The following is a 115,343-nucleotide window of genomic DNA, read 5'->3' as shown; positions in this document are numbered from 1 at the left end:
ACTTTTTTCATCCTTTTGTTTCCTCGCGGACCTGTTGCACAATTGCCCGAGCTTTTTCTGGAAAATCGGTGATGATCCCCGTCAACCCCAGAGCCAAGCAGGTGCGAATCGCCGCTTCTTCGTTGACAGTCCACGGACGGATCGCGATCGGAAAATCAGTTAAGACCGTTGCTGTCTCTTGAACCCAGCGATAGGCAGGATGAATTCCTTCGATATACGGTCGGCTGAGCGCCAACGGTGGTTTGTCTTCCCCGCGTCCCATAATAAAATCAAGGGTCGCATCCGGTTCGATCGCATGCATCCGATCCAAGGTCTCGATATTGAAGGAACAATACCAATGAGTAAAGGGCCATTCTTGACTATTCATTAAGTCGGATACTTTGGCTTCGATTCCTTCATACTCATAATGATCGGTTTTTAATTCGATCGTCAAAATGCCACGATAATTCTTCGCTGCAAGTAAATCCAACACTTCTTTTAGCGTGGGGACTTTGGCGGCTTGGAATTCCTCAGAAAACCAGCTGCCAGCATTGAGGTCTTTTAGTTCAGCAACCGTCAGGTCACAGATCCGACCTTTGCCGTTGGTCGTTCGATCAACCGTTTCATCATGCATGACGATCAAGCCGCCATCTTTTGATAGATGTACATCTAACTCAATGATATCAGCTTTGACCCGCACCGCTTCCGCAAATGCTGGTAGCGTGTTTTCAGGTCGGTTGCCGCTACTCCCGCGGTGGGCAACTATTTGTACCATCATTCTTTCACTCCATTCTCACTCTTTATTTTACCATGGAATCTACTAGAACCAAAAAGCCTCTGTTTGTTTCGATCCTCTTAATGAATAATAACGCTTTGTTTCGGTCAAAGAAAAACACCCTTACTATGATCGCAGTAAGGGTGTGTGTGATCAGTTAAAAAAGCGCAACCGTCCATACTCTAGTTTGGTTGCCTTAACCAAGGAAAACGGCTGACCAGTAGAATCAAATCGTTTTTGAAAAATAGGTCAACGGTTCGCTCGTCATGTTTTTCATTTGGGTTTTACGCTCATTGACCATTTCGACTAATTGATCAAGGAAATTTTCCATAATGATCCGACCGCCTTTATAGGTATACCCACCGATTTTAACAGTTTCCTCTGGGGATAAAATCACCCGACGTGTCCCGATTTTTTTGAAAAATTCTTCCAAGAAAAAATTCGGTAGATAAAAACTGTTTTGCGCCGCAAAAGATTGTAGATAGGCAAAATCATCGATGGTGATATAACAGTCGTCAAAGGCATCAAAGCTGACATACTCATCCATCAGCATGACCCGTTTTTGTAGAATCTCACTGATTTTTTGATTCAATAAAACCAACGTTTCGATTTCTTTGACTTTATGCTCCAACAAACGGCGTTGTTTTTCTTTTTGCTCCTCATACCGAATGCGTAAATTAAAAATGATGGTTACTAACAATGCGCCCACTAAGACGCCGATCAAACCTGCTATTGCTACTGCCATTCTTCGATCCTTCCTCATTCCTTTTTTCATATTGTATCATATTTGAAAGTTTCGCAAAAAAGATAACGAACTTTTTATTTGACCTTTCTTGACCTAATCGGTATACTATCTCTTAGATATTGCGAAAACTTTATGCTAAACTATATCTATAACGATTTTTAGGAGGACTATCACTATGAATTTAATTCCTACAGTCATTGAACAATCATCTCGCGGTGAAAGAGCGTATGACATCTATTCTCGTCTATTAAAAGACCGGATCATTATGTTGAGTGGTCAAGTAACCGATGACTTAGCAAACTCGATCATTGCTCAGCTTTTATTCTTGGACGCGCAAGATTCTGAAAAAGACATCTACTTGTACATCAACTCGCCTGGCGGAAGCGTTACTGCTGGTCTAGCGATCTTTGATACCATGAACTTTATCAAAGCCGATGTTCAAACCATCGTTATGGGGATGGCTGCTTCTATGGGTTCATTCTTATTGACCGCTGGTGAAAAAGGCAAACGCTTTGCGTTACCAAATGCAGAGATCATGATCCACCAACCATTAGGTGGCGCCCAAGGTCAAGCAACTGAGATCGAAATTGCTGCCCGCCACATTTTGGCAACCCGCGAACGTCTGAACAAAATCTTGTCAGAACGTACCGGTCAACCAATCGAAGTGATTGAACGCGACACCGATCGTGACAACTTCATGACCGCACAAGAAGCCAAAGATTACGGCTTGATCGACGAGATCATGGAATCAAACAAATTGAAATAAGCTTGCATAAAAAAGGTGTACGAAGCAATTCGTACACCTTTTTGCGTCTTTTGGTTCGGCGTCAGACTTCACCATATTCGCACTGTTGGTAAGCATACCCATTTTCCACGTAATGCGTGATGTTTGCCTGATTTTTGGCGATTTCTTCCTCTGTCAACGGGCGGATCACTCGTGCAGGACGACCAAACGCCAACACATTGGGCGGAATGACGGTTCCTTCCGTTACTAACGAACCAGCACCTAACAAACTATTTTCACCGATCACTGCATGATTCAAAACAATCGAGCTCATGCCGATCAGCGCCCCTTTTTTGATGGTACAGCCATGAAGCATACACTGATGCCCAACAGTCACATCGTCTTCCACGATCGTCGGGGCATCGTGATCAACGTGAATGATCGTTCCATCTTGAATATTGGTACGCGCGCCGATTTCGATGCGATTGGCATCGCCTCGAATCACTGCTTGAAACCAGACCGTACTCTCTTTTCCTAGAGTCACGTTTCCTACGATCGTCGCATTTTTTGCCACAAAACAAGGTGTTCCTTGCAACGAGGCTGGCGAAACTGTTTTGTGGGTTTCATTCCCTGATTGTTCTTTGTCCATCAACTTCTCCTTCCAATCCATAAACGGATCTGCGCTTTCTTTTTTCACTATAGCACCACCCTTGCGACAATGCAAAAAGAGCGCCAGTCAGACTGGACGCTCTTTTGGGTTTACTCGGCTTCTTCTGAAAATTGACTTTGGTACAGTTGGCTATAAAAGCCGCCAGCTGCCAACAAGGTCTCGTGATTGCCTTTTTCAATGATCGACCCTTGATCCATCACTAAGATCAGATCTGCTTCACGAATCGTTGACAAACGATGGGCGATCACAAAGCTGGTACGACCTTCCATCACTTTATCCATTGCTTTTTGAATCAGCGCTTCTAAGCGGGTATCCACCGAACTGGTGGCTTCATCGAGAATCAAAATCTTCGGATCAGAGATGACTGCCCGAGCGATGGTCAACAATTGTTTTTGCCCCAAGGAGACATTGTCCCCTTCAGAATTGATGATCATTTCGTAGCCGTCTGGCATCGTGCGAATGAAGTGATCGACGTTGGCGGTTTTCGCAGCATCAACGACTTCATAATCGGTGGCATCTAATTTCCCAAAGCGAATGTTGTCGCCGATCGTGCCTTCGTACAACCATGCATCTTGTAAGACCATCCCAAACAGTGACCGAACATCATGACGTTCCATTTTCTTCGTGTCGATGCCGTCGATCTTGATCGCCCCTTCATTGACATCATAAAAACGCATCAACAAATTGATCAAGGTGGTTTTCCCAGCACCTGTTGGTCCCACGATCGCCACGGTTTGTCCAGCTTTGACTTCAAAGTTCAAGTCTTTGATCAACGGTTTTTTCGGATCATAGGCAAAGCCGACATGTTCAAAGGTCACGTCGCCTCTGATTTTTTCTGGCAATTGGATATCCGTTTGATTAACTGGCTCTTCTTCCTCATCTAGGATTTCAAAGACCCGTTTTGCTGCTGCTGAGGCACTTTGCAAGACGGAAGACAGCTGGGTAATATTCCCCATTGGCTGACTGACTTGCCAAATGTATTGAATGAATGCTTGCAGCTGACCAACAACGATTACGCCGCTGATCACATAAAAGCTCCCCATGACTGCCATTGCGATATAGGTAAAGTAAGCGGTCATTTGCACCAGCGGCATCATCAATCCTGACACAAAGGCAGAACGAAAGCCGTAATAGCGCAACTGGTGGTTAACGTTTTTAAACCCTTCAAGTGTTTGCTTTTCCCGTCCATACACTTTCAACACACTGAATCCAGTCATGTTTTCTTGTACGTAGCCGTTCAGATCCCCTAACGCATTTTGCATGCCTTGGAAGTCTTTTTGCGACTTTTTGACGATCGTGCGAGAAATCAATAAGGAGGCTGGGATCATGATCAATGAAACCAACGCCATGTAGGTATTAATGTAAAACATCATGGAAACCGCCATAACGATTCCTAAGAAGGCATTGACGATCCCGATCAAGGCTTGCTGCATTGCACCGCTGACGGCATCCACGTCATTGGTCACCCGTGACAAGATATTCCCTTGTTGGTTGCGGTCGAAGTAAGAAACGGGCAAACGATTGATTTTTTCTTCAATATCTTGCCGCAAATCTCGCATCGCAGATTGGACAACGTTGGTGATCAGCAGCCCTGACATCAATTGTGAGAAACAGTAACCGACACCGACGACTGCGATCCAGATCAAGCAAAGGATCACGTAATCAAAATTAACGCCTTCGCCAGCGGCGATGTTGCGGCTGATCTCTGTCGTCGGTAATCCAGAAACATACGGCATTGCCGCATTGAAGCCGACGGTTGCAACAGTAAACAACAAGACTAGGATAAATTGTACTTTGTACGGTTTGATGTAAGCACCTAACCGTTTTAAAGAAGAGATTGCTTTCATTGTGCCAACTCCTCCTCTGATAATTGTGACGCCGCAATGTCGTAGTATACTGGACAAGTTTGCAGCAGTTCTTTGTGGGTGCCGATGCCAACCACATCGCCTTCGTTCAAGACGACGATCTTATCGGCATTCATGATCGTTCCTACTCGTTGAGCAACGATCAAAACGGTCGATTCTGTGGTTTCTTTTTTCAAGCGTGCCCGCAATTTTGCATCCGTTTGGTAATCCAATGCAGAAAAACTATCATCAAAAATATAGATCTCTGGTTGGCGGATCACCGCACGGGCAATCGCTAGGCGTTGTTTTTGTCCGCCAGAGAAGTTGGTTCCGCCTTCTGCCAAGTGAGCATCAAAGCCATCTGGTGTGCGAGAAATGAAATCTGCCGCTTGCGCAATCTCGGCTGCTCGTTCCAGCTCTGCTTGCGTGGCATCTTCTTTGCCATAGCGTAGGTTTTCTGCGATCGTCCCTGTAAATAGCAACGCTTTTTGAGGGATAAACCCGATCTTGTTGCGCAACGTCGTTAAGCTGTAATCCCGAACGTCAACACCATCCACCAAGACTTGGCCTTCACTGACGTCGTAAAAACGTGGGATCAATTGGATCAAGGTTGATTTTCCACTTCCAGTACTACCGATAAACGCCACGGTTTCCCCTGGTGAAGCGGTAAAGCTAACATTACGGATCACTGGACTTTGAGCATGTCCTGGATAAGCAAAGGTAACATTTTTGAATTCCAAGAAGCCTTTCGTCTTAGTTTCTGTCACTGGCTGTTCTGGCTCTTTGATTTCAGAAGTCGCATCTAACGCTTCTTGGATTCGACGAGCAGAAACGGCCGCTCGTGGATACATCGTAAAGACAGTCGCAAACAGCATGAAAGAAAACAGCGCATGGAAGATGTATTCGATAAATGCAATCAAGTCACCGACCTGCAGTTGCCCTTGATCGATTTGAATACTTCCCGTCCAAATAATCAAGATCATCACGATATTGAACAAGAAGAAAAAGCCCGGTTGTGCCGTTGCCATCAAGCGAAACAAGCTGCGAGAACTAGAAGCATAGGCTTGGTTGACTTTGCCAAAGCGTTTTTCTTCAAATTTTTCATTGACGAAGGCACGGATCACTCGTAAACCAGAGAGATTTTCCCGCAAGATGCCATTGATTTTATCTAGATTGGCTTGTTGTTTGGTGGATAATGGTTCCGAGATTTTGGCAATGGCGATGACGGCCATCAGCAATATCGGCAATGCCCCCAAAACATACAACCCTAGTTGTGTACTTGTCCGCATGACCATGTACAAGCTGACCACAAACATCATGGGTGTCATCAAACCTGTCCGTAAGATGCTTTGCATAAACAGCATGATTTGATACGCATCATTGGTCACACGGGTGATCAATGATGAAACCCCGATTTTTTCATATTCGGTATGTGAATAGCCTTGGACTTTTTCAAAAAGATCGTCACGAATATCTGCCACAATGTTAGTGGTGATACGTGACGTGAAATAGCCTAACAAAATGTTCATCGTGATCCCCACAATGGTGATCGCGATCATCGCCGCACCCATTTTCCATATGTAGTCGCGATCACCAGCGGCGATCCCTTTGTCGATCATTCTTGCCAATAACGTCGGCAAACCTAATTCAATCAAAATAAAACCAAAAACACAGATGAAATTAAAAACCAGCAGTTTCTTGTTTCTCATCGTGTAGTGCCACATTAATTTCAAAAAATCCCCTCCTTTTTTACTTCATTACTTCTACTATAGCATAGGAATATTCTTATTGTAATGCACTTTCAACGAAAAAAAGCAAACTTCAGCGATAGTCCTTTCATTTTCTTTCAGTAAGCCTTTTCAAAATGACGTGTTTCTATACTTATTCGTTTTTCTGTGATAAAATAGGGATACTTGTAGTGGAACGACTTACAAACCCGGTGAATTTTTTATGACGACATTTGGAAAGCAAAGACGAGGCTTTCTCTTTTTTCTCACAACGATTGTCTGAAAAAAGCATGCAGCGGCTCTCGAAGCCTTCTTTTCAGGTCACTTTATTCGGACCTCGATTTTGTGATGCAGCGAATTCATCAACCAAATAGACTACTGCGAAAAGCAGATAAAGGAGAAAAGATATGATTTACAAAATTTATTACCAAGAAACAAAAGACCGCAACCCAAAGAGAGAACAAACCCACTCTTTGTACATTGAAGCAGACGATGCAGTGATCGCACGCCGTCTGGTTGAACAAAATACCCCATACAACATCGAGTTCGTTCAAGAACTAGATGAAAAACATTTAGCTTACGAAAAAGAAAACGCTGATTTCAAATTAGCGGAGTTTTAAGATGAAAGTTTCGCTGAAAAATAATGAGACTGGCGTATTCGGCGTCGGTGGACTTGGCGAAATCGGAAAAAACTGTTATGGGGTTCAATTCCAAGATGAGATCATCTTAATTGACGCGGGAATCAAATTCCCCGAAGATGAACTGCTTGGGATCGACTATGTCATTTCCGATTATAGCTACATCGTTCAAAATTTACCGAAAGTCAAAGGCTTGATCGTCACTCATGGTCACGAAGACCATATTGGCGGAATCCCTTACTTGTTGCGGGAAGCCAATATCCCGATCTATGCGGGACCCTTGGCACTTGCTTTGATCACCAACAAATTAGATGAGCATGGCTTATTGCGGGATGCGGAATTACACGAAATCAATGAAGATACGGTGATTCGTTTCCGTAAAACATCCATCAGCTTCTTTAGAACGACTCACAGTATCCCTGATGCTTTAGGTGTCGTTGTCAAAACGCCTTCTGGCAATATCGTCGCAACTGGCGATTTCAAGTTTGACTTTACGCCTGTGGGCGAACCAGCAAACTTGCACAAAATGGCAAAAATTGGTGAAGAAGGCGTCCTTTGCCTCCTTTCCGATAGTACCAATGCAGAAATTCCGACCTTTACCAAATCAGAAAAAACGATTGGCAGCTCGATCCAAAAGATTTTTGAAAAAATCGATGGTCGGATCATTTTCGCCAGCTTTGCCTCCAACATTTTCCGTCTCCAACAAGCTGCAGATGCGGCGGTTGCGACTGGACGTAAAATCGCCGTTTTTGGACGCAGTATGGAAAATGCAATCGTCAACGGACAGCGCCTTGGCTATATCAAGGTGCCAGATGGAACCTTTGTGGAATCTCATGAGATCAATCGTTTGCCTGCAAACGAAACCATGATCCTTTGTACGGGTTCTCAAGGAGAGCCAATGGCTGCTTTAAGTCGGATTGCCAACGGGACTCACCGTCAAATCCAAATTCACCCAGATGATACCGTGATTTTCTCAAGCTCACCAATCCCAGGAAATACCACGAGTGTCAATCAGCTGATCAACTTGTTGTTGGAAGCTGGCGCAAACGTGATCCATGGCAAATTGAACAACATCCATACTTCTGGTCACGGTGGCCAAGAAGAACAAAAACTGATGTTACGTCTAATGAAGCCAAAATTCTTTATGCCTGTCCACGGGGAATTTCGGATGCTGAACATCCACACCCAGCTGGCACAAGATGTCGGTGTACCAAAAGAAAATTGTTTCATTATGGAAAATGGTGACATGTTGGCCTTAACAGCGGATACCGCTCGCTTGGCTGGTCATTTCAATGCCAATGATGTTTATGTCGACGGCAGCGGTATCGGTGATATCGGAAATGTAGTCCTACGAGATCGTCGCATTCTTTCAGAGGAAGGCCTCGTCTTAGCTGTCGCGACAGTCGATGTGGCGAAGAAAGAAGTCCTTGCTGGACCAGATATCCTTTCTCGTGGGTTTGTTTATATGCGGGAATCTGGCGAGATGATCAACGAAGCACAGCAGATCCTCTTCCGTGCATTGCGGGAAGTCTTGAACCAACCAGACCCAACAGAACACAAATTAAGAGAAGCGATGTCTTCGGCGTTACAGCCATTCCTATTTGAAAAAACCGAGCGTCATCCAATGATCCTTTCGATGATCATGACGCCGGACGATTTATAGTCTCACATGCGAGGGTAGTTCTCAGGTTACTGAGAACTACCCTTTTTCCTTTCCGTTATAAAAAGCAAAAAAAAGACCATCGAATCGATGGTCTTTTGGGGTTTTTGATTTCAAAGTGCTCTTACTGGCAGTTTGTTTGAAAGCTTACGCTTTGTTTACGTTAACTGCTTGAGGTCCACGATCAGAATCTTCCACGTCGAAAGTTACTGCTTGACCTTCTTCTAAAGTTTTGAATCCTTCACCTTGGATCGCTGAAAAGTGTACAAATACGTCTGTACCGTCTTCGCGAGAGATAAAACCAAACCCTTTTTCAGCATTGAACCATTTTACTGTACCTTGTTCCATTAAAAAAAACCTCCTCGTGCATAAGCACTTAATTGTGTGTAACATTGCCTTTGTGCGATAGAGGCCTAACGTGCGTTTCAACATCTATTCAGCAAACAAAATTACAATAATATTTTACACTTGCCCGTATTTTTTTGCAAGACAGACGATTAGACAATTCACCTTTATTTTTAATAATGTTCGCAAACTCGGCTTATTTTCACACGTCTTCCTGTTGCCACAGCCCCTCTTCTCGCAAACTGACATAGGCATTGTCGCCAATGATCAAATGATCCAGTATGTCGATCCCCATCAAGTCTCCGCACTTGATCAAGCGGCGTGTAAACAGCAGATCTGCCTCTGAGGCTTGGGGACTGCCGCTGGGATGGTTGTGGACGACAATCACTCGGGCGGCACTGTAACGTACCGCCCAATGAAAAATCTCCCGTGGGTGAGCGATCGACTGATTCAACGATCCGATGAAGATCGTTTTTTTCTGAATGATCTCATTTTTCGTATTCAAATAAAGCCCTAGTAAATGCTCTTGACGACAATCCTTCAACTCTTGGATCAACTGATGGGCGATCGCCATACTAGAGTTGACCTTACCGTACTTTGGTTGAGCGGAGCGCTGGATTCGCACACCTAATTCAACCATCGCTTTGATCTCGATGGCTTTGATTTGTCCGACGCCGCGAATTTCTTGTAATTCATCGATCGTCGCTTGCTTTAATTCATACAATTCTTGAAAACGATTCAAGACACTGGCCGCTAACTCGAGGACATTCAGAGGACGTGAGCCAGTTCGCAGCAAAATGGCCAATAATTCTTGATTCGAAAGGGCATCGACTCCATATTCTACTAAACGCTCTCGGGGAAACGAACTTTGGGGAATCATTGTTTCATTGATCATAAAAAAACTCCTTTGCGTCGGTCTAATAAAAGATACGCAAAGGAGAGAGTATTTCATGAATCAGGTGCGCAAAAAATCACAGTTAGATTGAAAAGGCGGTTTCTAGAAAATCTGGGACATCCTCTAGTGATGGTAAGACTTTCAAGACTTTTTCTTCAATGATAGTCGTCGGCGCGATCAAATCAGGAATCATAATGACTGAGATCCCTGCCCCATGAGCAGCATGAATACCGTTAGCCGAATCTTCAAGAATCACCAATTCTTCTTTTGGTACCGCCAGTAATGCATGGGCTTTTTCAAAAATCTCAGGATCTGGTTTTGCCCGTGTGACATCATCAAAGCAGACGATCTCAGTAAATTCCGCCTTTAAGCCTGCGGCTTCCAGCAAGGTATCGATCACTTTGCGCTGGTTGCTAGACGCCAACACTCGGGGAATCTTTTTCTCATCAAGATAATGCAATAACTCGTGGATACCTGGCTTCAATTCAGCCTCGCCCCGTTGGAACATTTCCAGCGTTTGATGAAAAGCCGCTTGGATAAAGTCTTCGATCATTTGATGGCCAAAGGCTTCGTCGAACCGCTCATGGTAAGCTGCCCAGACTTCTTCATCCGAGACCCCCACATAAGCTAAATACAACTCTTTTGTATAGGGAATCCCCATTTGATCCGCCACGATTTGAGTAGCCTGGTAATAGAGCAGCTCCGTGTCAAAAATCAAGCCGTCCATATCGAAAATCACACCACGTAACTTAGCCATTTCTTCCTCCTATTGCCAACAACAATTCACGAACTTCTGAAACAAAATACAACGATCCTGTCACCAGCAGCAAATCTTCATTGGTCATTTTTTCTAATAATTCTGCCAAGCCAAACTGCCATAAAGAGACGGTTGAGATTCGTTTTTCATCGAGTTCCTGATAGCCGTCTGCTAAATGCAATGCTTTTGGGAAATCAAAGGTCGTTAAATAAATCTCGGCTTGCGGAATTGCCAGCAATTGCTGAAGCATCTCATTGACGTTTTTGGTTTCTAAGGCTGAGAACAGCACATGGATGCGATAGTCGCTGAACTCTTCTTTCATCGTATCCACCAAGCGAGCCATGGCATGCACGTTATGGGCGCCATCGATGATCACCAGTGGTTCACTGCTGATTCGTTCCATTCGGGCGGGCCAATAGGCTTTTCTTAGCCCATTGCGAATTTCTTTAGCTGAAAATGGCAGCTGCCGTAGGTCGCAATACAGACTGTACAATTGGATCGCAACACCGGCATTTTCTGGTTGATGGCGGCCTAACATCGGTGTTTTCAAGCCTTTGATTTTGCCATGCTCATTTTCAAAATCAAACAATTCGCCCCACTCTTCATCAGGATGACGATAGGTCACACGGTACTCTTGCCCTGCATGATACGCAGGTGCCTGTGCTTCTGCAGCTTTCAAATCGATCACCGAAAGCGCACTTTCAACGATATTGCCAGTCACAAGGGGAATTTGTGGTTTAATGATCCCCGCCTTATGGGCAGCGATTTTTTCAATGGTATCGCCTAAGATATCCATATGATCCATGCCGATCGTCGTGATCGCTGTCAACATCGGGGAAATAACGTTGGTACTATCTAAAAGTCCCCCTAGGCCAACTTCCATTATCGCAACATCGACGTTTTTTTCTTCAAAATAGCCTAATGCCATGGCAGTAATGATCTCAAACTGAGTGATGCCCGTCAAGGTTTCATCACGATCGATTTCAGCAACCAGCGGCTGGATTTTCTCCACCCAAGCGACCAAATCCTCATCTGATATAAATTGTCCATTGATTTCGATCCGTTCATTGAACGCTTCAATGTGCGGGGAAGTAAAAGTCCCCACTTGCTGCCCAGCTTCTTCTAAAAGACTGCGCAAATAGCTGACGGTTGATCCTTTGCCATTCGTGCCGGCGATATGGATCATGGTTATGTTTTTTTCAGGATTGCCCATTCGTTTTAATAATGCTTCGACACGCATCAATCCGGGTCTTTGCCCAAATGCCAAACGCGAATGGATCCACGCTGTTGCTTCTTCGCTTGTCATCTCCTTCACCTCGCTCTTATTTTATCAAAAATCACACAGCTTTCCCAATTTCTTTCCTTTAAACGAGAAATTTGTTTGACGGTTTCTATTGATTACGCAAAAACAAGCATCTACAAGAGATGCTTGTTTGCAGACAGTCGACGCTTCCTATTGAATCGTGCGCAATTGCTCGATCCGTTCTTGGACTGCTTTTTGTTTTTCAAGATAATCGGCTTCTTTGCTGCGTTCTTGTGCTACGACTTCCTCTGGTGCATTGGCAACGAAGCGTTCATTCGCCAGTTTGCCTTGTACCCGTTGAACTTCTTGGGTGAACTTCGCTAGTTCTTTCTCCAAACGCGCGATTTCTTCTTCAATGTTGATCAACCCAGCTAACGGCAAGTAGATCGTCGCACCTGATAGGATGGCTGACATCGCCAATTCAGGGGCTTGTAAGCTGTTAGAGATTTCTAGTTCTTCTGGATTACAGAAGCGTTCGATATAGTTTTTGTTGGCGATCAAGAATTCTTCGATCTCAGGCTCATTTGCTTGGATCAGCAAAGTGATTGGTTTCGAAAGTGGTGTGTTTACTTCTGCACGGATGTTTCGAACCGAACGAATCAATTCTTTCAACACTTCCATCCCTTGCGCCGCTTTTTCATCGGTCCATTCTGGTGCCACTTGTGGATACTCAGCAACAACTAATGATTCCCCTGTATGCGGCAGTTTGCTCCAGATTTCTTCTGTAACAAATGGCATGATTGGGTGCAATAAGCGTAAAATTTGATCAAGAACATGGACTAAGATGCTCTTATTGACTTGTTTCGCTGCTTCATTGTCACCGTATAAGGTTTCTTTCGACATTTCAATGTACCAGTCACAGAAATCATCCCAGATAAAGTTGTATAATTGACGACCCGCTTCCCCAAATTCGAAGCGTTCAAAAAGGTCAGTGACTTTTTCAATCGTTTCATTCAAGCGCGTCAAGATCCAACGATCCGCCACTGATTTTTCACCAGAAAAATCAATGTCTTCGGCAGTCATTTCGCTGACATTCATCAAGACGAAACGGGAAGCATTCCAAATTTTATTGATGAAGTTCCAAGCGGCATCCATTTTTTCATAGCTGAAACGCACGTCTTGTCCCGGTGCAGAGCCATTTGATAAGAACCAACGCAATGCATCGGCACCGTATTGTTCAATGACTTCCATCGGATCGATCCCGTTTCCAAGCGACTTACTCATTTTGCGACCTTGTTCATCACGGATTAATCCGTGGATCAAGACATTTTCAAATGGTCGTTTGCCAGTAAATTCCAAGCTTTGGAAGATCATACGGCTTACCCAAAATGCGATAATGTCATAGCCAGTCACTAATGTATTGGTTGGGAAGTAGCGTTGGAAATCTTCATTGTTTTCATCTGGCCACCCCATTGTTGAAAACGGCCATAAAGCAGAACTAAACCAGGTATCCAATACGTCTGGATCTTGCTGCCAATTTTCGGCATCCGCTGGCGCTTCAAGTCCTACATACATTTCTCCCGTTTCTTTGTGGTACCAAGCTGGGATTTGATGGCCCCACCACAACTGACGAGAGATCACCCAGTCATGGACATTTTCCATCCAACGTAAGAATGTTTGGTTGAAACGTGGCGGATAAAAGTCCACCGCATCGTCGGTTTCTTGGTTGTCGATGGCTTGTTTTGCTAATGGCTCCATTTTTACGAACCATTGTGTCGACAAACGAGGTTCGACTACTACGCCTGTCCGTTCTGAGTGCCCTACACTATGGACCATTTTTTCGATTTTGATCAGACGACCTAACGCCTCTAAGTCTTTCACGATTTGCTTACGAGCAGCAAAACGATCCATGCCTGCATAAGTACCTGCTAAGTCGTTCATTGTTCCGTCATCATTCATGACATTGACCCGTGGTAGGTCATGGCGGTTACCAACCTCAAAGTCATTCGGGTCATGGGCAGGAGTGATTTTTACGACCCCAGTTCCAAATTCTTGGTCCACGTACTCATCTGCGATGATTGGGATCTCTTTATTGACCAAAGGCAAGATCACTTTTTTACCGATCAATGCTTGATAACGTTCATCTTCTGGATGAACCGCGACTGCTGTATCCCCCAGCATCGTTTCTGGACGAGTCGTTGCGATCTCCACCACACCGCTGCCACCTGCTAATTCGTAAGACATATGGTAAAAAGCACCTTCGATGTCTTTGTGGATCACTTCAATATCAGATAATGCCGTGCGGGCTTGCGGATCCCAGTTGATGATGTACTCGCCACGATAGATCAAGCCTTTTTCATATAGCGTCACGAAAACTTTGCGAACTGCTTCGGATAATCCATCATCTAACGTAAACCGTTCACGGCTATAGTCTAGAGATAAACCTAGTTTCGCCCATTGTTCCCGAATGTGACCGGCATATTCTTCTTTCCAATCCCATACTTGTTCAACGAATTTTTCCCGACCAAGGTCATAGCGAGAAATCCCTTGTTCCCGCAGCTTTTCTTCTACTTTGGCTTGGGTAGCGATCCCGGCATGGTCCATACCTGGTAGCCATAAGGTGTCATACCCTTGCATCCGTTTTTGACGAATGATGATGTCTTGTAACGTGGTATCCCAGGCATGACCTAAGTGCAATTTTCCTGTTACGTTTGGTGGTGGAATCACGATAGAATAAGGTTTTGCTTCTTTGTTGCCGCTTGGTTTAAAACGGTCATGTTCTAACCAATCTTGGTAACGCCCCGCTTCTACTTCTTGGGGATTGTACTTGGTGGATAGATTTTCAGTTTCTGTCATAGTTGGTCCTCCTAAAGTTACGTTTTTAAGCGTAATGGTTGGTGTGGTTTTTTTGTGCCTGTTGCTGGGTAAAGCGTGACAATGTTTGAATCGTTCAGGATTAGTGCGTCGGTAGAGATGATTATCAGCTGTTTGTTGACGCCTCGCTTGTTATTCGTAAAAAAAACGTTGCTTACAGAGGTCAAGGCACACTTCCGTGATCCGCTATTGTGTCTTAGGGCTTTTGGCAAACGATCTGGCTCGCTTCGTGAACCAATTTTGATGACTCCTTGTACTGTTCATCATCTATTCTGTCTTGCTCCGCAAGCCACTCAATGTGATTCCTAGTTTGGTTACTACGCTCCCTATGGTCGCCTAGTACTGTTCATCATCTATTCTGTCTTGCATCGCAAGCCAATCATTGTGATTCCTAGTATGGTTACTACGCTCCCTATGGTCGCCTAGTACTGTTCATCATCTATTCTGTCTTGCTTCGCAAGCCAATCATAGTGATTCACAGCAAAAAGCGCCCTAATGCCGAGGCATTAGGGCGCTGATACGCGGTACCACCTAAATTGCAGATTGCTCTGCCACTTTGACGTGAGGTAACGTTCACGACGCGCTTGATCTTACTGTGCGGCTTTGTCTGCAAGAAACAAACCGTGGTTCGGATCAAAGACCTTCAAGCTACCTTTTCAGTGTCTGGGGAAGTCTTGCACCGACCGACTTCTCTCTTGACCGCCAGGGTCACTGATACTCCTCTTGAACATTGTCTTGCTATCATAGATTCTTGTTTCATCTTGCTACATTCTACAATGAACTTTTTTGAAAGTCAATCAGAGGTTTGCTTTCGCAGCATCAATGGCTGCTTGATAATCCGGTTCGTGGGAGATCTCAGGCACGATCTCAACGTGTTGGATCACGCCTTCACGGTCTAAAACGAAAATTGCTCGGGCAAAATGACCGAAGTCTGGGATCATGATTTGATAGGCCTCACCGAAGGTATTCGCCGGATCATGAAGCATGATCATGTCGACACCTTCTTGGCCGCACCATTGCGCTTGTTCTTCTTTTGTATTGTTAGAGATCGTGACAAAATGGATGTCATCCAATTGACTTGCCTCTTGGTTGAAACGCTTGGTCTGCAATGCACAGACGCGTGTCACGATATCGGGAACCACGCTGATGATCGTTGGTTTTCCTAAAAAATCAGTCAGTGTGTATTCCTTGTCCTCTAAACTTTTCAAGCGAAAATCAGCTGCTTTATCCCCTACTTTTGGTTGGTTGCCAGGCATCTCATAAACCGTTTCTTTGCGTGTAACTTGCATAACATCTCTCCTATAGCATTTTCTCCCAGTATAAGAAAGATTGTCAAAAAACGAAAAGGATTTGCTCAGACTTTCGATTTTTGCGAGTAGGTCGTATCAAAAAAGATCAATGTTTGTAATTCTGTCGTCAAATCAATGTATTGGATATTGACGTCTTTTGGCACGATGACGGGATCAGGGGCAAAATTTAAAATCGCTGTGATCCCAGCATCCACGATCGCATCGATCGCCATTTGCGAATAACGACTAGGAACGGTCGAAATCGCTACGGTGATCCCTTTTTCTGCTACGACTTCCGCCAATTGATCCATTCCATAGACATAACGCCCACTAATGGTCTGACCAATCATTTCTGGATCATTGTCAAAAACCGCGACCACGGAAAGATTTTCATTTCTGCGAAAATTGTTGTTGGCTAACGCTTTTCCTAAATTTCCATAACCAATCAAGGCGATTTTTTTCTCTTCATTGCTTTCTAAGATATAGCTCAATACCTCAATCAGATAAGGAACATCATAGCCATAGCCACTTCTGCCCAATTCTCCTAGATGAGAAAAATCTCGGCGGATCGTGGCTGAAGGAACTTGCGTGATTTCTGCAAACTCTTTTGATTTGATTCGCTGAATACCAGAGGCATCCAGTAATTTTAAGTGTCGTAAATAAGCTGGCAAACGTTTTGCCGTCGCTTTCGGAAGTTTTTTATCTCTTAATGCTTCCATCCTGTCCACCCTCCTTGTTAAATGATTCACATATTGAGTGTAGCATGTTCCATTTTCAATAGCAAGAAAATATTCACAAACTCTCTCACTCGATGAAAAACGACCACAAATGTTCAAAAACAGTTGTGGTCGTAGCATTAAAATCGGGGTTTTATTATAAAAATTCAGCGAATTCCGTTGCTGCTTTTTCTTGATTTGCCGTGATTGCTTCCAGTTTCAACCCAGCCATCGCACGTTCCATCATCCCTTCGATATCGAGACGTTCTTCATATTGGTGGACCTTATCCAGTCTTGGGCGCGTCTTTGGTTGAGGAGGTGCAAAGATTGTGCAGCAATCCTCAAATGGCTGAACTGATAATTCAAAGGTATCAATGGCTTCGGCAACTTCAATGATTTCCAATTTGTCCATCGTTGCCACTGGGCGCACGATCGGCGTATTGGTTACTTCATTTATGGCGACCATGCTATGCAAAGTTTGTGAAGCCACTTGTCCTAATGATTCACCATTTAAGATGATCAAGCCATGACGAGCTTCCCGAATCGCATCCGTCAAACGCAGCATCATCCGACGGGTGATGGTCATCCAATAGCCTTGTGGCACACGATTTTTGATTTCTTCTTGGATTTCTGTAAACGGAACTTCGATAAACTGGATGCTTCCCACATAAGGCGCAAGCTTCTTCGTTAAATCTTTGGCTTTTTGCAACGCTTGTTCACTCGTATAAGGAGGACTTGCGAAATGGACCGCTTCGATCTCAACGCCGCGTTTCATGGCAAAGTAGCCTGCAACTGGCGAATCAATACCGCCAGAAAGCATCAACATTCCCTTTCCGCTGGTGCCCACTGGCAGCCCAGCGGCTCCTTGGATCGTTTCATAAGACAAATAAGCGCCATCGATCCGTATTTCTACACGCAAATTGATGTCTGGTTTTTTCATTTGGACTTTGATATCAGGAAAACGGTCGATCACCGCATTACCTAAGGTCAAATTCAACTGGTTGCTATCTTGCACAAACGAATGATCACTGCGCTTGGCTGTGATTTTGAAGGTCTCAACGCCCGTATAGATCTCTGCCATGACGTCTTGAACGGCTTTCTTTAATACTTCGATATCTTTTTCGACCCGAATGCTGGGGGAAAAGTTTTGAATCCCAAAGACTTTTTGCAGCTTAGGAATGATCTCTTGGCTGTTTTCACCGTTCAATAGCAAGTGCATGCGATCTCGCTCGGCATGAACTTTGACATGGGGATAATCTGCTAAGGTACGTTTGACGTTTGAAGCTAATTGCATAATAAAACTACGACGATTTTTGCCCTTTGTTGACAGTTCGCCATAACGAACCATGATTTCTGAATAATTCACGAGAAAACTCCTTTGATTTGGATTGATTTTATAGTGGTCTGTCGTGCTTAATTGATTTTCGAAAATTTTTGGTACAACTGGTGGAAGACGATCAGAAACTGCTCGACTTCTGCCATTGTATTGCTCTCATCTAAACTGATACGAACAGCCGATGTTGCTAACTGTTCTGGAACGTGCATCGCATGAAGCGTACTGCTGGCCATCTTTTTACGGGAGGAACAAGCACTCGTCGTCGAAAGATAGATCTGCTTTTCTTCAAAGGCATGGACTAAGACTTCTCCTCGGATCCCTTTTAATGAAAAACAAAGTATGTGCGGCGCAAACCCTTCTGTGCCAGAAAAAAGCGTAACTTTCTCGTACCCAGCCAGTGCTTCTTGCAAATAGCCTTTTAATGATTGAACATGGTTCGGCTTTTCAGCCTTTTGTTCTGTCGCTAAACGTAGGGCTTTTGCCATAGCAACGATTGCTGGTACATTTTCGGTGCCGCTCCGCTGGTTTTGCTCTTGCCCACCGCCGGTCATCAATGGCGCCAGCTTACGGCCTTGTTTCCAATAGATAAAGCCTGCGCCACGAGGTCCATGAAATTTATGCGCAGAGAACACGGCAAAATCGACCCGCTCATTGAACCATTGTTCTTGCGGCACCTTTGTGATGGCTTGTACGGCATCTACATGGAAATGGATCGTTGGATGGTCCGCTAGCACAGCTGCGATCTCATGGATCGGTTGGATCGACCCTACCTCATTATTGACCGCCATCACCGAAACCAAAATCGTTTCTTTGCGAATCAGGTTTGCTAATTCAGACACGTTGACAAAGCCTTGGGCATCGACAGGCACAACACTGACCTCAAACCCTAACTCGGCTAATTGAGCCGCTGTTTCACTGACGGCAGGGTGTTCAATACTGGAAATAATCAGGTGATTCCCATAGGCTTTTTTCGCTAAAGCAGTCCCTTTGATGACCCAGTTGTCTCCTTCAGTCCCCCCACTGGTAAATGCGATCTCTTTGGAAGAAACGTTTAACAGATCGGCGATCTGCTGACGAGATTGCTGCAGCAGACGATTGGCTTGATTTCCTAAATCATGCAGGCTTGAGGGATTGCCGATAATTCGCTGACTGACTTGGACATATGTATTTAAAGCTTGTGGATAAATAGCGGTTGTTGCACTGTTGTCAAAATAGATCAATGATAGGACCCTTTCTCTAAAAAAATTCTTTCCCATTATAACTGCTCTTGAGCTGAGTTTCAAGGTGACTCGTCGGCTTTGGCTTTTTTAAAGGAAACTTTTCCTTCCTTCGTAAGCGGTACTCATGCAGCGAGCCATTCTTTCCATGAAAAAAGCCAGTCAGTTTTTCACTGCTGGCTTTCGTATTATACTAAGTCGCGGTTATTGAAGTAGAAGTTTTCGATCCGTTTGAAGGCACCTGGTTCTACTCGTTCCAACGCTGTGCCGATTTCATCTAGCGCATCTTGATAGCGATATTCTTTACTGAACAAGTAAAGTGATTTGTCGATCGCTGCCTTGATATCTGGATGAGAATGACGATAGCGGTTGGCATATTGCATCATTTGCTCAGTCAATGCCGCAGCATCCACTAAGTCTTTTGTTTGTTCATCTAAAAGATCAAGATCTTCTTCACAGACAGAAACCAATTTATTGATTTCTTGCATGTTAATGCGAATCTTGTTCAATTCTTTGCCTAATTCTTCGACACGATCCGTTGCCACGAAGAAGAATTCTAAATACTCGCCTGGCAAACCAGGTAAGCGTTGTTTCTCAACAAACCGTTTCAAGTTGCGTAGACGGAATTCGAAGCTTTCCACTTTTTCTTGTGCAACTTTTTCGCCACGACGTAATTCCGCAAGAGAATCATCGATTTCAACTTGCTGGCTTTCCACATCATCCAAAATCTTGTAGGCATCTTTGTAGAAGCTTTGCACTTCTGAATAAGGAATCTCATGTTTTTCCAATTTCGGTAAGTACTCGTTGTTGCGGCGAGCCAATTCGTCCACTTCGGTTTGGAAGCCGCGAACGCGACCCAATTCATTATGATTCAAAGTATAGCTTTGCGCCGTATGATCCAACTCGATCAACAACTGACGGTTGTTCTTCGTTGCGTGGTCAATGTAGTCTTCGATGATCTGACGATTTTTCATGACATATTTCTTGGCATTGATCTCACGTTCCATCACCGTATACAAGGCATCGATATCACTTGCAGTATCACGGCTTGCCACTTCAACGGAAGCGACTTCTGTTTTCGCTAGATCGTTCATGGAGTTTTCAACCCGTTTTTTCACACGGTTGATTTCTTCTTGGAAGTTTGCTTCTGGGAACACATATTTTTGTTCTAATAATTTTTTATAACCTTCTTGGATTTCTTTCAACTGATCAGGGAAGGTACGATTTAATTCTTCGTACGCCGCTGGGATCCGTTTCATTAGGTCTTCCACTTCATAGGTGTGTTTTTCCGCTTGGTCTAACACTTCCCGTGCTTCCACAGGATCGCCTGAAGTATTTAAGGTAACAAATTGGGTGAACTCAATTTCAATGTTTTTGATTTGTTTTTGCAGCTCATTGTAAGCAGGACCGAATTCTTCGCCTTGATCCCGCAGCTTCTTCTTCAAGTCTTCGTAAACGTCCAGCGCTTTTTGGACTTCCAGTGAATTTCGTTCTTCACTTTCTCGTAATTCTTTCAGGCCTGCGCGAATCTCTTCCACTTGGCGTTCCATCTCGTCCATGGTCGCTTCGGCTTGGACGATCGCCCCTTTTGCTTTAAAAAAGCGGATGCGTTCGTTCAGCTCTTCCACTTCAAAGATTTGACTTTCAAGTTGAGCAAAAGATTTTGTGGAGATATCTGTCCATTGTTGGTTCCACTCACGGAAGGTGTTTTGACTTTGACCAACCAAGTGCATTCTTTTTACTTCATCGACTTCTTCGATCACCGGCAAGTCAAACAGATTTTCTTTGCGTTTTTCCAAGTCATTCAGCTTTTCTTGGTTTTTCTTCCGCATGAAAAAGCCAATTGCATACAAGACCGCCGCAATTATGATGATGGCAATGACAATTCCAAAGATGATATTAGTTCCCATTTTGTGGTTCCTCCAATTTTCAAATATACATGTTTCGTCTAAAACCTGCTGATCAGCAGATTGATTGATAAGTTCGTTGAGTATAAAAAGGACAGATAGTCCCTTTATAAAAAAGCATCTACGCTAGATTATAGCATAAAGAAAAAAATCAAGCATTAGATTGAGGCAAAAAAGATCGACTTTTTTCGCATCGAATAAAATAAATCACGGCTTTTCCAGCGATAATGAAAACAAATCGTGAAATTTACATCAACAAGTGACTTTTTTTCTGATTTTTCCGATTTTTTTCAAGAAACCGCTTGATTTCTCCCTATTGAAACTGTACTCTAGTAAAAAGCTTGAACAGGAGTAATGTCAAATGAAAGTAGCAAAATTCGGAGGCAGTTCCCTTGCCTCAGCCGAACAAGTCGAAAAAGTTGTTGCGATAATTGAAAGTGATCCTAAAAGACGGTTTGTTGTTGTTTCAGCGCCTGGTAAGCGTTCCAGCGACGATCAGAAAGTCACCGATCTGTTACTAGCTGTCTGTACCCGTCTGTGTGCCCAAGAAGAAATCACTGATTTAATAGAAGAAATCTATGCCCGCTATACAGCGATCGCCGCCCCCTTTGGTATCGAACAAGTCCATTTAGATCGCATCTGGCAATCATTGGCGGCTTTTCAAACACTGCCTACCCAAGACAATCCGCATCTTTATGATACAGTCTTGGCAAGCGGCGAAGACAACAACGCCAAATTGATCGCAGGGATTTTACAAAGCCGTGGGTTAGCTGCTCGCTACATGAATCCGCAAGAACTTGGGCTGCTGGTGACGGATGAACCTCAAAACGCCCGTATCTTGAACAAGTCGTACGCCAAGATTGCACAATGGCGCGACAGTCCTGAAATCTTAGTGATTCCTGGCTTCTTTGGCTACACAGAAGCGGGCAAGATCTGTACCTTCTCTCGAGGAGGATCAGATATTTCTGGTGCCATCGTGGCGGCTGGACTGCAAGTAGAATTGTACGAAAACTTTACCGATGTCGATGGGATTTTTTCTGCTCATCCAGGCTATGTTCATCATCCAGAGTCCATCAAAGAAGTGACCTACCGAGAAATGCGAGAGCTGTCTTATGCAGGCTTTACTGTGTTGCACGATGAGGCGTTGATGCCTTCATACCATGCGAAAATTCCCGTGGTGATCAAAAACACCAATAATCCAAGTCATCCTGGTACCTTGATCACCAACCAGAGAGACAATTTGGATCAGCCCGTGATCGGCGTTGCCAGTGACGAAGGCTTTTGTATGATCTATATCCGCAAATACTTGATGAACCGCGAAGTTGGGTTCACGTTACGGGTCTTAGAGATTTTCCGTGAATTTGATTTAAATTATGAACACATGCCTTCAGGAATCGATGATATCTCGATCATTATGCGCTCCAACCAGTTGAATCCAGTATTGGAAGAAGAACTGCTGCGCAAGATCGCCTACGAGATCGATCCCGATGAACTGCGAATGACCCACGATCTATCCATGGTCGTCGTCGTTGGTGAAGGAATGCGTCAACGAGTCGGGATCACTGCCGACAGTACCGCTGCCCTTGCGCGGAAAAATATCAACTTAGAGATGATCAACCAAGGGTCCTCTGAGGTCAGCATCATGTTCGGTATCCACAAAGAACAAGAAAAAGCCGCTGTCAGAACCCTTTACTACACTTTCTTTGATTAAACCAAACGTGCCAGTTGCACCACTCCTTTTGCTGATAAGCAATCGGAACGGGCAACTGGCACGTTTGGTTTTTATTCTGACGATTCTTGGGCTTGTTTTTGTGCCAATTGGCGGTTGATTTCTGCCTTGATTCGCGGTTCAGGAGCAAACCGTTCTTCCCAATCGCTCGGCTTCATGACTTTGTGGGTCTCAGGATCATAATGAGGCTGCCCATCTGGAAAAAGTTTCCCCATGTTGGCGTCATGAACGATAGCCAGAATCGGCGCTGGATCGACCCCTAACAGTGAAAAAGAGCCATAGGTAAAATACAGTAGATCACAAAGCGCATCGACTTGTTCTACTAGAGAATCACTGACAGGCTGTTGTTTGGCAGCCAGCTTGGCTTGGGCTTGATCGATCGCTTGATGCAAATGCTCCAGACCTGCTTGAAAGGTCTCTTCGTCATTGTTGCTGGCAGCATAAAGGAACTCAACTAATTCTTCAATTTTAAAACCAGCACGAAACTGGGCTTTTTCCGCTGAAAAAGCTTGTGGATATGGCGGTCGCGTTGGATCAAAGGTTTTATGAAACTCTTCCGTCATTTCAAATGGACTCATTTTGCTCGCTTCTTTCTGCTTTTTCTCATGGTTCTGTTTTATGGTTCTGCGCTGTCTTCTACGTTGCTTCATAGATTGGCTACTTGCTTATTTTTTTATTCCCTGGCTTGGGCATCCTCGGCAATAATGCCAAAATGGATTAAGGCTTTCTTGATGCCGTCATGATCGTTGGTATCCGTCACAAAGTCAGCACTGGCTTTAGTGATGGGCTGGGCATTGCCCATCGCAACGCCGATCCCCACGCCTTCTAACATTTCCACATCATTAAAATGATCCCCAAATGCCATCGCTTCTTCCATCGCGATCCCTTCATAGGCCAAAAACTCTTTGATGCCTTTGATTTTCGAACCGTTTTTCGGCACGATGTCAACAGAATAGGCATTGGATCGCTTAAAATCACATTGCGGCAGCTTGGACCGTAATTTTTCGCGCTCTGATTCAGGGCTCAGCATAATGCACTGATAGATGGGCTCTCGTAAAATGTCCAACGATTCATAGCGCTTGGCGTTGCGATTGGGACTAAAACGCTGCAAGACTTTCTTTAAAAAACCGACGGGAAATTTTTTGGGCACATAGCGTAAGTAGCGCTGCATGACGGGTGATTGGCTTAAGCGGATCGTTAAGCTGCCAGCCACTTGGGTTTCTCCGCCAAACATGACTTGGCGGTAATTTTCATCTGCGTATTCTACGATCGCTTCCAGTGTTTGTTTTGGAAAAGGTTTGGCATAAATCAAGTTTTCCTTCGTGTAGACATATTGGCCGTTATAGGTGATAAACATGTCTAACGACAAGTAATCAATCACCTTCTCTAAATCAACCGGACCACGTCCGGTGGCAATGCCGCAGAGGACGCCATTGGCTTGGGCTTGTTTGATGGCTTCACGGGTACTGGCAAGCGCCTTGCCGTTGCTGGCAATCAGCGTGCCATCAATATCAAAAAAGATTGCTTTTATCATATGACTCCTCAAAATAATTTCAACTGATTAGGATTTAATGCTTCGTAATCGATCTGCAGCGCATCGATCAATGCGCGAGCATTGTCAGCGGCATCACGACCGGCATTATTATTGAAGACCACTGCGACTTCTTTGGCATTGGCTTCGATGGCTTGGACTGCGTGTTTTAACTCCGTTAGTTCGGCTTGGTCATAACGATACAAGGTCCGCAGATTTTTGGCATCTGGTCCCGTCGCTGTCCAGCCGCTGTCGTTGCGTCCGTGAAAACGGCACAGGACAAACTCTGGATTGGTCACGGTTGGATCAAGGGGAATGGTGGTCGATAGCTTTTTTGGCTGATCAACAACTACTAAGGAAAACTGCTTTCGCTTCATATAATCGATCATTCCCGGATACAGTTTCGGCTGATACCAGCTGCTGTCTCTCAGCTCGATCGCCACTGGATAGCCCGCAAACCATTCTCGCACTTGGTCTAAATAGGCAACATTTTCTTTCGTACATTTAAAGCTGTTGGGAAACTGCGCCAATAGGCAAAAGAGTTTGCCTGCTTCTACCATTGGCGCGATCGCTTCTTTATAAAGCTGCAGTGCTTCGGTCATGGTCAACTGATCTGGCAAATCCCCTTGGGTGGTCACACTTTGATGGACTTTCAACACAAAGCGGAAATTTTCGGGAATCTGGGTCAACCAGTTGCGCACGTCTTTTTCTTTTGGCAAAAAATGATAGGTGGTATCCAGCTCAACTAACGGAAAATAACGGGCATACTCAAATAATTTCGAGTTTTTTCTTTGCACGAGACTGCCATGTTCACTAAATGTGGTACAACCAATTCGAATCATTTTTTCCCATCGCTCCTTGTTTTCTTATTTTAATAGTATACAATAGTTTTGAGTTAAGAGTAAATAAATCATTGCAGGTGATGAAAAAATGAAACGAATTCTCGTGTTGCACACTGGCGGCACCATCGCCATGAAAGAAGACACCCTGACAGGCGGCGTCAGCCCTGATGTCAGCAATCCGTTGATGGATGCACCGATCCACATTGACGACGATGTTGAATTGATCGTCGAAGACATTTTTAATATTCCCAGTCCTCATATGACCCCAAAAGAAATGCTGCAGTTGAAAGAACGTATCCAGCTGGCGCATTTAAGCGGTGTCGATGGGGTCGTGATCACTCACGGAACCGATACGCTGGAAGAAACAGCCTTCTTTTTAGATACCACAATCGGCGGTCAGTTACCGATCGTGGTGACTGGCGCCATGCGCTCAAGTAATGAAATCGGCAGTGACGGACTTTATAACTTTGAAAGTGCGATTCGGGTGGCGAAATCACCTGATGCCTTAGGAAAAGGCGTCTTAGTCGTGATGAACGATGAGATCCATTCCGCACGTTATGTTACGAAGACCCACACCACCAATATTGCGACATTCCGCACCCCGACATTAGGTCCGATCGGCTTAGTCACAAAGCACCGTATCTTGTTCATGCAAGAGCTGTTAAATAACCGCCATTTGGATGTTGATCGTGTCGATGGTCTGTTTCCGATCGTCAAAGCCTATGCGGGAATGACTGGGGAATTGTTCGATGCTTTAGCCGACTCGCTGATCGATGGACTAGTGATCGAAGCTTTAGGCGCTGGCAATCTGCCGCCGCAAACCATAGAGCCTTTGAAAAAACTGATCGCTAGAAACATTCCAGTCGTCTTAGTTTCTCGCTGCTTCAACGGAGTTGCCGAGCCGGTCTATGACTACTTAGGCGGCGGGATCGAATTGCAGGCTCTTGGGGTGATTTTCTGCAATAGCATCAATAGCCAAAAAGCCCGCATCAAATTGCTAATAGCAAAAAACCGTGGGTTGACCATGGATGAACTGCCTGATTTCATGGAGAATTAACCAAACAAAAACCCTTTTGCCATTCCGCTAACGGAGGCAAAAGGGTTGTTTTATTTTTCTCGCCAAGTAAAGATGGCTTCGCAGTAAGTATCCTCACCGATCTTGATCTCGTGGATCGTTTGCAGCGGCACAGCCTCGCCGGCTTCATCGACTGTCTTCTCATTGATTTGAAAATGGCTTTCGATCAAATGGCCGTAAGCCACTTCCCGATCAAAACGGATCGTCACTTGTGTCACTTCATGTTTTGTTAAAAACTCATAGCCTAAGACGTCCATCAGCCAATTGAAATACATGGCATTGTTGACATGCTGATTGCTATCAATATCGTAGAAACGCACCCGATACGGCAAAAATTGTCCTTGCGTGATAGGGGTGATCTTCGGGTAGCGTTTGATTCGCTTGATTTTTTCACTGCCAAAAGGCGCCACGATCTCATCTGGTACACTGCTGACTTTGCGCGTCTTCGGATCCATCAACGCAAAAACCGCCTCGATTTTGACCAGTTCCGTTCCGTCTTCTGCCAATAACCAGAAGTAACGGTAGCAGAAAAATTTATTGTATTCTCTCGCCTGGGTCGCCACTTGAATCTGCTCCCCTACGCGCGGCAAACGAGTCACCGTTATGTGATAGCTGGTAATGATCCAGGTCAAGCCATAACTAGCGATGACTTCTGGTCCGCGGTTTAACGCCGCACTTTGTTCCTCTGATGTCTTGATGGCGATGCCTAGCATGGCTGGAAACGTCATCGTTTGGTTGACATCACATTCATAATACGCCACTTCATGCGTGGTTTGATACTTTGCTGCCATAGTTCTAATTGCCTCCTAAAAACGACTCAATATTTCATCGACACTTGGTCCATAGCTTTCGCCAAACTGATTCAAATGGACCAATAAATAATACAATTGATACACTGGCAGTCGCTCTTGCCAATCCTCATCTAATGGATAGACTTCTTGATAGCCTTCCAAAAATTCCTGACGAAAACCACCGAAGAGCTGGGACATCGCAATATCCATTTCTCGATCCCCATAAGCGACTGCTGGATCAAGAAACACTGGTTCTCCTTGCTGATCGAACAGCACATTCCCCCGCCCAAAATCACCGTGTAATAAAGCAGGTGTGACGCTGCGATCACGCCAATTTTCATGCAAAAATTCTTTCAAACGCAGATAAGCAGCTTCCCGTTTGGCATGCCAGCGGTTACCCAGCTTCGCTAATTCGACTTGCACATCCAAACGGCAGACTGTGTAAAAATCAAGCCAATCGCTGGTTTTCGGATTGACTTGCGGCAAAAAGCCGATGTAATTGTCTTCGTAAAACCCAAAAGACTCCTGCGTCTGCTGATGAAGCCGAGCCAAGCTTTGACCTAAGCGTCGCTGCTGTCCTTCCCCACCATCGATCCATTCCATCAATAAAAATGCCCTCTCTTCAGTCTGACCGAGATGTTCGATTTTTGGCACCCGCACGAAAGGGGCTAATTCAGCTAAGCCGTTGATCTCTGCTTGAAAGAACACCGATGAAACATGAGAATGAGTTTTTAAAAAATAGCGATTTTCTGCTGTAGTGAAACGATACGTTTGATTGACATCCCCACCACTGATGGGCGTCAGCGAGCCGGTCATCCCGATTGCTGCGAACAATGCTTCCTCCATACGGATCTCCCTTTCTTTACTCAGTCAGTTGGGCATTCAAATACGCTTGCTCTTCTTTCGTCACCCCTAGTCCCTGCAGGAGATACTGATCAACCGAACCGAAGTGCTGATCGATCGCAGCCAAGCTTTCATCAAGAAAACTCTCTTTGGCACTCATCAAAACCGTGATCGCCGTTAACAGCTCTTGCGGCAAATGCTGGGTCATTGGGGCAAATTTTTCTTTTAGCATTGGGGCTAAATAGCGATTGGTTGCTAAATAATCTTCTTTGATCGTCGTTGGTGCCACCGCCAACACATGGAGCAATAAAAAGGCGCCAAAGCCTGTGCGATCTTTGCCAGCGGTACAGTGGAACAAGGTTGCACCTTCGCCTTCCGCATTAGCGATCACATGATCAAAGAACTGCCGATATTGTTGGCGGGCATAGTCGCTTTCAACAAAGTGACGGTAGACTTTTTTCATCTGCTCTTCGGCATCTTCCCCATCTTCCAAGCGCTGCTTCAAGCTTTCTGGCGACAAGGAAACCATCGTTTCGTCTTCTTTAAAAATAGGTAAAAAAAGCTGCTTTGCTGTGGCGATCGGTCGATCAGGTTGTGCATTGGCTTCAGCGATGGAGCGAAAATCAATGACCTGATTGACCCCATAGTTTGCCAGTACTGCTTGATCTGAAGCAGTCAATTCATTGATCGCCGCACTGCGGATCAATTTTTTTCGTTTGATCGTCGTGCCGTTTGTCGTTTGATAGCCGCCAAGTTCTCTGACGTTTGCTGCTCGTTCTAGTTGAATCAATTGTGTCATTGCTTATCCCTCCCGCGATGTTCTAGTTAAAAGTATAGCAGAAACTTCGCTATTAAGGGCACTGAAACCTAGATTTTTCTATGAGCTGAGCTTTAACGGACAAAAAAAAGAAAGACCACACGCAGTCTTTCTTTGCTTTCGCTTGTTACAAAATGTTTCTATTCGGCTTCGATCACGGCGGCAGAATCATCTAAGATCGAACGATCCAGTTCGTTGATACGACTGCTGGTCACCATTCCCGCAACCATACTGTCGCTGACATTAACGAGTGTCCGTGCCATATCGATCAATGGTTCAACAGAAATAACTAAGCCTACGATGGCGATCGGCAAGTTCATTGAGCCTAAGACGATCAATGAAGCAAAGGTTGCCCCACCGCCGACACCAGCAACGCCGAAAGAGCTGATCGTAACTACTGCAACTAGCAGCAGGATAAACTGCCAATCAAAGACATTGATCCCAACCGTTGGTGCAACGATTGTTGCCAACATCGCTGGATATACACCCGCACAGCCGTTTTGACCAATCGATAACCCAAAGCTGCCTGCAAAGTTAGCCGTGGCTTCATCAACACCTAACGCTTTGGTTTGGGTTTCGATGTTCAATGGCAAGGCACCCGCACTTGAACGAGAAGTAAAGGCAAAGCTCAAGACTGGAAAAGCCTTTTTGAAATACGTTACTGGATTGACCCGAACAGCGATTAGCAATAATGAATGAACAAGTAAGACCAAAATCAAAGCCGCATAAGAGGCGATGATAAATTTGCCTAAGTTCAAGATGGCTTCAAAATCACTTGAAGCTAATACATTAGTCATCAATGCCAAAACGCCATAAGGTGTCAGGCGCAAAACTAACGTGACGATACGCATCACGATTTTATATAAGCTGTCCATCAAATTCGCAAAAGTTTCCGCTTCTTTCGGTGATTTACGTTTGACACCAAGAAAGGCGATCCCCACAAAGGCTGAGAAAATCACGACCCCGATCGTACTTGTCGAACGAGTACCCGCAAAATCGGCGAAGACATTGCTTGGGATGAAGGAAACGATTTGTTGTGGGATCGATAGGTCTTGGACTTGTGTCGAACGTTCCGCTAATTCTGCGATCCGCGCTGTTTCCGTTGCCCCTTCGGTAAAGCTGGCACCGTCAAGACCAAAGACCATGACCATCACAATTCCGATCAAGGCAGCGATCGCCGTTGTCCCTAGCAAAGTCGCAAGAACCGTAAAACTGATCTTCTTGATTTTTTCGCTTTCTTTCATCTTGGTGAAAGCGCCAACGATCGAAACGAAGATCAAGGGCATGATCAGCATTTGCAAGAGAGCTACATAGCCGCTACCGACCATCGTGATCCAGTCAAGAGCTTGCGTGACAACGTCAGAGCCTGTCCCAAAAATCAGCTGCAGCACGCCACCAAAAACGATCCCGACGAACAACGCCGCAAAGACCCGCGTAGAAAACTTCACGTGACGTTTTTGCAATAAGTAGAACCCATAAATAAGGGCAGCAAAAAGTAGAACAACAATAATAGTTAACAGATTTGTCATTTGAATCCTCCTTTTGTTCAATAAACATGACAAAGTCTGTCAGAGGAAGTAAAGGTTCCCAGTGACCATTCTTCAACAGTTCACTCTAATGAGACGTGTGGCATCATTAGTGACTATTCCATTTTAAAGAAGTTTGCTTCATCTTACAATAAATAAGTTCCCACTTTTCTAGGATGGTACCGCTTTTTTGTCAGAAAATAAAAAAAGAACCGTTACCGCAACCCCACACTGTTAGGATTTCTACTTTCCTAACGGTTGGATTGCGGCAACTGGTTCGTTATTTTTTCATTTCATTTTTTTGAAAAGTTTCAGAGAATATTCAAGAGGTCAATAGAAATTGCTGACTTACGCCAATGCCCCCATTGGGTCCCAAGGTGCTAAGACTGTTGGTTCTGCTTCAAAGGCAGCCAATTGTTCTGCTGTCAGGAACTCTTTGCGAACCACGATTTGATAGGTGTATTCATCCATCCACGCATCGCTCATAACGAAGAAGCCATTCGTTCCGACTTTTTCACCCCAGCTGTTTTCGACTTTCCATTTGGTTGATTCGCCGTCGATCAAGTCAACGCCAGTCAAGACCATCGCGTGGGTCATTAAGCTTTCGCCAAAATCTAAGCGTTCTGCTTTGGTCATCGTAAAGTCGATGTCAAATAGGTCGTTGATATCATACGCATCTAATGCCATGATCCCAGTATCTCTGGTAGAAGATTGACCGACATCACAACCGAACCACACGGACTCCCCTTGTTCCAATTGAGCGATCGCTAATTTTTTGAAGGTCGGCATATCGACGTTCAAGTATTTGACTTCTTTGCCGCCAACCACGTTGCCTAGCATTTCTACGGTATACGATTGATTGTAAGGCTTGTCGGTAGTTGGTGCGTTGATGATGCTGACATAATCGTCAAGGTCCACCCCGACATATTTTTCATAAAAGCTTTGCGGTGTTAAGTTGCGATCAATGTGATAGTTTTTGTCTTCATCACGGTATTCAAAATCAAAGGTTTCTGGCGGTGTGCCTAAAGAAGTCGCTAAGAAACGATAAATGTCTTCCAACATCGCTTCTTTGGCTGTTTGGATGTCTTCAGCTGTTTTGCCTTCAGCCACTAGCTGACGCAAAGCAACCGCATCTTTACGCAGTTTTTTGTTCAAGTAATTGTTTAGGTCACGAGAATTGGAAGAGTTGCTGCTTTCTGGCATGACCGTTTTTGGTACGACACCATATTTTTGGAAAATCGAAACGATCATGTCCCATTGCCCACCATCTTGTTGTGGTGTTTGCAATAAGAAAGCAACTTTGCGACTTGTTAAAGGCTCGTTGGCAGTTGCTAAAATATTTTCGTAGAAATAGTTGGCTTTTTCGTATTTGTCCCAAAAGAAGGTATGGTTTTGCGACAATTCAAATTCTTTTAAATTGAAATCATTCAGCATCTTATGACGGAATGTATTCAATGCGGCAAACATCCAGCAGCGGCCTGATTGTTTTTGGTTTGAGACTTTCCCGGTTGTCACATCAACTGAAAAAACTGGCACATTGTTGACTTTTGCTGACACGTTTTCCGCAGAAGCGGTGATCCCATTTTTCACAACACTCCGTTGCAGTGCCGTTTGTTTATTATTGTCTTGATACGCTTGCGCAAAGGCAGCGGTGGTCTTTTTTGAAATTTCTGACATATTTCTTCATCCTTTCACTTTCCGTTCCTTCCATTTTACGCCTCTGCCTCTCAAATAACAACCGCTCCTAGAAAAATGAAAGGATCATCTTTCTAAGAGCGGTTGCTCGTATCAAGGATTTAAAGAGTTAGCATCAAAAGCAAAAAGCCAAGTAAAACAAAGGATAGTCCTCGTTCAAATCGTGCATAAAGGAAGCGGATCGGACGACTAGCTAGCAAGATCGTCAGTAAAACACTGGCTAACACCAACGTCACAAAGCCTAATACCGACAGGTTCAAGTCGGTGATGGCTAATGCCCGCAAGCCCTTGATGAAGATCCCCTGTAAAAGATAGACCAGCAGGGTGTTTTTGCCCCACTTCGTAAAAGAGAGGTGCTCTCTAGGCACGAGGCTCAGAAAGCCGATGATCCCCATCAGCCCGATCACGAAAAAGACCGCACGCAATGGACCGCCGAACAACGGATAGCTCAAGTAATCGTCATAAGGCTTGGAACCAAAAACCATGTACTTGTTCATCCCATGAAAAAACGCGATAAAGGTGTAGATGATCGGTAAGAAAAGCAAACTGATAGTCCGAATCTTTGGTTTCAATAAAAAGCGCATCTCATTTTTGGGAAAATAAAACCCGATGATGAAAAACGGCAAAAAGACAAAGGTCCGCTGCAAGGTCAACACTTGATTTAAAAATGGCACGTAGCCAGCGAAGATACTCAAGCCGATACTCAGCAAGATCGCCTGCTTTTTGGACATTTTTCGAAAGACCAGCAAGGAGAGCTGCCAAAAGAACATGCTAAGCAAAAACCAAAGTGCCCATTGCGGATTCAACAGTTGGATTTTTAACGACTCCCGTAGACCGATCAACCAGTAATAGACGGTGTAAAACACCTGAAAGAAGACATAAGGCAGCAAGAACTTTTTCATCAGCTCACGTAGCTTGTGTCCCTTCGTCAACGGTTTGGCAAAGTACCCAGCCAGAAAAACAAAAGCTGGCATATGGAAAGTGAAGATAAAATAATATAGGTCATGATAAAACTTCTGATCGCCGATAAAAGGCTGTAGTAAGTGACTGAAGACGACCAAGATCATCAGTAAAAATTTTGCATTATCAAAGTAAGCCGTTCTTTGCGATTGGCTCATAAAAAGTTCCTCCTCTAAGTTGTATCTGTCAAAGGATACCTGATCCATGAAACAGAACTGTAACAAGCTATTTACTTTTTCCTAACGATTCTTGTTCATTTGATTACCAGTTGCTATTTTATATACTTTGTATTAATATATATAATACAAAGGAGCTGTCTTCGATGATATTTGATATTCAAACTCAAAGCAACCAACCGATCTACCAGCAGTTGCGGGAACAGATCATTGTCGGTATCGCAAAAGGCGATTTATCCGCTGGCGAATTGCTACCATCCGTCCGTCAATTAGCCGAAGAGATCGGCATCAATACCATGACGATCTCAAAAGCCTACAATTCCCTCAAAGAAGAAGGCTTGTTAGTCACGGATCGCCGTAAAGGAACCGCCGTTGCCGCACCACCACCGTTTACTTCTGGACAAGAAGCGGAGTATCGCCAAAACTTGCAGCTGCAGCTAGCAACCGCTCTCTTACACGGCAAAAGCAAGCAAGCGCTTTTAACGGATGTTCAACAACTGCTGGACCAATTTCCTGAAAGGAATGAATGCAAATGACCTATCTTTTTTTCATTATTGCTCTTGTCCTCTGTGGGACGACCGCATTTGGTTTACGCTTGATCAGTAAACCCCACAAAAATGTTTTACTCGAAAATACCCTTGCCCCTGAGCATCTGGATGATCCTAGCGTCCACAGCTTGATCACAGAATTTCGCAAGCGTATCTTACAAATCGTTGGTACATTTAGTGTAGCAAGTCTCCTTTTTTTGTTCAATTTATCTGACTCCATCATCCTTACCCTGTTCTGGCTTTATATGGCCGCTTTGCTTGGGACAGCTTACCTGGTGCAAGTGCATTACATTGGAAAAATGCGGCAATTGATCCTTGCCAAAGGATGGGAACTACCTATCGATCCGATTCGGATCGATACAAAACTCGTTCAAGCCAAAAATAAACGGATGCTGCCGTGGTATAGCCTCGTTCCTGCGGGGATTTTGTTGATGATCAGTTTGTACCAAGCATGGCAGTTGCCTGATCTTTCTACAGGATACTTGATGGGCGGCGTCTCCTTAGCAACTTTTGCGCTGTTCGTCTATCTCTGGGTGATCATCAGCCACTTACCCGTTCGCGGGATCAGCGGTGATTCAGCTATCGACCAGCACATCAATGATTTAACAAAGCGCTATTGGTCCTTATTGATCGCTGTCACTTGTACCATTACGCTACTCTTGTTGACTGTCCCGCTGGCATCCATGTCCGCTACTGGAGCATTCAGTACTATCCTCTTAGTGCTCTTTGTTGTTTTGGTTGTTTTCTTGATCGTCTTTACCTTCTTCTTGTTGCTAGATCTGCGTAAAAAACAAGATCAGCTCTTAGAACCAGCAGGACAACCGCGCTATTATGGTGAAGATGCTTACTGGCGATATGGTTGTTACATCAATCCTAATGATGCGCGACTGTTCGTTCCTGACCGTGTCGGGATGAATATCGGCATCAATCTAGGCAAACGTAGCGGACAAATCGTCTCAGGTATCACCGCTGTCTTCTTACTTGTATTAATGGTCGGTACCATCATTCCGATGTATCGCTTAGATTTCGCTCCTGATGCGATTACCGGTGAAGTGCAAGGACAAGAAGTCACCTTCGATGCACCAATGACTGGGAAAACAACGGTCTCTTTGGCAGATATAGAGACGGTGGAATTGATCGAAGCTTTGCCATCGCCTCGTGTTCGTACCATGGGTGTAGGAACCGCCAGTTACCAAATCGGTAAATTTACCGTTGCTGGTGATCCTGCCAGAATGTTCGTGGACATAAACTCGACACCTATTTTAAAAGTCACCACCAAAGATGGGCCAACCGTTTTTTACACAAATAAAAAAGCCGCCGAAACGACGGATTTATACGAGGAACTAATACAAAAGATTTCCTCAGCGAAGTGAGTGTTCTGGAGAAAAAACTGGGGAACCCATTATCCCCAGGCTATCCACAACCAAAAAAACGACCTTCCGAAACGAAGGTCGTTTTTGATACTCCGGCAGTAGGACTCGAACCTACGACATCATGATTAACAGTCATGCGCTACTACCAACTGAGCTATGCCGGAAGAATCTATCTGTACTATACCAAATAGTCAGATAATTTAGCAAGAGCAAAAATCAATTTTTTGTTCCTTTTTTTCAAGAAAATCCCCTTTTAGAAACTTCCCTTCCCGCAAAGTGTTTTTCTCAAGAAATATCCGAAAATCTCATTGACAAAGCAGCACCTTTACGGTATTCTATATCTTGTGTTAAATAACACGCCGCTTTAGCTCAGTTGGTAGAGCGCATCCATGGTAAGGATGAGGTCGACGGTTCAAGCCCGTCAAGTGGCTTTGGTAGGACAACGTTTCTAGGACGTTGTCTTTTTTTGTGCATCTAATTCCCAAAGTATAGCGATAATTTCTGAACTTAATCATTCGTACGCCCCTAATTTCCTGCGATATACAAAAGAAATAAGATCGTAAAACCCAATAGTAGGACCGATACAACTGCTTTCACTATCCTCGCTGCATCTTTAAATTTAAACAAGAGCGTATATAGATTAATAAAGTAAATGATCGACAGGGCTGCTTCTTGCGAATATTCTTTCACTTGGATCAAGCCTAGCCATATAATCAGCAAAAGAATCGAAAAAACAACCAAATAGTTTTCTGCAACACGCTTCATTTCATTCTCCTTTTTTATTGTTTACAATTGATATAACAAGATTTATTCCAACATCCTCTCAATGTCCCTCATTATTTAAACAAGAATCTGAAATACAAGGTTTAATTCCGCAAGTCAAACTTGAACAATTACCACGGGGTGAAGGTTCAATTCAATTTAACCAATTCATTTCAAATGCCTTCTTTCTATTTAATTATGAAAAGTATAATAGTAGGCAGAAAAATAATTACTATAAAAATAACAAACATGATCATTAAAATTTTAAAAATCTTTTTCATCATTTATTTCTCCTTTCCAACAATATTCGATTGTATTCTGCTGCATCCTGTAAAGTCGATAAATTATCAGCCCCTCTCTCCAATACTTTTCCTACAGCCTTTGCTTATTAAAAGTGTAACAAACTATCTCTTCTAATAGTCAATTTTCAATAATTTAAATAAATATCTTTTTATAAAACGAACAAAACGGATTTTTCAATTGGTGCTCACAGCTCCATTTTAGACACATCTTTTTTGCAACAAAAAACCCGCTCTCCTAAAGCTAAGAGAGCGAGTTTTTCAACTACAGTGAATTTTTTTAAAGGATACGCTTTATGCTGACTTAAAAAATAACATACTGTTTCCGTTTGATTCAACTTCTTACTTCACGACCAACACCGTACATTTCGAATGATTGACGACATAATCGGTAGTTGAGCCTACGACAGCTCGGGTCAATGTGCCTTTACCAGTTGCACCGATAATGATCAAATCAATCGGGTACAATTCTGTTGCTGCATGAATGATAAAGCGTTTTGGATCGCCGACTTCAACGATTACCTCAACATCTTCTACCCCATGCTGATTGGCATCATAGATTTTTTTCAACATGTCCGTTTCCACACGCAATTTTTCTTGGTCAAAAATTTTTGCAAAAGCATAGGCACTTGTGGATAACTCAGCATTGTTGATAACAGAGAGGACATACAATTTGGCTTTGTTCATACGACAAATCGCGAGTGCTTCTTGGAACGCTTTTTCTGACTGATCCGACCCATCCAAGGCAACAAGTACATTTTGACAATTACGTAACATCCAAATCGCCTCCTTTTCTTTATTTTACCACAAAAAATGGAAGCGTTACAAAAAAGGACAAGGTCTACTCTTAAGAGACCTAAAACTTCCTTTAAGATTTGTGAAGTTCCTTACTTGTCTCTGTGATTATGCAGTAAAATAAAGAGAAGAATGATTCGAGGTGAAAGAAATGCGCTCTTTTTTCCAGGCTGCGGTCACTGTGCTCTTGTACTTAGGGCTTTTCTTGCTGATAATCGGTATTATCGCCTTTTTCTTGCTAAAACTTTAAGCTTGGTTTGTTGAAAAGCAAGTTGCTGTCACATCCCTAAGAGGAGTGATACACTTGGTTTATCAACAATTATCGAAACGAAACAGTTTGCTGCTCACTCGTTTCAAAAAGGAGATCATGCAAAATGGACTTACATATTACCCCTACTGCCGCTGCTCGCTTTCCAGAAGGACACGACTTATATATTCTGACGAGTAATGACGGATCGAACCAATTTTCTTCAGCAGCTGGATGCTGTATGATCGGCGAACGTTTTTTGATCACACCGATCGACGAACCGTTAGCCCCATATAATGAGTTAGTCTCAAGCAATCAGTTTACTTTCTTTACATCAACCTATGATCAAATGTTCTTGACTGGTCATCTGATTCTAGATGTTCACCCAACTTCAGGAACCTTGATTTTGAAAAACGAAAGCGGCTATTTGGATACCAATCTTTTATTGGAAGCCTCTCCGCAGCTGAAACAAACGAATGCGTAACAAAAGAGCTGACAAACGCCTTGTAAGGTGCTTGTTAGCTCTTTTTCTCTATAATGAATCTGGAATCAACGCTAAGAGTTCTTGTGTCTCAGCGGCTAAAGCGATCGCACCAGCATCAAGCAATTCTTCTTTTGACCCAAAACCATATAAAACGCCGATTGCCGGTAACTGGTTTTCTTTTGCCCCTAAAATATCATGCTCGCGGTCGCCGATCATGATGGCTTGCTGCGCTTTTTGCTCCTTTTCGATCTCAGTTAACGCGTAGCGGATAACGGCCGCTTTTTCCCCACGTTTATTCTCAAGATCCGCCCCATAGATTCCTTTGAAATAGCCATCATACTTGAGATGGGTCAGGATCTCTTTTGCAAAAACTTCTGGTTTCGACGTAGCGATATACAAATCGTGATCCTGCGCCAGCTCCTGCAATGTTTCTTCGATCAACGGATATGGTTGGACTTGAAACATGCCCGCTTGACGATAATTTTCCCGGTAGAAGGCAACGGCTTGCTGGGCAGCAGCTTCATCGAAGCCCAAGCCACGGAAGGATTCAACCAAAGGCGGCCCCACAAAGCTCCGCAGTACGTCTTGCGCTAATTGCTCTTTTCCCATTTTTTCCATCGCATATTGAATCGATCCATAGATTCCTTCACTCGAATCAATGATCGTTCCATCTAAATCAAAAAGTACTTTTTTTCTCACGCCATCGTCTCCTTTTCTAATAGTATAGAAAAAAACAGCAGTACAAGCAACACTTCTTCCTTTTCGTTCTGATTTCATCTAAATAAAAAAGACGCTGCCCCATCAAAGGCAACGTCTTTATTTTTGTCATTTTATGCAAAAAAAAAAGATAGCAGATGCTATCAAGCAACTCCGGCAGTAGGACTCGAACCTACGACATCATGATTAACAGTCATGCGCTACTACCAACTGAGCTATGCCGGAAAAATTGAAATGCGTGGCGACGTCCTACTCTCACAAAGGGAAACCCTTCACTACAATCGGCGCTAAGAAGCTTAACTTCTGTGTTCGGCATGGTTACAGGTGTATCCTTCTTGCTATCGCCACCACACTATTCAATTGAGTAAGTGTTGCTCACTCAAAACTGGATCGAAGAATCAAAACTCTACGAGTTTACATGTTTTTTTCTTTTTGGTTAAGTCCTCGATCGATTAGTATCAGTCCGCTCCAACCATCACTGGCCTTCCACTTCTGACCTATCTACCTGATCATCTCTCAGGGATCTTACTTTCTTAAAGAAATGGGAAATCTCATCTTGAGGTGGGCTTCACACTTAGATGCTTTCAGCGTTTATCCCTTCCCTACATAGCTACCCAGCGATGCCTCTGGCGAGACAACTGGTACACCAGCGGTAAGTCCATCCCGGTCCTCTCGTACTAAGGACAGCTCCTCTCAAATTTCCAACGCCCGCGACGGATAGGGACCGAACTGTCTCACGACGTTCTGAACCCAGCTCGCGTGCCGCTTTAATGGGCGAACAGCCCAACCCTTGGGACCGACTACAGCCCCAGGATGCGACGAGCCGACATCGAGGTGCCAAACCTCCCCGTCGATGTGGACTCTTGGGGGAGATAAGCCTGTTATCCCCAGGGTAGCTTTTATCCGTTGAGCGATGGCCCTTCCATGCGGAACCACCGGATCACTAAGCCCGACTTTCGTCCCTGCTCGAGTTGTAGCTCTCGCAGTCAAGCTCCCTTCTGCCTTTACACTCTTCGAATGATTTCCAACCATTCTGAGGGAACCTTTGGGCGCCTCCGTTACCTTTTAGGAGGCGACCGCCCCAGTCAAACTGCCCATCTGACACTGTCTCCCAGCCCGATAAGGGCTGCGGGTTAGAGTGGCCATAACGCAAGGGTAGTATCCCACCATTGCCTCCATCGAAACTGGCGTCCCGATCTCTACGGCTCCTACCTATCCTGTACATGCGGTACAGACACTCAATATCAAACTACAGTAAAGCTCCATGGGGTCTTTCCGTCCTGTCGCGGGTAACCTGCATCTTCACAGGTACTAAAATTTCACCGAGTCTCTCGTTGAGACAGTGCCCAAATCGTTACGCCTTTCGTGCGGGTCGGAACTTACCCGACAAGGAATTTCGCTACCTTAGGACCGTTATAGTTACGGCCGCCGTTTACTGGGGCTTCAATTCGTACCTTCGCTTACGCTAAGCACTCCTCTTAACCTTCCAGCACCGGGCAGGCGTCAGCCCCTATACGTCATCTTTCGATTTTGCAGAGACCTGTGTTTTTGATAAACAGTCGCTTGGGCCTATTCACTGCGGCTGCTCGTTAGAGCAGCACCCCTTCTCCCGAAGTTACGGGGTCATTTTGCCGAGTTCCTTAACGAGAGTTCTCTCGCTCACCTTAGGATTCTCTCCTCGACTACCTGTGTCGGTTTGCGGTACGGGCCGTTGTTTTCTCACTAGAAGCTTTTCTTGGCAGTGTGACATCAGAAGCTTCGGTACTGTTATTTCCCTCCTCATCACAGCTTGTCCGTATAGGTAGAAGCATTTGACTCCTACCAAGACTTACTGCTTGAACAGACATATCCATCAGTCTGCACTTCTTAGCCTCCTGCGTCCCTCCATTGCTCAAACAAAAACAACGGGTACAGGAATATCAACCTGTTGTCCATCGCCTACGCCTGTCGGCCTCGGCTTAGGTCCCGACTAACCCTGGGCGGACGAGCCTTCCCCAGGAAACCTTAGTCATTCGGTGGACAGGATTCTCACCTGTCTTTCGCTACTCATACCGGCATTCTCACTTCTAAGCGCTCCAGCAGTCCTCACGATCTGCCTTCAACGCCCTTAGAACGCTCTCCTACCAATGCACCTAATGGTGCACTCCACAGCTTCGGTAAACTATTTAGCCCCGGTACATTTTCGGCGCAGGGTCACTCGACTAGTGAGCTATTACGCACTCTTTAAATGGTGGCTGCTTCTAAGCCAACATCCTAGTTGTCTGTGCAACCCCACATCCTTTTCCACTTAATAGTTATTTGGGGACCTTAGCTGGTGGTCTGGGCTGTTTCCCTTTCGACTATGGATCTTATCACTCACAGTCTGACTCCCGGATATGAATGAATGGCATTCGGAGTTTATCTGAATTCGGTAACCCGAGATGGGCCCCTAGTCCAAACAGTGCTCTACCTCCATCATTCTCAATTCCGAGGCTAGCCCTAAAGCTATTTCGGAGAGAACCAGCTATCTCCAAGTTCGTTTGGAATTTCTCCGCTACCCACACCTCATCCCCGCACTTTTCAACGTACGTGGGTTCGGTCCTCCAGTGCGTTTTACCGCACCTTCAACCTGGACATGGGTAGATCACATGGTTTCGGGTCTACGACAACATACTCATTCGCCCTATTCAGACTCGCTTTCGCTACGGCTCCGTCTCTTCAACTTAACCTCGCATGCTATCGTAACTCGCCGGTTCATTCTACAAAAGGCACGCTATCACCCATTAACGGGCTCTAACTTGTTGTAGGCACACGGTTTCAGGATCTATTTCACTCCCCTTCCGGGGTGCTTTTCACCTTTCCCTCACGGTACTGGTTCACTATCGGTCACTAGGGAGTATTTAGCCTTGGGAGATGGTCCTCCCGGATTCCGACGGAATTCCTCGTGTTCCGCCGTACTCAGGATCCTCCTAGGTGTTATCCAAATTTCGCCTACGGGGTTTTTACCCTCTTTGACATACTTTTCCAAGTATTTCGACTATCTGAATAGACTACCATATCGGAGTCCTACAACCCCAACAAGCAAGCTTGTTGGTTTGGGCTTTTCCCGTTTCGCTCGCCGCTACTCAGGGAATCGAATTTTCTTTCTCTTCCTGCAGGTACTTAGATGTTTCAGTTCTCTGCGTCTACCTCGACTGCGCTATGTATTCACGCAGACGTAACATCCTATAAAAGATGCTGGGTTCCCCCATTCGGAAATCTCTGGATCATAGCTTACTTACAGCTCCCCAAAGCATATCGGTGTTAGTCCCGTCCTTCATCGGCTCCTAGTGCCAAGGCATCCACCGTGCGCCCTTATTCACTTAACCTTTGACCTTTCGGTCGGTTTTGAGTACTTCTTCTAGCGATAGAAGGTTGCTCAAGAAAATAAGCGTTGAACTTATTAAAAAACTCTTTTAACATTTCAACTCGGTGTGTGTTACTTGTTTTGATTATTTCTTCGATATCCAGTTTTCAATGAACAAATTTTGTTTGAGAGTAAACCTCTCAAAACTGAACAAAGGCAAACGATGTGTAGTCTTCCGAAATATTCCTTAGAAAGGAGGTGATCCAGCCGCACCTTCCGATACGGCTACCTTGTTACGACTTCACCCCAATCATCTATCCCACCTTAGGCGGCTGGCTCCAAAAAGGTTACCTCACCGACTTCGGGTGTTACAAACTCTCGTGGTGTGACGGGCGGTGTGTACAAGGCCCGGGAACGTATTCACCGCGGCGTGCTGATCCGCGATTACTAGCGATTCCGGCTTCATGTAGGCGAGTTGCAGCCTACAATCCGAACTGAGAGAAGCTTTAAGAGATTAGCTTAGCCTCGCGACTTCGCAACTCGTTGTACTTCCCATTGTAGCACGTGTGTAGCCCAGGTCATAAGGGGCATGATGATTTGACGTCATCCCCACCTTCCTCCGGTTTGTCACCGGCAGTCTCGCTAGAGTGCCCAACTAAATGATGGCAACTAACAATAAGGGTTGCGCTCGTTGCGGGACTTAACCCAACATCTCACGACACGAGCTGACGACAACCATGCACCACCTGTCACTTTGCCCCCGAAGGGGAAGCTCTATCTCTAGAGTGGTCAAAGGATGTCAAGACCTGGTAAGGTTCTTCGCGTTGCTTCGAATTAAACCACATGCTCCACCGCTTGTGCGGGCCCCCGTCAATTCCTTTGAGTTTCAACCTTGCGGTCGTACTCCCCAGGCGGAGTGCTTAATGCGTTTGCTGCAGCACTGAAGGGCGGAAACCCTCCAACACTTAGCACTCATCGTTTACGGCGTGGACTACCAGGGTATCTAATCCTGTTCGCTCCCCACGCTTTCGAGCCTCAGCGTCAGTTACAGACCAGAGAGCCGCCTTCGCCACTGGTGTTCCTCCATATATCTACGCATTTCACCGCTACACATGGAATTCCACTCTCCTCTTCTGCACTCAAGTCTCCCAGTTTCCAATGACCCTCCCCGGTTGAGCCGGGGGCTTTCACATCAGACTTAAGAAACCGCCTGCGCTCGCTTTACGCCCAATAAATCCGGACAACGCTTGCCACCTACGTATTACCGCGGCTGCTGGCACGTAGTTAGCCGTGGCTTTCTGGTTAGATACCGTCAAGGGATGAACATTTTACTCTCATCCTTGTTCTTCTCTAACAACAGAGTTTTACGATCCGAAAACCTTCTTCACTCACGCGGCGTTGCTCGGTCAGACTTTCGTCCATTGCCGAAGATTCCCTACTGCTGCCTCCCGTAGGAGTCTGGGCCGTGTCTCAGTCCCAGTGTGGCCGATCACCCTCTCAGGTCGGCTATGCATCGTTGCCTTGGTGAGCCGTTACCTCACCAACTAGCTAATGCACCGCGGGTCCATCCATCAGTGACGCAAAAGCGCCTTTCAACTTTCTTCCATGCGGAAAATAGTGTTATACGGTATTAGCACCTGTTTCCAAGTGTTATCCCCTTCTGATGGGCAGGTTACCCACGTGTTACTCACCCGTTCGCCACTCTTTTTCTTTCGGTGGAGCAAGCTCCGGTGAAAGAAAAAGCGTTCGACTTGCATGTATTAGGCACGCCGCCAGCGTTCGTCCTGAGCCAGGATCAAACTCTCATAATGATTTGTTTGAATGACCATACGGTCATTAAGCTCATAAAAATTAACTTTGCTAGCTATTGCTTGCATGTATTTGTTTCAATAAATTGAAACGTCCTACACATTGGTTCGTTTGCTTGCTTTGTTCAGTTTTCAAAGGTCTACCGTGCTGCGTTAGCAACTTTTATATCATATCAGAGCGACGTTTGATTGTCAACTCTTTTTTAAAAGTTTTTTTCGCTCGTTGTTTTTCAACTTCGTAGCGGCTGTCTCAGCGACTTAATTAGAATAACAAATGATTTGTTATTTGTCAACAACTTTTTTCAATTAATTTTGTTGATGTATCAACATTGATTAACTGTTTTATTATTGCGACTTAGTTATAATATCATCTGTTGCATTTTTGGTCAAGTCTTTTTTTTGAAGTTTTTTCAACTGTTGTTTTGACCCGCTGGCTCAATTGCCAACGTTGACTAATTTACCATTCTTCTTGACTCAGGTCAAGGAAATATTTCATTTTATTTACAAAAAGTTTTCAATAAAAAAAGACCGTCGTAACGGTCTTCAGTTTTTTCGCTAATATTCAGGTGCTAAAAGAACGGAACGCCTTCAATCTCGTAGTCTTCAATGATCTTACGAAAGATATTAGGCTCTTCCCACGCATACCCTTCTGGCAGCTGTTGCGTTTGTCCTGCTTCTTGTGTTTCAAAAACAAATAAAGGAATGTTTTGCGTATCAATATTGCCATTTGTGAGTTCAACGAGTTCGATCGCTGTCACATCAAGGTGGATACGGTCTTTAAACAATTGTAAGATCGTAGCCAAGCCGGTTTTATCTTCAGAAAAATCCGTTGACGCTAATTCCGCAGTGCCTTCGTGTATTTGCATCAAAAATCGTTTCGAACCATTTGCTAAGTGCATCATAACTGTACCCGCTACTTTTTTGGATCCCAAAATACCCACCTCAGTTATTCATCTGTTTGTAAACTAATTTTAGCACATTTTCAGAAAATATGCACGATTATCTGCTGCTGTTTTCTTTTTCTAACATTTCTTTGGCCTCTTTCACCCACACTGGTAAAGCTTCTCCAATCGTACGAAAACCGATCCGCTTATTCTTATTTGTAAAGTAGCGTTTACGCTTAAAGGGTGGCTGAACAAAACTCGTTTCCAATGTACGGCGGGACAAACTGATCTTTTGGCTGTATTCGTCAATATCAATGATTTGTACACGGATCTTTTGCCCGATCTGTAAGACTTCATGGATATTTTTGGTAAACCCAGATTGGATCTCTGAAACATGGATCAATCCTTGTGTTTCCTTATCTAACGAAACAAATGCACCATAGGGTTGAATCCCAGTGACTGTTCCTTCTATAATGTTCCCGATTTGATAATTCATAGTCTTTCCTCTCTTTTCCACTTTCATTATACTTGAACTAGTGGTAGATTTGAAGCATCAGAAACAACGTTGCACAATATAGGAGGGAAACGCATGATCAATTTTGACAAAGTTCATCCGCGCTTAAATACCAATAGCGTCAAATGGGATACCATTGCAAAAACCTATAAGGAAGAAAACTTGTTGCCGCTTTGGGTAGCCGACATGGATTTTCTGGCACCAGAACCTGTGAAAAAAGCGTTAGAAAAAGCAGTTGCCCAAGGGATCTATGGGTACTCTACCATCCCTGATTCGCTGCTTGAATCCATCATCGATTGGCAGCAAAGACGTCATGGTTATACCATCAATAAGGAAGCGATCCTTTTTAACAGCGGTGTCGTCCCTAGTATTGCACTGGCGATCCAAAGTTATACGCAAGAAGGAGATGCCGTATTGATCCACGATCCGGTCTACCATCCCTTTGCCCATGTTGTCAAAAACAATCAGCGGACCTTAATTCAAGAACCATTATTGGAAAAAGATGGCCACTTCGTCATCGATTTTGAGGCGATGGAACAAACCATCATCGAAAAGAAGGTAAAATTGTTTCTTCTATGTAATCCTCATAATCCTGGCGGTCGCGTGTGGTCAAAAGAAGAACTGATGATGATCGGCCGTATTTGTCAAAAGCACCGGGTGGTCGTTGTTAGTGATGAGATCCATCAAGACATCGTTTTTGCACCAAATCAATTTGTCTCTTTCCAAACAGTCGAGCCAAGCTTTGCCGATTTTTCGATCATCTTGACCTCAGCAACCAAGACCTTTAATTTAGCTGGGATCAAAAATTCGATGGTCTTCATCAAAGACCAAACCTTGCGCAGCCAATTTGCAAAAACACAAGAACGTAACGTTCAAGGGGAAATCAATACGTTTGGGTTGGTCGCTACTGAAGCAGCGTATCGTGAATCTGAAGCATGGTTAGAAGAACTTTTGTCCTACTTAGAAGCAAATCGCACCTTTGTCTGCGACTTTTTGACTGAACAACTCCCAGCAGTGACCTTTCAAAAACCCGAAGGTACTTACTTGATCTGGCTGGATTTTTCTGCCTATGGCCTAACGGACAATCAGCTGCAGCGCAAACTGATCAAAGAAGCCAATGTCGTATTGAATCAAGGAAGTATCTTTGGTCCTCGCGGCAGTCACCATATGCGGCTAAACTTTGCCTGTCCTAAAGAGCTATTAGAAAAAGCACTCAATCAAATCGCCGCCGCGTTTAAAGACCAACCCATCGGTTAACTCTTTCTTATGAAAAAAAGAACCCTAAAGCTGCCATTTCAACGATCTCCTTGAGGATGACCGTTGAAACTGCTTTTGGGTTCTTTTGTTTTATTCGCTGATTTCGATCGTTTCGATCACTACATCATGCACTGGACGATCTTGTGGTCCTCGTTGCACGCCAGCGATTTCATCAACGACTGACATTCCTTCGATCACATGACCGAAGACTGTGTGACGGAAATCTAACCAAGGAGTACCACCTGCTTGATACGCTTCGATGATTTCAGCTGGATAACCAGCACCTTCTAATTGACCTAACATGTTGCTAGGAACATTTTGATTGTTTACGATGAAAAACTGGCTGCCGTTAGTATTCGGACCAGCGTTTGCCATAGATAAAGCGCCACGAAGATTGAACAATTCTTTTGAAAATTCATCTTCAAAGCTGCCACCATAGATGCTTTCGCCGCCCATCCCTGTACCAGTTGGATCGCCACCTTGAATCATAAAATCAGGAATGACACGGTGGAAGATGATCCCATCGTAATACCCTTTTTTCGCTAATTCAACGAAGTTCTTCACTGTTTTTGGCGCCAATTCTGGGAACAATTGTACAACTACATCCCCACGATTGGTTTTGATGACTGCTTTATGGCCAGTTTGTTTTTCTAATGCTAACTGTGGAAATTCAGACACATTAACTCCTCCTTCTCTCTCATAAATCCATGATAGCAGAAAATTGAAAAAATGCTAGTTTGGATAATTTTTGCTATAATGAAGCTATTCGTACACTACGAACACGCTTCACCCCAACGTGGTTAGAAAAGAGGAATAACATGGATATTTTTGATATAACGATTATCGGCGCGGGACCTAGCGGGATGTTTTCTGCTTTCTATGCCGGTATGCGTAACGCCAAAACCAAGATCATCGACAGCTTGCCGCAATTAGGCGGTCAGCTTGCTACTTTATACCCAGAAAAATACATCTACGATATCCCAGGTTATCCGAAAATCAAAGCGGGCGATCTTGTCCAAAACCTGGAAAAACAGTTGACGACCTTCAATCACCAATATTGTTTAGAAGAAACCGTCTTGTCGGTCGAAAAACAAGAAGACTATATCGAAGTCACCACCGACAAAGGAATCCATTACTCGAAAGCCGTGATTTTGGCTTTAGGAAACGGCTCCTTCCAGCCGCGCAAACTGACTTTGCCAGAAAGCGAGCGGTTTGAAGGATACGGCCTAGACTATTTTGTCACCGATTTGATGAAGTATGCTGGACGCAAAGTAGCGATCGCCGGTGGCGGCGATTCTGCCATCGATTGGGCATTGATGCTGGAGCCAATCGCTAGTGAAGTCTACTTGATCCATCGCCGTCCTGAATTTCGTGCCCATGAACATAGCGTCAGCAAATTACAGGCTTCTGCCGTCAACATTTTGACTCCTTATGTGATCCAAGAAATCCAAGGAGAGCAACGTTTGACTGGTGTCTCGTTGCAACAAGTCAAGGGTGATGAAACGGTCAGCCTTTCATTGGATGCTTTGATCGTCAATTACGGTTTTTCTTCCACATTGAACATCAAGGATTGGGGCATGAAAAGCAGCCGCCAAGGAGTCTTCGTCTCTTCAGATATGAGCACGTCTGTTCCTGGGATCTATGGCTGTGGGGATGTCGTTTTATACGATGGAAAAGTCGACCTGATCGCTACTGGTTTCGGGGAAGCCCCAACTGCGGTGAACAATGCGCTCCACTACATTGATCCCAAAACGCGGACACAACCTGCCCATAGTACAAGTCTTTTTAAGGAGTAGCTGAGATGAAACAAGCTGGTCAACACCAACTTGCCGCCTATATCCTCCCTTTGCAGGGCAAGACCCTCACTGAGCAAATGGTTCAGTATCTGGAAGCCTTCGATCATGCCGAAACGGCGGTCCACAATCTAGCCGTTGCCCAAGAAGCCAAACGATTGGCAGAACGGTTTCAAGTCAATGCGGATAAAGCTTATTTGGCAGGACTGCTGCACGATGTCAGCGTCGTCATCCCTCATGACCAGCGAATCGCCTTGCAGATAGCAGTAGGCGAACCGATCTTAGACGCGGAGCGGCAAGCACCTTTTTTGCTGCATCAGCAGCAATCCGCTTTGTTGGCAAAAACGGTTTTTCAGGTATCTGATCCAGACATTCTGTCCGCCATCAGCTGTCATACCACCTTAAAGGCCCATTATCGTCGTCTCGATCTACTCGTTTTTTTAGCCGACAAAATCAAATGGGATCGTAAAGATCAAGCGCCTTTCTTAACCGGCTTATTAGACCGCCTCGATGATTCCTTGGAAGCCGCCGCTGGGTATTATATGGACTGGCTTTTTGCTGGTGACTTGGTGGTCCCCCATCCTTGGGCAGTGGCAGCCAAAGCAGAACTAGCCAACAACTGTGCTTCAATGGATGTCAGAAGGGATTAAGACCCAAATGGCATGGCCTGCAACTGGAATAGGGCACTACTTATGATCGCAATCCATCAGTCGCACGTTGACTTTTGAATAAACTATTTTTACATGGAGGGGAACTATATGGTATTAGAAAGCAAAACACTTGAAGACAAAGCAAGAGAATTGTTGGCCGACCGCGGCGTCTCGCTGCAAGACATCGGTGAACTGGTGATGTTCTTGCAAAAAGACTACATTGAAGGCATCACCTTGGAGATGTGTATCGAAAGCGTCAACGCTGTCTTAAGCAAGCGGGAAGTCCACAACACGATTTTAACGGGGATCCAATTGGATATTTTGGCAGAAGAAAATCAACTGCTGCATCCACTGCAAGAAATCGTTAAAGAAGACGAAGGGCTTTATGGGATCGATGAGATCCTCGCTCTATCCATCGTCAACGTGTACGGCTCGATCGGCTTTACTAACTATGGATACATTGATAAAGTCAAACCGGGTATTCTGAAAGAACTGAACAAGCACGACGGTCCCCGCGTTCACACCTTTTTAGATGATATCGTAGGTGCCATCGCAGCTTCTGCCGCAAGTCGCTTAGCCCATCAACACCCAAGTAAATCTCATTACATTACGCAATAAAAAAAAGACCGACGATTCGCCTCCCTCAAAGGAAGGGGATCGTTGGTCTTTTTTTCATTATGCTGTTTTTTTTCAAGCCTCGTTTGCCCCACCAATAGAAGGCAAAAAAGAAGACTTCAATCAAGACGAAAAAGAGAATAAAGCAATGCATGAAAAACGTTTCTGGCAGCACGTTGATGATCGGATCGGTGGCTGGATTAAACAGCCAATCGTCGTTACTGAAGAAAATCTCATGGAACGTAACGAAAAAGCGGTCAAAGCCGACAGCCATCAAAAACCCGAAAATCAGCGGCAAAATCATCCCCCATTGAAAGGGACGAATCAAGCGCCATTGCTGTTGTTTTTGCCGTAACCGATTGACGAACCAGATACTGGGCAGCAAAGTGACGATCATGACGGCATAATTTAATAGAAACAACTGTTTCACATCGTAAAAATGCCCAGCGCCAGCTTCAGACATTGGAAAATCTGGCAAGGCGAGCGTACTTGCAAAGGGATTGTTTAGAAAATCTAACAATAAGCCATAGTTCTTCAACAACTCTTCTCTTGTTAGCGAGGTATAATCCAGCAGATTCAAGTGATCGACATCAAACCAATATAACGGTCGAAAATTGATCGTTAGGGTGATCGCTAGACTGACCAAAAACAAAAACAAGCAGACAAATCCTAAGCGTTCAAGCCACACTTGTTTTTTCATTGTTCAAAATCCCACTCATCTAAAGAATCCACCACATAGGTTGGTGCTACTGGTAATGTCGGAACTGCCGCTTTCGGGGTAAAGCCAGATAATACGAGCAAAGAATCGATCCCGTTTTGGATCCCCGAGCGAATATCAGTTTCGTAATTGTCCCCCACCATCAAGACCTCTTCTTTTGATAAGCCGATGTGTGCCACCGCTTTTTCCATAATGATGGCTTCTGGTTTGCCAATAAAGATCGGTTGCGTTTGGGTGGCAGTCTCCACCATTGCGATCAGTGAACCTGCACCAGGTAATAAACCTCTTTCCGTTGGGATATTTTTGTCGGGATTGGTCCCGATAAAGGTTGCTCCTTTTTGGATCGCTAACGTTGCTAGAACAAATTTTTCATAGGTCACGTGGTTGTCTAAGCCAACCACGACATAATCTGGGTTGGTTTCCTCCCACTCAAACCCAGCAGCTAAAATCAAATCGATCAACCCCGCTTCGCCGATCACAAATACTTTGCGGCCTTTGCCATGGTCTTTCATAAAATCGATTGTCGCCAAGCTTGCGGTATAGATCGTTTCTGGTGCCACATGGATCGAAAATTCATCCGCTAATCGCTGCGCCACGACTTCAGGACTGCGGGTCGTATTATTGGTCACAAATAAATAGGGCAGTCCTTTTTCTTGTAAGGACTCTACGAAGCGTTTCCCAGCAGGGATCGGCGCTTTTCCTAAATAAATCGTGCCGTCTAAATCAATCAAATAGCCTTTATATTTCATCTTATTCTTCCCTTTGTCGAATCGTAAACTCTTTTTTGCCTTTTTTCACCGTGGTTGTCTCGGTTTTTTTGACGTTCTTTTCTTTTGGTTTACGATTTTTGATCGTTGGTTTGCTTTTTTTCTGCGGTACGGTGTCACGCTTTTCTTCTATATGGGCGTTTTGTTGTGCGTTTTGATTTTGATTGTTTTGGGTTGGCTTTTTCTTGCGTCGGCGGGAGGTACTTTTTTCTTTTTTGCCGCCAACTCGTTGGATCACGAAATAGGCACAACCGAAGTTGCAATACTCATACAAATAGTCTTCCAACATGTCGATGCGCTGATCAGGTAATGCTTTGCGGTTATCTTTTTCAAAAAAACCTTTCAAACGCAGCTGCTCATAACCCCAATCGCCTACGATATAATCATAACGTGCCAACACTTCACTGTAACGCTCGCCAAGCTTTTCTGGATTGAAGCCTTCACGATAATCCATGACCAATTTGTATTGTCGATTGCCAATCATTAATTCTTCATCATTTAACAAAGTCACCAACTCGCCTTTTTGCGGTTGTTTCGCTGGTTCTTCAATAATTTCTTCTAGTACAGATGTCATTTCATCTGTGATCGTTTGTTTTTCGGTCATTTTTTCACCACCTGTTGTTTATTATACCTTGTTTTATTCCCCAATGATAGTCGCGGTTTTCTCGCAAAATCCAGCTGGAGGAGTGACGAACTACTGGATGGGGTATTTCTGACTCAGGTAATCACCGACCACTGTGCGAATAAAGTCTGGAAAAAGAAACTCAACGGTTCCAGCAATCTCGATCGTCGGGAAAAACGGAATAAACAAGTAGTGATCCACAAGGGTCAACGTGTAGCTTTGAGCAGGATCGACGGGCTCTTGTTTCCACAATACTTGGTGGTTTTTTTCATCAAAGCGGATGCCTTCATAAACCAGTTCGCCAAAAATCTTCCCTCGAAAACCCATTCCCATAATTGGGAAATTGCGCAAAAAGTTTCGATTTTTTTCCATCTCTAAGACCAATCGAATGACATCCGCGCCTTGCAGCGTCACCCGTATCAAATGCATCGGATGGGGTAAAATCGTGTGCAGCTGATCTTGATCGACCCGCCCTTGTGGCAAATCATCTAAGAATAGCCCCGTATTTAAGATGGCGGCATCCGTCTGTCCTTTGGCACATAATGCCAAAAGCGCCTCCCGAACCAAGGAATGTTCACTTTGCCAATCCCTCGTAAACGCTGCTGGAATTTCTGCCACCTGATTTGCCCGCAGCAAGCGATGGCCGATCGATAGATATTCGGCGATCTCTTCCTCATCTTGCGGAAAAGCCACCAACGAATCCGTCGGAATCACACGGGCGCGATGCTTGATCGGTCGGTGGTGATCATCTAAGACCACTTCGACTTCGCCAATGTTAAAACCAAACTTGCCAGCTGCCCCAATTTGAACCCCATTGATGACTTCGCCCTTTTCAAACAAATGGTGCGTGTGGGAACCTAATATAACATCTAGTTCTGGAAAGTCCCTCGCAATCTGGCGATCAGCATTGATGCCTAGATGGCTCATCAAGACCAACAGATCGACCTCGGGGCGCAAATGCTGCACCAATGAAGGCAAAATCTCCAAGGGTTCGCGAATGTCCCAGCCGTTTGGGGCATATGTCAGCGGAAACGGTGCTGTAAAAGCGATCAGGCCGATTTTGGCGCCTTGATTGCTTTCCATGATTTTGTATTCTTGTGCCCACTTCGGCGGACGTAAATCCTGTTTATCAAATAAATTGCCTAAAATGACAGGAAATTCTGCTTGGTCATATAAATGCTGCAAGACCTCTTTGGGATTGCCGACCCCTTCATTGTTCCCAATCGTCACCGCATCGTAATGTCCTTGATTCATCAAATCGACATTCGCCTTGCCGTCAGTTGCTTCTGTCAAAGGATGCCAGCGATCGACAAAGTCGCCTAAGTCGACTGCGATCACTGTCTCTTCGGTCGTATCCGCTTCTCGTTTTCTTTGATCCAAATAACGCCGCATCTTCGGCCAATGTTCTAGGTGGGAATGCAGATCGTTGGTATGGATAATCGTAATTTTTTCCATTGTGCGCCTCTTTTCAAATACGTCGCCTGAAATCACTATCCATTTCTATTGGCATCAAGGGTTGCCAGTAGAAAGACGACGGAAGTCTCTACAAAATAAGCATAGCATAAAATCTCTGGGAAACCATTGGAATGCTTGGAAAAGAATGGTGACTTTTTGTAAAAAAGAACCAGCTGCAGTGACAGTTGTTCAAAAGAAAAAATCACTTTTCTGACTGTAAAAAGGAAAGTGATTTTTTCTGGTTATTTTTGGAAAGTTCTATCGATAACATGACGGTGGCAATTCGTTGAAGCGAAAATAAAGAGTTCTTGAAACGAAGATTCTATCGAATATCGAGAGCAGGTAATCCATGTTTCAGTTCGTCAGAACTACTGATTTTTTGAGAGTATAAAAATCGCCAACGCAAAAGTTATCAGAGTAAGGTTCTAAACAGGAATAAAGCCTTTGTATCAAAAATACAACTTAACCCTCTGAGAGCTGCTATCGATTGCCTAGATTTAAAGCAGAATACAATTAGAATAGTCCTTGGTGTCACAAAGAATTTCAAAAATAAAAAAACCTAAGACAGTCTGTCTCAGGTTTGAATGATCATCGATTCAATTAGTACTACTGCTTTCTTCAATAGCAGGCAGTTTTTCAATCAGACACATGGAGAATCCTGCTTAGTGCTGCTTCCTTCCGGATCTGACACGCTTCACAAGACCTCCATTGTCCTAGCCTTTCGGCAAAACTTAGTATAACGTATTTCGTTAGAGATTGCCAGCCTTTTTTTGTTTTTTCTTTTCTCGTAATGCTCGGAAAAAATCTGTTAGCAGCTGGCCGCATGCTTCTTCTAAAATGCCGCCTTCCACATAGGACCAATGGTTGAAGCGCTCATCTTCCAATAAATTCATCAATGTACCAGCAGTGCCGCCTTTGGGATCGTAGGCACCAAAATACACTTCTTCCACCCGTGCCAATAACATCGCCCCACTACACATCGGGCATGGTTCCAAGGTCACAAACAGCTGCGCTTGTTCTAAGCGCCAACTTCCAACAGTGCGACAGGCTTCTTCGATCGCAAACATCTCCGCATGCGCTGCAGCTTGCTGCTGCGTTTCTCGTAGATTGTGTCCACGACCAATGATTTTATCATCCAAGACGACGACAGCACCGATCGGTACTTCTGCCAACCCTTCTGCTTTTCGGGCTTCTTTGATTGCTTCTTCCATAAAGAAGGCTTTTTCCTCGGCAGTCAAGGTACTTGTTTTTTCCACGACTTCACTCTCACTCCTCTACCTCGCACCATTTCGTGCATTTCCTTGTTAGTATAACGAAAAACGCTTAGAAAGACGAGAAAAACTCGCAAAGACCGATGTCCCTGCGAGTTTCAAATGGAATGATTGGCTTAAAAGACGGAATCAACAAAGCTCGTCAACTTGTCTTTGACATGTTCTGTCGAATCTTTGATGTTGTCTCCGTAAACAGAGATTTTGTTGCGGCCCTCATTGACTTTTTTCATCACACCTAACAACGAATCCAATTCATTGTCGGACAAGCCGTCTACGACATCCAGCAATTTTTCATTGCCGTTGAATTTGTCATCGACAAATTTCTTTACTTTGTGTCGGTTGCAAGCGAAGCGTACTTTATTGAATACTTTGTCTGATACAACGACGGCAGTAGTGATCCCAGCGATCGCTGCAATGCTTAATCCAATCGTTACTTTTGATGATGTTTTCATATCGATCAGCTCCCTTATTTTGCTACTTCCATCATAGCACGAGGACTGAAATAAAAACACTATTTCGTTTAAATCGCTTTGAATCTTAATCCTTTAGGAAAGAAGTTTTTCACGGTTCCTTGGACTTGTTTTCCAAAACCGACTGGGATCTCATCGACTGTCAAAATCACCCATCCAGCATTTCCTGGCACGCTCAAGGTTTCACCTGCCACATAATGCTGCCATTGCGGCAAAGTGATTGGCACTGTCGGTGCCCCTTCTTCTGCATGGATCGCCAATGCCAACGCATAACTTGGCTCGATCCGATTCTTCTTAACGACGCCGACGTGCAAACCTGGGCGCATAAACTTGATCCCTTTTAAAGAAGGCATTTCTTCAGGAACGAGCCAGAGGTTTTCTCCTAGCAGCTGAGGCGTCGCATTCAGTGCCTGTAAAAAAGGAAACTCCTTGCGAAAGGCTTGCCACAACTTTTGAGTCGCTGCATCCAATGGACTCTTGGCTGTCGCTCCTTTGCCTTTTTTCTTCTTTTTCACTGGCGCTGCTTCTGCTAGCGAGGTCAATTTCGCAGCGAAATGACCTTCTCCTTGGTTTAAATGCGGCCATAAGCGGATGGTTTTCTCAATCCCAGGTGCAGCTCCCCACTCCCTGCGCCCATGAGATACATTGTCCAAGTCGATCGCTTCGATCGTGAAGGGGTACTCCTCCATTAACCAAGCCATCATCGCTTCGTTTTCTTCTGGGGCAAAGGTACAGGTGGAATAGATCAGCTGCCCCCCCGGTTTTAGCATCGTAACGGCTTGTGCCAAAATGTCTTTTTGTCTGATCGCACACTGATCAGGTGTTTCTGCTTGCCATTCTTCTAAGGCGACGGGATCTTTACGAAACATCCCTTCACCAGAACATGGGGCGTCCACCACGATCTTGTCAAAAAACTGAGGAAAGTGGCGGCTCAATTCTTGCGGTGCCTGATTGGTGACGACTACATTCGCAAAGCCCCAACGCTCCACATTTTCTGATAGGATTTTGGCACGCTTGGGGAAAATCTCATTTGCTACAAGCAGTCCTTTTCCTTGTAACTGGCTTGCCAGCTGCGTTGTTTTGCCCCCTGGTGCCGCACATAAATCTAAGACCAGCTCTCCTGGTTGAGCGGCTGCGATCGTTGCTACGATCATCGCACTAGGTTCTTGGCTGTAGACATAGCCAGCTTGATGGAGCAGCGAACGGCCTTTGACTTCGCCAATATAAGCAGCTTCTGCATAGGGGGCAGGTACAGCGGCTGGCCCATATTTTGCCAGCATCGCTTGTGCGTGCGGCTTAGCAACATTCAAGCGAAAGCCTTTGACTGACTGATTATCGGTTAAAGCGGTAAAAAAAGCTGGTGCTTCTTCTCCTAGCAACCGTTGGTATTTTTCAATAAATGGTGTTGGTAATTGCATACTTACCCCTCCTCGGCTTTTTTATTCTAGCGACTGAGAAGCAATTATGCAAGAATTCCTTGATCAAATGGCAAAAAAACTGCAGCTGAGTGAAGTGGGCGACTAAATCGCTTCGACTTCTCTTTGCTGCAGACCTTTTTTATTTAAAAATCGCTTTTTTGACACTGCTTTCGATGAATGGCTGAGAGACACGGTTGTCCCAGAATTTGATCAGTGGGCCCACTAAAAAGGCACTGATGAAGGTTCCGATTCCAATAGGCCCGCCTGTGAAGAGCCCAATCAAGGCAAAGGCAACGTCTTGAATCACCCGCACCACTCGATAGTTGGCTTTCGTCTGATCGACGATGGTTGGGGCGATCGCGTCATAGGGGGCGCTGCCCAAATTCGCTGACATATAAAACGAAGCACCGAAGGTAAAGAAGATAATCCCGATCAACAAGAACAAGCCTTGCTGCCACCAGTTATTGGGACCGACGGATAACCAATCAAAAACATTGGTATAAAAGTCGATGAAAAATCCTGTCAGCACCATATTGATGACCGTCCCGATGCCGATATGGCGACGGCCAAAGATAAAAATCAATACTAGGACAGCGATATTGATCATCAATTGATAGACCCCAAGGGATAACCCTAGTAGCTCGCCGACACCGATATTGGCAGCTGTGTATGGGTCTAGCCCTACTCCGCCGACCCGCAGCAATGCCGCCCCGAATCCTAAAATGGCGACACCAATCAACGCATAAAGCGAGCGTAATCCTGTTTCTTTTTTCATTAAAATTTCCCCTTTTTTCTCATCTGTTCTTTCAAGTATAACGAGAAAAAAGGAAAATGGGAATTTCAACGCTTACCAGGGCTCTTTGTAGGGATAAGATCTGGCTTCGTCCATCTCCTTTGCTTCTATTTTGCTTCCATTGAAAAGCCCGCAACAACCATTGCGATTGCGTATCTTGATTTTCGGTTCCTACAGATACGCGTGCCTCGTCCATTACTCGGGCTTCACTGGAACCATCACTTCAAATATCTGCAATTCTTTTTGGGCGGTAAAGACTTCATCTTGCCATAACAATTCCCAAACATCGCCATCGATCTTTAAATGATTCTCTTTTAGAAAGGCTTGGATGCGATGGGTAAAAGCAGCAATTTGTTCCTCTCCCTCACTGACAAACCCAGACACATACGTGCCAGTAGGACGCGTGATGATCAGCTTTTCAGGATAGAGATGCAGCCGATCTTGTGGAATCAAGATCAGTGCCCGATAAGGCGATGCGTGAAAGGTCTGATCCTCTAATGTCGTTCCAGCACTTAAAAAGCCGATGGGGTAGCCACTGAAAGCATCTTTATAATCCACTAGCGGATAAAAACGGGCGTACACTTGATAAGCAGATTCTGGATCATCGCCAGCGATCTCTTCGGAAACGATAAACGCCTCTGCTTCGTGGTGCGCTATCGTAAAGGTCTCAAAATCGGCTTTCTGTACTTTTTCATAGCGCTGGATGTAGCGATCGAAGGTTCGTTCCAATTCTTGCAGCGCAGCGATTTTGGTACGAACTTCTCCTCGCCGTTCCACAAGTTCCTTTTGCGTGTATTCAGGGTTGCGGTTTTTCAAAAATTGTCGAATGTCTTGCAAGGGCATGTCTAAAGAACGCAAGAGCAGAATCACGTCTAACTCAAGGCATTGTTCAAAGCCGTAGTAGCGATAGCCGTTTTCACCAATCGATTGCGGTTTGAACAAATCGATCTGATCGTAATAAATCAATGTGCGCCGACTCACGCCAGCATAAGCGGACATCTCACTGATGGTCAATTGTTTTTTCAAAAAAATTTCACTCCTTGCTTGACTGTAACGTAACGTTACAGTTTATTCTACCATAGAACGACATTTTTGGAGGGAAATCATGAAACAATTACAGTTATTTTATAAAGAAGAACGACGCTTCTTTTTCAGTTTATTTCTTTTGATGCTGGTCCAATCCTTCGGCACACTCTTGTTGCCGTATTTTTTGGCAAAAATCATTGATGAAGGGATCTTGAAAGTCGACACGACAGCCATTTGGCACAATGGCTGGTGGATGTTTGCCATTGCCATCGGCACCGTGATCGTCTCTGTAGGCGGTAGTTATTTATCTGCCCACCTTTCAGGAAAATTCGGGCATTTTTTGCGGATGCGCCTTTTCAAAAAAACACAAGAACTCTCTGTATCCGCCGTTGATGGCTATGGTACGCCCACTTTGCTGGCACGTACCACCAGCGACATCAACAACATCCAACAAATTTTGATGATGGCGCTGCAAATGATTTTGCCAGCCCCAATGATCGTCGCTGCTTCAATTTTTCTAACCGGCACCGTCTCTTTACGGATGATTTGGGTCCCAATCGTAGCGATCCTATGTTTTTCAATGATCGCTTATGGAGTGATTCGCAAAGCGATCCCATTATCACAAATCACGCAAAAACTAGTCGATAACATGATGCGGATCTTACGAGAAACCTTTACTGGCGCTCGGGTGATTCGAGCATTCGACAAAGCTGCTTACGAAAAAGAACGGACAGATCAAACACTGACGGAATATGCGAAAACCATGATCCAAGTCAATCGCCTCTTTGCTGTCTTGAATCCGACCGTCAATTTAGTAATGGGACTCTCGATTTCGACTATCCTTGTCTACGGCGGCTATCAAAGTCTGCAGGGCCACCTTGCTATTGGTAGTATTACTGCCATCATCGAATACACGATCCTGAGTCTCTGGTTTTTGACTATGGCAGCGATGGTGATCGTGATGGTGCCTAAAGGCTTGACTTCCTTGCAACGGATCACAGAAGTTTTGGAAGAACCAATTGATTTGATCGACGGTGACCAAACCTTAAACAAGACCGCCGTGTCAGAAACGATCGCAGCTTTCAATCACGTGCAGTTTACGTATGAAGGTGCCGAAGAACCTGTCTTAGAAGATATCAGCTTCGAGATCCATCGAGGCAAAACGACAGCGATCGTTGGTGGAACTGGTTCTGGCAAAAGCACCATCGCCAAAGCGCTGTTGCGTTTCAAAGATGTGACTGCTGGTTCGATCACGCTTTTTGGCCGCAACATCAAAGAGATCTCACAAGCCGAATTACGGGACCAAATTAGTTATGTCCCGCAAAAAGCGCTCTTGCTTAGCGGCACGATTCAAGAAACCTTGCGTTTCGGCAATCGTCCAGCAACCCATGAGGCGATGGCAAAAGCCGCTGAAGTTGCTCAAGCCAAGTCATTTATTGAAGGCTTGCCTGAAGGTTATGAAAGTCCAGTTGCTCAAAAAGGTAGCAATTTCTCTGGCGGTCAAAAGCAACGATTGAGTATTGCCCGAGCGCTGACAAAGCCAGCAGAAATCTACTTCTTTGACGACAGCTTTTCTGCTTTGGATTATCAAACAGACGCCAACTTGCGGCGTGCATTGAAAGAATACACGAAAGATGCCGCCGTCATTATCGTGGCTCAGCGGGTATCGACCGTCAAAAATGCCGATCAAATCATTGTCTTGGATAACGGCAAGATGGTCGGTAAAGGAACCCACGAAGAATTATTACGCAATTGCCAAACTTATCAAGAGTTTGCCTCATCTCAAGGAATGGGAGGAATGAAGGATGAGTAAACAAACAATGGATACCCCAAAAAACATGAAACATACAAGCCGACGCTTGCTGCGTTTGCTGATGGAACAAAAAGCCCGCTTTCTACTGATTATCGCTTCCGCCTTGTTCTTTTCCTTACTAATGTCCATCGCCCCTTTGATCTTGGGGCGTGGACTGGATAATCTGATTGCCTTGTTTCAACAAGAAGGCTGGCAGATCAATGATTTTTGGCAAAGTATTTTAGGTCCAGTCGTCCTTTTAGCGGGAACGTGGCTTTTGATTAGTCTCTTTTCCTTGCTGCAAGAGTATACGATGGCCAGTGTCAGTGAAACCCTGACCTTGACTTTACGCAAACAAATCAGTGACAAATTCAGTCGCCTGCCTATCAGTTTTTACGACAAACATCATACTGGCGATATTTTAAGCCGAGTGATTCTCGATTTAGATAAAGTATCCGAAGTCTTACAAGTCGGTTTGATGCAGTTGATCACCGCAACCATCAGCATTACCTTCGGCTTGATCGCTATGCTTTATCTCAGCCCATTACTGACGATCGGCGTGGTTCTGATTTTGCTTTTGAGTGCTTTTGTGACCACCGTTCTCGCACGAAAAAACTTGAGCTACTTTACCAAAAACCAAGAAACATTAGGTGCAGTTAGCAGTCGTGCGGAAGAGTTTTATACCGCAAATCCGCTGATCAAATCCTACAACCAACAAGTTGCCGTTGAAGCGGAAATGGCGGAATTGAGTGAAGCCCAATTTAAAGCCTTTCGGAAAGCACAGTTCGTCAGTGCAGCTATCAATCCATTCGTGCGCTTTATCAATCAAATCGGCTTTATCTTAAGCGCCGTCGTTGGTGGTCTAATGGTGTTGCAAGGGCAATTATCCATTGGTCTCGTACAAGCCTATCTGCAATACATCAACCAAGTGTCTGAACCGATCACGCAAGCCTCTTATATTATGAACACCTTGCAAAGTGCCTTAGCATCTCTCGAACGAATTTTTGAGATCCTTGATTATCCTGAAGAAGAAACTGCGACCCAACAACTGCCAGTTCCACAAAACATCAAAGGAAAAATCGATTTTCAACACGTCTCCTTTGGCTACAGCAAGGAAAAACTCTTGATGGAAAACGTCGAATTTTCCGTCAAACCAAAACAAACGGTCGCGATCGTCGGACCAACAGGTGCTGGAAAAACCACCATGATCTATCTTTTGATGCGCTTTTATCCATTGAATGGTGGGAAGATCTTGCTGGACGATCAAGACATGATGTCCTTTTCGGCACCGGCAGTACGGAAAAAATTCGGTATGGTGCTGCAAGATACATGGCTGTTCCAAGGAACCATTGCTGAAAATATCGCTTATGGCAATCCCGATGCCACTCGGGAAGACATCTTGGCTGCCGCGAAAGCCGCCCAATGCGACCACTTTGTGCGGACCCTGCCCAACGGTTACGATACCGTCATTGGTTCCGAAAGCGAACTGTCACAAGGACAACAACAATTATTGACGATCGCTCGGGCGATTTTAGCAGACCCAACGATCCTGATCCTTGATGAAGCCACCTCCAGTGTCGACACGCGGACGGAACAAATGATCCAAACGGCGATGGATCGTTTGACCCAAGGACGAACCAGCTTTATCATCGCCCATCGTCTTTCTACCATCAAAAACGCTGACTTGATTCTAGTGATGAAAGACGGCTCCGTCGTCGAAAAAGGCTCCCATACTCAATTGCTGGCACAAGATTCCCTTTACGCCCAACTATATAACAGCCAGTTTGCAACAGCTTGATGAAAAAGCCGAACCACCAACCTATGACTTTATAAACTGTCGAGGTTGTGGGTCGGCTTTTTTCTTTTTCCGTAAAAATCTGTGAGCACCAAGGCTAACTACTATTACCTTCAATTGCTTCTCTTTTACTCAACTTTTTTTAGTGCTGCTTGGATAAGCGGTACTTTTCCTGGTTCTTTTTTTATGATTGCCATTAATTTTCCTGAAAAAAGTTTTTTCTCTTGGCAATTATACCCGTCTAGATCTGCGGGATCGCCATTAGCAAGTCCGAGGATTGTTCCATTTTTTACCAAAACCGCTACAAGTTCGTCTGCAGTTGGCACCTCGATCCCTTCTGAATCGATTCCTTGGATCTCAAATAGAGAGTAGTCCGCTCCACAGAATCGTTCTTTAACTGTGACAGAATCAGTCGGACCGCTTGTTTTTCGAGTTGCTTCAATTGTTTGTTCCTCTTTGACACCAATGGCTTTTAAACAACCTGGTTCATAAGGAATATGCCAAGATAGGCCATCTTTATCATTTTTTTTCTTTCCAAAACTCTTCCCGTTCAGAAACAACTCAACAGTATTACAATTAGAAAAAGTCCTCACCTCCGTAACCCCTTGGTCAATTGTTAACCCTTCTTTGTTCCAGTGAGGAAACACATGAACCATTGGTGTTTCAGTCCACCTTGATTGATAATAATAAAAAGAATCCTTTTCAAATCCGACCGTATCTGTAATTCCAAATTGAGAACTGATTCCAGGCCAGTGAAACGGTGCTGGCTCACCGTAGTAATCCATAAATGTCCACAAGAAGACACCTCCCATATAGGCATGTTCTTCTAAGTAACGCAGTACTTCTTTCGGTTTAGCCGTACCACCGGTTCCTGGCTCTTCAGGCTTTCGTTTCCCAGGTAAGACCATAGAATAAAGAGAACCAAAGTTTGAAGTATGACATTTTTCGCTGTTATCTTGATAGACCCCTCTTGTCGAAAAGTAAGAAGCACTTTCCGTACTAAGATATGAAAATAGCGGATACTTTTCCTTTACAGCAACTAAACCTGTCCCATTTACAGCAGACTCAGGATAATTGACCCCGTTCACATCAAAAATACGCATATAAGAAGCATCCACCTGACCAGCAGGATTAAGTAATTCCGCTGAAACAATGAGACTTTGCGAAGTATGGGTTCGGATCACAGCTGCTAATTTTTGTGCCATTCGGTAAGCAAGCGGCGTATGACCAATCACCTCTTCATTACAAAGGGACCAAAAACAAAGAGAAGGATGATTACGTGTTTGCTTCACCATTTTTACCAGCTCATTTGTCCGCCACTCACTAGATTCCAAGATGCGGTTCTCGTTCATAACGATGATACCTAATTCATCACATAATTCAAGGAGATCTTTGGAAGCAAAGTGATGTGCACTGCGATAGGCGTTTACCCCCATTTCTTTCATTTTCAACAGCTTATACCGTAAAATATCTTTTGGTAATGCGACACCTAGACCACCAAAGTCTTGATGCTCACAGACCCCTCTTAATTCTTTACGTTCCCCATTAAGCAGAAAACCTTTCGTAGTATATGCGACTGTCCTAATACCAAAACAAAGCTGATAGTCATCGATTTGGTTCTCGCCATCAAATAGTTGAAAAGTAGCTTGGTATAGATGTGGATTCTCGAGAGACCATAGCTGAGGCGCGCAGATTTTTTGGCAATAACTCCATTCTGTTGTCGCCAAAGGATCTACGTTACACTCATGGATATTTTGTTGATCAGCCACCTGACTTTTGATCGTTATCTTTTGTTTTTTCTCAAAATGATGGTTAGCAAGACCAATGGTGATTTTAAGGAGCGCTTCCTGCTGGTTTATTTCAGTTGTTTCGATAAACGATGCTTCTGCCACAATCTGAAGCTTTGGTTTTATTTCTAAATATACATCCTTATATATACCTGCTCCCTCATACCACCAGCCTTCCGCGCCTTTCGTCGTATCCACTTTGATCAACACCACATTCACTCCCTCTGAGCCGATGCGTATCAGTTCAGAGACATCAAAAGAAAAATCAGAATATCCACTGTAATGATCACCTAGAAATACACCATTAAACCAGACAGATGCCATACGCATGACGCCCATAAAGTGGAGAGTCACTTGCTTTTCGTTCACTTCATCTAGAGTTAACGCAAAAGTCTTACGGTAATAGGCAATGCCATCTGGCTTTGATCCACTCATCAGTAAATCGGGATCATTAACATACGGAAGTTCATTTTTCCAATCATGAGGGAGATCAACAGATACCCAATCTTCGTCAAGTTCACTTTCCAAAGCAGTGTTCGCCAACATTCTCAAGCCTTTTTCACGATCACCTTGAGCAATCAGCCGTAGAAAATGTTCTCCACCAGCACCTATCAAAACAGTATCCCCCGCTTCATTTTCAAGCGGAGCTGCCAAGCCACCGATAGCTGCGGCTTTTCTGACTGTTTTCATTGGCTCTTCTATCTCACCTAAGTGAAATTGCCAGCCATCATTCAGTAATCGATTTTGTCTCATTTTTTCTCCTCCTTCTTATAAAAGTTATTTTGCTCTAGCTAAAAAGTCCCCACAAAATGGATCGATCGGGCTCTTACCTTTAAACGGTTCTTTCCCTAGCAATTTCTGGATTACAGCCTCCACTGTTTCTGGATTTCCTGTATACGCATTGATAAAAGTTGAAACATAAGGGATGTCAAATAAGTGATAGGGATTGGCAGTAGAAACAAAAATGGTAGGGAGATCCTTTTCATACCAGGGAGCATTTGCGGCCATCAAATGATTCCAATCCAAACGAACTGTTGTCTGATTGCTGGCGGTCTCAACATTAGCAACATACAATGCCAAATCAAATTTATTTCCAAGATCCTCAACCCCTGCCTCGAAAACCTCTTGGAAATCCAATTGTTGATTATCGAAAAGGTTGACTTCAAATCCAGCAGCTTCTAATCCAGCTTTAAAAAGCGGACCCACTCGTCCTCCCTCTTTAAATCCACCGTCGTCAGAATCACCCAAAATAACGAGACGGATTCGAGGGTATCGTTGTGGGGTGAGTGGTAAGTGTTTTTCTCTGTCTTTGACCAATGTAATCGACTCATCAGCAATTTTTTTCGTTACCCACTGATATTCAGTACGATCGATGACACTTTTAGGAGTACTATTGACTGTCTCTTCCCTTACTTCAGTAAATAAACCATGGTACATCTTGACTGCTAAAATTCGTGCGACTGCTTCATCCAAACGTTCCATACGAATGCTTCCCTCTTTTACAGCAGATGCGATCACTTCATAATCTTCATCAATATTTTTATTAAAAAGCAACATATCGATTCCTGCATTGATTGAAGCAACGAGTCGCTCTCTATGAGGCATGATCGTCGTGTAACCGACCATTGGTGTTGCATCAGTGATAGCCAAACCATTGAAGCCCAGTGTATCTCTTAGTAACCCGTTAACTAGAAGTTTCGAGCAAGAAGCAGGCATCAATTCGGTTTCTCTGATAGTTGGTGAAAGTTTTCGCTCCCACGCAGGCTGATAAATGTGTCCCACCATGATACAGCTGACGTTTTTTTCAATAAACTGGCGATAAATAGTCCCATACGATTCCATCCACTCATTCGCGGAGAGTGAATTGATCGAACTCAGTAAATGTTGATCCCTTTCATCAACACCGTCCCCAGGAAAATGCTTGATCACTGGAATGATGTTACTCTCAGAAAAACCGTCTATCTGCGCTTGAGCCATGCGAATAATTCGTTTTTGATCACTTCCAAATGTGCGAGTATTCGTGATTGGGTTCTTGAAGTTATAATCAATATCGACAATCGGTGAAAAAGCCATATTAATACCAATTCGAGCCGCTTCCAGCCCAGCAATTTTTCCTAAGTAATAGGCATTTTCGGTGCAATCTGTAGCGGCGATCTGCATAGGATTACCGACCCATGTCCCTTCCGTAAGAATACCATTCCCACCTGACTCTAAATTTGCTGAAAGAAATAACGGTATTGTGCTAGCATCTTGGACTGCTCTTAGCTGATCCTTCAATTTTTCAGCATTGTCGGGGCGATACATCATTCCACCCGGTTGGTATTTCTTAATAAAAGCCGTCAATTCCTTTACAGAACCTGATTGTCCAATCACGAAAAAAAGCTGACCAATTTTTTCCATAACTGACATGTTTTCTACGATCTTCTGAATTTGTTTTTTCCTTGTCTCTGTAAATTTGAAAAGTGTTTCTCTTGTCTCTCTCACTGAGTTGTCCTCCAATCGATAGTTTCACAGACGACGAGCGCAAGAATCACTTCACTCTTGCGCTCGTTTGTTGTTATTATGGTTAACTGTAAATCCTGTGCGAGTTTCTTATCCAGCTTGTTCTTGTGCTAAACGTTCTTCTTGAACTGCTTGATTATCTAAGGTTTTAAAGAACGGGTAATAGATAGCCATAGAAATAGCAACTGCAAATAGTTGATAGATACCAAAAGAGAGACTCCCTTGAACGATGCCGTGGATCAGCGGAGGTAACGAGCCCGCCCCTAGGATGCCAATCGGTGCGGTAATGATTCCCATAGAAATCAATGCGTACCCAAGAGAAGTGATCACTAATGGCGTCAATAAGAACGGAATCAAAAGCATCACATTCAACATTACCGGCATTCCAAAGACAACTGGTTCATTTACACCAAAAAGACCGCTTGGAAATACGATTTTTGAAAATGATTTGTAGCGCTTACTCTTGGAAAATAAAAACATGTCAGTCACTAAACCAATCGTTGCACCGCTCCCCCCTAAACATGCCAAATCGTATAACCCAAAATTAATGGCATGAGGGACTGCTTCTCCCGCCGCCACAGCAGCACTATTGTCTGCAAGATAACCCAAGAAAATCGGCATGAGAATCGGCAATACGGTCATTGAACCATGAATCCCGAAAAACCATAAGAGATTCGAGATCAAAATAAGAATCAAAAAGGCAGTTAAGGAACCCGTCAATCGCTGCAATGGTTCTTGAAGCAATGTATAAACAAAATCTGTCGCTGAATTATAACTAGTTACGCTAAAACCAAATTTAACAATTCCAAAAAGTGACGCAATCACAACTGCTGGAATTAAAGAAGTAAATGACTTGGTCACCATTTCTGGCACCCCATCGGGCATTTTGATCGTAATATTTTTTTCCACAAACAATTTCATCAGTTGAATCGTGATCAGTGAAACGAAAATTGCCACGAAGACCCCGCGCGCGCCTAAATAATTGGTACTTAAAAATGAAGCTCTTGCTTCGGGATTTTCAGTGAGTGGCGTTAATAACAGGAAACATACCAATGAGATGAACCCCGTCCCCAAGGCTTGTTCTTTGATCCCGAATATTCCTGCTCCACAGTAGGCAATACTAAATGCCATATACAAACCTAATAAATCAATTGTGTAAGCTGGAATATAATTCATTACTGTCCCAATGTTGGTCACTGATAGAAAGTTTTGATACGGTTCCCAGCTTAAACTAGAAATAACTGTAAAGATGGCACCTAACATAATAACGCCTAGTAATGACATCGAACCTGTACTCACACTTTTTAAATAGCGATTCGAAGAAATTTTATTCGCAACGGGAATAAATCTTTTTTCCATAAAGTGGATAAATGCATTCATTTTTCTTACCCCTTTTTAGTGTTTTTTATTTTATTTTGGTACCAATAGTAACTGTCTTTGGGAATTCGTCGACATTCTTTTGGATCTTCATCTGTGCGATCAACAAAAATCAAACCATATCGCTTTTTAAACCCTTGGTGTGAACTAACCAGATCAAGTAGTGACCAAGGACTATAACCCAATAAAGGATATCCTTCCTCCATAAAACGCTCACATTGCTTAATATGCTGTTCTAAGTAATCAATACGATAGACATCGTGAATTTGCCCATCTTCAATACGATCAGAATACGCTAAACCGTTTTCAGTCACCATCATTGGTAAATGGTATTTTTCATAAATCGACCGCATACCTATATATAATCCTTCAGGGTCAATACCAAATTCCATCCATTTCGTCTTCGTTAAATAAGGATTGTTCCCTAAGGTAAATCGCTCATTTCGATAAAATGGTGGTAGTTTGCTTGTATCTTCTCCCGGTTCAACGGCACATATACAGGTACTACAGTAATAGTTTATCCCTATAAGATCTGGTTTATTCTTCTTCAAAATTTCTTGATCAGCTGGTTCCGTTTCTGGATACCAACCTTTCTCATTCAAATAATTGCAGTAGCTTTTCGGGTACTCGCCGAATACTGACATGTCGAGAAAACAATTTTGTAAAAAGTCTTCGGCGTTCTTAGCTGCTAAGATGTTCCTTGGCGAAGGTGTTTCAGGATAAACAACTTGCATAGAGCACACCGGTCCAATTTTCCCATCTCTTACGATTTTTCGAAAAACTTGAATTGTCTTTTTCTCAGCTAGCGACATATTGTAACTCATTTGATACATCTGCTTCATTTTTTCATCTGCATCCGTTTCGTGATTGCCATTTAAATCAGAAGCTGCTGTGACGATCAATTGCTCGTTGATCGTTCCCCACAACTTGACTCGATCACCGAAATGCTGAAAGCAAACTTTTGCATAAGCAACAAAGTAATCAATACATTTTCTTGATTTCCATCCGCCAAATTTGGTTACCAATGCTTGCGGCATTTCAAAATGATAGAGGGTAGGAAAAGGTGTGATTCCTTTTTCAAGACACCCATCAATCAAACGATTATAAAAATCGATGCCTTCTTGATTCGGCTGATCACCATCACCCATGACACGTGTCCAATTGAACGAAAAACGATAGAGATCGATCCCTAAGTCTGCCATTAATTCAATGTCTTCGCTTAGATGATGATAGTGATCGGACGCGATCTTCGAATCTGCAATTCCCTCCGGTACGTGACGCACATCTGTTGTTGCAATCCCTTTTCCACCTTCACCAAAGCCTCCTTCTACTTGAAATGCTGAGGTTGATGCCCCCCAATAAAAATCTTTTTTAACCATTGTTCCTTCCACCTTTCCCTTATAAGAAAACGATACCATTCAGAATTAATTCTAACGACAACAAAACAAGACCTCTGGTTTCAAATCCAAAGGTCTTGTTTCAAAATATGAAACTATTGAGGCAAATAGAACTTTTTCATATACATATAAATCAGTAACTCCATCGTGTATAGAATAGCAATCCGTCCTTCGGTGTTTTCGTTGATCTCTCCACAGAGGATAATTTGGTCTGCACTTCGCTCAATGATTGGAGAATGCTTAAACGTAAAGACGATAATTTTGATTCCCTTTTTCTTCAATGCTGCAATCACTTTTTCACTAAAGTAAAAGAAACCACCCTCCATCGAAAAAATCAAAACCAAGCTATCTGGCGAGCTTTCTTCCACAATTTTTAATTGCTCTTCCACTGTAAAACCAATCCGAATAATTTTATCCATGCTTGCTAATTTGCTTTGCAAATGCTGTCCCATAAAAGCAGCAAATTCTAAGCCAAACACAGCAACGTTTTCTGTTTCATAGATCGCAGAGACCACTGTTTCAAGTTCTGAAATCGAGAGATGTTCTTTGGCGTACCTCAAATTGATCAAAAGATTTGAGGTGAATTCGTCCAGAAATTTCTCCCTTTGTTCCACGGGCTGGATCACTTTTTTGGAATAATCGCTGACGATATCGATCTCTTTTTCAACCGCTTGTTTGAATTCCGTATAAGATGAAAAAGCCAAAATTCGAATGAATCGCGAAATCGCTGCAGTCGACACAAAGCATTCTTCTGCGAGTTCATAAATGGTCATCTTAGGGATTTTCGAAAAACTTCTTAGAATCGCCTGTGCAATAAAGTAATTATTGTCTTGTTTTTTCTGATTATTTAAATAGCGCAACAAAAGACTTCTGACTGAGGTTCCTTTATTTTCCATTCGTGCTACCTCCTAAATACGCTTTCACCTAAATATACAATGAAAGCTAGGGAAAGCAAAGTTGAATTGGTGAAATTCTCCTTATACTCTGCGCCCATTTCGATAATTTAAATCTAAAAACCTTTCCCTTGCCTTGCCCGTATCCATATTCCATAATCAGACGTGAGCGATGATCCATCTAACAGACCGTATGGGAGTGTTACGAATGAAAAATTTTCAGATGACGTTTATTACTTCTACGACCACCAATCGTTGGTTGAAACTATTGAATCTTTTGGAACGGCATAAGACCCTTTCGAATCGTGAGTTGTCAAAAGCTGTCCAGAGTTCGCGGCGCACGATCATTTATGATATGGAGGGGCTACGGAACTACTTTGGAAGTACGCTAATGATCGAATCCACGTCGAATGGCTATTCTCTTCATGAATTACTACCGAAAGAATATCTGGAACGAAAACGAGCGCTCCTTCAGAATGAACCGTTATTCGTTATTCTTGAGCATCTGTTTAAGGGAGAATATCGGACAGTTTCCGAATGGGCAGACTATTTTTATCTTTCTGAGAGTTCCCTTTTACGCTATTTGACACTTTTTGAAAAAGCCCTGAAGCCCTTTCAGTTATCTGTTGATCATAAGAATTTCCGTCTGATCGGATCAGAAGCGGATATTCGCAAATTTTTCCATGCCTTTTATTATGAGTCGGATGCTACGCCTCATACGGTACGTCCAACCATTGCTGTGCAAAATATCGTCTTAGATTTTTTTCGCAATATACGCGGCAAAACCAATAATACAGCTTCATTTTGGTATATCAGTTATTGGTTGTATATTATCCTTGAGCGTCATCAAGCAGGAGAAACTGTCGTTGTCTCCGAACAATTAAAAAAGATCGTCTTGGCAGATGAACTCTTCCAAGAAATCCAGCCCCTCAATCAATCTTTGCTTCTCTTCACTAGGAAACATTTGTTCCTCTAAGTTACTTCTTGTTGATGCAATTGTTTGCTGTGTTACACCTTCTTGTAGTTGCTCAAAAGTATCCCCTACAAAAAGATCATAGACACTTTGCCCGAATTGGCGATCATCTTCATAATAGCGATCTTCCATCAAGACGCCGGTAGCTGCCGCATGGATCGGATTACCTGATGGATTAAGTTCTCTGATCGTATAAGTATCACCACGTCTCGGTCTCAATTGGTCATTTAAATTTACTTGCCAAATCATATGGGAGCCTGTCGCAGCATTTTTAAATGTCTGAGCCGACTGTCCATTGCTAAATGTAACCCTCGCGCCATAATTTATGAAATGCTTACTGATATCATGATTGAATACAGGTAACCCATTCGCATCTTCCTCTATCCATACATTAAAAATATAAGCACTACTTCCAGTTGTATTGAGTGTTTCTCTTTTGTTAAGACCCTTCAAAGAATAGATGGGGCTTCCTTGAGTATTCATCTGTAGTACTTGTTCAGATAATGCGTTTGTGTCCGTCATATCCCTAGCTTCTGACTTTTGGGTATCATCTGGTGCTAAATGTTGTTCTTGTGGATCGACTGGTTCATTTTCAGCTTGTTTTGCTGCCTCTGGCTGCTTCTCTTCTAACCCATCCACTAGTTTTTCTATGTTATAATTTTCTTCCAAATCCTCGTGCTCTTGTGCCATCGCTACCACTAGTAATGATGATAAAGTCATTTGGCAAACGAGTAATAAACCTGTTGCTTTCAATTTAAAATTGTTTTTCATTTTATTTTCCCTTCCAACTCAACCTATATATCTTTCTATCGTTGTATTTCTTCATGTTCTCCGGTTAATGATGCTTGTACGAATTCATCCTTCCTCATCAGGTAGTTTGTCATAGAATGACTTCGCATTTTCTTCTGAGCCAATCACCGCTGCTAGAATGGAGAACATTGTCCGATGACTGATCATTAACAAACCTGTGACTTCATCACTAAATTAGTTATTCATAAGTCACCCCTGCTTCTCTATTCTTTCGTACGTTAAAGATTCATTTCACTTTTATCACGCGTCCTTTCTTACTCCCTTAAAAAAAATCTGTCTTAGACCTTATTGGAACAACCTATTCGATAGAAACTCACTAAATATCATAGATGAGCTCTAAAAAAAGATGTTTTTTTGACGAAATTTTATTGTTTTAATCGAGGTTAAATTTAACACGGTTGCTCATCGAGCAATAAATCAAGATTTGCAAACCTGTGTGAATAAATTGATTTTCATTTTCTTTTCAAATAAGGCATTTTGAAAGTTTGTGCAAAAAAAAGCGTTATAAAAAAAGACGATTCCTTATGATTTAAAAAGGATCGTCCATTTTTGTTATTACCTGTAACCACTTGACTCAATACGATGGATACATTGTTTTTGCCTACTCATTCTTAGCATTGTCTGAAACATTTTTATCAACAGTTATCTTCAACAGAATGCTTCTTTTCTATAAAAAATGTCAGAAAAAAGCAAAATAAAAGAAATTATATGTAATTTTACACATCTTCTAAAAAAATTCATTTTTCTTTGGTATACTAAACGTAGATCTGCATATCATTAGATTTACGTTGCCCGTTAGTGAAGTTTCAGGCAACGTTTCTTTATGGGGGATAGATAAAAAATGGAAGAGAAAAAGATTTTTGAGAAGCGCTGGTTATTAGCTACCAGTGAACAACGAGAGAAATACCAAGCCTTGATTGCCTCTTACCCTTCAATCGAATTGACATTCAAAGAAAAAAGCTACCTTTTATGGCTGTGTCAGTTAGACAGTGATACGTTCAAAACCTTTGAAGCGATTTTTGATAAACTAGTAAATGCCAACTAATTATTTTCGCGTAGGCTGTTCTTTCACCAAAATAACCCAATCTTTTGGTATTCAGGAATAGTGGGCATATTTTCAGATAACTCCCTTTTTTATTAGACAAACGAATAAAAGCCGCACCCGTCGATCGTAACGGTTGCGGCTTTTCTCTTTGATCTATCCACCCATGTCCTCGTCATGCTGTGTTGCAACACGTGGATTAGGCTGTGGGAACGCTTAACGCTTGCCCTAACTGAGGATCGATTTTTTCAATCACTCTTAGCCAATCTTGATGATCGGGGATTGCTTTGAGTAAAAGAGAATCAGTCGATAAGATGAACTCTGATAAATATTCACTATAATTCGTGACCACAAGATCAATGGCGTTTTCCTTCAAATAATCGCTCGTCAATTCATTGATTTTTGGAAAAAATACCCGATGATCATTGCCGACATAACGCAAGAAGCGCGCACGAATCGTGTGACAGGCATAGAGATCACCTTCTATTATCAACGCGATCCGTTTGACTTTTTGAGCATAAAGCTCCCTGATTGCTTCACTGTAAAGGGTCAGTGCCGCACAAACATCTGACAGATACTCCTGTTTGACCCCTAGAATCGCTTGGTGCTGCTTCATAAATGCCAGATTTTTTTGATAAGCAGCAGAACCATGCTTTTGCGCTTCAGTTTTTACTTCTGTTAGCAAGTGATTTAAAACGGGCGCCAGCTGCTCATTGATTTTCTTTGACAGGAAAAAGGCGTGGATCATCGTCTGGACCTGTTGAGGCTCTTGAAAGGAAATGCCCCATTCTTGCACGAAGCGCTGACTCAGTTCTTCGAGTTCAGGATACAGCCCAAACGCTGCAACGAATTGCTGCTCTTTTTCAGGCTCGGTCAAAGTTCGTTTCATCACGGTCACTAAATAAAGCCACATCATTTCTTGTTGCGGTAGTCTTACTCGGTATAGCGCTTCGATTTTAGGCGCTAAGTTCTTCATTATCGCAAACGCCTCATGCGTTTCGACGATTGCTGCCAACGATCGAGGAATCTGAACAGTCTTTCCCAGTTGATAGCGCTTGATCGTAATATACAAACTATAATAAAAATCACTCGGAGAAACGCCTGTATTCACCAGCGCTGTGGGAATTTTTGAGAAGGCATCACTGACTAACGCGATCAGTTCTTTGGGGGGCAAGAGCGTATGCGGCGTGACATCTGATTCATAATAAAAATCTTTAAAAAACTTGCGAATATTGGCTTCTGATCCACTCAAATTCACCGGTTGCAAGATCCACTCTAAATGATACTTTCGTAACGTCGCAGAAGCGGTATTCAAATAACGACGCATCGTACTTTCTGATACATATAAGCGCTGCGCCCACTCTTCAACCGAACAGAATTCCCCGTGGAAAATGGCTTCCACGATTTGATACATGCCTTCTTCTGCAACAAGCTCCTTTTTTTGAGACAAGTATCTTTTCGGATCAGTTTCCCTAAAATGATAGCCATTGGCTTCAAGAGTAAATTCCGCTGCCTCCTGCAGATAGGTTTTCAATTCCTTGATGTCAGAGCTGATCGTCCGTTGGGTCACATCAAGCTTGTTGGCTAAACTTGCGATGGAACAAGTCCGTTCTCGCTCAAAGGTATTTAACATTTGAAGCCATCGAACGGTCGTTTTGTTTAGTATAAAATTTAACTGCAATTCTCTCATTTTTGCCCTCCGTGTTTCTCCTTCACCGACTGGTTTCTTTTCTATAGTACAATATTTGCGTCTATAAAAAACCTTCCTATTTCCCAAATTTACTTAAGTTGGTGTTAGAATATGTACTTAAGTGAACAAACAAGGTATTCTCTATGTAGACTCTTTTTGTGCAACTGGAGGAATTTGTATGACAAATATGGTTTATGGATACGCCCGTGTATCCACAAGACAACAGGATCTCTCTCGTCAATTGGATTTACTTGACCGGTATGAATGCAACAAAATTTATACTGAAAAGATCAGTGGTGTACGCGCAAATCGTCCTGAATTAAATAAACTAAAAAAACGAGTGAAAGAAAACGATAAAATCATTATTGAAAGTTTCTCGCGGCTAGGAAGAAGTACCAAAGACCTGATTGATCTCGTCTACTTTTTTGAAAAGAAAGGGGTAAAAGTCATCAGTATCAAAGAAAATTTTGATACACAAACCCCTCAAGGAAAATTAATGATGACTGTTTTCCAAGCCTTTAGCCAATTCGAACGAGACATCATCGTTGAGAGGACCAAAGAAGGCTTAGAATCCGCGCGTGCTAGAGGAAATATTGGCGGTCGTCCACGAATCGATCCCGCACTGATCCAACACGCATTGCACCTTTATCAAAAGGAAGGAAAAGCCGTTGTGGATATCTGTGCCCAAACAGGCTTAAAGCGCTCGACTTTTTATCGCTATCTTAGTCTGGAGAAGGATGAGGTCATTTCATAAATACACGTGCTGGTTGAACTTCGTACTTTCGGCTGCTCACTATATAAAAAACAGGACGAACATTGCTGATGTTTGTGATGGCTTAAAGATCGATTTTTTTCTCTCTTATAAGCGATTCATCCAGCTTGTTCGTCCTGTATGTTTTATTCTGCTAGCTCTTCTGTTGATCCTATTGTTGTTTTCTCCATGATTTCTTACGGAACAAGAACACCAGTCCGCCGATTAAGAATAAGATACCTGTCACACTTAGCAAGACACTGCTTGTTTCTCCTGTTTTTGGCAGTTGCTTAGCAGTGGATTGTTTGCTTGCTTTGATCCGTGCTTTCTGTTCCGTTGCTGAGGGTTTGTCTGATTGTTCTGATGGTCGTTTTCCGTTTCTCTCTTGATCGTTTGTTTCTGACGTCTCTGTCTCAGGACGTGTCTTGATCGGTTCTTCTATTATTGGATCAGACGCTTCAGTTTCAGGGATTTCAGTCACAGGCGACTCACTTTCCGGACGATTTTCTTCTGGTACTTCTGTTGGCGTTTCTTCAGGTGTTTCGTTAGGCGCTTCGCTGACTTTTGCTTGTACAGTAATCACGGCATAGGCAATCACTGCTCCGTAATGGTAGGAGACCGTGTACTGACCGACTATGTTGTTGTTCACTGTGCCGTTGACTTCTACTTCTGAAAAGGCTACTTCTTTGCCATCACGATCGATGGCAGAATCAATGTTTGTTTCTGGTAGCCATTCATCGCCTTGCTTGATCGTTGAATCGTGAACTTTCAGGGACGTTTGATCCGCTTTTACGGTGATAGTGGCTTTGCTTTTTAAACCGTGATAGCTGTAAATGACCACGTATTCGCCAGCTTTTGTTGTATCTGCTTTGCCTGTAACAGTGATATCCCCAAAATCAACAGGTTTACCATCCCGATCCGTTGCGCTGTCGAAGTTGTCCTTGGCTTCCCAGTGTTCCCCTGTGTACAACTCGCTATCGTGAACTTTAACTGTCGTTTGATCGGCTTTGACGGTGATAATGGCTTTGCTTTCTACGCCATGATAGCCGTAAATGACTTCATACTTGCCTGCTTGCGTTGTATCGACAGTCCCCGTGACAGTGATATCCCCAAAATCAACAGATGAACCGTCTCTATCTGTTGCACTATCGAAGTTGTCCTTGGCTTCCCAGTGTTCCCCTGTGTACAACTCGCTATCGTGAACTTTAACTGTCGTTTGATCGGCTTTGACGGTGATAATGGCTTTGCTTTCTACACCGTGATAGCTGTAAGTGACCTCGTACTTGCCTGCTTGCGTTGTATCGACAGTCCCTGTAACAGTGATATCCTCAAAAGCAACAGGTTTACCATCTCGATCCGTTGCGCTATCGAAGTTGTCCTTGGCTGTCCAGTTTTCTCCTGTATACAACTCGCTATTGTGGACTTTGACTGTCGTTTGATCCGCCTTGACGGTAACAAGGGCTTTGCTTTCTATTCCGTTATAGCTGTAAATAACCACATATTCGCCAGCTTTTGTTGTATCTGCTTTGCCTGTAACAGTGATATCCCCAAATTCAACAGGTTTACCATCCCGATCCGTTGCACTATCGAAGTTGTCTCTGGCTGTCCAGTTTTCCCCTGTGTACAACTCGCTATCATGGGCAGTCACGTTGGTTTGATCGGCTTTGACGGTGATAATGGCTTTGCTTTCTATCCCATCATAACGATACACTACCTCATAGGTCCCCGCTTTCTTGGTATCCACGCTTCCGTCAACGCTCACATCGGCAAAAGCAACTGGATGGTTGTCCCGATCGACGGCTTGGTCGAAGTTATCTTCTGGGGACCAATTTTCGCCGACGTACAACGAAGAATCGTGAACAGTAATCGCAGTGAATCGAGGTTTGACGAGGACCGTTGCTTCTTTGCTTACATTGTTTAAGTGGTAGCTGATTGTATAAGTACCCGCTTGACTAGTATCGACTTGCCCAGACACACTGCCGCCCTCAGCGAGGAATTCCTCGTAAGTCAGTATTTTTCCTTCTTTTGAGACTGCTTGTTCAAAATTATCCGCCGCTGACCATGTATCCTGTTCATAAATCGTGGTATCTTTCACGGATAGCGCTGTGAAATCCGTTGGTGCTTTTTGATAGACGTAGGTCACTGTCGCTTCGCCTCGAGGAAAATTCCCTTTTGCATTCGTCGGTAGTTGATTGGTATCAAGAACGTACCCTGGAATTTCTGGAATAAACGCACTTGTAGAGACATTATAGGGTTCATTGGTGCTATTATGGATGGTTTGAGAAGGATAGATTTCCATCCCTGATTCATCCACATATTTAACCGTCAAATGGCTATTCGTAAAGCGAACATTATATGTCGCCGTGAACAAAAGGTTTCCGTTAACGTCGGTATATTCTAAAACCGCTGTTAAACCGTAATAGTTGATCGTAAAACCTGTGAAGCTTGTCCAAGATATATTTAATTGATTGGTACCAGTCACTTCACTTGTATACCATAGCCCCACCAGCATGTATACCTTATCCGTTTTGTAGACATAAAAATCTTCTGTCAGCTGCGGGTCTTGGTATAGTGTTTGGTGTGCGTATTTTTCCGGGATTGGCAAATCCAAAACCAGTGCTTTATACTTGATCGGATCATATTCTACAGTCAGATCGTAGTTGAAACTCTCGATACTCTTCGTTGATTCTGCAGCGAAAGGTTGACTATCCGTAGATTCTACAATGGTTTCAGCAGATGGGGCAGTAACTGAAATTTGAGTTTTTTCTGCAGTATCAGATGCGTTAGATTGATTTGTTTCTGGGTTTGAAGGGGTGGTCACCACTTCACTTGCGGTTGTTTCGGAAGATACGACGTCAGCATTTCCTTCTTGGGAATCTGTCTTTTCTCCTGAGTCCATGCTTCCTGTTGAATCTGCCAGCAAGGGAACCGATGAGTCTATGGATGGTGTTTGCTGCTCTGTTTGTTGTGTTTCTGTTGCCTGAGCGATCGGCCATGTGCTTGGAAAGGTTGTCCCTAAAATCAGCATCCCTACTAAAGCGCTCTTAATTATAACTACGCGTTTTTTCATTTTCATTTTTTCTCCTTTTTCTTTTCCCCAACGTTATTCACACTTATCTTTGTACCAATCAATCCAAGCGTTTTAGGTCTGCAACTAGCAAGGTTGTTTTTTCTAAAAAAACTGTTTTCAATGACTGCTTCACACTCGATGAAACATGCGGCGCACCATTAACATGAAATCCGCCAATTTTCAAGGGATAAGACTTCTTGATTGGCGCAGAGTATTATATAATTTACTTAAAACGAGCGTAATTTCAATGGATAGGTGGTGACTTCAATGTTAGAAAATTTATCTATCAACTTGCATCGGGACAAAGCATTTTCTCGACAAGTAAAAATCTTGCAAGTACTAAATGCTGCACCGACAGGGTATCATCCACAAGAATTAGCAACATTATTAGGACTATCTTTGCCTACAGTTACCAAAGAGCTGAGTATTTTAAGTGACAGTTTGCCAAAAGACCTGGTCAAGATCACACTCTCAGAAACGAACATCGTCTCGATCGCTTATCCGCCGAACGCTTCCATCAATTCTGCCATCCAATACCTGGGGATGGAAACGCTGGAGTTTAAAATCATGACGAGTATTATTGATAATAAAAAATACTCTATTCACCGAGCAACGATTGAATTCGGTTATTCTCGCAGTCATCTTTTACGGACGATCAGCTACATGAACAAGTCGTTGCAAACCTATTCTGTAACTATTGCCACGAATCATCTTGACTTTATTGGTACCGAAGAGGACATCCGATTTTGTCTGTTCGTCTTTTTTTCTGCTTATGGCGATAGCACGATTTTAGATAAGGATAGTCCAGCGGATGCCCGTCTGCTGGTCCAAAAAGCCAAGGAAGCCAACAAAAAAGATTTGCATTACAGCCATTACAGACTGGCTCTGTGGCTAAGTATCGCCAAGCGCAGGTGGCGCCACTCTTACTTTTTGACCTTGCCGCCGTCTTTAGAACGCAATCTATTGGAAAAAGAGCGCTTCGCTATTTTTTCAGAAATATTAAACGAACATTACTTGAAAAAATACCGAATCATCCACTTGCCGCAACAAGAGCTGCTTTGGATCTTTGTCAATGCGCTTCACTGTCTTTCCTATAGTACGATGGACATCAACGGCGAAAGCGATTCGGATTACATTTTTCACCATACAGAAAGACCAGAAATTATTGCAGAAGCGGCTGCCTTTTTAGAGAAATCTGGCGTCGCTATTCCACCTGCAGCTGCCCACAAGATCATCGCTTATCTCGTAAATCTTCGCCTGCTGACGATGATTTCTGCCAATTATGAGTTTGCTGATCCGCAGATCAAAGCCTTTGTTGAAACGACATTCAAGACGGATTACCTTTCTTGGAATGAGTGGTTGAAACCTTTCAACGATCAAAGCCGCTTCTTTTCCTTTACTCACTTGGAACATATCGCAGTCACATTGACTTTGTTAAGCGAGTTAGCGCCTAATCCCCAGCTGAAAAAACACCTCAAAGTAGCCTTTGCTTTTCAAGGCGGTGCTGGTCTAGATGCTTTCTTAGCTGCATCAACGGAATTATTTAAAAACGACCATACAGAAATCAGTTACTTTTTTGAAGTGGCTCCTGATGAACAAGAATTGATCCATCGGGAAATAGATTTGATCGTTAGCAATTTTGACTTGCATCTGAAAAGCAACTCCAAATTTCAGCAACTACGCATTTCAAATGTCCCCACCCTTTCGGACTGGACGATCATCCACAAAACGATTGAACAGCTGATTCAGCCAAGAATCACACCGATTCGTTGACCTAAGGAAACTGACGGCCTTCTTGAAGGAAGCGCCGCCAGTTTTTCATTGCGCGGTTTGCTATTTTGACCCTTTCCTAAGTATCCATTTTTCTTTTCTCTTAGCGTGTCTATTTTTTTCACATCAGAAAAAAATCAGACCTTTTTTGCAAGATTCCTCTCCTAATAAACGCTTTTCCATTCAAGCGCAGCGGAGAAAGCCCCTGTCTTGTTTTTATGTGCTGTTCGTAATCCCTGAAAAGTTGCCTGATTCGTGAATTTTTAATGAAAGAAATTTTAGCTGCTATTCTTAGCCCCAACTGTGAGAAGTGTTATTTTAAAAGCAAAGAAACATACGGTCATAACAGACTGCATGTTTTAAATAACTTTTGTATCTATTTTTTTTATTTACTAGAAAAAAAAGAAATTTTCTCCCCGCTCCTTTTTTGTATAATAGGTAAAAAGAGAGGGGAACAAACGTGGATTTTATCAAGGAGCTGCAATCCTTCAAAACAATCGTCGAGGAAGGTACGTTTACTAGAGCTGCCGCCAAACTAAACTATGCCCAGTCGACCGTTACGAACCATATCAAAAAGTTAGAAGACGAATTAGAAGTAGCGTTATTTTTGGAAGGAAAAAGCAATGTATTGACCTTGGAAGGCGAATTGTTGAAACAGGAAGTACCCGAACTGATTGCCCACTGGGAGCGGGTCAAAGAACAGTTGATCAATGCTTCCCATACGGTCGAGTATTCGTTGCGGATGGGCATCCTTCAACCCTATGACATTTTGGTTTTGCCTGCACTGCTTCACGATTTTTCGCAGCACTAACCAAAAATAAACTTCGAGATCGTCGTGGGATCAACACTAGAATTAGCCAATGCACTAAATGAAAACCGAATTGATTTCGTCTTATGCTCACTTCCTCACGAGAAACATTTTACTTACGAGGAATTGTTTCAAGAAGAGCTTTGCTGCATTACCGCAATCTCAAACCCATTAATCATCAATATGCTAGCCGACCTTGAAGGGAGCCATCTCTATCGTTCCAAGTCTGATTGTCCAGCTCGCACAAAAATTGAATGCTATCTTGACAATCAGGTTCCTTCGATCCATTGGGAGTCTGTCAGCAATATCAGTACGATTCCTTACTTGATCGAACAAACTGGATACTGCAGTCTGATCCCTCGTTCCATCATTGAGCAAACTCATGCTCGAGTAAAAATCGTCTCGCTTCCTTTGCCTGATCCCCACATGTCGATCGGCTTATTGTCAAAACATCCACTGATGCTTTCTCCCAGCATCACAAAAAATTTTGTCATCGAGCTAAAAATACGCTTACTATCTTTGTTATAAAACGGTTTTAATCCGCATTGATTTTTATGCAATTATGCTTTTTTCGGAAAAATAATGTCAGTCATTTTGTAAACCTCGTCACAGCGGGAAACAAAAGAGCTGCACCAAGTCTTTACGTTTTAAAGACTTGGTGCAGCAAGGTTTTTGAATTCGCTTACGGTTATAAAGTTACAAGATAGTATCTTTTCTCTCGATTCGATTTTTTGTTATCATTTTACTTTTTTTATGCAACCTGATACGATTATTCATGTAAATCGAAGAAAAATCAGAAAAGATGTCGTTATTCTTAACATTTCCGATTTTTTCTCCGATTGTAAAAAATAGAAACGTTTTTTCATTATTTATAAAGTATACTCAATTTTGAAGCGACGAGTTCTCAAGAAACTGAGTCTTGTACCCCGCAGGGCAAAGTCTTTGGGTAGTTATTGCTCAAGGAAGCTGTTTTTGCAATTGTCAGAAAAAATAGACGATGAGAAAAGGAGGAAAAGCCATGTTTATCATTGAAGCAATCTTCAGCTTTTTAAGAGACGCATTAGGTGTGATCCTAGCTATTCTCTTAGGGACGCTTTGCTTGTCGATGGTGGTCAATTTGATCGTTATCGTTGTAAAAAACACCTATTCAAAATTTAAAAAGAATTATTAACGAATCGCTATCTTGTAATAGATAGCTTTTTTAAATAGTTTTTTCAACCTCTCAGGTCTCTTTTTTGCCTTTGTAATATCTTTTTTCAAACTCAATCCAAGACTTGCTGAATTCATGGTTCGAAAAGGCACTTTTTAAACCTGAACGCTGCTTAAAGCGAAAGACCTCTTCGCGGTCCATCCCCAATTCCTTGGCAATTCGTTCATCCGACCAATCATTAGCCACCAACTGCTGCACGATATTTCCCATCTTCTCTATGCCATGGGTACCACGTGCTCGATTGTGGCGAATCGTTGAAGCGATGCGATTCTCAAAAGGCTTATCGATCACCGTGACCGGAACGCTTGGCAATTCCAAGCGATCTTTTGCTACGATGTACCGATGAAACCCATCGATCAAAATATACTTATCCTGCTCCTTATCGTGGTAACAAACCAATGGCTGCGTAAAGCCATCTTCTCGAATCGACAGTTCCAGTAAATCCATTTCTGGAGCAGCCACGGTGTTGGGATTATATGTATTCGCGTGAATCTTGCTGACTGGGATCAGCTTCGCCGCTAACATTGGAAAATCGATATCGCTCATGAGGTACTACACTCCTTTTTAGAAATGAATAATTTTTTGTTTGTCGATAAACCGCAAACCCTTTTGACTCCAAAAGTACAATTTCACTAGGCTGGTTACTAGAAGCGAGAATCTCTGCTTCTGGGTAGTTGCGGCTGATATCCACCAGCATTTTCCGTAAAAGAAACTTTTTAAATTGAGCGGCTGGATCTTTTTCATAAAATTCCCCTAGCTCCACTTTGTTGGCGCCTTTTTCATAATAAGAAAAAGCAGTCACCCGTTTTTCGTCATCAAGAATCACGTACCAGTAGCAGTTCTCATCATTGACTAAGTACGGAAATTGCTGCTGATACACCCGTTCCGCAAAAAAAAACCCCCATCAATTGATAGAATTGGCTTTTCTTATACGGTGGAAAAAATAAAACCAATCGTTCGTTCACAAAACCCTTCCTCTCTAAGGACGCACTCGTCCATCGTTAGGTGATTTTTTTCGTTAAATACTCGTATTTGGCATTCAATTTTTTTAACTGATACTTGGGTAAATGCTCGATCCCCAAAGCCGCCCCAAAATCGACCGCCAACTCATACAATTCCGTCTCATCTTTTTTCGTCAAACTATATTGTCGCGTACTCAAAGAAAAATCATTTTTTTCTAACGCACGAGCGATCCCTTTCCAGTCATGCCAGAGTACTTCGTTTTTCAGCCAGTCCTTACGTTTGGTCACATCGGGTATATCTTCCACTTCGATCCCGTGCTTTTCTCGATAATGATCAATCAAAATCGTGATTTTGCGGTAATAATGATCCTGTAATTTCTTTGAATAAAGTCCCAATTGATTCCAGTAAAAAGACCGCATACTCTTGCCAAGTCATATGACTGGGCTTTCTCGTATTGTAATGCGCCAGCAATCCTGTCTGGGCATACAAGCGACCAAAATTGGCTCCTGACACACGATTTACGACGCGTTCCCACGTTTCCGGTTCCACCAAAGCATATTGGTACAAGCCTTTTCGTTGCTGCATGCCATAAGGCTGACAGATCCGCATTTGATGGATCGGAACGCCATGATCATACAACTTTTCATAAAAGCCATTGATTGGCCAGTCAAAATGGGCATAGGCTCCCCACACATCTTCGGTCTTCCAATCATAGATGGGGTAAAAATTGACGACCATTGAATCTGCTACTTGCCGTTTGATCCAGCATTGCTTCCGAAAGTTATACTTTGGCGATGTGATCGATCGATACCGATACAGACTTTCCTGGGTCCGTATCCCCACACCACAAGCAACCGGCTCAAACTGATGATAGCTTGCGTACCAATGAGCAAAGTTTCGTAAAAACTTATCAGGGTTCATATTTGCACTCTGATAGATTTCCATCAATGATTCATCCAAATCAGCAAGTGAAATCGCATCTTTGGGCATCAGTTGTACCCACTTCTCACGTTCTTGTTCATCCCACATCAGCCATTGTGGCTGAAAGACGCTGGTATTGTTGTCCTCGTAAAAGGGCAAACAGAAGTGGAAGGTTTGATTGATACTTGGTAACGCTTTGATTTTTTCCATGAACGTTCTCGTAGCATCATAATTTGCCTCGATATCTAAAATCAGCAGATCAAAGGTTTTCTTTTTGTTCTGTGCGACTTGGTCTGCCAATTGGATCATGGCACCACTATCTTTTCCGCCACTGAAAGAGAAATACACATGGGGAAAGGTATCAAAAATATATTCCAAACGCGTCATCGCCGCTTCTAGCACATTTTCCTTACAATATTTCTTCATAAAAGCTCATGTCCTCATTTTATTTGTCCTTTTTTTGAATAAGTATTACATTCTAGTATAAAGTTTCACTTGGCTTCTTACAAGGACTTAAGGGAGATTTCCCTGTTATTTCATACAGCGACATGTTGAAATACGCGCGCTCAGTATCGGATAATGAGTCAACTACAGGCTAAAAAAGCAGAGATATCAATTTTTTAAACTTCATAATCACTGCTTGCTACTGATACATCTGCTCTTTTTTGAATCACAAAAAGATAGCCTGTTTTTTCTATGATTTAACTAATAGAAAGCAATACCATCAACCTGATTATCCGTTCATTCATCACATGTACTTAATTTTCCATAACAGTGAAATTTCTTTGCTGAGGTATTTGAGCTTCATAGCCTTTTGGATATTCTCAGACATCTTCTTGTAATTACTGATTTTTTCTTCTTTGGGCAGCAGTACATATTCTCGCTTGATTGCTTCAAACTTGTCTTCATGATCGATCACCAGAAGTTGCGTGATCAGATCATGGGCGAACCAGCGATGATAGGAATTTTTGTGGGTATGCAGTGCCCAGATCCGTTCCCACTCCTCATAAATCAGCTCAGGGTTTTTAGTGGCTACTTCTTTAATAATCAAATAACTATTAAAATACTCATTGATATGATTTTGACCATCAACGACATTCTCCACTAGCTTCTCCCTTACCTTTCGATCATCGATCGCCGTTTGCACAAACGGTTGGGGATCAAACGATGTTGTCTGAAAATGACGCGCGATTTCTTGGTAGTCCATGCTTTCACCTTCTTTAAATGATTGATTTGCAGCAATTGCTATTTTTTTATCCATATCATCATTTTAACAGAATCTTTGTACGAAAAAAGCGCTTTTTTGATTGCTTTTACGTTCCTTAAACGTTGGTCTCCTGTACCATTAGAAAGTGATCGCTCGTTGGCGCGCATTTTTCCTGGCAATATCCAATTTAAAATCGATCAAAAAAACAGGGAAATCCCTCAATGAAAAGAAGGATTGTAGTCTTTCACCCAATGATCCATTGAGTTCTGACATTCGTTTCTTTGTAGTTTGTGATTTCTTATTCCATCGTATTCTTGACCTTGCGTCTGCAAAAGAGCGCCTGTACTAATAATTTTCTCAATGAAGAATGTGATAAAAATGACATAAAAAAGGAAGTCCCCTGACGGGACTTCCTGAGTTTCGTTTCTTCAAAAACTATTTCACGCATAGCTGCGAGATGCTGGATCACGCGTCCTTTCTCCGAATACCTCGGTCGGTAGGCATTTTGATCCATTGTTCGGGTGGACGTTTTCTGATTTTTTTTGGTGCAAACATCAGTTGAACCGTTCTTTTGACAAAGTTATTTCGGTATACGTTTTCCATAACTTGCACGCCCTTTTCAATTGAATTAGGAAGTAGTAACGCCGATCGTTCTTCCTACCTTTATTATAAGCGTGGAGACGGGACAAAACAAACAATATAGCTGGGAATTTCTGGCTTTCTTTCCCTCAACTTTGTAGTCGATCGCTCGCTAAATTGGTATGATCCTTTGAATAATATTCAACTAGCCATCGTATATTTATTGAAAAAACAAATGAAAAATTACAGAAAAGGTTGATTTCCACTCGAATAAACAGCCGAAAAGACGAGTTTTTGAATGAAAAATCGTTTCACTTTACTTTTTCTTAAATTTTAATTATTATTCTTTTGAAATAAGAATAATGAAGGAGATAAAAACATGGAAAAATACCAAGTGTTCCCTGGTCAAAACTATCAGGCAAATGTTATTGGCTTTACCGGTTTACAAGAAGTTAGTGTGATTCATGTTTACGAAAATACTGCAACTGTTCTAATCAAAGAAACAGCTGAAACAGGTGTTGCTAAGCTATGTAATTTTCTAGTTGGTGCCACACAATTAGTTAGTTGATCCTCTTTTATTAACCAAAACATGAGGAGCCATTTGCCATCCAACATGTTGTAGGAAAACGCTTTGAAAGTAGTCCTTTGTGAGCTTGCTCTTTTCCTATTCATCAATTACAGCAGTATTTTTATTTATCTACTCAATATCTCTCTACTTTATATATAAATAGTGTTAGAATGAACAAAAGGAAACGTATCAGGCTTCCCCCAAGAGAATCTTCCCCAAGTACTCTTGTCTGATACGTTTCCTATTTTGTGGCGAAAAAGCCACAGACCAATGGTAGCCCTTTACTCTGTGAAAAGCAAGCTTTCAAAATAAATTTTTTCTTTATTTTTTTATTTTATCTCTACAAATCCCCTTTATAAGCAGGCAAAAACACACCTCTCGACAAAAAGGTGTGTTCTTTTTATAACAATGATTATTCACGAATAATAAGTTCGTAAGGCAGAATGATCTGCTCTTGTTTTCTTTCTTGAAACAATCGAAAAGCTTCTTTGCCGCACTGATCCAGATGAAACTCAACGGAAGAAAAGTGCAGCATTTGACTGATGAGCAGGTTTTCTTGTCCAATCACGACGGGTGCTGTCCCGTGGGAGTATTGATTTAAGATCATCGCTGCGATCTCGTCCCCATTTGTGATCACCCCATCGATTCCTCGTTCCTTAAAAAATGCAGCTGCGGGAATCCCATCTTGTGCTTTGATACAATCCCAATAAATATCTGCTTCAGAAAAATTAGGAAACAGCTCCTTGGCTTTTGCGATCGTGTTGACTGAATTGCAGCTGAGGCGTTTGCTGCGCCCGAGCGTCAGTCCCAAGCGTTTTACGCCTTGTTCTTTCAAATACTTGATACTGGCTGTCACAGAGCCGACCAAGTCGATCGCAACGAAAGGAACGGCCGTACCGGTCGAATTTTCGCAAAAAACAATCGGTCCTTTTTCCATGTAGGGATAAAATGTCTCGATATGATTTGCGCGGGTGATGACGATCAAGCCGTCAAATCCCTTTGCAGCGAATTCTTCTAGATATTCTAGCTCCAGCTTCCGATCAAAATTGGTCGGAAGCAACGTCACCTTGTATTTTTGGGCAAAGGCTTCTTCCATGATGCCATTTAAAATTCCGTCAAAGAAGGCGTGATTGACAAACGGTACGATGACTCCAATATTATAGGTTTTCCCCGAGCTAAGTTTTTGGGCGATTTTATTCGGTTTGTAATCTAGTTCTTCCATCACTGCCAAAATCGCTGCTCGCTTTTGCTCATCGACATAAGGATGGCCATTGATCACACGAGAGACCGTCGTGATCGAAAAACCAGTAATTTTTGCTATATCGCGAATCGTTGCCATTTCTTTCATTCCTATCTGATTGTTTTGCTAATGACCTAAGTCTACCATAGAAAATTAGTTGTTCCACTTTCGACAATTTTCTGAGAAGGTCTCTTGATTGATTGTACGGTATGAAACGAGTTTCATAGCAAGACTTAGTTAGACTCCTTGAAAAGAAATTTATTTAAAATCAAAAACTGACTGCCTAGCAGGCTGCAAACGCTGCTTAAGCAATCAGTTTTTCTATTATTTACTGAATCATTTCTTTTGATAAACTTTTACGTTTCTTCGTATATCTTCGCATCAGCAGCTCGATGCCCTTATCCGCAAAGCGTTGCATGTAGGCGGAAAAATTCAACAAGGCAATCAAGAGAATGAGGTTGAGATAGCTGGTATTGCCTAGGTTAAAGAGGTCGCGACCGACGATCAAAGCAGCAAAGTACAAGATCTGAGTGCTGAAAAAAATCATCGTTCGATAGCTGTTGATCGCTGGATAGACTTTTTTCTGGATCAAGCGATAGTTCCAAGCAGTAAAAATAATGCTCATGATCGATAGAGCTTTACTGCTGCTGTTGAACCAATAGCCAAAGTTGATGATCAGCAAAGTTCCTACCGTAATCGTCAAGGCTGTTGGAAAAGCATTTTTGAAAATCGTCGTCATAAAGTCTCCTTTGATCCGATTGAAGTCTGGTTCAAAGTTTAAAAAGAAGGTCGGAATGCCAACAAAGCAGGCATTGATGATCGTTAATTGGATCGGCTCAAAAGGATAGGTCGTTCCTGATAACAACGTCCCCATGGTGATCATGATGGAGAATAAGACTTGCACTAGCACCAATGAACCTGAGCGGGTAATGTTATTGATCACTCGGCGGCCTTCATCCATGACCGATGGCAAAGCATCAAATTGATTTTCCAAAAGAACCAGATTTGACACTTGACGCGCAGCATCGACACCAGAAGCCATTGCGATCGAGCAGTCGGCTTCTTTCAGCGCCAAAACATCGTTGACGCCATCGCCAGTCATCGCGACAGTATGCCCTTGTTCTTTCAAGTAGAGCACCATTTCTTTTTTTTGTTGCGGCGTCACTCGACCAAAAATCTGATAGTTGCTGACAGCTTCTTTTAATTCGGCTGCAGTTAATTTTGATACATCGATAAAATCAGAAGCCCCTGGTAGATTGACTTTTTTCGCGATTTGACTGACTGTCACTGGATCATCGCCAGAGATGATCTTGCATTGGATTGACTGTGAACGAAAATACTCCAAGGTCTCTTTGGCATCTTCACGAATCGTGTCTGACAGTAAGTAAAAGCCCAGCGGTTCAATATCCGTCGGCAGTCCTTCCTCCTCATAGCCTTGCGTACTGTGAGCCAAAACGATCACTCGGTAGCCTTCTTCTGCCAGCTGCCTTTCCTGTTTTAAGACAGCTTCATGGTTGGTTCCTAGTAAAATCGACGCAGCTCCGATGAAATAAGTGCCTTGTCCTTCAAACGTGACGCAACTGAATTTGCGATCTGATGAAAAGGGGACGACTTGCTGCATCTGGTACGTCATTTTTTCTGGGAAAAAGGTTCGCAGCGCCATTGCCGTTGGGTTCTGATCGGGTAGCTGCGCCATTAAGTTACCAGTGATTTCTGCCAACGGTGTGTCCGATTGAAAGGAAATCGTCTTTTCCACCGTCATCTTGCCTTCGGTGATCGTGCCCGTTTTATCTAAGCAAAGAACATCGACCCGTGCCAAGGCATCAATGCAGTTCAATTCCTGCACCATCACTTTTTTGCGCGCCAGATAGACGGCACTGATGGTCAATGTGACACTGGTCAATAAAAACAAACCTTCGGGGAACATTCCCACAGCTGCCGCCACCGTCCGTAAGATGGCGGTGTTGAAAGTTGCATGAGAGAAATAGAACTGTTTGACGAACAAGAGGGTACATAACGGCACCAAAATCAGACTGATCCAACGAATGATTTTGTTTAAACTGCCTTGGATCATGTATTTTTGTCGTTTGATGGTTTTGGCTTCTTTGTTGATTTTTGCGATATAGTTGTCAGCGCCTACGTGGATCACTTGGCATAACGCTTCGCCAGCAGTGATAAAACTGCCAGAAAACAACTCGTCTGCTGGCTGCTTGTAGATCGTATCCATTTCACCAGTCAGCAAGGATTCATTGACTTCTAAAGACCCTTGAATGACTTTGGCATCCGTCGGCACTTGATCCCCGCTTTTCAGTCGTAACACATCATCCATTACGAGTTTGTGGATCGGCAAATTCTCCAGCTTGCCATCCCGATAAACATCGGCTTTGGCAACTTTTAGCAATGCCAGCTTATCCAGCGTTCGTTTGGAACGAACTTCTTGAAAGAGATTGATGATCACATTGCTGAAGACAACAAAAACGAACAAGCCGTTTTGATAAGAACCCGTCAAACAGACGAGAAAGAATAGGACACAGTTGATCAAATTGAAAAAGGTAAAGATATTGGTAAAAAGGATTTTCGGGTACGTATTCGTCGTATCCTTTTTTGTCTTATTGACTTGACCGCGCTGCACCCGCGCCTTGACTTCTCCTGACGTCAAGCCAATGGTTTGGTTGTTTTCGATGATCCTCACCCTTTCTATTCTTAGTCATTTACTTTTATTTTGCTGAATATTCAGCAAATTTGCATCAGACTTGGGAATGGTTTTGTGTTTTTTCTATAAAAACAATTGGCGTCGATTGCGTAAGATACGCCATCGACTCCCCGCTTTTTTTCTGTAAAAAAACAAGTACTGTTTAAAATATAGCATACCCATTTACGAATTGGCGTTTCATTTTTGTCACCTTCGCGTCACTTTAGGAATTAAAATAACAGTTTATTTCTTAACCTGAACCGACTAGACAATAAGCTATCATAGGCTTTCCAGGTGGTTTCTTGCGATGACACAAAACAAAAAAAACAGCTGATCTTCACAGATCAACTGTTTAACAATTCTTTAAGTTAGCTGTTCCCTCAGTTGCTAAAAAACGCTCAACCAGCTTGCTTCTTTTATTGATCAATGCAGTGCTTCCTTTTTCCATTTTCGGATTTTCGTTCGGAAATTGGTAAAGGGTGCTACTGTATTGATATGGATCCATTTATAGACTGGCCACTGTGCTTTGGTGGTTGCCCAATCCCGCTGCCCTGCTTCAAACAATTCCTGATCGGATAAGCCTTCGATCCACTGGCAAAGGGCCGTCACTTTTTGGTCTAAGAGCTCTTGCTGCTGTGCTAAGGTCAAACTGCCGTATGTCTGATAAAAAGATTGATACAATCCGCCAAGGTTGTTCCATTTGTACCCTTCAGCAGGTGTGTGAACGCTCATCCCTTGCTGTTCCTGTGCTTCCCATGACAATAACAAACTGACCCAGCCGATTTGGTAAGACAAGTTTTCTGAAGGCGTCTTATCGACCCCAGCTGTTCGCTGATTTCGTAACGCTTCGGGAATTTCAACAAATTCTTGGCGAAATTTTTGGTAACGCTCTGTGATCTCTTGGATCAGCGCTGCTTTGCTTTCATATTGTCTCATTGTTTGTCCTCCTATTCAGGAAAATGGCTGCTCTTTGTCGCTTTCAGCAATGGCGATAAAAATCGTTACTTCGCCGTCTGGCGCATATTGTTCAAAATCAAAGGAATACTTGCGCTGCAGCTGGTGGTTTTCTTCCTCAGACCAGATTTGACGCCAAGTAGTCAAAATGCCCTGCGCATCACGCCGATCGACCGGATACTTTTTCCAAGTATATTTTTCTGTATCAAAGTCTGCTTGCTCCGTTTCTTCGCAACAAAGAGAAACGGCATAGTCTCCTTGATAGTTTGACTCATACCCGTGGTAAACGCAAGCGATGGCCATTCCTTTTTCTGCGGCTTTCTTGACCGCTTCGCTGTTTTTCTCCCATAAGCCAGTGATTTTTGCTTGAATCGCTGGATCAGTAAAATTATTGGTTCTTTCAGTTGCTATTATCGAAAATTTCATTAGCGTTCCTCCTTCTTTGTCTTTATGATACGATAGAAACCTAGACACCCTGTGTCAGTGTTTCACCATCTTTTCCAAAAAGGAGTAACCCCAGTGAGTACGACGCGCCTGTTCGGCCTTATCTATCACCTGTTGAATCATGAAAAAGCAACCACTTCTGAATTAGCCAAACAATTTGAAGTCTCGACTCGCACCATCACCAGAGATATCAATACCCTAAGCAGTATTGGCGTGCCCATCTATACCGAAACGGGTCGAAATGGCGGCGTTTATCTGTTAAGCAGTTTTGTGTTGGATAAAGTGTTATTATCAGAGGAAGAACGAAAAAACCTACTTTTGGCGTTGAAAGGGATTCGCCAGCTAACGCCACAGATCAGTGGGCAATCGCTGGCAAAACTGCAATCCTTGTTTAAGCAGCCCGATGCTGATTGGCTAGAGGTAGATTTTTCCACTTGGCATCGGCGAGAAAACGGCAACGACACGTTTGATTTATTAAGAAAGAGTATTTTAACGAACCACGTGATCACCTTTGACTATATCAGTAAACAGGGACCGAAAAAACGCGTCTGTCAGCCTTACAAACTGCTTTTTCGTTCGCAAGCATGGTATCTGCAAGCCTTCGACCAGCAAAAGAATGCCTTTCGGACATTTAAAATCAGCCGCATGAGTCAGGTCCACGTCACCGAACAGCATTTTTTCCCGGTCCCTGCGCCTGATTCTGCCATTGAGTTGACTGTTGACACCTATCCTGCGCGTCTATTCTTTCAAGCCGACGTTCTTTATCGGGTATATGATGAGTTCGATCATCAGGATATTACTTTGACGGAGGAAGGCACTGCTGTGGTTACCGTTGATTTGCCCGAGGAAAGCTGGGTAGTGCCCTATTTGTTCTCTTTTGGAAAAAGCCTACGCATTTTAAGTCCCCCTCGACTAAAGAATCGTTACCAAGAAGAAGTTGCTGCGATTTATGCCAATTTGTCCAAGAACGAGGGTGCGAACTGATTTTTTAGGAAAAGGATCCCTATTGAAAGGAGTGTTTGATTTGAAGGAAGTAATCGTACAGTATGGCGGGGTTTCGCTAAACCGCCTTTGCCAGCAGTTGGAAGAAAATCAGATTCACTTAAACGCGTATGCCAACCAGCTCTTGCGCCATCCCCAGCTCTCCTTCAGTGCCGATAAACAGCGTACTACTTGTGTGATTGTTTCTCTTAAAGAACTAGGACTCACCCAAGGTGGCTCTTTGACGGAGATTTTTGCAGCTGCACCTTCTTATGGACTGACCGATTGTACATTGGAAATGGCCTTACACTTTCGCCTCAGCTATCATCAACTGGCAAATAGTACCGGACTGAAATCCCAAGGAAAAGCGCCAGCTGCCGCAATCACGATCGCTTCTGTGCCTTTGGAAAAAACCGACGATTTCCCCAAAGGATTCTACGTTCGCCGCATCGATGGGGTTGACTGGCTACGAGGCTATACTTGCGATGCACGACACCAGTTTGCACCGGATGACCTGTTTTTGTTTCAACGACGAGACCCGCTGCCAGAGCGCCTCAACTGAAGGGGAAACAAACCGTTTCATATCAAATGTCCTTGTTTCTCATTGCCTACAATCATTCTGTAGGTTAAGAAGAGCCGAAAAGGACAAAAGGAGAAATAGATGAACTTAATCCCAATGAAAGACAGCGACTATGCTGCTTACTTAACCAATGCAATTTTCGAATACGCCAATGACAAAGTCTAAGCAGGCACATGGGCCAAAGACGAGGCCCTCGCCCTAGCCAAAGAAAGCTTTGCTTCCCTGCTTCCTCAAGGGACTGCCACCGAAAACAATCACTTGTTTTCTTTATTTGCAGCTGATTTTAGTGAACCGATCGGGGTGATTTGGGTCAACACAGCTGCCCAGAAAGCCTTCATCTATGACTTTATCATCGAGGAAGACCAGCGAGGAAAAGGCTATGGCACCAAAGCGTTACAGGCTTTGGAAAAGTGGGCGATCCAGCAAGGCATCACTGAGATCGGCTTGCACGTTTTTGCCCATAATCAGTCTGCGTATCAGCTATACAAAAAAATGGGCTATTTGGAAACAGATATTACGATGGTTCGACGTTTCGCTGAATGAGTGGTGTTGAAACACGAAACCTAACGATCATTCTTGAACGATAAGAAAGGAGTGAGAAAACTTGTATTGGTTGATTTATCTTTTGGTCGTTGTATTTGCTCTCGGATGCTTTTTGTGTGGTGTTCAGTTTCGCAAACAAAAATGGGGCTTCTTGATAGCTGGATACAATGATTTGACTGAAAATCAAAAAGCACAAGCAGATAGTCAGGCAATCTCAAAATCAATGAGCAAATGCGCCTTTTGGACAGGTGTTTATGTTTTGTCTTTGGGTCTTGTGCTCTACCTGCTGCTTGAAGAAATCGGTGATTCGTCAATAATTAGGATAGTATGTGCCCTCCTTACCTTGCTTTTTGTTCTCTTCATTTTCATTGAAGTCCGAAAAAATCGTTCGTACTATCCGATAAATAAAGACTGAGATAAAGAGAGAATTTCTCGTTTTACTCATAAGGTATTTCTAAGCGATCACTGTAATCCAAGTTTTTTAACCAATGATTGGTTGTTTTAAACGAAAACATCTGAATGTGATCCCCCTAGGACCGTCATCTAAGACGGTTTTTTTTTAGGTTACTAGACGACAGTTCTTCCTTGTTTTATAAGAAGATTTCTCACACATCTTTTCGCAATCGAGCCAGCTGTCCTTACTGAATTCTCCCTTGCCTCTTGTTTTTCTTACACTGCACCATTATATTTATACTTATTAGTCATTTTTTTATAGAGAGGACGTTTCCCTTGAATTATCCCTTATTAAATGAACAAATGCCTCAGACCATCATTCGTGTTTGGCGGTTGCGAAGGATTACGTCACTGATTATTTTCAGCCTGATTTTCGCTGCTTCTTTTTGGTTTCTAGCCACGCAAAACTGGCTTCATTTCTGGGTGTTCGCCCTTTGGTCAAGCTTATTGGCGCTGACTTTGATCAGCCATCTGCTTTCTTTTGTGCTAATGAACTACCGTTACAAATTCCATCGCTACGAGATCCAAGAAAAGGATATCGCTATTCAACGTGGCTATCTATTTCGCAACACCACGTATATTCCGATCCGTCGAATCCAGCACATCGAAACGGACCAAGGGATCTTTTTGCGAAAATACGCTTTAGTCTCCTTACAGATCCATACGGCTGCCACCAACCACACCATTGAAGGCTTGCCAGTGGCGCAAGCCGAACGCTTGCGAGAAACCATCATGAATTTAGTCGAGGTGGTCAAAGATGATCTATGAAAAACAACGACTGCCGTTGCTGTGTATCGGTCTTTATTGGTTCAAAAATTGCAAAAATTTTCTGGTACTAGCGTTTCTGTTTGTATTCAAATTATTCAACGACGCCCCTTCTTTTCCGATGATTCTGGGCGGCATTCTGCTATTTTTACTGGTGTGTCTGATTTTTGCGGTACTGTCTTACGCCCGCTTTACCTTTCAAATCGATCAAACGAGTGTACTAGTCAACAAAGGACTCTTTATCCAAAAACAAACGATTTTGCCATTTGAACGCATCCAAACCATTCAAGAGAATCATTACTTTTATTTACGTCCATTTAAATTAGCTGAAGTGAAGTTGGAAAGCGCCGCAAGTTCGAGTGGTGAAGCCGAAATTCTTTTCCCTGCATTGCCTCTGGCTCTCATTGCCTCAATCGAAGCGTCAAAAAAGGCGGCTGCGACACCACAACAGCCGACTGCCCAAACAACTAGTAGAGAAGAACCAACCGACGATTACGCTGCGTTTTCGGCTGAGAAGTCAGCGCAGCCGTTAGAAACATTCACTTTGAAATTCAAGGAGATTTTCTTGTTTTCTCTCACTGATTTTTCTGTTTTCACCTTGGTTCTAGTCATCGGCTACAACGTGATTGACAACATTCCCAATTTCTTTGCCTATGCATCGGAATTGCAGCAACTTGGCCTTTTATTAGGTGCTGCAATTTTACTCGGGCTGCTGATTTTGTTTTTCTTCCTTGCGATCGCCAGGAATCTTTTCCGCTATTATGGCTTTACGGTGAAAACGAACCAGCAACAGTTGTTGATCACGCAAGGCTTGTTTTCTAAACGTCACCAAACGATTCCCCTCGCTAGGATCCAAGGGCTGAGTGTCGAACAAAACCTTTATCGAAGAATCTTTCATCTAAGCTCCGTCAAGTTACTGCTGGCTGCTGGCAGTTCGTCAGAAAGCGATGATACGGTCTATCTGTTCCCCATTTTGAAAGAGGCGCAGCTGACCGACACATTGGCCCGCTTTTTGCCCGAATGGTCGTTTCAACAAACCGCTCTAGTGAAAAATCCGCGACCCAACTTTTGGTACTTCTGCCGTTGGCCGCTGCTGATCGGACTCCTTGCTGTAGGAATCTCCGCCTTCTTTTTCTGGTGGTTAGCGCTGATTTTCTTCGTGTTCTTTGGCTCCTTCGTGTTATCAAGTATTTGGCGGGGCAAAATACAAGGCTATCAATTTTTAGACAATCACGTATTGTTGTGCCAAACGATTCGCGGTCTTACTAAGGTGACCGCTTATCTGAAGAAAAATAAAATCCAAGATTTCACCGTCACCACGACGTATTGGCAGCACAAAAAAGGGCTTGGCAAGTCACAGCTGACCATCAAAACCGAAGATACGCTCACTGAAAGTAAGCTTTTCTACTTTCCATTAACCGAAGCAGAAAAGTTGCGGCGCTGGTTTTTGTCCTAGTTCACACAAAAAAACGTCAAACAGCAGGACTGATGCGCTGTTTGACGTTTTTCGCAAGACCTGAAATAAATGAGAAGGAAGCACCAACCATTGATTCGTTGATGCTTCTTTTTTCTATCCCCTGACCTTCCCTTCGACTATTTGCTGCTTGATAGAAGCAGCATCTAAGCCATATTCTTTTTGCAGGAAATCGGGTGTGCCGACTTGACCGAATCGTTCGTTGACACCAATACGTTTTAAGGGGACAGCACTGCCTGTTTCAGCAAGCACTTCGGCGACGGCACTTCCTAGTCCACCGGTAATAGAATGATTTTCGATGGTGATGACTTGCCGTTTCCCCTGAACTTCGCGGAGGATCAATTCTTTATCGATTGGTTTGATGGTAAACATGTCGATCACTTCGCAGCTAATTCCTATTTCTGCTAATTCTTCTGCCACTTGCAGTGTTTCAGATACCAATTGTCCGCTAGCAATCAACAACAGTTCATCGCCTGGTCTTAAAATATTGCCTTTTCCTAGTTCAAAGGTCGAGCCTTTTTCATAAATCGTCGGAACCGCTTTCCGATTGCCTCGTACGTAATGAATGCCTGATAATTGGCTAAAGGTGTTTATGATCCACGCCATTTGGACTTCATCCGCTGCATCGCAGACGATCGATTGGGGAATCATTCGCATCAAAGCCACATCTTCCCATGTCGTATGGGTGCCGCCGTTATGCCCGACTGCAAACCCTGGATCAGAACCGTAAATATTGATCGTATTGCCGCCATAGCCGCCAGAAATAAACAGCTGATCGAATACCCGACGCGTCGCAAATGGCCCAAAGGTGTGGATAAAAGGTGTATAACCGGTTAAACTCAAGCCAGCCGCGACACCAACCATATTGGCTTCCGCGATCCCCATGTTGATAAAGCGTTGGGGATGTTTGTTGGCAATCGTGGTCCAGCCGCTGGCAGAACCAAGGTCGGCATCTAACGCAACTAGCTGGTTATTTTCATCCATGAGTTCCACCAATGTGTCAACGACACAAGTTCGCAGCTCTTTACCAGCAGCAGTGGTTTTGCTTAATGTAAACATGCCTTAGCGTCCTCCTTCGATTTTTATCGTCAATTCTTTGATTGCCGCTTCTGCCGCTTGATTGATCTCATCCGTGGTAAACTTCACGGAGTGATTGGCATCTAGTTCTTCAAAGAAAGGAACGCCTTGTCCTTTCACGCTGTCCAAGACAATGCAAACCGCTTGGTCTTCGATTGCTTTGCAGCGCTCGATTGCCTCATCAATGGCTTGCATGTCTGCCCCTGGAACTTTTTCTGTATAAAAGCCAAAAGCAGTCATCTTCTGCTGGATGTCAAAGGGATCAAGAATGTCTTTGGTTGGCCCATCTAGCTGTTTTTTGTTGTCATCAATAATGACGATACAGTGATTCAGTTTAAAGTGGGCAATGTATTGGAAGGCTTCCCAGCACTGTCCTTCATTTAGTTCGCCATCTCCAACGATCAAATAAACAAAATTGTCCTTGCCTGCCAAGCGCAGGCCTGTCGCGATCCCAGCAGCCATGGAAGTTCCCTGCCCCAGTGAACCTGTGGTGGCATCAACCCCCGGCGTTTTCCAGCGATCTGGATGGGAAGGCAGTCTCGTGCCGCCCTCATTGATCGTCCATAACCACGACCGATCAAAATAGCCCGTATTTGCTAATGCACTATACAGTGCGGCGCCAGCATGCCCTTTTGACAAGACGAGTCGGTCACGATCCGCCCACTGTGGATCTTGTGGATTGATTCGCAGCTGTTTGCCGTACAAAACGGCCAATAATTCAACAATTGAAAAGGAGCCGCCCAGATGGCCTTGTCCCATTTTCTTGATGCTGCAAAGGGTATCTAAACGAATCTTTGCCGCTAATTCTTCAAGCTCGTGGTATTTTTGTTCACTGATTGCCACTATTTATCCCTCCATCCTCTATTTATTCAGAAACAGATTTTGCCCGACTGTTTTTCTTGAAAATCGTCAATCCGATCAAGACCGCGACTACCGCAATTATCCCTGAGAAGATGGCGATTTGACCGCCCATATTGGCTAGGTTTCCTAGGAAGATCCCTGCAACCCCATAGTCGGTATCAGAGAAAGTTGATCCTTGGAACCCAAGATCCCCCATGACTGGCATCAACAAGATCGGCATAAAGCTGATAATGATCCCATGAATAAAAGACCCAATGACGGCGCCTCGCACACCACCCGTTGCATTGCCGTAAACACCTGCCGTTGCGCCACAGAAGAAATGGGGTACGACCCCTGGAATAATAACGGTTGTTCCTGTGAAGACCATGATGATCAAACTAACGATCCCACCGACAAAACTGGTTAGAAAACCAATCAGAACAGCATTTGGCGCATAAGGAAAGACGATTGGACAATCCAATGCAGGAATCGCATTAGGAACAAGCTTTTCAGAAATCCCTTTAAAGGCTGGTACGATTTCTGCCAAAATCAAACGGACACCAGCTAAAATCACAAAGACACCAGCGGCAAACGAACCTGCTTGCTGCAACGAATAAATGATCGAGTTCGTGCCATTGCTAAGATTTTCCGTAATAAATTCACTCCCAGCAAAAATTGCTACGATCACGTATACAACCGCCATCGTAATCGTGATACTAACAGTAGAATCCCGCAAGAAAGACAAGCCTTTCGTAAAATTGATGTCTTCGGTAGATTTTTCCTTATTGCCGACGTATTTCCCAATCAACCCGCTCAATGCGTAGCCGAAGTTCCCCGTATGCCCCAATGCGACGGAATCATTTTTAGTAATTTCTCGGGTAAACGGTTGTGCGATCGCTGGGAAAATCGTGTTACAGATCCCTAACGCTAAGCCCCCAAATAAAACTAGATTAAAAGTATTCATTCCAGTAACGCTCAAAATAACCGCAATCATACACGCCATATACAACGTGGCATGCCCAGTCAAATAAATGTATTTAAAGCGAGTGATACGGGCAATCAAAATATTGAAGGCCATTCCGGCTAACATAATAAGTGCGGTATAGGTGCCGTAAGTTGTCAACGCTAGCGCAACGATCGCTTCGTTATTTGGTACGACCCCTTGCATGTTAAAGGCTGCTTGGAACATCTCCCCAAATGGCGCCAGAGAGCTTTCGATCACTCCAGCCCCGGCAGTGACCACGAGAAACCCAACAAAGGTTTTGATGCCCCCTTTGACGATCGTGGCAATGTCTTTTTTCTGCAGCACATTCCCCAAAACGGCGATCAGCGCAACTAAGATCGCTGGGGTACTCGCGATATCAACAAGAATATCTAAAAATTCGTTCATGACTGTCTACTCCTTTTTATAGTAATCCTTTTTCCTGACAAACGGCTTGAACCTTTTGCTTCAATTCATCGAGATCGATAATACTGTCTAACACTACGATCTCACCTAGATGCTGCGCACTATCGGCTAAATCGCCGCCAACGAAGAAAACATCCGCCATATCGGGTGCGGCACTTCCTAAATCATAATGGGACACTTCCACACCTGAGACACCCAGTTCATTTAAAACAGAATTGATATTCATCTCCACCATAAAACTTGATCCTAATCCTGACCCACACACTGCTGCAAATTTCATTTTTCATCTTCTCCTTCTCTAATCACTTCAATTATTTGATCCGCATTGGTTGCGGAAAGTAACGCAGTTAGTTTTTCATTATTCGACAAAATTTTAGTCAAACTCGCTAACGCTTTTAGATGGAGTTCATTGTCAACCGCCGCCAAACATATAAACACGTGAATGGGGTGTTGCGGATCATCATTCAAAAGCACTGGTTCTTTGACTTTTAATAACGACATCCCGATGGCATTGACCCCATCTTCTGGACGCGCATGAGGCAAAGCGATGCCTTTTCCAATATGGATAAAAGGACCGTGATCCACCACTTTATTGATCATGGCGGTAATGTACTGTTCCTCAATTTTATTGGTCTTTTTTAATGGCGCAGCAGCTTCTCGGATGGCTTCTTGCCAAGTCAGCGGCACCTCGGTAAATTGGATGGTTTCTGCTGTTAATAAATCTGATAACATCGGACGTTGGTCTTCCCTTCTATTCAATTCTCGATTGATTTTTCTTTGCAAAATTTTTCTCAGCTTTTGCTTACTGATTCCTGCTTTTAAATCAACATAGGGCAAAATCACTTCTAACACATCGTCAATGGAATGCAAACCAGTTTTTGAAGGAAAGAATGCCGCTTGTACGTTTCTAACCAATTCATCCTTCTCAATGGGCGTCATAATCGGATTGATCACATAACAGGGTCGTTTGGTTTTGATCGGCGCACTGGAAAAAATCAGATCAATCTCTTCATTAAACCGAACATTTTCATACTCTTCGATCGAACGAGCCGGCAAAAAATGGATCTGGGGAAACAGTTCCTTTAACTCTGATTCCAAAATCAAGGATGAACTGATGCCACTGGGACAGACGACTAATGCATTTAGTTGGAAGTAATCACGTTTGGCCTTTTGTTTACTGATTTCTCCACCAAACAAAATCGTAAAATAACCGATTTCTTCATCAGGGATCGTGCCGACTAGGTCTTCTAAAGAACCCAGTGCTCGTCTCGTCAGTTCAAACAACTCATTGTATTGCAGCTTGATTTCTTCAATCAGTACATTCTCCAGTGGAAAACCATAGCGGATTCGAAAATACGCCGGGACAAGATGATAGAATGTGTTCATCAAAAGGGTGCGATAGTCCACAAACTCGATAGCTGCCAGCCGTTCCATTTCATGAATGATCTTACTGGCACATTCCAATAAAAACTCTAATGAAGTATCTTCGATATCTCCTTGCAGAATCGTTTTCAACAGGATAGTTACATAAAGTTCTTCTGTTTTCCGATCTTTGATGTCAGGAAATTCTGCTAAAAACTGCTGACTGACTTGATGGACATGCAGCGACTGGAGCAGCGGTATTTCTGTCTCCGCTAAAGAAACAGCCGTTTCTGCCATCCGAAAGGATAGATAATTAAGAAAATAAAGCATTTCTTCGAAGCGACTCGGAACGATCACCAGATTGAAATCAGTCAGTGTTGCGGACAAACGATCTCTGATTTGAACATAGATCGTTTTATCCTGCTCATAGATTCCCTCAAATAAGAGCAAGTTCCCGTTTTTCGTATTGGATAACGTGCTGACCTTTCGAAAGGCAAGAGCGCGAATCTGATATTCCTCTCCCTCTAGATAAAAGCCATATTTTCGAGAGTACAATAGTTGAATCTTGAAAGCTGCAAGTTCCTCTCTGATCCCCTTTACATCCTTCAAAATCGTATTTTTACTGACATAGAACAGCTCTTGAAACTGATAGACGGATAAATCTTTCACTGCTGAAAAAGTCAGAAGATAAATCATGGACCGCCGCTCTTCTTCCGAAAAAAACAACGTATTCTTCTGGACATCGAAAAGAATTTCCGGCCATTTTCGTTGAATCAGTGAAGGAATCAAAACTTCTCCCTCATGAATCATGATTCGTTGATTCAACCGCTGTTCAGTGATTTGATTGATTATGGCAATCTCCGCCAAAAATTCCTCATCCCTCCACTTCGTCAAATCAAGAAACGCCTCAACATTTGGTTCTGAAAACAGATACGTCAATTTGAAATGAATCATATTTGCTACCCCCACCTAAACTATAGCTTGCACAAAATGAAATCGCCATCATTTCTCGGTACAACTGAAACTCCGTTTTTTTTAAACGATGGACCGAAGAGGTGATTTCAAGGATTACCATAACATCCAATATAGTATCCGAGAAGGTTTTGTTGATAGAAACAAATGGATAAAAAATACAACATTAAAAAAAGCGAATCATTTACTGATTCGCTCAGACTGTAGACAAAGTACTAGTTTTTAGTGCTTTGTCTTTTTTATCCGTTAAAATAAGAGTATCAATTGGAGGTGTATCCAGATGCTCTCAAAACAAGATATGAGTAAACGCGCACAAATCGGTTTCTTTTCTCTTGAAGACTTGCTCCCACAGGACCATTTATTGCGGCAAATAGATCATTGTATTGATTTCTCCTTTATTTATGAATTGGTTAAAGAGAAATACGATGAAATCCAAGGACGTCCTAGCTTGGATCCTATTCTTCTAATTAAATTACCAATGATTCAATATCTATTTGGCATTAAAAGTATGAGACAAACAATAAAAGAAATAGAAGTGAATATCGCTTATCGCTGGTTTTTGGGTTTGAGTTTAGAAGATCCTGTTCCTCATTTTTCAACATTTGGTAAAAACTATACGCGACGGTTCAAAGGAACAGATCTCTTTGAAAAAATTTTTTATGAAATTCTAGAACAATGTATCGCTGAAGGTATCGTAGATACTTCCGAAGTATTTATTGATAGTACGCATATTAAAGCACATGCGAATCGTAACAAAAAAGAATCTGTCGAAGTAATGGAACAAGCTGTTTTTTATACAGATAAGCTGACAAAAGAAATCACCAAGAATCGAGAAAAACATTTAAAAAAGCCCTTAAAAGAAACAAACGCAGAAAGTAAAACTTCCTTGAAAAAAAGAAGTACGACTGATCCTGAAAGTGGTTGGTTTCATAAAGGTGAACACAAAGAAGTTTTTGCCTATAGCTCACAAGTGGCGTGTGATAAACATGGATGGATATTAGGTTATACTACACACCCAGGGAACTTTCATGACAGTCGTACGTTTGTTTCTTTATTTAACAAGCTCAAAGGAGCTTTTCCCCTAGAAAAATTAATTATGGATGCTGGGTATAAGACACCAGCAATTGCACATTTACTACTCGAACATAAATTGACCCCAATTTTCCCATACAAACGTCCTATGACTAAAAAAGGCTATTTCAAGAAACATGAATATGTTTATGACGATTACTATAATTGTTATATCTGTCCCAATAATAAAGTACTCTCTTATGCCACTACCAATCGCAAAGGATATATCGAATACAAAAGCAATCCAAAGGATTGTAAAAATTGTCCTTTCTTGTCTAAGTGTACCAACTCAAAAAATCATACCAAAGTAATCACTAGTCACATTTGGGCTGAAGCTATAGAGACCTGTGAAGAGATACGCCATCAAAGTTGGTTCAAAGAACTTTATAAAAAGAGAAAAGAAATCATTGAACGAATTTTTGGGACAGCAAAAGAATTTCATGGGTTACGTTATACCAATCAAATAGGAATTGAAAAAATGCACATGAAAATTGGGCTTACTTTTGCGTGTCTTAATATGAAAAAACTAGCAAAAATAAAAAGGATCAGAGCGCAAAAGAGACGTTTTCCTAAAGGAAAACTGCCTATTCTATCGATTATCCATAGAATATTACATAGAAAAAAGACAAACTTCATGTTTGTATAAGGTTTGTCTACAGTCTGAGCGAATCATTTACTGATTCGCTTAGATACTGATGCTATTTGTTGTTTTATTATTGAAACTATCAGAATCATTAAAAGCAATCGTCATTTTTCCAATATACTTTTTTAAAGTTATTTTCTGATACCTAAAAGACTTATCTTAATGAATGATGGAAAATAAGCTTTTTCTATCTACTCACTTATACTAACAGGAATCGTTGTTTCCGTTTCCTGTGTCTTTGCGGCTTCGTTTTTTACTTGCTGCTTTTCCAATATTTTGAAAAATGGCATATAAATAAAATATGAGATAGCAATTGATACAACAGACCAAACAGCTGCTCCAATACTACCATTAGTAGCTAAATAAGGACCAATAATAGGAGGAATAGTCCATGGAACTTGAATAACAATCGGTCCTACTATACCAATATTCATTAGGATATACGTACCGATACATAGGACCATAGGCGTTGCTATAAAGGGAATAAGCATTACAGGATTCATCACAATAGGCAAACCAAAAATAACCGGTTCATTGATACAAAAAATAGCTGACGGCAATGATAATCGTCCAATCGACTTATACATCTTACTTCTGGAATGGAGCATATTTAACACTAGACCTAGTGTTGCTCCAGTTCCGCCTAAACACATAAAGACAATCCAAAATCCATCGGCAAAAACATGAGGAACTTCTACACCACTTTGAAAAGCTGCCGTATTATCAGCAAGATAACTTAGGAAAACAGGGGTCGCAATTCCAGACAAAACATTGTCTCCGTGGATTCCACATATCCATAGCAAACAAACGAGAAGTGTGTATAGCAGCATGCCTGGGAGTGTTCCCATCCCTTGCATTAAAGGTTGGAAAACAATAGTAATGATTTCATTGATATCAACCCCTAATAAAGTTCTGACGATCCATATAACGGTCAGAATAAATGCTCCTGGGATTAACGTTGCAAAAGAAGTTGCTACAGTGGGCGGCACACCTTCTGGCATTTTTATTACAATATTATGAGTGACAAACCATTTAAAAGCATGAGTGACAAATACCCCAACAATGATCGCGGTAAACATACCACTAGCACCAAAATTAGCCAAATTTATCGTCCAGTCATCGTTTAATGTTGCTAGAAGAAAGCCGATAGTTGTGAGCATCGAATTAGAAATAGCATCAACACCAAACTCTTTTCCTAAATGATAGCCTATGCCAATTGCAGATATCAGTCCAAGGATTCCGAACGTAACATTGACTGGTGCATTCAACTGCGGCCCCCAATTTGACACAAAATCCATCCATGACTGTATTGGAAAGTTACCAATGATTAGGAAGATACTTCCAACAATAGTAAAAGGAATCGTCATGGAAATCCCATTTCTTATAGCAACTAAGTGTTTACTATTGCCTATTTTCAGCAATATAGGCAATACCTTGTTCTCAATGACCTGCATCTTTTTTCCTCCTTTTAGTTCACGACTTCCTTATCAACCACCAACACAGGATCTTTGTGCAACCATAGAGAAGTAACTGGACACTCTTTTGTAATCGTACCGCTTAGAAATTGTTGTATCGCAGATTTCTTTTTTGCTCCACTAGCTTGTACGATCATTGTTCCAGATTGTAATAATTGTCCTATCCCTAACGTAATTCCTTTCGTACGATCAACTTTCTCGTCTGAAAAATATTTTTTCCCAACACTTTGGGTTGATTCGTCTAAGTTCACTATATGAGCTTTATCTTCGAAGGACGAACCAGGCTCATTAAAACCTAAGTGACCATTTACTCCAACCCCAAGCAAACTCAGTGTTACTCCTCCATTCTCCTCGATAAATTTATCAGCTTTTTTGCATTCCTCATTTAAATCATCGGCTAAAGGATCAAATGTGTGAAGTTGCTTTAGGTCAATAGGAACCCGATTGAATAAGTTTCTTTTCAAATAGGATATACAACTGCCTTCATTTTTCGGATCGATTCCAACCCATTCATCTAGTTCAATAAACTTTGCCTGGGATAAATCTATTTCTTTATTGATTGCTGCTTCTGCAATGATGTTAAGCGTTCCTACGGGTGTATCACCACCTGCAAAGCAATATAACCCATTTGGCTTTTCTTTCAAGACATCTAAAATGAGTTTTGCACAGATCTTACTGACTTCCTGGTAATTTGCCTCAACATAGTATTTTATATTCATTGTCATTCTCCTTTAAAAAAATTCGGCAGATATTCTTTGTGTGCCCAAAGCATTTCATCAAGTAGTTGCTTTGCTGTCCTATCACTTGGAACTAAGGGATTGATCGTCATCGCTAATAAAGCAGTGTTATAGTCTCCCGTAACAGCTGCTTGGGCCGCTATACGTTCAAAAGACTTAATTTGTTGAACTAGCCCTTTGATAGGAATAGGTAATTCACCTGTAGTCAAAGGGATCGGTCCTTGTTTTGTAATCAAACAATTTACTTCAACCGCTGAATCACAATCGATATCACTGATGGCTCCATTATTTCTTGTATTGACCGTTTGAATATCACGTTTGTCATTATAGATGGAATTAATTAAATTACATGCTGCTTCACTATAATAAGCGCCCCCACGTTCTGATAATTGAGGTGGTTTGATTGCTAGATGTTCATCTTTATAAAGTTCAAACAATTCATGTTCGATTTTCTGCACAACTTCTGCACGAGTTCCTTCTTTTTCTGCTGATTGTTTTTGCTCAGACAACATAGTGGCTGTTTGATAGTAATACCTTAAATAGCCGATGGGAATCATGCCAAGTGTTCGGAAAAAATCTGGTTCCCATTCTAAATCAGCAATATTTTTCAGACCAACTGCATCACCAGCATCTTGCGTCATCAATGTAAGTACTTTTTGGGTCACATCAATCCCTTTATGATAAATCTTTTTCGCAAAAACCATATGATTTAGTCCAGTAAATTCAACATATAATTCTTCTTTGGGTACTTTTAATGTTTCTGCAATGCCACGTTCTATTCCAATTGGTCCATTACACAAACCTACTACTCTACGCATATTGCTATGGCGTAAGACAGCTTCTGTCACCATGCCAGCTGGATTAGTAAAGTTGATCAGCCATGCTTCTGGGCAAAGACGCTCCATGTCTTTCACTATTTCTAAGATAACGGGAATCGTGCGTAATCCTTTAAAAAGCCCTCCTGGACCATTCGTTTCTTGTCCAATCGTGTCATATGTTAAAGGGATTCTCTCGTCTTTCGCTCGCGCTTCCAAAAGACCTACACGAAATTGGGTCGTAACGAAGTCCGCATCCTTTAATGCCGCTTCACGATCAAGAGTCATATAAATTTTCATTGGAAGTTCCGCTTTTTTTACCATACGTTTAGCAAGTTCCCCAACAATTTCTAATTTCTCGCTTCCTTGTTCAATATCCACAAGCCATAATTCTGAAATCGGTAATTCAGCATATCGTTTAATAAATCCTTCTATCAATTCTGGTGTATAACTTGATCCACCGCCAATTGTTGCAATTTTTATTCCTTTATCCATCCTGAAACACTCCTTTAACTTAACTACATGGTCAGTATAGATTATTTTTATCTCCATAAATACCGCCTTTAAGTAAACGGTTACAAAAGCAAACGATTGACACCGGTTACAATCCTGTTACAATTTGTAACAGGAGGGGATTACTATGTTGTTTCTTGACTATCAACCAGACTTAAATGAAACGGATATTGAAGTATATAAAGCAATAATTTCAGACGTAAATGCAGTTGCTTCCATGAGTATTCGTGAATTAGCTGAGAAAAGTCATACGAGTACTGCCAGCGTACTACGCTTTTGTAAAAAATTTCGCTGTACCGGTTTTTCTGAATTTAAAATTTACCTCAGTGCGTATCTCGAATCTCTTAAAGAAGAAAAAGAGGTAAAAACACTTGATTTTGAGAGTGAACTCTTGAATTTTTTAGCACGGACACAAGACAAATTCTTTGAAGATAAATTTGATGAGGCAGTTCACTTATTGATGGAAAAAGAGCTGATTATTTTTATTGGCGTAGGCTCCTCAAATGTTGTTGCTGAATATGGTTCTCTTTATTTCTCGTCACTATTTAACATGGCGATTCGCATTGAAGATCCTAGTAACTACCCTATTAATTACCTATCCACTGAGTTAGCAAAAAAAATGTGTATCGTCGCTTTATCCGTTTCGGGCGAGACCACAGAAATCATTCAATATTTAAATCATTTGAATCTATCAGAAAGCTCAGTAATAGGAATTACCAGCAGCTCTAATTCAACACTTTCTAAATTAGCTGATATTGCAATAACCTATAATATTTCGCTAGAAAAAATTAATGAAGCTGATATTACAACCCAGATACCGGCAATGTACATTATTGAAAAGTTAGCGAAAACCGTGAGAAATAGAATGGAAACTCAATAGATTTGTAAAAAAAAAATTCTTCAAGTAATTCTTTCCCTCTATTCACAAGTTCACCGATCGATATTCCCACAAAAAAAAAGAGACTCACATGTATCTATGTGGTCTCTTTTTGATATATAGATTTGTTCAATTTATTTGTTTCTCTTCCCTTTGGTTTGAGAAGACTTCAAAAAATCTTGTGAAGTTTCCTCTTCTCAATCATTTGCTTCTTCATTCCCTATTGTTGAGGTAACTTTTTCATCGATACGTAAAAATGGTAAGTAGATAAAAACACTCACAGCAATGATCACAATTTGCAAGACTGATGCTCGCCAATCGCCACCAGTTGCTAAAAATCCAGATATGACAGGAGGAGTGGTCCAAGGTATCTGCACGACAACATGATTTATTAAACCAACAGCTGTTGCAAAATACGCAACTGTTAGGGAAAAAATCGGCGCCAATACAAATGGAATAATCAAACTAATATTGAAAACAATTGGTAAACCAAAAATGATCGGTTCACTGATATTAAATAATGCAGGAGTTACGGATAATTTTGCAAAGTCTTTGTAGTCTTTACGACGACTAAAGATAAAAATAGCAATTAGCAAAGCAATAGTATTTCCTGATCCTCCCATAACAGCAAACGTATCTTTAAATGCCATGTTTATGATATGTGGAATATCTTCCCTATTCGCATAAGCAGCCATATTCTCTTGCATATTTTGAATTAAGAACGGATCGAGAAGTGAACCTGATATCACTGCTTGATGAATTCCAAACCCGAAAAAGAGATTTGCAATTGAGGTAATTAAGAGGAACCCTGGTAAACCTGTCGTTACCCTACTTAAAGGTCCAGTGATTAGAGTAGTAATCAACGAATTAACATCCATATTGAATAATTGATTGACAGCAAATGAACCAATTGCGAAGGTAGTCACAGTAATCATGATTGGAATAAGGACGTTAAATGACTTCAACACAGCTGGTGGGATATTTCCTGACAACTGAATTTGTAACTTTTTGTTATTTGATAACTTAATAAAGAGTTCCGTAGCAGCTAAGCCCACAAAAATTCCAACGAACATTCCTGACGCACCAGTATGAGTGACAGGAATAACCCCACTTACCTCCAGCGCTTCTTGACTTCCTTCTGGTGTAAACATCGTCATCATAGGGGTGAGAACAATAAACGTTGAAATAGCGACTAGAACAGCAGCAATATGATTTGTATAATTTCTGCTAACACACATATGATAAGAAACTGCCGCAACAACTAATAGCGTCGTTATACTTAGCGTTCCATTACTGATGGAAGTCCCGATTTCTTGAATCGTCGTTAATGTTGCTGGATCAATGATTTTTCCCATAAATCCTGTTGGCTCTAAAATAACATAGTTGATCAATGTAACAAATCCCGCCAACATCATAAAAGGCATAAAAGTGGCGAAAGCATCCCTTAGTGTTCGAAGATGAATCTGGTTCCCTAGCCTTGTGGCTATTATTCCGAACTTTTCAAAAATAGCATCTTTTTTACTCATAATCCCGATCAGTCTCCTTTTTTAGTTGTAAGCGATTGCTTATGGGATGATCATACACCAGCTTTTTAAAAAAGTAAATATCTTTATTTAAAATTATATATCTTTTTTTAAAGTCAAAAAAAGACCAACGAAATTCGTTGGTCTTCACTTCTCAACAAAAACTGCTTCAAAAATAAAATCTTTGTATAAATGTCTCGAAAGAGAATATTCAAACGGTACACCAGATGACAATGACACCACTTTGTCTACCTCTATCATAAACTCGTCTGGTTTTACAGAAAGAATTTCCGCATCGAAGTCATTTGCCACATCACCTTTGATCCAAATATGGGAAGATTTAATCTCTAGACCAAGCTCATTTGTAATGTAGCCATATACAGAACGTTTCAAATGCTTTGGTTCTAACCCCGGTATAACAGAAAGTGGCATAAACGTTTGCTCAATAGAATACGGTTGTTCATCAATAAAACGACTTCTAATAATATTATAGACATACTCTTTTTGATTTATTTCTAAAATTTCTGCCACTTCATTCGATGGCAACTCAATTGAGAACGTATGGATTTCAGACGTCACATGTTCTTCCCCTACTAAATCAAAAAGACCTTCATTTGGTCCAAACACTTTCGAATTATCAATTGGTCTGCGTAGAACTTCCGTTCCGAATCCACTACGTGTTCGTAAAACTCCCTCTGATACTAGCATATCAATACCTTTCTTCACAGTGAGCTTACTTGTTTGATACTCATGCGCAAGTTCATCGCCTGTAGGTAATTTTTCGCCGATTTGATAGGTTCCATTGGCAATTTTTTTCTTTACCTCCGTATAAACCTCCATATATTTTGGCTGTTTCTTCATAACTTACTCCCTCATACTCATCTCTATTACTTATACTTTAACATAAAAAATTGTCTTTTTACAGCTAAAAACATACCCATCACTAAAAGATATATATTTTTAATAAAAAGTATTTATTTATACTAAAAGCAATGTTACACTATTAAAAACGAACAGGAGGAAACGATAATGTCAAGACAAACTCAGTTAACATTTCCAGATGACTTTTGGTGGGGCTCCGCTTGGTCAGCAGAACAATCTGAAGGGCGTGGAGAAACAGGAAAAGCAGAGACCGTATGGGATCGGTGGTTTCACGAAGAACCTCATCGTTTTTATAAACGAATTGGACCTAGTATTACGACAGACCATATCCATCGTTACCACGAAGATATTCAATTGATGAAACAAACGGGGCACAATTCATTTCGTGTATCTATCTCATGGGCACGAATGTTTCCAAATGATGGGGTTGGTAAACCAAACGAGAAAGCGATAGCCTATTATCGAGATCTTTTTACCGAAATGAAAAATAATAATATCAAAGTTTTTGCGAATCTCTATCATTTTGATATGCCCGCAAAATTACAAGATAAAGGAGGATGGGAATCACGTGAAGTTGTTGATGCTTATGTAAATTTTGCTGATACCTGTTTTCTAGCGTTTGGCGACTTAGTTTATCATTGGTTCACCTTTAACGAACCATTGGGGCCAATCTTGGGCTCTTATTTAGAAGATTTTCACTATCCAAATCTCATTGATTTTAAGCGTGGTGCTCAAGCAGCGTTCTTTACCATATTAGCCCATGCAAAAGCCATTCAAACTTTTAAAAAATACCAGCTATCTAGCAAAATCGGAGTAATTCTCAATTTGAGTCCGACTTTCCCAAGAAGCCAAAATTCAGCAGATAAAAAAGCAGCAGAAATTGCGGATCTTTTTTATACTCGTAGTTTCTTAGATCCCATGGTCAAAGGAGTATTTCCAGAAAAACTAGTCTCGTTGCTGGAGGAATATGACCAATTACCCGTTGATTTCAATGACACAGACCTAAAAATTATTGAAGAGAATACCGCACAGATACTTGGTCTAAACTACTATGAACCACGCCGTGTCAAAGCAAGAACTTCTGCCGTTAATCTAGAAAGTCCATTCTTACCAGAATGGTTCTTTGAACCGCATACTATGCCTGGCCGTCGAATGAATGAATATCGTGGATGGGAAATCTATGAAAAAGGAATTTATGATTTATGTATGGACATCAAAAATAACTACGGAAATATTGAATCCTTTATCTCAGAAAACGGTATGGGTGTTGCTAATGAAGAACGGTTCATGGATGAAAATGGACAGGTGATTGATGACTATCGCATTGAATTTATCCAAGACCATCTCGCCTATTTATGGAAAGCAATTCAAGATGGCTGTAATATAAAAGGATACCATCTATGGACATTCATTGATTGTTGGTCATGGATCAATGCATATAAAAACCGCTACGGCTTAGTTTCTTTAGATTTAGCCACACAGAAACGTACAATAAAGAAAAGCGGCTTGTTTTACAAGGAACTAAGTAAGCAAAACGGTTTTTCCTACGATCTCGAGCGACTGGTAGATTAGCATTCACGAATATGATCGATAGTGATCTGTATAGAAGAAACCTGTTGCCACAACTCCTCTTTCGCACCTTTTAAGAAGGCGAGAGGGTTTTATTAGTAAAAAAATAACCGTTTCCTTGCTAAAGTCGACGGTTATTTTTTTGTCATTTTTCACTGTGGCTAGGATACGAAAGAGCAGCATGGCAATAAATGTATCAGAATTTATCTGGAACTTATTAGGCGCTAGTTTCGATAATAAAGCTTCCCTTTTCTTTAAACATTTCATTCGTTTTTAGATGTTCGAACACTTTTCCAAAATGACTACATCGAACACCTTATTCCAATTGAGAATAAGGTTTTGCCTATGTCGCTTATCGATTTTGTTTGAAAATATCCTTGTTAAAGTTGAAAAATCGCTCTCTGCTTGCTATACTAACTATGTAAAGAGGAGTTGTGGCCACAACCCCTCTGCAGCGCCATTTAAGACGGCGACAGGTTTTTATTATTTAAAAAATAACCGTTTCCCTGTTAAAGTCGACGGTTATTTTTTTTGTCATTTTTCACTGCGGCTAGGATACCAAAGATCAGCATGGCGGTAAATGTACCAAAACTGATCATTAGCCCGATTGCTTCCGCTGTGGACAAAAAGGCTTCTCCTTTCTGAAGAGTTAGTACTTACATTCATAAGCACCACCACCTTTCAAAGATAGCCACCGTCACAAACTTTACTGCAGTCAAATGGTACCATACTTCCATCAATGAAACTTTCAAATGCCAAGGATTTATCGTTATTTTTTTCACGGCGCATGGTCCATTTACTTTGATTCATTCCATAGAATCGTCAAAATATACTGCTGTTCTTTCTTCAAGGCTGATCCGCTCTTTCCCGACTTCTCCAGCCCCTTTTCTCAGTCCCAATCAAGTGCCTTCCATCAAGAAAAATAGTCAAAAGTCAATATCATTCTATTCACCAAAAACCACTTTTGTTATAGTAACAAAAAGGAGAATGCAGATGAGAAATGAACGAAAAATCATTCAAGATAGCACCCTTGGTGTAGAGGCTTTATTATTTAACGGCATCCAGCAGGAGTTTCCTAACCATTGGCACGAATATTATGTGATTGGCTTGATGGAAGCTGGGACGCGTCAATTCACCTGTCAAAACACCTGCTATATCGTTGAAGCAGGCGGCTTGATTTTGATTCCGCCAAAGGCTGCCCACCGCTGCCAGCAACTCACGGAGGAAAAGCTGGTTTACCGCAATATCCACTTAACCCCGGAGAACATGGCGGTACAAGTACAAAAAATTTTTAACACTCAATTGACGCCCCACTTTCCTGAACCGGTCATTCGCCAAGTGAAAGAAAAAGAGGAATTTCATGCAGTGCACCAGCTGCTGCTGTCGGATCACGGCGATGAGTTTGAAAAGCAAGAACGCTTTACTTGTCTCCTTCACGACCTGCTTGTTCAGTATGCGGATTTCACCCACGAACAAACGGACCCGGTGTCAAATAAAGCCGCAGCGGCAAAAGCCTATATCGATCAACATTATGCCGAAAAATTGTCCTTGAGTGAATTAAGTGACGTTCTTGGAATGAATCAGTACGTCTTGATTCGGCAGTTTACCAAAGCGTATGGGCTGTCGCCGTTTCAATATTTAAGTACGGTGCGTATCAGTGCTGCCAAGAAAAGACTAGAAGCACAAGAAGCAATTGCAGAAGTCGCTTTTCTGACAGGCTTTAGTGACCAAAGTCATTTTACCCGTATCTTTAAAAGCTTGATTGGGGTCACCCCGAAAGCTTACCAAACAATTTACCAAGAAGATGGAGTGAGAACGTATGAATAACCAAGAAAAATGTGTCATGATTATCGATGAACAATTACCGATTGGCTTAGTTGCAAATACTGCTGCAATTTTAGGCGCAACCTTAGGCAAATTGTTTCCCGAGGGAATCGGAGAAGATATTTACGATTCGACAGGCAGAAAACACCTTGGCATTGTTAACTTTCCCATTCCTATCTTAAAAACGAACAAGGAACAGTTGCAGACCATTCGTGAATCGATCAGTCAGCAAGCGGATCCAGAAGTAACCATCATTGATTTTTCCGACGTTGCTCAGACCACCAATTCTTACGAGCAATACCGTCAGACGCTTGAGACAATTCCCACAGAAACACTGGCTTATTTTGGTCTTTGTTTAAAAGGCAAGAAAAAGAGTATCAATAAAGTCGCTGGCAGCTTACCGTTGTATCGGTAAAACGCTAGTGAGAAAACGGTCGTTTAAAACAAGTTGTCTTTTTGTCGGCCGAACAGTCTTCTTGCTATATACGTTTTTTATAAACAGTCCTATAAAAAAAACAAACACTTTTGAGGTGTTTGCTTTTTTGTAAGAGATTTTCTAGCATACATTTTCTTGCTCTTTGATTTTGCCAAGATCAATGGAAAAATAAACTACTCTCCTTGATAAATATTCAGTCCTACTTCTGTATCTTCTACACGACTGTTCGTTGGTGCTTTAACAATCAGAAAAAGAAAGTAAAAGTCTCCCACACAAGAAGCGGCATGTGCGGCAGCAATCAAGGTAAAAAGAGATGCCGTCAACCAGCCAAATAAATAAAATAGAAAGAGACCCACAGAAATGCCAAGGAATGGGGACTAGTGGCATATGCTACGCCATTTTTGAACCCAAACTTTACCTTCCCTTTGGGGTCAAAAAGCTTAAAGAAGGCACCATGGATCAGTTCATGAATAATGATGAGAATAAAATATGCAACCATTAAGATCAAAAGATCGAAAATAAACGAAGTTTCAGCATTTGACCCATGACCACCTAAGACAAATAGTGTAAAGAACACATAGAAAAAAATAAAACTAGGGATCACCGCGAGATTCAATCTCTTTATTGTTTTTTGATCATCCATTAAATTGATTTGTTTGAGTAATTTCATCGCTGTTCTCCTTTTCTTTTCGACATTCTTCTTAATACATAATTTCTATGAATTCCCTTTACCCAACCAACAAGAGCAGCAAACACAAAACCAGTGCCGTTAAAACGAAGAGGAAATTGATCATCTCTGGCGCACCTTCAATCCTTCTCTGTAATGGCGGAGGACGAAAACTTGGATTCATACGTTTCGTTTGGTAGTCCACGTTGCTTGATAAAAAGCTGTCGGAGGGGATCATAAACACTAAAAGAACGCCATAAATAATGGAGGCAGGAATCAGGAGTGAGCATTTGGCTAAGTAACCAATCAGTAGACTCGCGATCAAAGGAATAGCTACGTACAAAGCACTTTGGTACAACGTTTGCCGAATTGGTTTCATAGGGAAATCTCCTTAGTCAGTAATCGTTACGCACAGCAAAAAAAATTTTATTTACTTATCAATTAAATATACCATTGCTTTCAAAAGGTGTAAACACGCCAGAAAACCAAGTCGATGCTGCCAAGCGCGGCTGCCCAATGATTGGTGCAAAAAAGAAGTGGTTTCTTCCCACTTCTTAAAAAGCACTCTACTTGCCTTTCTATCCTCGCTTAACCTCTCAAGACAATCGGCAAACCGTTTAGTAAACCGTTATACTTACCAGATTGCTTCCTCTCTTCCCTTTGAAAAAGACACGACGCTGGAAA

Annotated in this window: 99 protein-coding genes, 3 tRNA genes, 3 rRNA genes, 1 other RNA gene, 3 pseudogenes and 1 other annotated feature (1 of these 110 only partly in view); of the genes and pseudogenes, 34 read left to right on the top strand and 75 right to left on the bottom strand. The window is 42.7% G+C overall.

The window, feature by feature from the left end:
• The 3 genes from miaA to IGK14_RS02970 all read right to left on the bottom strand — a co-directional run.
• Positions 1 to 11: the 5' end (the start) of a tRNA (adenosine(37)-N6)-dimethylallyltransferase MiaA gene (gene miaA, locus IGK14_RS02980; RefSeq protein ID WP_010747466.1), read on the bottom strand. It extends 907 nt beyond the left edge of the window; the window shows 11 of its 918 coding nt (coding positions 1-11); its start codon is at positions 9 to 11; its stop codon lies off the left edge, out of view.
• Positions 8 to 757, bottom strand: coding sequence for a glycerophosphodiester phosphodiesterase (locus IGK14_RS02975; RefSeq protein WP_010747465.1), 750 nt, complete (start codon positions 755 to 757; stop codon positions 8 to 10). The genes miaA and IGK14_RS02975 overlap by 4 nt, the downstream gene beginning before the upstream one ends.
• A 223-nt stretch (positions 758 to 980) precedes the next feature.
• Positions 981 to 1,499, bottom strand: a complete 519-nt coding sequence (locus tag IGK14_RS02970; protein ID WP_005231097.1) for a hypothetical protein — start codon at positions 1,497 to 1,499, stop codon at positions 981 to 983.
• Positions 1,500 to 1,674: 175 nt separating this feature from the next.
• Between IGK14_RS02970 and clpP the strand changes: the two genes are divergently transcribed.
• Positions 1,675 to 2,265, top strand: coding sequence for an ATP-dependent Clp endopeptidase proteolytic subunit ClpP (gene clpP, locus IGK14_RS02965; RefSeq protein ID WP_005225161.1), 591 nt, complete (start codon positions 1,675 to 1,677; stop codon positions 2,263 to 2,265).
• Positions 2,266 to 2,326: 61 nt separating this feature from the next.
• Here clpP and IGK14_RS02960 read toward each other — a convergent pair whose 3' ends face one another.
• The 3 genes from IGK14_RS02960 to IGK14_RS02950 all read right to left on the bottom strand — a co-directional run bounded on the left by IGK14_RS02960 (position 2,327) and on the right by IGK14_RS02950 (position 6,470).
• A complete protein-coding gene (locus IGK14_RS02960) occupies positions 2,327 to 2,920 on the bottom strand; it encodes a gamma carbonic anhydrase family protein (RefSeq protein ID WP_230209426.1) in 594 nt (197 codons plus the stop codon).
• A 62-nt stretch (positions 2,921 to 2,982) separates the two neighbouring features.
• Positions 2,983 to 4,740: an ABC transporter ATP-binding protein gene (locus IGK14_RS02955; protein ID WP_010747463.1), complete on the bottom strand. Its 1,758-nt coding sequence runs from the start codon at positions 4,738 to 4,740 to the stop codon at positions 2,983 to 2,985.
• Positions 4,737 to 6,470: an ABC transporter ATP-binding protein gene (locus IGK14_RS02950; RefSeq protein WP_010747462.1), complete on the bottom strand. Its 1,734-nt coding sequence runs from the start codon at positions 6,468 to 6,470 to the stop codon at positions 4,737 to 4,739. The genes IGK14_RS02955 and IGK14_RS02950 overlap by 4 nt, the downstream gene beginning before the upstream one ends.
• Before the next feature lie 401 nt (positions 6,471 to 6,871).
• Between IGK14_RS02950 and IGK14_RS02945 the strand changes: the two genes are divergently transcribed.
• Entirely contained in the window at positions 6,872 to 7,084 is a 213-nt protein-coding gene (locus IGK14_RS02945) for a DNA-directed RNA polymerase subunit epsilon (protein ID WP_005225157.1), read from the top strand.
• 1 nt (position 7,085) lies between these two features.
• Complete coding sequence (gene rnjA, locus IGK14_RS02940) at positions 7,086 to 8,765, top strand: ribonuclease J1 (protein WP_005225156.1); 1,680 nt, start codon at positions 7,086 to 7,088, stop codon at positions 8,763 to 8,765.
• 144 nt (positions 8,766 to 8,909) lie between these two features.
• On the opposite strand, the gene IGK14_RS02935 is transcribed toward rnjA, so the two are convergent.
• From IGK14_RS02935 to ezrA, 10 genes are all read right to left on the bottom strand, one after another.
• A complete protein-coding gene (locus IGK14_RS02935; protein WP_005225155.1) occupies positions 8,910 to 9,110 on the bottom strand; it encodes a cold-shock protein in 201 nt (66 codons plus the stop codon).
• A 199-nt stretch (positions 9,111 to 9,309) separates the two neighbouring features.
• On the bottom strand, positions 9,310 to 10,002 hold the full coding sequence (gene radC / locus IGK14_RS02930; RefSeq protein WP_010747461.1) for a RadC family protein: 693 nt from the start codon (positions 10,000 to 10,002) through the stop codon (positions 9,310 to 9,312).
• A gap of 82 nt (positions 10,003 to 10,084) precedes the next feature.
• Positions 10,085 to 10,759 carry an HAD family hydrolase gene (locus IGK14_RS02925; protein WP_010747460.1) on the bottom strand — a complete coding sequence of 225 codons (675 nt, stop codon included), beginning with the start codon at positions 10,757 to 10,759 and terminating at the stop codon, positions 10,085 to 10,087.
• Positions 10,752 to 12,065 carry a bifunctional folylpolyglutamate synthase/dihydrofolate synthase gene (locus IGK14_RS02920; RefSeq protein ID WP_010747459.1) on the bottom strand — a complete coding sequence of 438 codons (1,314 nt, stop codon included), beginning with the start codon at positions 12,063 to 12,065 and terminating at the stop codon, positions 10,752 to 10,754. The genes IGK14_RS02925 and IGK14_RS02920 overlap by 8 nt, the downstream gene beginning before the upstream one ends.
• Positions 12,066 to 12,212: 147 nt before the next feature.
• The gene (locus tag IGK14_RS02915) at positions 12,213 to 14,858 is read right to left on the bottom strand and encodes a valine--tRNA ligase (RefSeq protein ID WP_010747458.1); all 2,646 of its coding nucleotides are present in this window, start codon (positions 14,856 to 14,858) and stop codon (positions 12,213 to 12,215) included.
• A 522-nt stretch (positions 14,859 to 15,380) separates the two neighbouring features.
• Positions 15,381 to 15,616: a binding site (T-box leader), on the bottom strand.
• A 57-nt stretch (positions 15,617 to 15,673) separates the two neighbouring features.
• Positions 15,674 to 16,165 (bottom strand): thiol peroxidase, encoded by a 492-nt coding sequence (gene tpx, locus IGK14_RS02910; protein WP_010747457.1) that lies wholly within the window; start codon positions 16,163 to 16,165, stop codon positions 15,674 to 15,676.
• A gap of 65 nt (positions 16,166 to 16,230) precedes the next feature.
• The gene (locus tag IGK14_RS02905; RefSeq protein WP_010747456.1) at positions 16,231 to 16,884 is read right to left on the bottom strand and encodes a redox-sensing transcriptional repressor Rex; all 654 of its coding nucleotides are present in this window, start codon (positions 16,882 to 16,884) and stop codon (positions 16,231 to 16,233) included.
• 154 nt (positions 16,885 to 17,038) lie between these two features.
• Complete coding sequence (gene thiI / locus IGK14_RS02900; protein ID WP_005225147.1) at positions 17,039 to 18,247, bottom strand: tRNA uracil 4-sulfurtransferase ThiI; 1,209 nt, start codon at positions 18,245 to 18,247, stop codon at positions 17,039 to 17,041.
• A gap of 47 nt (positions 18,248 to 18,294) precedes the next feature.
• The gene (locus IGK14_RS02895) at positions 18,295 to 19,437 is read right to left on the bottom strand and encodes a cysteine desulfurase family protein (protein WP_034695677.1); all 1,143 of its coding nucleotides are present in this window, start codon (positions 19,435 to 19,437) and stop codon (positions 18,295 to 18,297) included.
• A 185-nt stretch (positions 19,438 to 19,622) separates the two neighbouring features.
• Entirely contained in the window at positions 19,623 to 21,344 is a 1,722-nt protein-coding gene (ezrA, locus tag IGK14_RS02890) for a septation ring formation regulator EzrA (RefSeq protein WP_010747454.1), read from the bottom strand.
• A gap of 358 nt (positions 21,345 to 21,702) precedes the next feature.
• On the opposite strand from ezrA, the gene IGK14_RS02885 reads away from it, so the two are divergent.
• Entirely contained in the window at positions 21,703 to 23,052 is a 1,350-nt protein-coding gene (locus IGK14_RS02885; RefSeq protein WP_010747453.1) for an aspartate kinase, read from the top strand.
• Between the two features lie 71 nt (positions 23,053 to 23,123).
• Here the strand turns inward: IGK14_RS02885 and IGK14_RS02880 are convergent, their stop codons facing one another.
• The 3 genes from IGK14_RS02880 to IGK14_RS02870 all read right to left on the bottom strand — a co-directional run bounded on the left by IGK14_RS02880 (position 23,124) and on the right by IGK14_RS02870 (position 25,443).
• Positions 23,124 to 23,648 (bottom strand): haloacid dehalogenase, encoded by a 525-nt coding sequence (locus IGK14_RS02880; RefSeq protein WP_034695349.1) that lies wholly within the window; start codon positions 23,646 to 23,648, stop codon positions 23,124 to 23,126.
• A 95-nt stretch (positions 23,649 to 23,743) separates the two neighbouring features.
• Positions 23,744 to 24,604 (bottom strand): Cof-type HAD-IIB family hydrolase, encoded by an 861-nt coding sequence (locus IGK14_RS02875; protein ID WP_005225142.1) that lies wholly within the window; start codon positions 24,602 to 24,604, stop codon positions 23,744 to 23,746.
• An 8-nt stretch (positions 24,605 to 24,612) separates the two neighbouring features.
• Complete coding sequence (locus IGK14_RS02870) at positions 24,613 to 25,443, bottom strand: DUF72 domain-containing protein (RefSeq protein ID WP_010747451.1); 831 nt, start codon at positions 25,441 to 25,443, stop codon at positions 24,613 to 24,615.
• Positions 25,444 to 25,531: 88 nt separating this feature from the next.
• On the opposite strand from IGK14_RS02870, the gene IGK14_RS02865 reads away from it, so the two are divergent.
• On the top strand, positions 25,532 to 26,500 hold the full coding sequence (locus tag IGK14_RS02865; RefSeq protein ID WP_005225140.1) for an asparaginase: 969 nt from the start codon (positions 25,532 to 25,534) through the stop codon (positions 26,498 to 26,500).
• 50 nt (positions 26,501 to 26,550) lie between these two features.
• Here the strand turns inward: IGK14_RS02865 and IGK14_RS02860 are convergent, their stop codons facing one another.
• The 6 genes from IGK14_RS02860 to IGK14_RS02835 all read right to left on the bottom strand — a co-directional run bounded on the left by IGK14_RS02860 (position 26,551) and on the right by IGK14_RS02835 (position 33,308).
• Positions 26,551 to 27,309 (bottom strand): acyl-ACP thioesterase domain-containing protein, encoded by a 759-nt coding sequence (locus tag IGK14_RS02860; protein WP_010747450.1) that lies wholly within the window; start codon positions 27,307 to 27,309, stop codon positions 26,551 to 26,553.
• A 15-nt stretch (positions 27,310 to 27,324) separates the two neighbouring features.
• Entirely contained in the window at positions 27,325 to 28,155 is an 831-nt protein-coding gene (locus IGK14_RS02855; protein WP_010747449.1) for a fructosamine kinase family protein, read from the bottom strand.
• A gap of 16 nt (positions 28,156 to 28,171) precedes the next feature.
• The gene (locus IGK14_RS02850) at positions 28,172 to 28,951 is read right to left on the bottom strand and encodes a tyrosine-protein phosphatase (protein WP_010747448.1); all 780 of its coding nucleotides are present in this window, start codon (positions 28,949 to 28,951) and stop codon (positions 28,172 to 28,174) included.
• 158 nt (positions 28,952 to 29,109) lie between these two features.
• Positions 29,110 to 30,498: an L-cystine transporter gene (locus IGK14_RS02845; RefSeq protein WP_010747447.1), complete on the bottom strand. Its 1,389-nt coding sequence runs from the start codon at positions 30,496 to 30,498 to the stop codon at positions 29,110 to 29,112.
• Positions 30,499 to 30,843: 345 nt separating this feature from the next.
• Complete coding sequence (locus IGK14_RS02840; RefSeq protein WP_201691367.1) at positions 30,844 to 32,172, bottom strand: aminopeptidase C; 1,329 nt, start codon at positions 32,170 to 32,172, stop codon at positions 30,844 to 30,846.
• Between the two features lie 119 nt (positions 32,173 to 32,291).
• Positions 32,292 to 33,308: an acyltransferase family protein gene (locus tag IGK14_RS02835; RefSeq protein ID WP_010747446.1), complete on the bottom strand. Its 1,017-nt coding sequence runs from the start codon at positions 33,306 to 33,308 to the stop codon at positions 32,292 to 32,294.
• 164 nt (positions 33,309 to 33,472) lie between these two features.
• Between IGK14_RS02835 and IGK14_RS02830 the strand changes: the two genes are divergently transcribed.
• Both IGK14_RS02830 and IGK14_RS02825 read left to right on the top strand, forming a co-directional pair.
• Positions 33,473 to 33,862: a GntR family transcriptional regulator gene (locus IGK14_RS02830; protein WP_005225133.1), complete on the top strand. Its 390-nt coding sequence runs from the start codon at positions 33,473 to 33,475 to the stop codon at positions 33,860 to 33,862.
• Entirely contained in the window at positions 33,859 to 35,247 is a 1,389-nt protein-coding gene (locus tag IGK14_RS02825; protein ID WP_010747445.1) for a hypothetical protein, read from the top strand. Before IGK14_RS02830 ends, IGK14_RS02825 begins: the two co-directional genes overlap by 4 nt.
• A gap of 90 nt (positions 35,248 to 35,337) precedes the next feature.
• Here the strand turns inward: IGK14_RS02825 and IGK14_RS02820 are convergent.
• Positions 35,338 to 35,411, bottom strand: a tRNA-Asn gene (locus tag IGK14_RS02820).
• A gap of 194 nt (positions 35,412 to 35,605) precedes the next feature.
• On the opposite strand from IGK14_RS02820, the gene IGK14_RS02815 reads away from it, so the two are divergent.
• Positions 35,606 to 35,678 (top strand) — tRNA-Thr (locus IGK14_RS02815).
• Positions 35,679 to 35,772: 94 nt separating this feature from the next.
• Here IGK14_RS02815 and IGK14_RS02810 read toward each other — a convergent pair.
• Both IGK14_RS02810 and IGK14_RS02805 read right to left on the bottom strand, forming a co-directional pair.
• Positions 35,773 to 36,012 (bottom strand): hypothetical protein, encoded by a 240-nt coding sequence (locus IGK14_RS02810; RefSeq protein ID WP_010747444.1) that lies wholly within the window; start codon positions 36,010 to 36,012, stop codon positions 35,773 to 35,775.
• Between the two features lie 638 nt (positions 36,013 to 36,650).
• Positions 36,651 to 37,085 carry a universal stress protein gene (locus IGK14_RS02805; RefSeq protein ID WP_005225130.1) on the bottom strand — a complete coding sequence of 145 codons (435 nt, stop codon included), beginning with the start codon at positions 37,083 to 37,085 and terminating at the stop codon, positions 36,651 to 36,653.
• A 392-nt stretch (positions 37,086 to 37,477) separates the two neighbouring features.
• On the opposite strand from IGK14_RS02805, the gene IGK14_RS02800 reads away from it, so the two are divergent.
• Positions 37,478 to 37,834 (top strand): iron-sulfur cluster biosynthesis family protein, encoded by a 357-nt coding sequence (locus IGK14_RS02800; protein WP_010747443.1) that lies wholly within the window; start codon positions 37,478 to 37,480, stop codon positions 37,832 to 37,834.
• Between the two features lie 48 nt (positions 37,835 to 37,882).
• Here IGK14_RS02800 and IGK14_RS02795 read toward each other — a convergent pair whose 3' ends face one another.
• The 7 genes from IGK14_RS02795 to IGK14_RS02765 form a co-directional block, all read right to left on the bottom strand.
• Entirely contained in the window at positions 37,883 to 38,533 is a 651-nt protein-coding gene (locus IGK14_RS02795; protein ID WP_010747442.1) for an HAD hydrolase-like protein, read from the bottom strand.
• A 169-nt stretch (positions 38,534 to 38,702) separates the two neighbouring features.
• A tRNA-Asn gene (locus IGK14_RS02790) sits at positions 38,703 to 38,776 on the bottom strand.
• An 11-nt stretch (positions 38,777 to 38,787) separates the two neighbouring features.
• Positions 38,788 to 38,903 (bottom strand): 5S ribosomal RNA (gene rrf, locus IGK14_RS02785).
• 80 nt (positions 38,904 to 38,983) lie between these two features.
• A 23S ribosomal RNA gene (locus IGK14_RS02780) occupies positions 38,984 to 41,898 on the bottom strand.
• 229 nt (positions 41,899 to 42,127) lie between these two features.
• A 16S ribosomal RNA gene (locus IGK14_RS02775) occupies positions 42,128 to 43,687 on the bottom strand.
• The 16S, 23S and 5S rRNA genes sit together here with 1 tRNA gene alongside, the layout of an rRNA operon.
• Positions 43,688 to 44,253: 566 nt before the next feature.
• Entirely contained in the window at positions 44,254 to 44,616 is a 363-nt protein-coding gene (locus tag IGK14_RS02770; RefSeq protein ID WP_005227664.1) for a hypothetical protein, read from the bottom strand.
• Positions 44,617 to 44,683: 67 nt separating this feature from the next.
• Complete coding sequence (locus IGK14_RS02765; RefSeq protein ID WP_005227662.1) at positions 44,684 to 45,064, bottom strand: CvfD/Ygs/GSP13 family RNA-binding post-transcriptional regulator; 381 nt, start codon at positions 45,062 to 45,064, stop codon at positions 44,684 to 44,686.
• Positions 45,065 to 45,157: 93 nt separating this feature from the next.
• On the opposite strand from IGK14_RS02765, the gene IGK14_RS02760 reads away from it, so the two are divergent.
• The gene (locus IGK14_RS02760) at positions 45,158 to 46,339 is read left to right on the top strand and encodes a MalY/PatB family protein (protein ID WP_010748840.1); all 1,182 of its coding nucleotides are present in this window, start codon (positions 45,158 to 45,160) and stop codon (positions 46,337 to 46,339) included.
• A 90-nt stretch (positions 46,340 to 46,429) separates the two neighbouring features.
• Here IGK14_RS02760 and IGK14_RS02755 read toward each other — a convergent pair whose 3' ends face one another.
• Complete coding sequence (locus tag IGK14_RS02755; protein WP_005227659.1) at positions 46,430 to 47,017, bottom strand: peptidylprolyl isomerase; 588 nt, start codon at positions 47,015 to 47,017, stop codon at positions 46,430 to 46,432.
• 140 nt (positions 47,018 to 47,157) lie between these two features.
• Here IGK14_RS02755 and IGK14_RS02750 point away from each other — a divergent pair, with 140 nt between their 5' ends.
• The 3 genes from IGK14_RS02750 to IGK14_RS02740 all read left to right on the top strand — a co-directional run bounded on the left by IGK14_RS02750 (position 47,158) and on the right by IGK14_RS02740 (position 49,400).
• Positions 47,158 to 48,135: an NAD(P)/FAD-dependent oxidoreductase gene (locus tag IGK14_RS02750; protein WP_010748839.1), complete on the top strand. Its 978-nt coding sequence runs from the start codon at positions 47,158 to 47,160 to the stop codon at positions 48,133 to 48,135.
• Between the two features lie 5 nt (positions 48,136 to 48,140).
• The gene (gene yqeK, locus IGK14_RS02745; RefSeq protein ID WP_010748838.1) at positions 48,141 to 48,782 is read left to right on the top strand and encodes a bis(5'-nucleosyl)-tetraphosphatase (symmetrical) YqeK; all 642 of its coding nucleotides are present in this window, start codon (positions 48,141 to 48,143) and stop codon (positions 48,780 to 48,782) included.
• Positions 48,783 to 48,890: 108 nt separating this feature from the next.
• Positions 48,891 to 49,400 carry a phosphatidylglycerophosphatase A family protein gene (locus tag IGK14_RS02740; protein ID WP_010748837.1) on the top strand — a complete coding sequence of 170 codons (510 nt, stop codon included), beginning with the start codon at positions 48,891 to 48,893 and terminating at the stop codon, positions 49,398 to 49,400.
• Between the two features lie 25 nt (positions 49,401 to 49,425).
• Here the strand turns inward: IGK14_RS02740 and IGK14_RS02735 are convergent, their stop codons facing one another.
• The 10 genes from IGK14_RS02735 to IGK14_RS02690 form a co-directional block, all read right to left on the bottom strand.
• Entirely contained in the window at positions 49,426 to 50,097 is a 672-nt protein-coding gene (locus IGK14_RS02735; protein ID WP_010748836.1) for a TIGR01906 family membrane protein, read from the bottom strand.
• Positions 50,094 to 50,864 carry a TIGR01457 family HAD-type hydrolase gene (locus IGK14_RS02730; protein WP_010748835.1) on the bottom strand — a complete coding sequence of 257 codons (771 nt, stop codon included), beginning with the start codon at positions 50,862 to 50,864 and terminating at the stop codon, positions 50,094 to 50,096. The genes IGK14_RS02735 and IGK14_RS02730 overlap by 4 nt, the downstream gene beginning before the upstream one ends.
• Before the next feature lies 1 nt (position 50,865).
• Positions 50,866 to 51,486: a YutD family protein gene (locus IGK14_RS02725; RefSeq protein WP_005227649.1), complete on the bottom strand. Its 621-nt coding sequence runs from the start codon at positions 51,484 to 51,486 to the stop codon at positions 50,866 to 50,868.
• A gap of 90 nt (positions 51,487 to 51,576) precedes the next feature.
• On the bottom strand, positions 51,577 to 52,959 hold the full coding sequence (locus tag IGK14_RS02720; protein ID WP_010748834.1) for a bifunctional metallophosphatase/5'-nucleotidase: 1,383 nt from the start codon (positions 52,957 to 52,959) through the stop codon (positions 51,577 to 51,579).
• 633 nt (positions 52,960 to 53,592) lie between these two features.
• Positions 53,593 to 53,679: signal recognition particle sRNA small type (ffs, locus tag IGK14_RS02715), an RNA gene on the bottom strand.
• Between the two features lie 29 nt (positions 53,680 to 53,708).
• A complete protein-coding gene (gene tadA, locus IGK14_RS02710; protein WP_010748833.1) occupies positions 53,709 to 54,215 on the bottom strand; it encodes a tRNA adenosine(34) deaminase TadA in 507 nt (168 codons plus the stop codon).
• A gap of 131 nt (positions 54,216 to 54,346) precedes the next feature.
• Positions 54,347 to 54,682: a hypothetical protein gene (locus IGK14_RS02705; protein WP_005227636.1), complete on the bottom strand. Its 336-nt coding sequence runs from the start codon at positions 54,680 to 54,682 to the stop codon at positions 54,347 to 54,349.
• 68 nt (positions 54,683 to 54,750) lie between these two features.
• Positions 54,751 to 56,118 carry an RsmB/NOP family class I SAM-dependent RNA methyltransferase gene (locus IGK14_RS02700; protein WP_010748832.1) on the bottom strand — a complete coding sequence of 456 codons (1,368 nt, stop codon included), beginning with the start codon at positions 56,116 to 56,118 and terminating at the stop codon, positions 54,751 to 54,753.
• A 139-nt stretch (positions 56,119 to 56,257) separates the two neighbouring features.
• A complete protein-coding gene (locus tag IGK14_RS02695) occupies positions 56,258 to 56,893 on the bottom strand; it encodes a YczE/YyaS/YitT family protein (RefSeq protein ID WP_010748831.1) in 636 nt (211 codons plus the stop codon).
• A 213-nt stretch (positions 56,894 to 57,106) separates the two neighbouring features.
• Positions 57,107 to 57,910: a MerR family transcriptional regulator gene (locus IGK14_RS02690; protein ID WP_080646970.1), complete on the bottom strand. Its 804-nt coding sequence runs from the start codon at positions 57,908 to 57,910 to the stop codon at positions 57,107 to 57,109.
• A gap of 106 nt (positions 57,911 to 58,016) precedes the next feature.
• On the opposite strand from IGK14_RS02690, the gene IGK14_RS02685 reads away from it, so the two are divergent.
• A complete protein-coding gene (locus IGK14_RS02685) occupies positions 58,017 to 59,750 on the top strand; it encodes an ABC transporter ATP-binding protein (RefSeq protein ID WP_010748829.1) in 1,734 nt (577 codons plus the stop codon).
• A complete protein-coding gene (locus IGK14_RS02680; protein ID WP_010748828.1) occupies positions 59,743 to 61,527 on the top strand; it encodes an ABC transporter ATP-binding protein in 1,785 nt (594 codons plus the stop codon). The genes IGK14_RS02685 and IGK14_RS02680 overlap by 8 nt, the downstream gene beginning before the upstream one ends.
• A 125-nt stretch (positions 61,528 to 61,652) precedes the next feature.
• Here the strand turns inward: IGK14_RS02680 and IGK14_RS02675 are convergent, their stop codons facing one another.
• The 5 genes from IGK14_RS02675 to IGK14_RS02655 form a co-directional block, all read right to left on the bottom strand.
• A complete protein-coding gene (locus IGK14_RS02675; protein ID WP_010748827.1) occupies positions 61,653 to 64,064 on the bottom strand; it encodes a glycoside hydrolase family 2 TIM barrel-domain containing protein in 2,412 nt (803 codons plus the stop codon).
• Between the two features lie 24 nt (positions 64,065 to 64,088).
• Positions 64,089 to 65,795 (bottom strand): glycoside hydrolase family 3 protein, encoded by a 1,707-nt coding sequence (locus IGK14_RS02670; RefSeq protein ID WP_010748826.1) that lies wholly within the window; start codon positions 65,793 to 65,795, stop codon positions 64,089 to 64,091.
• A gap of 108 nt (positions 65,796 to 65,903) precedes the next feature.
• Entirely contained in the window at positions 65,904 to 67,193 is a 1,290-nt protein-coding gene (locus IGK14_RS02665; RefSeq protein ID WP_008378054.1) for a PTS sugar transporter subunit IIC, read from the bottom strand.
• Positions 67,194 to 67,198: 5 nt separating this feature from the next.
• Entirely contained in the window at positions 67,199 to 68,569 is a 1,371-nt protein-coding gene (locus tag IGK14_RS02660; RefSeq protein ID WP_438711556.1) for a glycoside hydrolase family 1 protein, read from the bottom strand.
• Positions 68,570 to 68,682: 113 nt separating this feature from the next.
• Positions 68,683 to 69,483 (bottom strand): MurR/RpiR family transcriptional regulator, encoded by an 801-nt coding sequence (locus tag IGK14_RS02655; protein ID WP_010748825.1) that lies wholly within the window; start codon positions 69,481 to 69,483, stop codon positions 68,683 to 68,685.
• Positions 69,484 to 69,688: 205 nt separating this feature from the next.
• On the opposite strand from IGK14_RS02655, the gene IGK14_RS02650 reads away from it, so the two are divergent.
• The gene (locus IGK14_RS02650) at positions 69,689 to 70,456 is read left to right on the top strand and encodes a helix-turn-helix domain-containing protein (protein WP_010748824.1); all 768 of its coding nucleotides are present in this window, start codon (positions 69,689 to 69,691) and stop codon (positions 70,454 to 70,456) included.
• On the opposite strand, the gene IGK14_RS02645 is transcribed toward IGK14_RS02650, so the two are convergent.
• On the bottom strand, positions 70,361 to 71,224 hold the full coding sequence (locus tag IGK14_RS02645; RefSeq protein WP_010748823.1) for a hypothetical protein: 864 nt from the start codon (positions 71,222 to 71,224) through the stop codon (positions 70,361 to 70,363). The genes IGK14_RS02650 and IGK14_RS02645 overlap by 96 nt on opposite strands.
• An 880-nt stretch (positions 71,225 to 72,104) precedes the next feature.
• On the opposite strand from IGK14_RS02645, the gene IGK14_RS02640 reads away from it, so the two are divergent.
• Positions 72,105 to 72,308 (top strand): hypothetical protein, encoded by a 204-nt coding sequence (locus IGK14_RS02640; RefSeq protein ID WP_010748821.1) that lies wholly within the window; start codon positions 72,105 to 72,107, stop codon positions 72,306 to 72,308.
• 196 nt (positions 72,309 to 72,504) lie between these two features.
• On the opposite strand, the gene IGK14_RS02635 is transcribed toward IGK14_RS02640, so the two are convergent.
• Positions 72,505 to 73,995 carry a helix-turn-helix domain-containing protein gene (locus IGK14_RS02635; RefSeq protein ID WP_231473577.1) on the bottom strand — a complete coding sequence of 497 codons (1,491 nt, stop codon included), beginning with the start codon at positions 73,993 to 73,995 and terminating at the stop codon, positions 72,505 to 72,507.
• Between the two features lie 178 nt (positions 73,996 to 74,173).
• Here IGK14_RS02635 and IGK14_RS02630 point away from each other — a divergent pair, with 178 nt between their 5' ends.
• Positions 74,174 to 74,749: a recombinase family protein gene (locus IGK14_RS02630; protein WP_005227582.1), complete on the top strand. Its 576-nt coding sequence runs from the start codon at positions 74,174 to 74,176 to the stop codon at positions 74,747 to 74,749.
• Between the two features lie 169 nt (positions 74,750 to 74,918).
• On the opposite strand, the gene IGK14_RS02625 is transcribed toward IGK14_RS02630, so the two are convergent.
• A complete protein-coding gene (locus IGK14_RS02625; protein WP_131501986.1) occupies positions 74,919 to 77,816 on the bottom strand; it encodes a bacterial Ig-like domain-containing protein in 2,898 nt (965 codons plus the stop codon).
• A gap of 267 nt (positions 77,817 to 78,083) precedes the next feature.
• Here IGK14_RS02625 and IGK14_RS02620 point away from each other — a divergent pair, with 267 nt between their 5' ends.
• The 4 genes from IGK14_RS02620 to IGK14_RS02605 all read left to right on the top strand — a co-directional run bounded on the left by IGK14_RS02620 (position 78,084) and on the right by IGK14_RS02605 (position 81,565).
• Positions 78,084 to 79,589 (top strand): helix-turn-helix domain-containing protein, encoded by a 1,506-nt coding sequence (locus IGK14_RS02620; RefSeq protein ID WP_154694155.1) that lies wholly within the window; start codon positions 78,084 to 78,086, stop codon positions 79,587 to 79,589.
• Positions 79,590 to 80,046: 457 nt separating this feature from the next.
• Positions 80,047 to 80,397 carry a LysR family transcriptional regulator gene (locus IGK14_RS02615; RefSeq protein ID WP_010748816.1) on the top strand — a complete coding sequence of 117 codons (351 nt, stop codon included), beginning with the start codon at positions 80,047 to 80,049 and terminating at the stop codon, positions 80,395 to 80,397.
• 6 nt (positions 80,398 to 80,403) lie between these two features.
• Complete coding sequence (locus tag IGK14_RS02610; RefSeq protein ID WP_306453154.1) at positions 80,404 to 80,922, top strand: LysR substrate-binding domain-containing protein; 519 nt, start codon at positions 80,404 to 80,406, stop codon at positions 80,920 to 80,922.
• A gap of 490 nt (positions 80,923 to 81,412) precedes the next feature.
• A complete protein-coding gene (locus IGK14_RS02605; RefSeq protein WP_010748814.1) occupies positions 81,413 to 81,565 on the top strand; it encodes a hypothetical protein in 153 nt (50 codons plus the stop codon).
• A gap of 51 nt (positions 81,566 to 81,616) precedes the next feature.
• Here IGK14_RS02605 and IGK14_RS02600 read toward each other — a convergent pair whose 3' ends face one another.
• The 4 genes and pseudogenes from IGK14_RS02600 to IGK14_RS02585 form a co-directional block, all read right to left on the bottom strand.
• Positions 81,617 to 82,150, bottom strand: coding sequence for an IbrB-like domain-containing protein (locus IGK14_RS02600; protein WP_010748813.1), 534 nt, complete (start codon positions 82,148 to 82,150; stop codon positions 81,617 to 81,619).
• Entirely contained in the window at positions 82,077 to 82,484 is a 408-nt protein-coding gene (locus IGK14_RS02595; protein WP_228074195.1) for a hypothetical protein, read from the bottom strand. Before IGK14_RS02595 ends, IGK14_RS02600 begins: the two co-directional genes overlap by 74 nt.
• 121 nt (positions 82,485 to 82,605) lie before the next feature.
• Positions 82,606 to 83,914, bottom strand: a pseudogene (locus tag IGK14_RS02590) (DUF3440 domain-containing protein).
• Positions 83,915 to 84,236: 322 nt separating this feature from the next.
• Entirely contained in the window at positions 84,237 to 84,695 is a 459-nt protein-coding gene (locus tag IGK14_RS02585; RefSeq protein ID WP_010748810.1) for a hypothetical protein, read from the bottom strand.
• A 958-nt stretch (positions 84,696 to 85,653) separates the two neighbouring features.
• On the opposite strand from IGK14_RS02585, the gene IGK14_RS02580 reads away from it, so the two are divergent.
• Positions 85,654 to 85,842 (top strand): hypothetical protein, encoded by a 189-nt coding sequence (locus IGK14_RS02580; protein WP_005227564.1) that lies wholly within the window; start codon positions 85,654 to 85,656, stop codon positions 85,840 to 85,842.
• A gap of 412 nt (positions 85,843 to 86,254) precedes the next feature.
• On the opposite strand, the gene IGK14_RS02575 is transcribed toward IGK14_RS02580, so the two are convergent.
• The 4 genes from IGK14_RS02575 to IGK14_RS02560 form a co-directional block, all read right to left on the bottom strand.
• Entirely contained in the window at positions 86,255 to 87,181 is a 927-nt protein-coding gene (locus IGK14_RS02575; protein WP_010748809.1) for a LacI family DNA-binding transcriptional regulator, read from the bottom strand.
• A 229-nt stretch (positions 87,182 to 87,410) separates the two neighbouring features.
• On the bottom strand, positions 87,411 to 89,774 hold the full coding sequence (locus tag IGK14_RS02570) for an HAD-IC family P-type ATPase (RefSeq protein ID WP_270792505.1): 2,364 nt from the start codon (positions 89,772 to 89,774) through the stop codon (positions 87,411 to 87,413).
• Positions 89,775 to 90,197: 423 nt separating this feature from the next.
• Positions 90,198 to 90,710, bottom strand: a complete 513-nt coding sequence (locus IGK14_RS02565) for a ClbS/DfsB family four-helix bundle protein (RefSeq protein ID WP_194186201.1) — start codon at positions 90,708 to 90,710, stop codon at positions 90,198 to 90,200.
• A 15-nt stretch (positions 90,711 to 90,725) separates the two neighbouring features.
• Positions 90,726 to 91,154 (bottom strand): effector binding domain-containing protein, encoded by a 429-nt coding sequence (locus IGK14_RS02560; RefSeq protein ID WP_010748806.1) that lies wholly within the window; start codon positions 91,152 to 91,154, stop codon positions 90,726 to 90,728.
• 93 nt (positions 91,155 to 91,247) lie between these two features.
• Between IGK14_RS02560 and IGK14_RS02555 the strand changes: the two genes are divergently transcribed.
• From IGK14_RS02555 to IGK14_RS02530, 6 genes and pseudogenes are all read left to right on the top strand, one after another.
• Positions 91,248 to 92,156 carry a helix-turn-helix transcriptional regulator gene (locus IGK14_RS02555; protein ID WP_010748805.1) on the top strand — a complete coding sequence of 303 codons (909 nt, stop codon included), beginning with the start codon at positions 91,248 to 91,250 and terminating at the stop codon, positions 92,154 to 92,156.
• Complete coding sequence (locus IGK14_RS02550; RefSeq protein WP_034695335.1) at positions 92,146 to 92,715, top strand: hypothetical protein; 570 nt, start codon at positions 92,146 to 92,148, stop codon at positions 92,713 to 92,715. The genes IGK14_RS02555 and IGK14_RS02550 overlap by 11 nt, the downstream gene beginning before the upstream one ends.
• Before the next feature lie 237 nt (positions 92,716 to 92,952).
• Positions 92,953 to 93,276 (top strand): annotated as a pseudogene (locus IGK14_RS02545) (GNAT family N-acetyltransferase); the annotation flags it as partial.
• A gap of 61 nt (positions 93,277 to 93,337) precedes the next feature.
• Positions 93,338 to 93,691 carry a DUF3784 domain-containing protein gene (locus tag IGK14_RS02540; RefSeq protein WP_010748802.1) on the top strand — a complete coding sequence of 118 codons (354 nt, stop codon included), beginning with the start codon at positions 93,338 to 93,340 and terminating at the stop codon, positions 93,689 to 93,691.
• A gap of 314 nt (positions 93,692 to 94,005) precedes the next feature.
• Positions 94,006 to 94,497 (top strand): PH domain-containing protein, encoded by a 492-nt coding sequence (locus IGK14_RS02535; protein WP_010748801.1) that lies wholly within the window; start codon positions 94,006 to 94,008, stop codon positions 94,495 to 94,497.
• Positions 94,487 to 95,950: a PH domain-containing protein gene (locus tag IGK14_RS02530; RefSeq protein WP_010748800.1), complete on the top strand. Its 1,464-nt coding sequence runs from the start codon at positions 94,487 to 94,489 to the stop codon at positions 95,948 to 95,950. Before IGK14_RS02535 ends, IGK14_RS02530 begins: the two co-directional genes overlap by 11 nt.
• A 114-nt stretch (positions 95,951 to 96,064) precedes the next feature.
• On the opposite strand, the gene IGK14_RS02525 is transcribed toward IGK14_RS02530, so the two are convergent.
• From IGK14_RS02525 to IGK14_RS02505, 5 genes are read right to left on the bottom strand one after another with little or no spacing between them, the layout of a single operon-like run.
• Entirely contained in the window at positions 96,065 to 97,027 is a 963-nt protein-coding gene (locus IGK14_RS02525) for a transketolase family protein (protein ID WP_010748799.1), read from the bottom strand.
• 3 nt (positions 97,028 to 97,030) lie between these two features.
• Positions 97,031 to 97,888, bottom strand: coding sequence for a transketolase (locus tag IGK14_RS02520; RefSeq protein ID WP_005231438.1), 858 nt, complete (start codon positions 97,886 to 97,888; stop codon positions 97,031 to 97,033).
• A 22-nt stretch (positions 97,889 to 97,910) separates the two neighbouring features.
• A complete protein-coding gene (locus IGK14_RS02515) occupies positions 97,911 to 99,275 on the bottom strand; it encodes a PTS ascorbate transporter subunit IIC (RefSeq protein ID WP_438711548.1) in 1,365 nt (454 codons plus the stop codon).
• Between the two features lie 16 nt (positions 99,276 to 99,291).
• Entirely contained in the window at positions 99,292 to 99,573 is a 282-nt protein-coding gene (locus IGK14_RS02510) for a PTS sugar transporter subunit IIB (RefSeq protein ID WP_005227537.1), read from the bottom strand.
• Positions 99,570 to 101,609, bottom strand: coding sequence for a BglG family transcription antiterminator (locus IGK14_RS02505; RefSeq protein ID WP_231435223.1), 2,040 nt, complete (start codon positions 101,607 to 101,609; stop codon positions 99,570 to 99,572). Before IGK14_RS02505 ends, IGK14_RS02510 begins: the two co-directional genes overlap by 4 nt.
• Positions 101,610 to 101,907: 298 nt before the next feature.
• Here IGK14_RS02505 and IGK14_RS02500 point away from each other — a divergent pair, with 298 nt between their 5' ends.
• Complete coding sequence (locus IGK14_RS02500; protein WP_438711546.1) at positions 101,908 to 103,344, top strand: IS1182 family transposase; 1,437 nt, start codon at positions 101,908 to 101,910, stop codon at positions 103,342 to 103,344.
• A gap of 188 nt (positions 103,345 to 103,532) precedes the next feature.
• On the opposite strand, the gene IGK14_RS02495 is transcribed toward IGK14_RS02500, so the two are convergent.
• From IGK14_RS02495 to IGK14_RS02485, 3 genes are read right to left on the bottom strand one after another with little or no spacing between them, the layout of a single operon-like run.
• Positions 103,533 to 104,795 (bottom strand): PTS sugar transporter subunit IIC, encoded by a 1,263-nt coding sequence (locus IGK14_RS02495; protein ID WP_005227532.1) that lies wholly within the window; start codon positions 104,793 to 104,795, stop codon positions 103,533 to 103,535.
• A gap of 14 nt (positions 104,796 to 104,809) precedes the next feature.
• Positions 104,810 to 105,535, bottom strand: coding sequence for a glucosamine-6-phosphate deaminase (locus IGK14_RS02490; RefSeq protein WP_010748796.1), 726 nt, complete (start codon positions 105,533 to 105,535; stop codon positions 104,810 to 104,812).
• Positions 105,536 to 105,537: 2 nt separating this feature from the next.
• Entirely contained in the window at positions 105,538 to 106,863 is a 1,326-nt protein-coding gene (locus IGK14_RS02485) for a 6-phospho-beta-glucosidase (RefSeq protein WP_010748795.1), read from the bottom strand.
• A gap of 145 nt (positions 106,864 to 107,008) precedes the next feature.
• Between IGK14_RS02485 and IGK14_RS02480 the strand changes: the two genes are divergently transcribed.
• On the top strand, positions 107,009 to 107,761 hold the full coding sequence (locus IGK14_RS02480; RefSeq protein ID WP_005227526.1) for a MurR/RpiR family transcriptional regulator: 753 nt from the start codon (positions 107,009 to 107,011) through the stop codon (positions 107,759 to 107,761).
• A gap of 194 nt (positions 107,762 to 107,955) precedes the next feature.
• Here the strand turns inward: IGK14_RS02480 and IGK14_RS02475 are convergent, their stop codons facing one another.
• Positions 107,956 to 109,284, bottom strand: a complete 1,329-nt coding sequence (locus tag IGK14_RS02475; RefSeq protein WP_010748794.1) for a PTS sugar transporter subunit IIC — start codon at positions 109,282 to 109,284, stop codon at positions 107,956 to 107,958.
• Between the two features lie 144 nt (positions 109,285 to 109,428).
• Positions 109,429 to 110,142: a GntR family transcriptional regulator gene (locus tag IGK14_RS02470; RefSeq protein ID WP_010748793.1), complete on the bottom strand. Its 714-nt coding sequence runs from the start codon at positions 110,140 to 110,142 to the stop codon at positions 109,429 to 109,431.
• A 168-nt stretch (positions 110,143 to 110,310) separates the two neighbouring features.
• On the opposite strand from IGK14_RS02470, the gene IGK14_RS02465 reads away from it, so the two are divergent.
• On the top strand, positions 110,311 to 111,735 hold the full coding sequence (locus IGK14_RS02465; RefSeq protein WP_010748792.1) for a glycoside hydrolase family 1 protein: 1,425 nt from the start codon (positions 110,311 to 110,313) through the stop codon (positions 111,733 to 111,735).
• A gap of 506 nt (positions 111,736 to 112,241) precedes the next feature.
• Here the strand turns inward: IGK14_RS02465 and IGK14_RS02460 are convergent.
• Positions 112,242 to 112,358, bottom strand: coding sequence for a putative holin-like toxin (locus IGK14_RS02460; protein ID WP_080646931.1), 117 nt, complete (start codon positions 112,356 to 112,358; stop codon positions 112,242 to 112,244).
• A 367-nt stretch (positions 112,359 to 112,725) separates the two neighbouring features.
• On the opposite strand from IGK14_RS02460, the gene IGK14_RS02455 reads away from it, so the two are divergent.
• Both IGK14_RS02455 and IGK14_RS02450 read left to right on the top strand, forming a co-directional pair.
• The gene (locus tag IGK14_RS02455) at positions 112,726 to 113,559 is read left to right on the top strand and encodes an AraC family transcriptional regulator (RefSeq protein ID WP_010748791.1); all 834 of its coding nucleotides are present in this window, start codon (positions 112,726 to 112,728) and stop codon (positions 113,557 to 113,559) included.
• Positions 113,552 to 113,971 carry a DUF2000 domain-containing protein gene (locus tag IGK14_RS02450; RefSeq protein WP_005232083.1) on the top strand — a complete coding sequence of 140 codons (420 nt, stop codon included), beginning with the start codon at positions 113,552 to 113,554 and terminating at the stop codon, positions 113,969 to 113,971. Before IGK14_RS02455 ends, IGK14_RS02450 begins: the two co-directional genes overlap by 8 nt.
• A 194-nt stretch (positions 113,972 to 114,165) precedes the next feature.
• Here the strand turns inward: IGK14_RS02450 and IGK14_RS02445 are convergent.
• A pseudogene (locus IGK14_RS02445) lies at positions 114,166 to 114,491 on the bottom strand (DUF3267 domain-containing protein).
• Positions 114,492 to 114,720: 229 nt separating this feature from the next.
• Entirely contained in the window at positions 114,721 to 115,038 is a 318-nt protein-coding gene (locus IGK14_RS02440; RefSeq protein WP_010748789.1) for a hypothetical protein, read from the bottom strand.
• Positions 115,039 to 115,343 lie beyond the last annotated feature (305 nt).

Source organism: Enterococcus sp. DIV0970a (assembly GCF_051711265.1).
In the GTDB taxonomy this organism is placed as follows: Bacteria; Bacillota; Bacilli; order Lactobacillales; family Enterococcaceae; genus Enterococcus_D; species Enterococcus_D casseliflavus.
Note: the sequence above shows the minus strand (reverse complement) of the source record. Positions and strands in the feature narration are given on the sequence as shown.

Coding starts and splice junctions, on each gene's coding strand:
- IGK14_RS02680 (WP_010748828.1), top strand. CDS start 59,743: ATGAGTAAACAAACAATGGATACCCCAAAAAACATGAAACATACAAGC.
- IGK14_RS02530 (WP_010748800.1), top strand. CDS start 94,487: ATGATCTATGAAAAACAACGACTGCCGTTGCTGTGTATCGGTCTTTAT.
- IGK14_RS02655 (WP_010748825.1), bottom strand. CDS start 69,483: ATGGAAAATAAAGGAACCTCAGTCAGAAGTCTTTTGTTGCGCTATTTA.
- IGK14_RS02440 (WP_010748789.1), bottom strand. CDS start 115,038: ATGAAACCAATTCGGCAAACGTTGTACCAAAGTGCTTTGTACGTAGCT.
- IGK14_RS02620 (WP_154694155.1), top strand. CDS start 78,084: ATGTTAGAAAATTTATCTATCAACTTGCATCGGGACAAAGCATTTTCT.
- IGK14_RS02865 (WP_005225140.1), top strand. CDS start 25,532: ATGAAACGAATTCTCGTGTTGCACACTGGCGGCACCATCGCCATGAAA.
- IGK14_RS02845 (WP_010747447.1), bottom strand. CDS start 30,498: ATGACAAATCTGTTAACTATTATTGTTGTTCTACTTTTTGCTGCCCTT.
- IGK14_RS02740 (WP_010748837.1), top strand. CDS start 48,891: ATGGTATTAGAAAGCAAAACACTTGAAGACAAAGCAAGAGAATTGTTG.
- clpP (WP_005225161.1), top strand. CDS start 1,675: ATGAATTTAATTCCTACAGTCATTGAACAATCATCTCGCGGTGAAAGA.
- IGK14_RS02830 (WP_005225133.1), top strand. CDS start 33,473: ATGATATTTGATATTCAAACTCAAAGCAACCAACCGATCTACCAGCAG.
- IGK14_RS02455 (WP_010748791.1), top strand. CDS start 112,726: ATGAGAAATGAACGAAAAATCATTCAAGATAGCACCCTTGGTGTAGAG.
- IGK14_RS02760 (WP_010748840.1), top strand. CDS start 45,158: ATGATCAATTTTGACAAAGTTCATCCGCGCTTAAATACCAATAGCGTC.
- IGK14_RS02705 (WP_005227636.1), bottom strand. CDS start 54,682: ATGAAAACATCATCAAAAGTAACGATTGGATTAAGCATTGCAGCGATC.
- IGK14_RS02885 (WP_010747453.1), top strand. CDS start 21,703: ATGAAAGTAGCAAAATTCGGAGGCAGTTCCCTTGCCTCAGCCGAACAA.
- IGK14_RS02970 (WP_005231097.1), bottom strand. CDS start 1,499: ATGGCAGTAGCAATAGCAGGTTTGATCGGCGTCTTAGTGGGCGCATTG.
- yqeK (WP_010748838.1), top strand. CDS start 48,141: ATGAAACAAGCTGGTCAACACCAACTTGCCGCCTATATCCTCCCTTTG.
- IGK14_RS02955 (WP_010747463.1), bottom strand. CDS start 4,740: ATGAAAGCAATCTCTTCTTTAAAACGGTTAGGTGCTTACATCAAACCG.
- IGK14_RS02485 (WP_010748795.1), bottom strand. CDS start 106,863: ATGGATAAAGGAATAAAAATTGCAACAATTGGCGGTGGATCAAGTTAT.
- IGK14_RS02875 (WP_005225142.1), bottom strand. CDS start 24,604: ATGATAAAAGCAATCTTTTTTGATATTGATGGCACGCTGATTGCCAGC.
- IGK14_RS02880 (WP_034695349.1), bottom strand. CDS start 23,648: ATGAGTCCATTTGAAATGACGGAAGAGTTTCATAAAACCTTTGATCCA.
- IGK14_RS02810 (WP_010747444.1), bottom strand. CDS start 36,012: ATGAAGCGTGTTGCAGAAAACTATTTGGTTGTTTTTTCGATTCTTTTG.
- IGK14_RS02840 (WP_201691367.1), bottom strand. CDS start 32,172: ATGTCAGAAATTTCAAAAAAGACCACCGCTGCCTTTGCGCAAGCGTAT.
- IGK14_RS02515 (WP_438711548.1), bottom strand. CDS start 99,275: ATGAACGAATTTTTAGATATTCTTGTTGATATCGCGAGTACCCCAGCG.
- tpx (WP_010747457.1), bottom strand. CDS start 16,165: ATGCAAGTTACACGCAAAGAAACGGTTTATGAGATGCCTGGCAACCAA.
- IGK14_RS02805 (WP_005225130.1), bottom strand. CDS start 37,085: ATGTTACGTAATTGTCAAAATGTACTTGTTGCCTTGGATGGGTCGGAT.
- IGK14_RS02800 (WP_010747443.1), top strand. CDS start 37,478: ATGGACTTACATATTACCCCTACTGCCGCTGCTCGCTTTCCAGAAGGA.
- IGK14_RS02835 (WP_010747446.1), bottom strand. CDS start 33,308: ATGAGCCAATCGCAAAGAACGGCTTACTTTGATAATGCAAAATTTTTA.
- IGK14_RS02730 (WP_010748835.1), bottom strand. CDS start 50,864: ATGAAATATAAAGGCTATTTGATTGATTTAGACGGCACGATTTATTTA.
- ezrA (WP_010747454.1), bottom strand. CDS start 21,344: ATGGGAACTAATATCATCTTTGGAATTGTCATTGCCATCATCATAATT.
- IGK14_RS02475 (WP_010748794.1), bottom strand. CDS start 109,284: ATGAGTAAAAAAGATGCTATTTTTGAAAAGTTCGGAATAATAGCCACA.
- IGK14_RS02450 (WP_005232083.1), top strand. CDS start 113,552: ATGAATAACCAAGAAAAATGTGTCATGATTATCGATGAACAATTACCG.
- IGK14_RS02575 (WP_010748809.1), bottom strand. CDS start 87,181: ATGGCAACGATTCGCGATATAGCAAAAATTACTGGTTTTTCGATCACG.
- IGK14_RS02600 (WP_010748813.1), bottom strand. CDS start 82,150: ATGAGCGATATCGATTTTCCAATGTTAGCGGCGAAGCTGATCCCAGTC.
- IGK14_RS02660 (WP_438711556.1), bottom strand. CDS start 68,569: ATGGTTAAAAAAGATTTTTATTGGGGGGCATCAACCTCAGCATTTCAA.
- IGK14_RS02510 (WP_005227537.1), bottom strand. CDS start 99,573: ATGAAATTTGCAGCAGTGTGTGGGTCAGGATTAGGATCAAGTTTTATG.
- IGK14_RS02720 (WP_010748834.1), bottom strand. CDS start 52,959: ATGGAAAAAATTACGATTATCCATACCAACGATCTGCATTCCCACCTA.
- IGK14_RS02635 (WP_231473577.1), bottom strand. CDS start 73,995: ATGAGAGAATTGCAGTTAAATTTTATACTAAACAAAACGACCGTTCGA.
- IGK14_RS02700 (WP_010748832.1), bottom strand. CDS start 56,118: ATGCAATTACCAACACCATTTATTGAAAAATACCAACGGTTGCTAGGA.
- IGK14_RS02565 (WP_194186201.1), bottom strand. CDS start 90,710: ATGAGACAATATGAAAGCAAAGCAGCGCTGATCCAAGAGATCACAGAG.
- IGK14_RS02470 (WP_010748793.1), bottom strand. CDS start 110,142: ATGAAGAAACAGCCAAAATATATGGAGGTTTATACGGAGGTAAAGAAA.
- IGK14_RS02675 (WP_010748827.1), bottom strand. CDS start 64,064: ATGAGACAAAATCGATTACTGAATGATGGCTGGCAATTTCACTTAGGT.
- IGK14_RS02630 (WP_005227582.1), top strand. CDS start 74,174: ATGACAAATATGGTTTATGGATACGCCCGTGTATCCACAAGACAACAG.
- IGK14_RS02480 (WP_005227526.1), top strand. CDS start 107,009: ATGTTGTTTCTTGACTATCAACCAGACTTAAATGAAACGGATATTGAA.
- IGK14_RS02650 (WP_010748824.1), top strand. CDS start 69,689: ATGAAAAATTTTCAGATGACGTTTATTACTTCTACGACCACCAATCGT.
- IGK14_RS02645 (WP_010748823.1), bottom strand. CDS start 71,224: ATGAAAAACAATTTTAAATTGAAAGCAACAGGTTTATTACTCGTTTGC.
- IGK14_RS02465 (WP_010748792.1), top strand. CDS start 110,311: ATGTCAAGACAAACTCAGTTAACATTTCCAGATGACTTTTGGTGGGGC.
- IGK14_RS02920 (WP_010747459.1), bottom strand. CDS start 12,065: ATGACAAGCGAAGAAGCAACAGCGTGGATCCATTCGCGTTTGGCATTT.
- IGK14_RS02860 (WP_010747450.1), bottom strand. CDS start 27,309: ATGGCAGCAAAGTATCAAACCACGCATGAAGTGGCGTATTATGAATGT.
- IGK14_RS02935 (WP_005225155.1), bottom strand. CDS start 9,110: ATGGAACAAGGTACAGTAAAATGGTTCAATGCTGAAAAAGGGTTTGGT.
- IGK14_RS02640 (WP_010748821.1), top strand. CDS start 72,105: ATGGAAGAGAAAAAGATTTTTGAGAAGCGCTGGTTATTAGCTACCAGT.
- IGK14_RS02765 (WP_005227662.1), bottom strand. CDS start 45,064: ATGAATTATCAAATCGGGAACATTATAGAAGGAACAGTCACTGGGATT.
- IGK14_RS02685 (WP_010748829.1), top strand. CDS start 58,017: ATGAAACAATTACAGTTATTTTATAAAGAAGAACGACGCTTCTTTTTC.
- IGK14_RS02560 (WP_010748806.1), bottom strand. CDS start 91,154: ATGAAATTTTCGATAATAGCAACTGAAAGAACCAATAATTTTACTGAT.
- IGK14_RS02585 (WP_010748810.1), bottom strand. CDS start 84,695: ATGGACTACCAAGAAATCGCGCGTCATTTTCAGACAACATCGTTTGAT.
- IGK14_RS02490 (WP_010748796.1), bottom strand. CDS start 105,535: ATGAATATAAAATACTATGTTGAGGCAAATTACCAGGAAGTCAGTAAG.
- radC (WP_010747461.1), bottom strand. CDS start 10,002: ATGATCAATGAAACAATGATTCCCCAAAGTTCGTTTCCCCGAGAGCGT.
- IGK14_RS02855 (WP_010747449.1), bottom strand. CDS start 28,155: ATGGAGGAAGCATTGTTCGCAGCAATCGGGATGACCGGCTCGCTGACG.
- IGK14_RS02905 (WP_010747456.1), bottom strand. CDS start 16,884: ATGGAAGCATTAAGAGATAAAAAACTTCCGAAAGCGACGGCAAAACGT.
- rnjA (WP_005225156.1), top strand. CDS start 7,086: ATGAAAGTTTCGCTGAAAAATAATGAGACTGGCGTATTCGGCGTCGGT.
- IGK14_RS02915 (WP_010747458.1), bottom strand. CDS start 14,858: ATGACAGAAACTGAAAATCTATCCACCAAGTACAATCCCCAAGAAGTA.
- IGK14_RS02825 (WP_010747445.1), top strand. CDS start 33,859: ATGACCTATCTTTTTTTCATTATTGCTCTTGTCCTCTGTGGGACGACC.
- IGK14_RS02690 (WP_080646970.1), bottom strand. CDS start 57,910: ATGTCCGCTTATGCTGGCGTGAGTCGGCGCACATTGATTTATTACGAT.
- IGK14_RS02750 (WP_010748839.1), top strand. CDS start 47,158: ATGGATATTTTTGATATAACGATTATCGGCGCGGGACCTAGCGGGATG.
- IGK14_RS02925 (WP_010747460.1), bottom strand. CDS start 10,759: ATGGCTAAGTTACGTGGTGTGATTTTCGATATGGACGGCTTGATTTTT.
- IGK14_RS02580 (WP_005227564.1), top strand. CDS start 85,654: ATGGAAAAATACCAAGTGTTCCCTGGTCAAAACTATCAGGCAAATGTT.
- IGK14_RS02505 (WP_231435223.1), bottom strand. CDS start 101,609: ATGATTCATTTCAAATTGACGTATCTGTTTTCAGAACCAAATGTTGAG.
- IGK14_RS02725 (WP_005227649.1), bottom strand. CDS start 51,486: ATGACCGAAAAACAAACGATCACAGATGAAATGACATCTGTACTAGAA.
- IGK14_RS02625 (WP_131501986.1), bottom strand. CDS start 77,816: ATGAAAAAACGCGTAGTTATAATTAAGAGCGCTTTAGTAGGGATGCTG.
- IGK14_RS02695 (WP_010748831.1), bottom strand. CDS start 56,893: ATGAAAAAAGAAACAGGATTACGCTCGCTTTATGCGTTGATTGGTGTC.
- IGK14_RS02870 (WP_010747451.1), bottom strand. CDS start 25,443: ATGATTCGAATTGGTTGTACCACATTTAGTGAACATGGCAGTCTCGTG.
- IGK14_RS02605 (WP_010748814.1), top strand. CDS start 81,413: ATGTTTATCATTGAAGCAATCTTCAGCTTTTTAAGAGACGCATTAGGT.
- IGK14_RS02945 (WP_005225157.1), top strand. CDS start 6,872: ATGATTTACAAAATTTATTACCAAGAAACAAAAGACCGCAACCCAAAG.
- IGK14_RS02525 (WP_010748799.1), bottom strand. CDS start 97,027: ATGTTTACATTAAGCAAAACCACTGCTGCTGGTAAAGAGCTGCGAACT.
- IGK14_RS02735 (WP_010748836.1), bottom strand. CDS start 50,097: ATGAAAAAACAAGTGTGGCTTGAACGCTTAGGATTTGTCTGCTTGTTT.
- IGK14_RS02495 (WP_005227532.1), bottom strand. CDS start 104,795: ATGCAGGTCATTGAGAACAAGGTATTGCCTATATTGCTGAAAATAGGC.
- IGK14_RS02975 (WP_010747465.1), bottom strand. CDS start 757: ATGATGGTACAAATAGTTGCCCACCGCGGGAGTAGCGGCAACCGACCT.
- IGK14_RS02665 (WP_008378054.1), bottom strand. CDS start 67,193: ATGAATGCATTTATCCACTTTATGGAAAAAAGATTTATTCCCGTTGCG.
- IGK14_RS02850 (WP_010747448.1), bottom strand. CDS start 28,951: ATGACACAATTGATTCAACTAGAACGAGCAGCAAACGTCAGAGAACTT.
- IGK14_RS02500 (WP_438711546.1), top strand. CDS start 101,908: ATGCTCTCAAAACAAGATATGAGTAAACGCGCACAAATCGGTTTCTTT.